Origin of the sequence: Leptothrix cholodnii SP-6, from assembly GCF_000019785.1 — a bacterium.
In the GTDB taxonomy this organism is placed as follows: Bacteria; Pseudomonadota; Gammaproteobacteria; order Burkholderiales; family Burkholderiaceae_C; genus Sphaerotilus; species Sphaerotilus cholodnii.
Genome location: NC_010524.1, coordinates 1,170,700 through 1,284,456 on the forward strand (window position 1 = coordinate 1,170,700; position 113,757 = coordinate 1,284,456).

A 113,757-nucleotide genomic window follows, 5' to 3' on the forward strand; every position below is an offset into this window, starting at 1 on the left:
CTCAGTGAATGAGCCAGAAGAAGGCGCTTGATGTCGACCGTGATACCCGGCAACGTGGCCGCCGCGTCGGCGATCACGCCGCGGATGGCTGCCTCGACTTCTGCCGCGTTCTCTTCGGGGATCATGCGGCGATCGAGCTTGAACATCACCTTGCCCGGCACGACATTGGTGTTGGTGCCGCCCTCGATGCGTCCCACGTTCAGATACGGGTGATTGATGCCGGGTACCTTCGACGTCACCGCCTGGTAGAGCGTGTTCTGGTGATAGAGCGCATTCAGGATCGCCACCGCGCCCTGCAATGCGTCGATGCCGGTGTGCGGAATGGCCGCGTGAGCCATCTTGCCGTGCACCGTCACCTCCATCTGCAGACAGCCGTTGTGGGCGGTGACCACCTCGTAGCTGAAGCCGGCGGCAATCAGCAGGTCGGGTTTCGTGAGCTTGTGCTGGAGCAGCCAGCCCGGGCCGAGCTCTCCGCCGAATTCCTCGTCGTAGGTGAAATGCAGCTCGACCGCGCCTTTCAGCGGCGCGCCCAGCGATTCGAGCGCACGCAGTGCAAAGATGAAGGTCGAGAAGTCGCTCTTGCTGACCGCACTGGCGCGGCCATAGAGCTTGCCGTCGACCACCTCGCCGCCATAGGGATCGTGTGTCCACCCGTCGCCCGGTGGCACGACGTCGCCGTGGGCATTGAGCGCGATGGTGCGCCCGCCGTCACCGAAACGCCGACGCACGATCAGGTTGGTGATCGACTGCAGGCCGTAGTCGCGCACGATCGCCTCGGGCACCGCGTGTTTCTCGACCGTGTAGCCATAGCCTTCGAGGATCTGCGCCGTGCGCTCGGCATGCGGCGCGTTGTTGCCGGGCGGGGTGTCGGTGGGCACCTGCACCAGGGCTTGCAGGCAGCGCACCTGCTCGTCGAAGTGGGCATCGATCCAGCTGTCGAGCTGATCGAAGACGGTGGCTGGGCTCATGCGGTGATCTCCTTGGCGAGCTGGTTCAGCAATAGCGAGAAGGCCTGGACACTCAGGTCGATGTCGTCGTTGGTGCTCGATTCGAGCGGGTTGTGGCTGATGCCGGCGTTCAGGCCGCGCACGAACAGCATGGCCTGCGGCATCACCTCGTGCAGCTTCATGGCGTCGTGGCCGGCGCCGCTGGGCATGCGGTGCAGTGGCAGCCCGAGTGCGGCGACGGCGGCCTCCCAGCGCGCTTGCCAGGCCGGTGCGCTCGGTGCGGCCGAGGCGCGCATCGTTTCTTCGAGCGTGTGGTTCAGGCCACGCCGCTCGCAGATGCGCGTCAGCTCGGACAGCGTGTCGGCGGCCAGTGCGTCGCGTGCGGCGTCGGTGGTGGCGCGCAGGTCGAGGCTGAACCGGCAGCGGCCCGGCACCACGTTGATCGAGCCGCCGGGCACGTTCAGCATGCCGATGGTGCCGACCAGATCGGGCACCGCCGCGGCACGGCGTTCGAGATAGACCGCCAGTTCGGCCACGGCCACCGCGGCGTCGCGGCGGCGGTCCATCGGCGTGGTGCCGGCGTGGCTGGCCATGCCGATCACTTCGCCGGTGTAGCGCACGCTGCCGTTGATCGAGCGCACGATGCCCAGCGGCAGGTCGAGCTCGTTGAGCACCGGCCCCTGTTCGATGTGGACCTCGATGAAACCGAGGTAATCCGCCGGGTTGCGGGCGAGCTTGGGGATGTCGTCGATGCACAGACCGGCGTGCTGCATGGCCGCGCGCATCGTGATGCCGTCGGCATCGGCCTGGTCGAGCCAGGCGTTGTCGAACTGGCCGATCACGGCGCCCGAGCCGAGGAACGTCGCCTTGTAGCGCTGGCCCTCTTCTTCGGCAAATCCGATCACCTCGATCCCGAAGGGCAACCGCTTGCCGGCGCGGTGCAGTTCGCGCACGCAGGCCATCGGCACGAAGATGCCGAGCCGGCCGTCGTACTTGCCGCCATTGCGCACGGTGTCGTAGTGGCTGCCGGTCAGCAGCCTTCGGGTCGTCGGATCGCTGCCGTGATAGATGCCGACCACATTGCCGACGGCGTCGATGGAGACCTCATCGAAGCCGCATTCATCGCGCATCCATTGCGACAGCTGCTGCGCGCAGGCGCGGTGGGCGTCGGTCAGGTAGGTGACGGTGAGCTGGCCTTGTTCGGCGTAGCCGGGGTCGCTGTGTGCGGCGAGTGCTTCGGCCCAGTCCCACACCTGATTGCCGAGCGTGGGCTCGACGCCGAACTTGTCGTTCAGGCGGATCTCGGCGATGCGGTGGATGTTGCGCAGCGCTTCGGCGCGTTCGTGGTCGACCGGGTTGTGCAGGCGGCGCTCGAAGGTGGTGATGATCTCGCTGCGAGGCAGGCCCAGGCCACGCGGGCCACGCACGGCCAGGATGAACGGGAAACCGAACTTCTCGTTGTAGGCGGCGTTGAGCTGCTGGATGCGGGCGAACTCCTGCGGCGTGCAGTCGGTGAGGCCGGCCTTGCCTTGTTCGTTGGTGGACTCGGCCGTGAGCGATTGGCTGACCATCGCCTTGCCTGCGAGTTCGGGGTGGGCGCGGATGAGCGTCAGTTGGGCTTGTGGGCCGGCTTCTCGCACCACGGTGGCCATGGCCTGCTTCAGCGCGGCGAGGGTGGTGAATGGGCGTTTGTGCCAGGTGGATTCGGCGATCCAGGGGGAGTGTTCGTAGATGCCGTCCAGCGCTTGCGTGAAGGCGCTTTGGGGGAGGGTGTTGAGATGGGCTGTGGTCAGCAATGGGGTCTCCTTGCCAAAGCAAAGGGCTTGAACATCCGATTTGACCGAGAGGGTCGAATGGGGGCCGGTTGTCGATCGGGTTATGACTGTCGGCAACAAGGCCACTGGGTGGCGCTCAACTCACTCCCACACGAAAGCCGACTGCGCATCGAACGGATGCACCCTCTGCCAATGCCGGGCGATGTCGATGCGGCGGGTCACCCAGACCCTGTCATGTGCCTGCACATGATCGAGAAACCGCTGCAAGGCCCGCATCCGACCCGGCCGCCCCAACAGACGGCAATGCATGCCGATGTTGAGCATCGCCGGCCGCTCGTCTCCTTCGGCGTAAAGGACGTCAAACGAATCGCGCAGATACTCGAAGAACTCGTCCCCATGGCTGAACCCCTGCGGCAACGCAAAGCGCATGTCATTGGTGTCCAGCGTGTAGGGAACGATCAACTGCGGCGCCAATGACCCGTCGCTCTTGCGCACGTTGAGCCAGAACGGCAGATCGTCGCCGTAATAGTCGCTGTCATAGGCGAAGCCGCCATGGTCGGCCACCAGCCGTCGCGTGTTCGGGCTGTCGCGCCCGGTGTACCAGCCCAGCGGCCGCTCGCCGATCAGGCGCTCGATGATCTCCATGCCGCGCGCCATGTGCTCGCGCTCTTCGGAGTCGGGCATGTTCTGGTAGTGGATCCAGCGCCAGCCGTGGCAGGCGATCTCGTGACCCAGTTCGACGAATGCGGCGGTCACTTCGGGGCAGCGCTCGAGTGCCATCGAGACACCGAACACGGTCAATGGCAGGCCGCGTTTCTCGAACTCGCGCAGCAGCCGCCACACGCCCACCCGCGCGCCGTATTCGTAGATGCCTTCCATGCTCAGGTGGCGCGCCGCAAAGGCGGGCGGATTGAACATCTCCGACAGGAACTGCTCGCTGCCGGCGTCGCCGTGCAGCACGCTGTTCTCGCCGCCTTCTTCGTAGTTCAGCACGAACTGCACGGCGATGCGCGCATGGCCGGGCCACTGTGCGTGCGGCACTTCGCGGCCGTAGCCGCGCAGGTCGCGCGGGTAGCGCGCAGCAGACAGGACGGGCGATGCGGCATTCGTGGCGGGCCGGCCGGCGCCGCTGTCGGGGGTGGCTGGGTTCATGCGCTTTTCTTGCGTTTGGCCGTGTTGGCGTTGGACAAAGGCGCCGCGCCGGCAGGCAGCAGGGCGCCGGCCAGATCGGGCACGCGGGGGTTCAGACGCAGGTTGCGTTCGACGTTGCCGAGGTGCTGCTCCATCAGCCGCACCGCCGCACGGGCGTCGCGGCGCTCGAGCGCATCGACGATCTCGACGTGTTCGCTCTGCGAGTGTTCGGCCGAGTGCGCGCTCTGGTACATCAGCGAGATCAGCGACGAGCGCGACAGCAGGTCGGCCAGCAGTTGCGCCAGCACCTCGTTGCCGAGCATGCGCGCCAGCAGCACGTGGAAATCGGCCAGCAGGCGCGTGCGGCCGGTCACGTCGGGGCGCACCACGGCGGCCGATTCATTGCGCAGGTGCTCGCGCAGGTCGGCCACCTGGGCATCGGTGATGACGGCGCAGAGCTGGCGCACCATCGAGGTCTCGAGCATGCTGCGCACCGCGAAAACCTGCTGCGCTTCCTCGACGCTGGGCTGCGCCACGTGCGCGCCGCGCGCCGGTTCGAGCGTGACGAGGTGGTCGCGGCTCAGCTGGTTGAGCGCCTGGCGCACCAGCGTGCGCGAGACCTGGAAGATGTCGGCGATCTGCTGCTCGGCGAGCTTGGTGCCGGGCATCAGCCGGCGCTCGACGATGGCGGTGGTGATCGATTCGACGATGCGGTCGGTGATGCTGTGGCCGACCGCGCTGCCGCCGTCCGCGAGGGCGGCGGCGGGCGGGTGGGTGGCGCGGCGGGTCGACGGCATGCGGGCTCGGTTTGGTTGACGTGTACGCCAAAGTGTATACACTTCAACGCATCCTGCAAGTTTTTTCGAGGCCATCCGATGGGACAACTGACCACTCACGTACTCGACACCGCGCACGGCTGCCCGGCCGCCGGCATGCACGTCGCCCTGTGGGCGATCGCGCCCGACGGCATGGCCACGCACTTGCAGAGCGTCACGCTCAATGACGACGGCCGGGTCGGCCGGCCGCTGCTCGAAGGTGCTGCGCTGATGGCCGGGCGCTACCGGCTGGTGTTCGGTGTCGGCGCCTACTTCACCGCCCGTGGCGTGGCGTTGCCGACGCCGGTTTTCCTCGACGAGGTGCCGCTCGACTTCGGCGTGTCCGACCCGTCGGCGCACTACCACGTGCCGTTGCTGGTCAGCCCCTGGAGCTACGGCACCTACCGTGGCAGCTGACACGTGGCCACACGGCACGGACATTGCTGCTGAATCGCCACCCTGACCGCTGCGATCCCGATGGAAACCTACCTGCTCGACTGGGCCAACCTGCTGCTGCGCTGGCTGCACGTCATCACCGCGATCGCCTGGATCGGCTCGTCGTTCTACTTCGTCTGGCTCGACAACAGCCTGGTGCCACCGGCCGATCCGGCCGCGCGTGACCGAGGCGTGGGCGGCGAGATCTGGTCGGTGCACGGCGGCGGGTTCTACAACGCCCAGAAATACCCGCTCGGCCCCAGCAAGATGCCCGCGCACCTGCACTGGTTCTACTGGGAGAGCTACAGCACCTGGCTGTCGGGTTTCGGCCTCTTCACGGTGCTCTATCTCTGGAACGCCGGCACCTTCCTGGTCGACAAGAGCCGCATGGACTGGTCGCCGCTGGCCGCCGGCAGCGCGGCCCTGGGCTTTCTGGTGGCGGGCTGGCTGGTCTACGACCTGATCTGTCGCGTCATCGGCCAGAAGAAGGCCGCCGACGGCACGCTGTCGACCGGCAACGACGGCCTGGTGCTGGGCCTGCTGTTCGTCTACACCGTGGCCGCCACCTGGCTGGCCTGCCAGCTGTTCGCCGGCCGCGCGGCCTTCCTGCTGATGGGCGCGATGCTCGCCACCATCATGAGCGCCAACGTGCTGTTCTGGATCATCCCCGGCCAGCGCACCGTGGTGGCCGACCTGACGGCCGGGCGGCCGATGCAGGCGATCTTCGGCCAGCGCGGCAAGCAGCGCAGCGTGCACAACACCTACTTCACGCTGCCGGTGCTGATCGCGATGCTGTCCAACCACTACGGCATGCTGTTCCAGCATCCGCAGAACTGGCTGGTGCTCAGCGCGCTGATGCTGGTGGGCGCGCTGGTGCGGCAGTTCTTCGTGGCGCGCCACAAGGGCCGGCAGCTGTGGCCGCTGGTGGCCGCGGCGCTGCTGATCCTGGCCGTGCTGATCGCCTGGCTGGCGCCGGCGAAGGTCGTCGAGGACGCGGCGGCCGCACCGGTGACGCTGGCGCAGGTGCAGCCCATCATCGAGCAGCGCTGCGTGCTGTGCCACAACGCCCAGCTGCCCAACAAGGGCGTGGCGCTGCACAGCGCCGAGCTGATCGAGCAGCACCGCCAGCAGATCTACCAGCAGGTCGTGCTGCAGAAGCTGATGCCGCTGAACAATGCCACCGGCATCACCGAGGCAGAGCGCACGCTGATCGGCCGCTGGGCCCAGGCCGACCACAAGCCCTGAGGCGCATCATGGCGCCTCCGGCGCCTTTCCCTCGCTCCTGATGCTCCACCTGCTCAATCTCCTGGCCGCCATCGCCCTGCTGGTGTGGGCGACCCAGATCGTGCGCACCGGCGTGCTGCGCCTGTTCGGCGAAGACCTGCGCCGGATGCTCGCCGCCAGCATGGGCGCCTGGCCCAAGGCGATGCTGGCGGGCCTGGGCGTGACCTGCCTGGTGCAGTCGAGCACCGCCACCGCGCTGATCGTGTCGTCGTTCGTCGGTCGCGGCCTGGTGGCCACCGCGCCGGCGCTGGTGGTGATGCTGGGCGCCGATGTCGGCACCAGTGTGATGGCGCTGGTCTACTCGTTCGACCTGTCGTGGCTGTCGCCGCTGCTGATCTTCATGGGCGTGATCACCTACGTGTCGCGCGAGAAGACCAGCACCGGCCGGGTCGGCCAGATCTCGATCGGCCTGGGCCTGATCACGCTGGCGCTGCAGCTGATCGTCGCCAACACCGGGCCGCTGGTGCAGGCGCCGCTGGTGCGCACGCTGCTGGTCACGCTGCCCAACGACCTGCCGATGGAGCTGCTGGTCGGCGCCTTGCTTGCGATGGCCAGCTATTCGAGCCTGGCCGTCGTGCTGCTGGTGGCGACGCTGGCCGACCAGGGCCTGGTGCCGGTGCCGACCGCGCTGGGCCTGGTGCTGGGCGCCAACATCGGCCGCGCGGCGGTGTCGATGCTGTCGGTCTGGCGCTCCGATGTCGCCACCCGTCGGCTGCCGCTGGGCAACCTGCTGTTCAAGGGGCTGGCGGTGCTGCTGATCGCGCCGTTCCTGGGCCTGGTGCACGTCTGGCTGCAGGACGGCATCGGCGTGGTGCTGATGCAGGTGGTGCTGTTCAACCTGGCGTTCAACGCCGCGCAGGCGATCCTGTTCGTGCCCTTCACCGGCCTGCTGGCCGCTGCGCTGGAGCGCTGGCTGAAGGTGCCGCCCAGCACCGACGATCGCGCGCCGCGCCACCTCGACAAGCTCGCGCTCGGCACGCCGTCGATCGCGCTGAGCTGCGCCGCCCGCGAGGCGCTGCGCCAGGCCGATGCGGTCGAGACCATGCTGCGCGGCGTGCTGCCGGTGATCCGCAACAACGACCTCGATCTGGCCGCCCGGCTGCGCCAGATGGAAGAAGTGGTCGACGCGCTCTACACCGCCATCAAGCTCTACCTGACGCAGGTCTCGCGCACCGCCTTGTCCGAGCGCGAGAGCCAGCGCTGGACCGAGATCGTCTCGTTCACGATCAACATGGAGCAGATCGGCGACATCATCGAGCGCGTGCTGCAGGACGTCGAGGACAAGAAGATCCGCAAGCAGCGCAGCTTCTCGGACGCCGGCATGGCCGAGATCACGCACCTGCACGAGCGCCTGCTCGCCAATCTGCGGCTGGGCATGAGCGTGTTCCTCGACGGCCATGTGCGCGATGCGCAGAAGCTGCTCGAGGAGAAGGCGCGCTTTCGCGAGCTGGAGCACGAATACGCCTCCACCCACCTGAACCGGCTGCAGGACAACACCGCCGCCAGCATCGAGACCAGCTCGCTGCACCTCGACCTGATCAGCGAGCTCAAGCGCATCAACTCGCACATCTGCTCGATCGCCTACCCGATCCTCGAACCCGCCGGCGCGCTGACGCCGACGCGGCTGCGCGCCTCGCGCATGGGCGGGCTGGACGAAGAGGTGCGGGCGCACGCCCGCTGAACCGCCGGCTTCGGGCCTGCTTCAGCCCGCGTCAGACCTGCGCGACGCGCCGGTGATCGGCGTTGTCGAGCTGGAAGCTGCTGACCATCTGCGACAGCCGCCCGGCCTGTTCCGTCAGCGCTCCGGCGGCGGCTGCGGCCTGCTCGGCCATCGCGGCGTTCTGCTGCGCCACCGAATCGAGCTGGCGCACCGCGTCGCGGGTCTGGCCGATGCCGACCAGCTGCTCGCCGGCATCGTGCGAGATCGTCGTGATGATGCCCGAGACGCGCTCGACCGAACTCAGGATCTCCTGCGTCGTGCTGCCGGCGCGGTGCACCTGCTCGGAGCCGGTGGCGACCTTGTTCATCGAGTTCTGGATCAGCCCCTTGATCTCCTGTGCGGCCGTGGCGCTGCGCTGGGCCAGCGCGCGCACCTCGCCGGCCACCACCGCGAAGCCGCGGCCCTGCTCGCCGGCGCGGGCGGCCTCGACCGCCGCGTTGAGCGCGAGGATGTTGGTCTGGAACGAGATGCCGTCGATGATCGAGATGATGTCGGCGATCTTGCGCGAGGCCACGTCGACCTCGGCCATCGTCGCCACCGCCTGCGACACCGTCTGGCCGCCCTGGTTGGCGACCTGGTTGGCCGCCTGCGCGAGCTGGTTGGCCGATTGCGCCGAGCCGCTGGTCTGCTGCACCGAGTCGTTCAGCGTCTCGATGGTGTGCAGCGCCTGCTGCAGCGTGGCGGCGGCCTGTTCGGTGCGCCCGCTCAGGTTCTGGCTGCCGGCGGCGATCTCGGCGCTGGCCTGGTAGATCTGCGACGAGGCCTCGCGCACGCCGGCGGCCAGTTCGTGCAGGCGCACGCGCATGTCCTCCAGCGCCATCAGCACGGTGCCGATCTCGTCGCCGCGGTTGCAGGCGACCGGCCGTGAGAGGTCGTGGTCCGCCATCTGACGGGCTGCGGTCACGGCCAGGCTCAGGCCGCGCGAGACATCGCGCACCAGCCACAGCCCCAGCACGCCGGCCAGCGCCAGCGCCAGCAGCGCGCCGCCGATCAGCACGTTGCGCGCCGCGGCCGCCACGCTCGACGACGACTGCACGGTGGCCTGGTTGTGCGCGTCGTCCCAGGCACTGAGGTCGAGCACGGCCTTCGACCAGGCGGCCAGCCGCGCCTGTTCGCGCTCCTGCTCGGTGGCCATGCCGACCCGCACGCCGAAGGCCACCGCGCCGTCGCCCCGGCTGGCGTATTCCTCGCGCGATTTCGCGATGATGGTCTGCGCCTCCTGCGTGGCCCGGTCGACCTGATCGAGCAGGGCCACGGCCTCGGGCTGCTCGATCGCCTGCCGTGCGGCCGTGTTCAGCGCCTGGCAGTTCTGCGCGGTCGCGACCAGCGACTTGTAGAGTTCGGGCAGCGAGGACGGATCAGCGGCCGAGAACGAACCCAGCGTGCTGCCGTAGAGATTGGCGCAGCGCTCCATGTCGCGCACCGTCTGGCTGCGCTTGGCGCCGCCGCCGCTGACCTCCAGCAAGGTGGTGTTGAGCGACTCGATGCGCACCAGCGCCAGGCCGGTCAGGCCCAGCAGGATCAGCACGAACAGCCCGAAGCTGAGTCCGAGCTTGTGGGAGAGTTGGAGCCGGCTGCCAGCCCGTATCGGTGCTGCTTGATTCACGGAATGCCTTTCGTTGCGCGGACCTTCGGCGCTCTGCGCCGATCTGACTGGCGACTATGCGAGTTCCCTCGGCCGTCGATGCCTTGATGTGGCGCGGAAAAACGTCCTCATTCCGGCCCTCGTTGTCGCCGCCGGGTCCGCTGAGTCGGGCTGCCTGTTGCCGGCTCAGGCGGCGATCAGGGGACCGGCCGGCATTCCGGCACGGCCGTCGGGCTTCGCGCCGATGCCCGATCCGGCCGGGAAACGATGCTGCTTCAGCCAGGCGATGAACTCCATCGCCGGCAGCGGCCGGCTGTACAGATAACCCTGCGCCTGGTCGCAGCCGAAGCTGCGCAGGCGCTGGCTGACCGCCTCGGTCTCGATGCCCTCGGCCACCACGGCCAGGCCCATGTGGTGGGCCAGGTCGATGGTCGAGCGCACGATGGTCACGTCGGCCTCGTCGCGGTCGAGGCCGCTGACGAAGGAGCGATCGATCTTGAGCTCCTGCACCGGCAGCTTCTTCAGGTAGGCGAGCGACGAGTAGCCGGTGCCGAAGTCGTCGATCGACAGCCGCACGCCCATCTCGTTGAGCGCCTGCAGGCAGCGCAGCGCCTGCGCCGGGTCGTCCATGATGGCGCTCTCGGTCACTTCGAGGCATAGGCTGGCGGCGGCCACGCCGGCGCGCCGCAGGGCGTTGTCGACCAGGGCCGGGAAGTCGGGCTGGCCGAGGTCGCGGGTCGAGACGTTGATGTTGAGCGACAGCTGCCAGCCCAGCTGCTGCCAGCTCGCCAGCTGGTTCAGCGCGTGCTGCAGCACCCACAGCGTGATCGCCTTGATCGCGCCGGTCTGCTCGGCAAACGGGATGAAACGGTCCGGCGGCACGATGCCGCGCTGCGGGTGGCGCCAGCGGATCAGCACCTCGGCGGCGTCGCAGTGGCCGTCGGACAGCCGCAGCTTGGGCTGGTAGAGCAGGAAGAACTCGTGCTGATCGGCGGCGCGGCGCAGGTCGCTCAGCAGCGTCAGACCGTGTTCGACGTGGCGCTCCATCGCCGCCTCGAACACCAGCAGGCCGCGGTTGCCCTGCTTGGCCTCGTGCATGGCGATGTCCGCGCGTGCCATCAGCTGGGCTGCGCTCAGGCCGGCGTCGTCGGCGCAGGCGATGCCGATGCTGGCGCTGACGTCGACCCGCTGGCCCTGCACCGGCACGGGGCTCTCGAGCACCGACAGCAGGCGTCGGCCGAGCGCCGTCGCGGCGGCGTGGTCCTGGGTCGGCAGCAGCACCGCGAACTCGTCGCCGGCCAGCCGCGCCACGGTGTCGGTGGTGCGCATCAGCGCGTTGCGCAGGCGCTCGCCCACCTCCTTCAGGACCTGGTCGCCGAGGGTGTGGCCGAGCACGTCGTTGACCTGCTTGAAGCGGTCGAGGTCGAGCACCAGCACCGACAGCGCATTGCCCTGCCGGCGCGCGCTGGCCAGCGCCTGATCGAGGCGGTCGTTGAACAGCGTGCGGTTGGCCAGGCCGGTGAGGTCGTCGCGGTAGGCCAGCTCGGCGATGCGGGCCTCGCGGCGTGCCAGGTTCTGGCGCATGTCGTCCATCGCCTGCGTCAGCACGCCGACCTCGTCGCTGGCCGCCGGTGGCAGCGGCGTGTCGATGCGGCCGGCCGAGATGTGGCCGGCCAGCGTCACCGCCGAGCGCAACGGCTTGGCGATCGAATGCGTGATCAGTGCCGCCGATGCCAGCGCCACCAGCACCGCCAGCACGCCGACGAACCAGAGCCGGGCGCGCACCTGGCCGTGCAGATCGTGCAGGCTGGCGAGGTCGTCGCCGGCGCGTCTGGAGCTGTGCGCCACCAGCATGTCGAGCGCGGCCAGCATGCTGCGCAGCGCCGGCATGGTCTGCGACACCATCACCGGCCGCGCCAGTGCGGGGTCGAGCTCGACCAGCGAGACGGTCTCGTCGAAGGCTTCGACATAACGCGCGCGGTCCTGCAGCACCCGGGCGATCACCGGCTCGTTGCGGCCCAGCCCGGTCTCGGCCAGCAGGGCGTCGAAGGCCTCCTGCTGATCGCGCGCGGCCTGGTCGATCTGGGCGTAGACGGGCACGCGCAGCTCGCGCTGATCGAGCACGAACAGCGAATACAGCTGCTCGACACCCACGTGCGCGGCGGTCTGCGTGCGGTGCGCCAGCATCACCTGGTTGAGCGTGCCCTGCGTGATGCGGTGCACGGCGTCGTTCATCGTGGCGGTGTGGCCGAGCGCCTGCGCCAGCATCAGGCCCAGCAGCAGCAGCACCAGGCCGAAGGCGGCCACCAGGCGTGCGGCGATGGGCACGCGCCGGATCAGGAACACCACGTGGGCTGCAAACGAAGGCGTGTTCGGCATGGATCTGAGGCGCGGCGCAATCGGCACCGCACCACGGTTCAGGGTGGACGACGTCTGCTTATCGGCGCGCTCCGGCGCGACTGAAGCGGCCCGGTCCACCCGTGGCCGCGCGCCGCAACATCGTGTCCGAAAACGGCCAGCGCCGGCCAGGGTGCTGCGTATGATCGTTTGCATGCCGAGCCGATCCGCCCCCCTCGCCAGCACCGACGCGACCGCGCATGCCGCCTGTTATGCGGCGCTGGTGGCGCGCGATCGGCGCTTCGACGGGCGCTTCTTCGTCGGCGTCACCTCCACCGGCATCTACTGCCGGCCGGTCTGCGGCGTGCGCACGCCCAAGGCCGCGAACTGCCGTTTCTTCGACAACGCCGCCGCCGCCGAGGCGGGTGGATTCAGGCCCTGCCTGCGCTGCCGGCCGGAACTGGCGCCGGGGCTCGCGGGCATCGACATGCCCTCGCGCCTGGCCTGGGCTGCGGCCCAGCGCATCGAGGCCGGCGCGCTCGACGATGGCGGGCTGACCGGCCTGTCGGCGCGGCTGGGCATCACCGACCGCCACCTGCGCCGCATCTTCATGGCCGCCTTCGGCGTCACGCCGATCGACTACGCCCAGACCCAGCGGCTGCTGATCGCCAAGCGCCTGCTGGCCGACACCACGCTGCCGGTCACCGAGGTGGCGCTGGCGGCGGGCTTCGGCAGCCTGCGGCGCTTCAATCACCTGTTTCAAAGCCGCTACCGGCTCACGCCGGGTGAACTGCGGCGCGCCAGCGGCCCGGCTGCGCGCGAGGGCGGGCTGCACTTCGAGCTGGCGTTCCGCCCGCCGCTCGATTGGCCGCGGCTGCTGGCCTTCCTGGCGGCGCGCTGCGTGGCCGGTGTCGAGGCGGTGGCCGACGGCACCTATCGGCGCAGCGTGCGGCTGCACGCCGGCGGCAGCGAGCACACCGGCTGGCTGGCGCTCGGCCTGGCCGCGCACGGCGAGGCGATCGCGGTCGACGTCGCGCCCAGCCTCTTGCGCGTGCTGCCGGCGCTGCTGGCCGGCGTGCGCCGCCTGTGCGACCTGTCGTGCGACCCGCAGGCGGTGGCCGCGGTGCTCGGCCCGCTGGCTGCCGATGCGCCGGGTCTGCGCGTGCCGGGCGCGTTCGACGGCTTCGAGATGGCGGTGCGGGCCGTGCTCGGCCAGCAGGTCACGGTCAAGGCAGCGCACACGCTGGCCGGCCGAATGGCGGCCGCGTTCGGCGAGCCGCTGCGATCGGAGCAGTCGTTGGACGGCGTCGGCCTGCTGTTCCCGACGCCGCAGCGGCTGGCGTCGGCCGGCGCCGAGCAGATCGCCGCGCTGGGTATCGTGCGCAGCCGCGCCGATGCGTTGATCGCGCTGGCGCAGGCGGTGTCGAGCGGCGAGATCGATCTCGGCCCGGCCGCCGACGTGGCCCTGTGCACCGAGCGCCTGCAAGCCCTGCCGGGCATCGGCCGCTGGACCGCGCAGTACATTGCGCTGCGCGCGCTCGGCTGGCCCGACGCCTGGCCGAGCGGCGACGTCGCACTGATCAAGGCGCTCGGCGCCGCCGGCCCGCGCGAGGCCGATGCGCTGGCCGAAGCCTGGCGCCCCTGGCGCAGCTACGCCACCGTGCAACTCTGGCGCCGGCTCGCCGAAGCGGCCACCGCCCCGAAACCATGAGGTCCCCCATGAAACAGCCCCCGATCCGCTGGGCCGCCTATGCCAGCCCGCTCGGCGCGATGACGCTCGCCGCCACGCCCGCCGGCCTGTGCGGCGTCTGGTTCGACGGCCAGCAGCATTTCGACGGCCCGGCCGCCGACTGGCAGCACGACGCGGCCGATGCCACGCTGATCGAAACCGCCACGCAGCTGGACGACTGGTTCGCCGGCCGGCGCCAGGCCTTCGACCTGCCGCTCGATCCGCACGGCACCGAGTTCCAGCGCGCCGTCTGGTCGGCCCTGGTGCAGATCGGCTTCGGCCAGTCGCTGGCCTATGGCGACGTCGCGGCTGCACTCGGCCGGCCGACCGCCACGCGCGCGGTGGGTGCGGCGACCGGGCGCAATCCGATCTCGATCGTCGTGCCGTGTCATCGCCTGATCGGCCGCAGCGGCGCGCTGACGGGTTATGCCGGCGGGCTGGCGCGCAAGGTCGCGCTGCTGGCGTTCGAGGCCGGTGAACCCGGTTTGTGGCGCGACGCGCCATGAAGGGCCGCGACCTGTCCGACCTGCTGCTGCTGGCCGCGCTGTGGGGCGGCTCGTTCCTGTTCCTGCGGTATGCCGCGCCGGTGTTCGGCGCGGTGCCGCTCATCTGGTTGCGGGTGGCGATCGCCGCGGCCTGCCTGCTGCCGCTGCTGCTGTGGCACGGCCAGCTGGGCGTCCTGCGCGAGCGCGCCGGGCCGATCACCGTGATGGCGATCTTCAACTCGGCGCTGCCGTTCGTGCTGATCGCCTGGGCCACGCTGTCGGTCACCGCCGGCTTCGCGTCGATCGTCAACGCCACGGTGCCGATCTTCACCGCGCTGGTCGGCGCGGTCTGGCTGAAGGATCGGCTCGACGCCTCGCGCATCGTCGGGCTGGCGCTGGGTTTTGCCGGCGTGCTGCTGATGTCGGCCGACAAGGCCGACTTCAAGCCCGGCGGCAGCGGCTGGGCGGTGCTGTCGCTGCTGGGCGCTGCGCTCAGCTACGGCTTTGCGGCCAACTACACCAAGCGCCATCTGGGCGGCGTGCCCGCGCTGGCCAACGCCACCGGCTCGCAGCTGGCGTCGGCGCTGCTGCTGTTGCCGCTGGCGCCGCTCGACTGGCCGGCCGTGACGCCGGGCGTCGGGCCGTGGCTGGCGGCGATCGCCTTGGGCGTGGGCTGTTCGGCGCTGGCCTACCTGCTGTTCTTCCGGCTGATCGGCCGGGTCGGCGCCTCGCGCGCGGTCACGGTCACGTTCCTGGTGCCGGTGTTCGGCACGCTCTGGGGCGTGCTGTTTCTGGGCGAGGCAGTGACCCCCGGCATGGCCGGCGGCGGTCTGGTGATCCTGGCCGGCACCGCCCTGGCGACCGGCCTGCTGCGCCTGCCGGCGCTGCGACGCGCCGGTCGCTGACCGGGCGGCCGGACTCAGGGCGCCCGGCCTCGGAACTCAGGTCTGGGTGACATCACCCGCAGATGTGGGCGTGGCGGAACGCCCTGTGCGGGCCATTTCGCGCAGATCGGGGCCGGCCCGAAAACAGGAAAGGCGGTGCTGCTCGCGCAACACCGCCCGTTCCGGGTCAGGCCGCAGCCCGATCAGGTGTGATTGGCACCGTCGTCGGCGCCGCCCTTGGGCTGGCGGGCCTTGTTGCGGCGCAGTTCTTCGGTTGCGGCGTCGTCGGCGCCGCGGCCTTGGCGGTCGTCACCGGTCGCGTCATCGGCCCCACGGCCCTGGCGGACATGGCCCGGCGCGTCGTCGGCACCGCGGCCCTGGCGGATGTGGCCCGGGGCATCGTCGGTGCCACGGCCCTGGCGGTCATCACCGGCCGCGTCATCGGTCCCGCGGCCCTGGCGGACATGACCCGGCGCGTCGTCGGCACCGCGACCCTGGCGCACGTGGCCCGGTGCATCGTCGGTGCCGCGGCCGTGCCGCACATGCCCCGGCGCGTCGTCGGATCCACGACCCCGGCGGGTGTGCCCGGCCGAGTCGTCGCTGCCCGACGAACCTCCGGAAGACGAACTGCCGGACGACGAGCCGCCGGAAGACGACCCGCTGGAAGAACTGCTGCCGGAAGAACCGCTGCCGGACGACGAACCCGAGTTCGATGAGCCGCCGGAGGACTTGCCCGACGAGCCGCTCGAACCACCCGACGACTTGCCCGACGAGCCCGACGAGCTGCCGCCGTTCTTGGCCAGCAGCATCGGTTGCGGCGCGGCGGTGCCCTGCTGGTCGAGCGTGACCGTGGCGGTGACCGGCTCGATCGCCTTGAACGACGTCGGCAACCGGGCGGCAACGGCCGAGTGGCTCAGGAAGGACAGGCTGGCGAGGGCGATGGCGGTGGGAAGACGGCGGGTGGTGGTCATGGGGGATCTCCTGATTAATGGGAACGTTTCCCATGTCTGTAGTATAGGCAGGAACAACTCCGCGGTTAAGCGATCCACAAGCTTTTTCCCGCAAATGAACAGGCCCTGAACGCCGAGGGTTCGGCGTGTCAGGGCCTGGGGAGGGCAGGGGATCGGTGGCGCGGTTCAGGTCATCGGCAGGCGCGTGTTCACAGCGCGCCGGCGGTGTTGACGTAGACGGCGTAGAGCGAGTGGCTGCTGGCCATGAACAGGCGGTTGTTCTTGGCGCCGCCGAAGCACACGTTGGCGCAGCGTTCGGGCAGGTGGATGTGGCCGATGGCTTTGCCGGCGGGGTTGAACACGCGCACCCCGTCGAGCACCTCGCCCACCGACTGCGCCGAGCCGTTGCTGCCGTAGCCGCACCAGAGGTTGCCGTCGCGGTCGCAGGCCATGCCGTCGAGCGCGCCGTGGTCGGTGGCCTCGACGTGGCTGCGCTTGTTCGACAGGGCGCCGGCCGCATCCACGTCATAAGCCCAGATGCGGCGCGGGTTGGCGCGGCTCTCGATCACGTACAGCGTGCGTTCGTCGGGCGAAAAACACAGGCCGTTGGGCGCGTTCAGGTCGGTGATCACGGCGTCGAGCCGGCCGCTCGCGCCGTCGATGCGGTAGACCGCATGCGGCAGTTCCTGCGGCGCGGTTTCGCCCTCCCAGTCGCTCTCGATGCCGAAGCTCGGGTCGGTGAACCAGACGCTGCCGTCGCTGCGGCAGGTGATGTCGTTGGGCGAATTGAGGCGCTTGCCGTCGTATGTATCGGCCAGCACCGTGATGCGGCCGTCGTACTCGGTGCGGGTCACGCGCCGGGTCAGGTGCTCGCAGGTCAGCAAGCGGCCCTGGCGGTCGCGTGCGTGGCCGTTGGCGTTGTCGGCCGGCGCGCGGAACACGCTGAGCGCGCCCGAGCAGTCGTCCCAGCGCAGGATGCGGTTGTTCGGGATGTCGCTGACCAGCAGGTAGCGGCCATCGCCGAACCACACCGGCCCCTCGGCCCAGCGCAGGCCGCTGGCGAGCTGCTCGACGCCGCCGCTGAAGAGGCGATAGCGGGCGAAGCTCGGGTCGAGCAGTTCGATGGCCGGATCGGGATAACGCTGGCTGGGCGCGAAGGGGAGTTGCGGACCGGTGGTGTTCATGCTTCAAAGACCCAGGAAACGCGGCAGCCACAGCGACAGCCAGGGGATGTAGGTCACCATCAGCAGCACGATGAACAGCGCGACGAAGAACGGCATCATCGCCCGGGTGACCACGCCGATCTTGAGCTTGGCCACCGCTGCGCCGACGAACAGCACCGTGCCCACCGGCGGCGTGATCAGGCCGATGCCGAGGTTGACCATCATGATCATGCCGAAGTGCACCGGGTCGACACCCAGCATCTTGACCACCGGCAGCAGGATCGGCGTGAGGATCAGGATCAGCGGCGACATGTCCATCAGCGTGCCCAGCACCAGCAGCAGTATGTTGATCATGGCCAGGATCGCGTACTTGTTGTCCGACAGGCTGGTGAGGAAGGCGGTGACTCGCAGCGGGATCATCATCAGCGTCATCAGGTAGCCGAAGGCCGCCGCGAAGCCGATCAGGATCATCACGATCGTCACCGTCTTGACGGTGCGGTGCACCAGCTTGGGCAGGTCGCGCCACTTGTAGTCGCGGTAGATGAACATCGTGACGAAGAAGGCCCAGACCACCGCGATCGAAGCCGATTCGTTGGCCGTGAACACGCCCGACAGGATGCCGCCGAGGATGATGACCATCGTCATCAGGCCCCACATCGCGTCGATCGAGATCTTGATCGCCTGCTTGAGCGGGATCACCTCGCCCTTGGGGTAGCCGTGTTTCCTGGCCTTCATCAGGCACAGCACGGCCAGCGTCAGGCCCATCAGCAGGCCCGGCAGCACGCCGGCCATGAACAGCGCGGCGATCGACACCGAGCCGCCTGCGGCCAGCGAGTACAGCACGGCGTTGTGGCTGGGCGGGATCAGGATCGCCTGCACCGAGCCGCTGATGGTGACCGCGGTGGCGAAGTCGCGCGGGTAGCCCTTCTTCTCCATCTCGGGGATCAGCACCGTGCCGACCGAGGCGGTGTCGGCCACCGACGAGCCCGAGATCGCGCCGAAGAAGGTGCTGGCCAGGATGTTGACCAGCGACAACCCGCCGCGGATGAAACCCACCAGCACGCCGGCAAACGCCACCAGCCGGCGCGCCATGCCGCCCTCGGCCATGATGGCGCCGGCCAGCACGAAGAACGGGATCGCCAGCAGCGAGAACTTGTTGACCCCGGCGGCGATCTGGATCATCACCGCGTCGAGCGGGATGTCGATCCACAGCGCGCCGATCAGGGCGGCCAGGCCGAGCGAAAAGGCGATCGGCACGCCGATCATCATCAGCAGCACGAAGCTGCCGATCAGCACGAAAGCATCCATCAGCGGGCTCCCTCGGTGGTCGGTGTATCGGTGGCGTCGCTTGCGTCGCCTTCTTCGTAGCGCACCAGCGGGCGATGGTTCTGGGTGCCGTAGAACATGCGTTCGAGCACGAACAGGATGGTGACGGCCGCGCCGATCGGCAGCGACGCGTAGGTCACGCCCACCGGCAGCCAGGGCAGTTCGGCCAGCGACTGGCCCATCGTCTCCAGGCACAGCCGGGCGCCGTAGAAGGTGACGAACAGGCAGGCCAGCAGCATCAGCAGGTCGACCACCCGGGCCGAGAGCTTGCGCAGCGGCGCGGGCAGCACGTCGGTCAGCATCGTCACGGCGATGTGGGCGTTGGCGCGGTAGGCGGCGGCCGCGCCGATGAAGGTGAACACCATCATCAGCAGGATCGCGATCGGCTCGGGCCACTGCGAGCCGGTGCCCAGCACGTAGCGCGTGAACACGCCCCACGGGATGATCAGCGACATGAAGAAGATCGCGGCGCCGGCCAGCCAGATGCTGGCCAGGTAGAAGCGATCCATCAAACGGATGTAGAGCGGGTCCATGCGGAGGCGATCAGGTCAGGCGGTTCGAAAAAAGCCCGCCCGGCCGGGGCCGTGCGGGCTTGGACGCAGCGAGGCCGGCGTCTTACTTGACGGCCTCGATGCGCTTCATCAGGTCGGCGAAGTTGGCGCCGTACTTGGCGCGCACCGGTGCGGTGGCGTCGAAGAAGGGCTTGCTGTCCATCTCGATGAACTCGACGCCTTCGGCCTTGAGCTTGGTGGTGTAGTCGGCCACCGCCTTGTCCCACAGCGTGCGCTGCTCGAGCTGCGCTTCGCGGGCGGTCTTCTTGACCAGCGCCTGGTCGGCCGGACTGAGCTTGTCGAATGTCACCTTCGACATCACCAGGATCTCGGGAATGATCAGGTGGTTGGTCTGGGTGAAGTACTTGGCGCCGGCCTTGAAGTGGTTGGCGGTGTAGAGGCTGGGCGGGTTGTTCTCGGCGCCGTCGATCACGCCGGTCTGGATGGCGGTGAAGACCTCGCCGTAGCCCATCGCGATGCCGTTGCCGCCCATCGCGTTCATGGTGTCGACGAACAGCGGGTTGCCCATCATGCGGATCTTCTGGCCCTTCAGGTCGGCGGGGCTGCGCACCGGCTTCTTGGTGTAGAGGCTGCGCGAGCCGCCGTCCATCCAGGCCAGCGCGACCATCCGGGCCGGCGAGGCGCTGACCTTGTCGAGCAGTTCCTGGCCGATCGGGCCGTCGATCACCGCGCGCATGTGGGCGATGTTGCGGAACACGAAGGGCATGTTGAACACGTTCACCTCGGGCACCACCGGGCCGATCGGGCCCAGCGAGGTGCGCAGCAGCTGGATCGCGCCGAACTGGGTCTGCTCGATCATCTCCTTCTCGCCGCCGAGCACGCTGCCGGGGAACATCTGGAACTTGATGCGACCGCTGGTGGCGGCGTCGAGCTTCTTGCCCATGTTCTCGACCGCGACCACGGTCGGGTAGCCGGCCGGGTGCACGTCGGCGGCCTTCATGACGATGTTCTGGGCCGAGGTGGTCAGCGGGGCGAAACCGAGGGTGGCGGCAGCGGCGCAGGCGGCCAGCAGGGTGCGACGGAAGTTCATGGTGTTGTCTCCTGAAGTGGACGGGTGAGCGGGGCGGGGGCTGAAACGCGGAAAGTGGCGGGCGGGCGATCCGGCCGTCAGTCGAACGGGCCGGTGCGCACGAACGGGCCGCCCTGGTAGATCACGGCCGGGTCGCTCAGGTCGGGTTTCGGGTCGGCCGCTTCGACCTTGGCGCGAAAGCGCTCCGAGCTGTCCTGCGGCCGGTAGCCGACGTGGCGGGCGCTGGTGTTGTCCCACCAGGTGGTGGTGTTGTCGCCCATGCCGTAGATGACGCTGTGGCCGATCACCGGCGCGGTGAGTGCGGCCATCACCAGGCGCTCGAGGTCGTCGAAGCTCATCCAGGTGGCCAGCATGCGACGGTTCTTCGGCTCGGGGAAGGACGAGCCGATGCGCACGCTGACGGTCTCGATGCCGTAGCGGTCGAAGTAGAACTGCGCCAGGTTCTCGCCGAAGGCCTTGGACAGGCCGTAGAGGCCGTCGGGCCGCATCGGATCCTTCGGCGACACCACCTCGTCCTGCCGGTAGAAGCCGGTGACGTGGTTCGAGCTGGCGAACACGACGCGCTTGACGCCGTGCTTGCGCGCGGCTTCGTACAGGTTGTAGGTGCCGATGATGTTGGCCTGCAGGATCGGCTGCCAGGGCTGCTCGGTCGACACGCCGCCCAGGTGCACGACGGCGTCGACACCGGCCAGCAGCGCGTGCACGGCGGCGGCGTCCTCGAGCGGCGCGGGCATCAGCTCCTCACCGGCGGCAGCGGCGCCGAGATCGCTGATGTCCGACAGGCGCAGCACGTCGCAATAGGCCTTCAGGCGCGTGCGCAGCTCGCGGCCCAGGCCACCGGCGGCACCGGTCAGCAGCAGGCGGTCGAATCGCAGAGGGGTCGGATGGCTGGGCATGGTGATGAATCGCTTCGAAGAATGTCCGTCAGAGGCTGCGGTGCGGATACAGTGGGAACACGTATTGAGGTACGTTGTCAGTTGTCGTACAACGTGACCGATTCTCCGGCACGTTCGCCGACTCAATGCCTAGGGATTCCACCGAGACCGTATGAACACCCCCACAGCCGCAGCGCGTCGCAGACCGCGCACCCTGGCCCTTGAACTGGTCGATGCCCTCGGCGATCGCATCCGCGACGGCCGTCTCGCGCAAGGCGACAAGCTGCCCACCGAAGCGGCCATCATGGCCGAGTTCGCCGTCAGCCGGACGGTGGTGCGCGAGGCGATCTCCAAGCTGCAGGCCGCCGGCCTGGTCGAGACGCGGCACGGCATCGGCACCTTCGTGCTGGGGGTGGGCGAGGCGCCGGGTTTCCGCATCGCGCCCGAGCAGTACAACACCCTGCGCGACGTGATCGCGGTGCTCGAGCTGCGCATCGGCCTCGAGACCGAAGCCGCGGCGCTGGCCGCGCAGCGCCGCACCGAAGCCAACATCGTGCAGCTGCGCGCTGCGCTCGATGCGGTGGCGAAGGACTTCGAGGCCGGGCGCGATTCGGTCGCCGCCGACTTCCAGTTCCACCTCGAGATCGCCCGCGCGACCCAGAACAGCCACTACACCGAGCTGATGTCGACCCTCGGCAGCATGATCATCCCGCGCGCCCGACTGGTGCCCGAGGGCGAGCCGAGCGATGAGCACCGGCGCTACCTGCGCCGCGTCAACAGCGAGCACGAGAGCATCTTCGACGCCATCGTCGGCCAGGACGCCGACGCCGCCCGCGCGGCCATGCGCACCCACCTGGCCAACAGCCGCGAGCGGCGCCGGCGCGCCCAGGCCGACGCGCTGAGCTGAGGGCGGGCCCGGGCGAAAGCCCGGGTCTAGGTGATCTCACGTATCGCGGAGTGGGTCATATGTTGTACGATGACATACAACATAAGTCGTCGACCTGTTCCACCCCGCCCCACGGAGATCCCGCATGTCCCCCCAAGAGCTCAAGAACGTCCTGCAATCCGGCCTGCTGTCGTTCCCGCTGACCGACTTCGACCGCGAACTGAATTTCGCGCCCAAGCCCTATGCGGAACGCCTCAAGTGGCTGCAGCCCTACGGCGCCAGCGCGCTGTTCGCGGCCGGCGGCACGGGCGAGTTCTTCTCGCTGGAGCCGGGCGAATACAGCGACGTCATCAAGGTGGCGCTCGACACCTGCCGCGGCCGCACCCCGATCATTGCCGGCGCCGGTGGCGGCACCCGCGTCGCGATCCAGTACGCGCAGGAGGCCGAGCGCCTGGGTGCGCAGGGCGTGCTGCTGCTGCCGCACTACCTGACCGAAGCCAGCCAGGAAGGCCTGATCGCCCACGTGCAGGCGGTCTGCCGCAGCGTCAGGTTCGGCGTCACGGTCTACAACCGCGGCGCCTGCAAGCTCACGCCCGCCAGCCTGCTGGTGCTGGCCGAGACCTGCCCGAACCTGATCGGCTTCAAGGACGGCATCGGCGACATCGAGACCTTCGTGTCGATCCGCCAGACCCTGGGCGAGCGCTTCGCCTATCTCGGCGGCCTGCCCACGGCCGAGGTGTTTGCCGGCGCCTACAAGGCGATGGGCTGCCCGGTGTACTCGTCGGCGGTGTTCAATTTCATCCCCAAGACGGCGATGGAGTTCTACAACGCGCACGCGGCCGGTGACAGCGCCACCTGCGACCGCCTGATCCGCGATTTTTTCCTGCCCTACATCGCGCTGCGCAACAAGAACCACGGTTACGCGGTGTCGATCGTGAAGGCCGGTGCCACCCTGATCGGCCACGGCGCCGGCCCGGTGCGCCCGCCGCTGAGCGACCTGAAGCCGGCCGAGGTGGCCGAACTGGCGGCGCTGATGGCCAAGCTCGGGCCGCAGTAAGCCGCCCGCTCCCGCCCACTGCCCCATGCGCCCTCGCCAGGAGACCTTGCCCATGAGTTCCAACGCTACCCCCGTCGTCGTGGCCCTGCGTGTCGTGCCGGTGGCCGGCCGCGACAGCATGCTGCTCAACCTGAGCGGTGCGCACGCGCCGTACTTCACCCGCAACCTGCTGATCCTGACCGACAGCGCCGGCCGCACCGGCGTGGGCGAGGTGCCGGGCGGCGAGCCGATCCGGCGCACGCTCGAAGACGCCGCCGCGCTGGTGGTGGGCGCCAAGGTGGGCGACTGGCAGCGCGTGCTCAACGCCGTGCGCACGCAGTTCGCCGACCGCGATTCGGGCGGGCGCGGCCTGCAGACCTTCGACCTGCGCACCACGATCCACGCGGTCACCGCGGTCGAGTCGGCGCTGCTCGACCTGCTCGGCCAGCACCTCGAGGTGCCGGTGTGCGCGCTGCTCGGCGAAGGCCAGCAGCGCGACAGCGTGCCGATGCTCGGCTACCTGTTCTACATCGGCGACCGCAACAAGACCGATCTGCCGTACGACAGCGCGCCCGACGCTGCCGACCCCTGGCTGCGCCTGCGCCACGAGGAGGCGATGACACCCGACGCGGTGGTCGCACTGGCCGAAGCCGCGCAGGCGCGCTACGGTTTCCACGACTTCAAGCTCAAGGGCGGCGTGCTGCGCGGCGAGGAAGAGGTCGAGGCGATCCGCGCGCTGAAAGCGCGTTTCCCGCAGGCCCGCATCACGCTCGACCCCAACGGCGGCTGGTTGCTCAAGGACGCGACCCGCCTGATGCGCGACATGCACGGCGTGCTCGCCTACGCCGAAGACCCGTGCGGTGCCGAGGGCGGCTTCTCGGGCCGCGAGGTGATGGCCGAGTTCCGCCGCGCTACCGGCCTGCCGACCGCCACCAACATGGTCGCCACCGACTGGCGCCAGATGGTGCATTCGCTGAGCCTGCAGAGCGTCGACATCCCGCTCGCCGACCCGCATTTCTGGACCATGCAAGGTGCGGTGCGGGTGGCGCAGACCTGCCGCGATTTCGGCCTGACCTGGGGTTCGCACTCCAACAACCACTTCGACGTGTCGCTGGCGATGTTCACGCAGGCCGCGGCTGCTGCGCCGGGGCGTGTCACCGCGATCGACACCCACTGGATCTGGCAGGACGGCCAGAACCTGACGCAAAAACCGCTGCAGATCGTCGACGGCGAAGTGGCCGTGCCGACCGTGCCGGGCCTGGGCGTCGAGCTCGACATGGACGCGGTCGAGGCCGCGCACCAGCTCTACCTGCAGCACGGCCTGGGCTCGCGCGACGACGCCACGGCGATGCAGTACCTGATCCCGAACTGGACCTTCGACCCCAAGCGCCCGTGCCTGGTGCGCTGAGGCTTCGATCCACACCCCACACGAAAGAACGCTCCCCGATGTTCAAGAACCTGATAGCCGGCGAATGGGTCGAAGGCGCACGCGTCTCGCGCAACATCAACCCGTCGGACACGCGTGACGTGGTCGGCGAATACGCGCAGGCCGATGCCGCGCAGGCGCGCCAGGCGGTGGCCGCGGCCACGGCGGCTTTCCCGGCCTGGTCGCTGACCACGCCGCAGCAGCGCTTCGACGTGCTCGACGCCGCCGGCAGCGAGATCCTGGCGCGCCGCGCCGAACTGGGCGACCTGCTGGCGCGCGAAGAAGGCAAGACGCTGCCCGAGGCGATCGGCGAAGTCGTGCGTGCCGGCAACATCTTCAAGTTCTTCGCCGGCGAGGCGCTGCGCCTGTCGGGCGACAGCGTGCCGTCGGTGCGCCCGGGCGTGGGCGTCGAAGTCACGCGCGAGCCCGTCGGCGTGGTCGGCCTGATCACGCCGTGGAACTTCCCGATCGCCATTCCCGCCTGGAAGCTCGCGCCGGCGCTGGCCTTCGGCAACACGGTGGTGATGAAGCCGGCCGACCTGGTGCCGGGCTCGGCCTGGGCGCTGGCCGACATCCTGCACCGCGCCGGCCTGCCGGCGGGCGTGTTCAACCTGGTGATGGGGCGTGGCTCCGAAGTGGGCGCGGTGCTGCTCGACGACGCGCGTGTCAACGCGATCAGCTTCACCGGCTCGGTGGCGACGGGCCAGAAGGTGGCGGCGGCCTGCGTGGCGCGCATGGCCAAGTTCCAGCTCGAGATGGGCGGCAAGAACCCGTTCGTGGTGCTCGACGACGCCGACCTGGGCGTGGCCGTCAATGCCGCGATCAACAGCGGTTTCTTCTCGACCGGCCAGCGCTGCACGGCGTCGAGCCGGATCATCGTGACCGAAGGCATCCACGACCGCTTCGTGGCCGCGATGGTCGAGCGCATGAAGACGCTCAAGGTCGACGACGCCCGCAAGGCCGGCACCGACATCGGCCCGGTGGTCGACGAGAAGCAGCTCGCGCAGGACCTCGACTACATCGGCATCGGCCGTGCCGAAGGCGCCACGCTGGCCGCGGGCGGCGAGGCGATCGAGCGCAACACCGACGGCGCGCCGGGCTTCTACATGCGTCCGGCGCTGTTCACCGAAACGACGGCCGCGATGCGCATCAACACCGAAGAAGTGTTCGGCCCGGTGGTCAGCGTGATGCGCGCGAAGAACTACGACGAGGCGCTGGCGCTGGCCAACGACACGCCGTTCGGCCTGGCCTCGGGCATCGCCACCACCAGCCTGAAACACGCCACCCACTTCAAGCGCCACGCCCAGGCCGGCATGGTGATGGTCAACCTGCCGACCGCGGGTGTGGACTATCACGTGCCGTTCGGCGGCCGCAAGGGGTCGAGCCACGGCCCGCGCGAGCAGGGCCGTTACGCGGCCGAGTTCTACACCACCGTCAAGACCGCCTACACGCAGGCCTGATCCCAGCCCCCTCGATCCACCGGAGACACCCATGAACTTCCGACGCCTGACCCTGATCGCCCTGCTTGCCGCGGCCTTGCCCGTGGCGGCGCAGGAGTGGCCGAACAAGCCGCTGCGCATCGTCGTGCCCTACCCGCCGGGCGGCTCGTCGGACATCATCGCGCGCGCCATCAGCGGGCCGCTGGGTGACGCGCTCAAGCAGACCGTGATCGTCGAGAACAAGCCCGGCGCCAACGGCAACACCGGCACCGACTTCGTCGCCAAGGCCAACGACGGCCACACGCTGCTGCTGTGCGACGTGGGCGCGCTGGCGATCACCGCGTCGGTCTACGCCAAGCTGCCTTTCGATCCGTCGAAGGACCTGCGCGGCGTGGCCATGCTGGCCTATTCGCCGCACCTGCTGGTGGTGCACCCGTCGGTGCCGGCCAACAACCTGCAGGAACTGGTGGCGCTGTCGAAGAAGACGCCGCTCAACTTTGCCGTCACCGCCATCGGCAGCGCGCCGCACCTGGCCGGCGTGGCGGTCGAGAAGGCCACCGGCGCGCAGTGGCAGTACATCCCGTACAAGGGCGGCTCGCAGGCCATCGGCGACACGGTGGCCGGCCAGACGCAGGTGCTGATGAACGGCATGCTCGCCACCCTGCCGCACGTGCAGTCGGGCAAGCTGAAGGTGCTGGGGGTGTCCAAGTCGACGCGCGTGCCGCTGCTGGCGCAGGTGCCGACCATCGCCGAGCAGGGCGTGAAGGGCTTCGAGTCGGGCACCTGGCAAGGCCTGCTGGTGCCCGCGGGCATGCCGGCCGCGCAGGTCACGCGGCTCAATGCCGAGCTGACCCGCATCATCCGTTCGCCCGAGGTGCGCGAGCGCCTGGTGTCGCAGGGCGCCGAGGTCTACACCATGTCGCCGACCGAGTTCGGCAGCTTCTTCGAGCGCGAGCGCAAGAGCTGGGCGAAGGTCGTCGCCCAGGGCGGCGTCAAGATCGATTGAGCCGGGCCGCACCATGCGCACCCGCCTGATCAACGTCGGCCGCCTGCCGCCCGCCCTCGAAGCCCGCCTCGCGCAGAGCTACGACCTGAGCACGCTGGCCGACCAGGCCGACCCCGCCGCCTACCTGGCCGCGCACGGCGGCGAGTTCGAGGCGCTGGTGACGTCGGCCGCCACCGGCGTCGACGCCGCCATGCTCGCCGCCTTGCCGCGGCTGCGGGTGATCTCCAACTTCGGCGTCGGGCTGGACAAGGTCGACGTGGCCGCCGCCCACGCCCGCGGCATCGCCGTGGGCTACACGCCCGACGTGCTCAACGACTGCGTGGCCGACATCGCCTTCGGGCTGATGCTCGACGCCGCACGCGGCATGAGCGCGGCCGACCGTTTCGTGCGGCGCGGCGACTGGCTCCAGGGCCCGTTTCCGCTGGCGCGCAAGGTCAGCGGCGCGAGGCTGGGGCTGGTCGGCCTGGGCCGCATCGGCCGCACCATCGCGCAGCGTTCGACCGGTTTCGAGATGCCGGTGCGCTACCACTCGCGCCGGCCGGTCGACGGCGTGGCCTGGGTGCACGAGCCGTCGCTGCTGGAGCTGGCGCGCTGGGCCGACTTCCTGGTGGTCATCACCGCCGGCGGGCCGGCCACGCGCCACCTGGTCAACGCCGAGGTGCTCGACGCGCTGGGGCCGGACGGTTTCCTGATCAACGTGGCGCGCGGCTCGGTGATCGACGAGCCGGCGCTGGTGCAGGCGCTGGCCGACCGGCGCATCGCCGGCGCCGGGCTCGACGTGTTCGAGGACGAACCGCGTGTGCCGGCTGCCCTGATGGCGCTCGACAACGTCGTGCTGCTGCCCCACATTGCGAGTGCAACCCGCGAGACCCGCCAGGCCATGGCCGACCGGGTGTTCGACAACCTGCAGAGTTTCTTCGCCGAGGGACGCCTGGTCTCCGCGGCGCCCTCGGCCTGAAACCGACCTCGCACTGGAGACGCCCATGAGAGAGAACCGCCTGCGCACGCTGTGGCGCAACGACCAGGCCGCCGTCAACGGCTGGCTGGCCATCCCCGACAGCTTCTCTGCCGAGGTGATGGCGCATCAGGGCTGGGACACGCTGACCATCGACCTGCAGCACGGCGTGGTCGACTACCCGGCGATGGTGACGATGCTGCAGGCGATCTCCACCACCGCCACGGTGCCGATCGTGCGCGTGCCGTGGCTGGAGCCCGGCATCATCGGCAAGACGCTCGACGCCGGCGCCTACGGGATCATCTGCCCGATGGTCAACAGCCGCGAGGACGCGCAGAAGCTGGTGGCCTACAGCCACTACGCGCCGCGTGGCACCCGCAGCTTCGGCCCGGTGCGCGCCACGTTGTACGCCGGCGCCGACTACCCGCAGCACGCCAACGACACCATCGTCACCTTCGCCATGATCGAGACCGCGCAGGCGCTCGACAAGCTCGATTCGATCCTGTCGGTCGAGGGGTTGGACGCGATCTACATCGGGCCGTCGGACCTGTCGCTGTCGATGGGCTGCCGGCCGGTGTTCGACGACGTCGACCCGCCGGTGGCGCAGGCGATCGAGCACATCCTCGAACGCGCCACCGCGCACGGCCTGAAGGCCGGCATCCACAACGGCGTGCCCGAGGGCGCGCTGGCGCGGGTCGCCAAGGGCTTCCGCTTCGTCACAGTCAGCTCGGATGCGCGGCTGATGGCGGCGGGCTCGCAGCAGGTGCTGGCGCAGATGCGCGCTGCGCCGGCTGCCGTGGCGGGCACGGGCTCGGCCACTTACTGAAGCAAGACGAAATACGAAAGGAACTCCCATGAAACTCGGATTCATCGGCCTCGGCATCATGGGCGCGCCCATGGCGGGCCATCTGCTGGCCGCCGGCCATGAACTGTTCGTGCACACCCGCAGCGCGGTGCCGGCGGCGCTGGGCGCGGCCGGTGCGGTGGCCTGCGCCAGCGGCGCCGAAGTGGCGCAGCGCGCCGACGTGGTCTTCACGATGGTGCCCGACACCCCCGACGTGCAGAAGGTGCTGTTCGGCGAAAACGGCGTGGCCTCCGGTCTGAGCGCTGGGAAAACCGTCGTCGACATGAGCAGCATCTCGCCGATCGAGACCCAGGTCTTCGCCAGGCAGATCGCCGCGCTCGGCTGCGATTACGTCGACGCGCCGGTCAGCGGCGGCGAGGTCGGCGCCAAGGCCGCCAGCCTGACGATCATGGTGGGCGGCAGCGAGGCGGCGTTCGCGCGCATCCAGCCGCTGCTGGCGCTGATGGGCAAGAACATCACGCACGTGGGCGACGTCGGCGCGGGCCAGATCACCAAGGTGGCCAACCAGATCATCGTCGCGCTCAACATCGCCGCGGTCGGCGAGGCGCTGGTGTTCGCCAGCAAGGCCGGCGCCGATCCGGCCAAGGTGCGGCAGGCGCTGATGGGCGGATTCGCGTCCAGCCGCATCCTCGAGGTGCATGGCGAACGCATGATCAAGCGCACCTTCAACCCGGGTTTTCGCATCGGCCTGCACCAGAAGGACCTGAATCTGGCGCTGCAGGGCGCCAAGGCGCTGGGCGTGGCGCTGCCCAGCACCGCCAACGCGGCGCAGCTGATGCAGGTGTGCGCCGCGCAGGGCTGGGATCAGCTCGACCACTCGGCGCTGGTCAAGGCGCTGGAACTGATGGCCGCGCACGACGTGGCCGCGGCGCCCGACGCGGCTGCCTGAGCCCGGCGCCCGCCCGGCCTGCACGCAAGCCGCGTGGTCCGGGCGGCAAGACGGGCCACCTTCGGCCCGTTTATCGCGCCTTCGCGGCGTGCGGGGTTCTCTAGGATCAGGGTGTCGCGGTCGCTGTGCGCCGCGGCGGGTGGCATCGGCCATCCTGCTGATGACGAGGCCCACCATGTCCCAAATTTCCCTGCCGTCCCTGTCGCTGGTCCCCACGCCCGACGAGCTGCGTCGCGGCACCGGCGCGCTGCCCGTGCAGGCGCCCGGCAAGGCGTCGGCGTCGAAGAAATCCTTTGCCTGGCCGACTCCGCCGCTGGCCGCCTACCCGCTGCCGGTGCCCGCGCTCGAGCCCGAGCCGTGCGAGATCGAGGGCCGCACCGGCAACCTGATGGCCGGGCTGATGGTGTCGTTCGAGCCCGAAGAAGGCCTGGTGCGCGTGCAGGTGCCGCCCGAGCGGGTGCCGATGGCGCTGCGCTTCAACCAGATCCGCCGCCTCACGCTCAAGCGCAGCCTGGCACCGCTGAGCGCGGCGATGGTGGCCGACGCCGCCGGCGATCCGCCCGACCAGGTGCTGGCGCATCACCAGAGCCAGTCGTACACGGTGCAGCTGATGGGCGGCGCCAGCATGGCCGGGCGCACGGTCGGCCATGTCGAGATGCCGGTCGGCCTGTTCCTGTTCGCGCCGCTCGACGGGCTGGGCTCGGTGCAGCGCATCTTCGTGCCGCGGGTGGCGATCGAGCAGTTCCAGATCGGCGAGCGGCTCGGCCAGATGCTGATCGAGCAGCAGGCCACCACGCCCGAACAGCTCGAACAGGTGCTGCTGCAGCAGCAGACCCAGCGCCAGAAGAAGCTCGGCGAACAGCTGGTCGAGCGCCAGATCGTGACCCCCGAACAGCTGCTGACCGCGCTCGACAAGCAGGCCCGCATGCCGTCGGTGCGCCTGGGCGAGGCGCTGGTGGCGCTGGGCTATCTGACCGACAAGCAGCTGCAGGAAGCCCTGCAGCTGCAGCGCACCGACCGGGTCCAGCCGCTGGGCGAGCTGCTGGTCGAAAAAGGCCTGGTCGAAGGCGAGCAGCTGCGCATCGCGCTGGCCCGCAAGATGGGTTATCCGGTGGTCGATGTCGCCGGTTTCCCGGTCGACCCGGCCTTGATCCCGCTGCTGCCGGCACCGGCCGCCCGGCGCCTGCAGGTGTTGCCGCTGATGCGCCGCGGCGGCCGGCTGGTGGTAGCGATGCACGACGCCAGCCAGCAGTCGGTGATCGAGGAACTGCAGCGCCTAACGCAATCCCACATCGCCCCGACGCTGGCCGGCGGCACCGGCCTGGCGGAGGCGATCGAGCGCGCCTACAGCCAGGTGACGTCCGACCTGATCGAATACACGCCGGTCGACGACCTGCCGGCACGGCGCACGCCGATGCCGCCCGCGCATTTCCCGGCCGCCGCGCTGCGCCGGGCGGCGGGCCCGTCGGTGGATCTGCCGGTGGAGCTGCCCGTGACCGTCCCGACCCTGCCGCCACCGGCGCCTCCAGTCGTCGTGCAGGACACGCTGCGGCCCAACGAAGGCCCGATGTCGGTCGCCGACGCGGCCGACGCGGGTTTCCCGCTGATCTCGCTGGAGGCGATGGGTGTCGAGGTGACGGAGCTGACCGGCCTGGCCGGCCACGACGCGGCCGACCTGCCGCACCCGGTCGACCACACGCCGACCCAGCCGCTGGCCCATCCGTCGGACCCTCACGCGGCAGCCACCCACGAGCACGCCGAAGTCGACCTGCCGATCACCGTGCCGGCCGGCTGGCCGGTCGACGCCCCGACGGTCGATGTCACGCCGGCGCAGGCTCCGTCGATCGAGGCTCGCCACGCCGAACCCGCGCCCGTCGCTGCGCCGTCGCCCGGCAAGCCGGTGCCGCGCCACGAGCGCCAGGCCCAGGCCGCCGCCGCCGATGCCGAGGCGTCCAGCCGGGCCCGCAGCAGCGCCGATCGCCACGAGAGCCCGCTGCTGCAGACGCTGGCCAACCTGGTGCTCGATGCGCTGGGCCGCGGCGCCAGCAGCGTTCAGATCGAAACCCTCGGGCCCGACGACAAGCTGCAGGTGCGCCTGCGCCGCAACGGCCGGCTCGAGCCGCACACCGATCTGCCGGCGACCTACCGGGTGCCGCTGATCGCGCGCATCAAGGCCCTGTGCGAGCTCGACGTCAGCGAAACCCGCCGTCCGCAGGAGGGCCGGCTGGCGTTCGGCCGACTGGTGCCGCAGCACAAGATCGACCTGCGGGTGCACGTGCTGCCGACCCAGAACGGCCTCGAGGACGTCGTGATCGGCCTGCCGTCGCGCCTCAAGCCGATGGCGCTGGATGCGCTGGGCATGGCAGCGCCCGAGGTCGAGCGGCTGAAGGGCCTGCTCGACCGGCCGGCCGGCCTGATCCTGTGTGTCGGCCCGGCGCGATCGGGGCGCACCACCAGCCTGCACGCCAGCCTGGCACACCTGAACCGCCCCGAGCGGCGCATCTGGACGCTCGAGGACCGCATCGAGCTGACCCAGCCGGGCCTGCGCCAGATGCAGGTCCACCCCGACGAGGGGCAGACCTACGAATCCGGCCTGCGCACCCTGCTCAACACCGACGCCGACGTGCTGATGGTCGGCCACATCGGCGACGTCGGCACCGCCCGCGTGGCGGTCGACGCGGCGCTGCAGGGCCGGCTGGTGATCGGCGCGATGACCGGTCGCAACGCCTGCGACGCCGTGATGCGGCTGATGGACCAGGGCGTCACGCCGTGGGATCTGTCGGACGCGCTGCTGGGCGTGCACAGCCAGCGCCTGCTGCGCCGCATGTGCAGCGCCTGCCGCATGAGCCGCAGCGCCAAGGAGACCGAGATCGAGGAATGGGTGGAAGGCTATTTCCACGGCGCCGTGGTGGCCGATCCGCTGCCCGAACGCGAGGCGCTGCTGCGCAGCTGGCTCGAGCGTTTCGGCCGCGAAGGCCGGCTGCGCCGCTTCCAGAGCCCCGGTTGCGAGCGCTGCGGCCACACCGGCCAGCGCGGCCGGCTGGCGGTGCACGAGCTGCTGGTGGTGACGCGCGAGCTGCGCCGCCTGATCCGCGCCGGTGCGCCGGCCTGGAACCTGCAGCGCCAGGCCCAGAAGGACGGCATGCGCACGCTGCGCCAGGAGGCGGTCGAGAAGATGGTGGCCGGCCAGATCACGCTCGACGAGGTGCGCACGGTGCTCGACCTGTGATCAGCGCCCGCGCAGGAACAGCGTGTCGAGCTCGCGCAGCGTGACCTGACGCCAGGTCGGTCGGCCGTGGTTGCACAGGTCGGCGCGGTCGGTGGTTTCCATGTCGCGCAGCAGCGCGTTCATCTCTTCGAGTGTCAGGCGCCGGTTGGCGCGCACCGCGCCGTGGCAGGCCATCGTGGCCAGGATCTCGTCGTGCGCGCGCTGCACCAGCGTGCTGGCCTCGCCGGTGGCGCTCTGGCCGAGTTCGGCCAGCACCGAGCGCGCCAGCGCCACCGGGTCGGCATCACGCAGCGCGGCCGGGCGCGAACGCAGCGCCAGCACGCCGGCCGACAGCGGCGTCAGGTCGAGGCCCAGCTGCAGCAGCGTGGCCGCGTGCACCTCGGCGGTGGCGATCTCGGTCGGCGTGGCGGCGAAGGTGGCCGGGATCAGCATCGGCTGAGCCTCGATGCCCGGCGCGCCGTTTTCGTTGCCTTCAGCCGCGCCGCGTCGTGACGCCAGGCTCTGCTTGAGCCGCTCGTAGACGATGCGCTCGTGCGCCGCGTGCATGTCGACGATCACCAGCCCGCGGCGGTTTTCCGCCAGCACGTAGGCGCCGCCCAGTTGCGCCAGCGCGCGGCCGAGCGGCCACTCGTCTTGCGGATCGACGGCGGCGTGGTCGGTGCGCAGCGGGAAGGCCGTGGCCGGATCGCCGCTCGGCGCCGTTGAGTAGCCGGGTGAACCGGAGAAGCCCGGCGGCATCTCGCGCGCATGCAGTTGCGCCGCCTGCTGCAGCGCGAGGCTGCCTTGCACCGGGTAGGGCGCGCGCCAGGCGGTTGATGCAGTCGACGCGGTCGGGTTGCCGGTCCAGACGTCGGGGTTGCGATCGATCGGTGCGTTCGGCGGGGCCCCGGTCGGCTCGACGGCGGCCGGTCCGTCCGCCGGCGCAGCACCGGCCTCGTGCAGCCGCGGCAGCGCCAGCGCGGCCTCGACCGAGCGGCGCAGCGCCTGGTGCACCTCGCGCGAGTCGCGGAAACGCACCTCGCTCTTGGTCGGATGCACGTTGACGTCGACCCGCTCCGGCGGCACGTCGACGAACAGCACGTAGCTGGGCTGGCGGCTGCCGTGCAGCACGTCCTCGTAGGCCGAGCGCACGCCGTGGGCGACCAGCCGGTCGCGCACGTGGCGGCCGTTGACGTAGGCGTATTGCAGGTCGGCGCGGGCGCGGGCGGCCTCGGGCAGGCCGACGCGGCCGTAGACCTGCAGCGGGCCGGCCTGCGCCGTGACCTCGCGGCTGGCGGCGATGAACTCCTCGCCCAGCACGTCGCGCACACGCTGCTCGGGCGTGCCGGCGCGCCACTGTTCGAGCAGCCGGCCTTCGTGCCAGACCGCAAACGCCACCGCAGGCCGCGCCAGCGCGTGGCGGCGCACCGCTTCGAGGCAGTGCGCCAGCTCGGTGGCGTCGGTCTTCAAGAACTTGCGCCGCGCCGGCGTGGCGAAGAACAGCTCGCGCACCTCGACCGTGGTGCCGACCGAGCGCGCCGCCGGTGCCAGCTCGCCGCTGCGGGCGTCGATGCGCATCGCGTGCGCGCTGTCGGCGGTGCGGCTGGTGATGGCCAGTTCGGCCACCGCGCCCAGCGCCGCCAGCGCCTCGCCGCGGAAGCCCATCGTGCCGACCTGCTCCAGGTCGTGCAGGCTCGTGATCTTGCTGGTGGCGTGGCGCTTGAGGGCCAGCGGCAGTTCGTCGGCGGGGATGCCGGCGCCGTCGTCCTCGACCAGGATCGCGCGCACGCCGCCGGCGGCCAGTCGCAGCGTGATCTGGCGCGCGCCGGCGTCGAGCGCGTTGTCGAGCAGCTCGCGCACCACCGAGCCGGGGCGCTCGATCACCTCGCCGGCGGCGATCTGGCTGATCAGCTCGTCGGGCAGTTCGCGGATGGCGCGGCGCGTGGCGCCGGACGCGGTGGACGGGGGCAGGGTCATGGGCCGGGATTGTAGGAAGCGGCCTTCCGGGCCGCCCTCGCCCGGTCAGTGCTCAGCGGATGTAGCGCCCGCCGGGGCCGACCTGCACCATCTCGACGAAGCGCGAGCCGCCGATCTCGCCGCGGCTGAAGTCGATCTCCATGCCGCCCCAGTTCATCTGCAGCACCGTCAGCATGGCGCGCAGCTGGCTGCGGCCGAGCTCGCGGCCGCAGCGCCGCAGGGCCTCGATCAGCACCTGGGCGGTGATGAAACCCTCCAGGCTGGCGTAGCCGATCCTGACCTGCGCGGGCTCGCACAGGCGCCGGTACGACAGGATCTGCGGGTCGGTCTGGCTCCAGGGGTAGGGCACCACCTGCGCCACGGCCAGGCCGCTCGCGAGCTTGAGTGCGCCGGCGGCGAGGGTCTCTTCGCCGCCCATCGACATCGAGAAGAAGCCCGGATGGCGGTTCAGCGCGGCGGCCATCTCCATCATCTGGATCGACTGCGCCGCCGGCAGCGCCAGCACCAGCGCCTGCGGATCGAGCGCCATCAGCTTGCGGGTGGCCTCGTGCACGGTCGCGGGGTCGGGCGTGACGGCGGCTTGCGCCAGGGTCTTGATGCCCTCGCGCGCCAGCGCCGCACCCAGCAGCGAGGCCAGCGTCGCGCCGGCCGGATCGCCGGGCGTGACCACGGCCACCCGGGTCAGCCGGACGGTGGCGAGGTGGCGGGCCAGCGCCTCGGCCTCGCGCGCCTGGCTGGCGCGGACGTGGAAATGCCAGCCGCGCACCTGTTCGCGCTGTCGGTCGCCGATGCCCAGGCCGCCGATCGCGGGGGCGCGGGTGTCGGCCGGCATCTGCGCCAGCGTCGGGCCCTGCACCGGGCCGATCGGGCCGAGCCAGGCGACGAAACCGGGTTCGGTGGCCAGGCGCTGGGCCTTGATCGCCAGCATCTGGGCCGGCTGCTGATCGTCCACCGGCACCCAGCGCAGCTTGCGCCCGCCGATGCCGCCGCGCGCGTTGGCGCTGTCGAGCGCGAGCTGGATGCCGGCCTGGAAATCGCGCAGCGCCGGGCCGCGCGCGCCGCCCGGCGGGGCGAAGCGGCCCAGCAGGAGATCGCTTCCGGCCGCGACCACCCCCGTGGGCAGGCCCATGCCGATGCCGGCGGCAGTCAGGACCAGGGAACGGCGGCGCATCGTGGAGGGCAGGTCAGAGGGTTGCGGCAAGAGCCGGGCAGGAGGGCGGATTCAAGTGCGGCGCAGTGTGCCGGCCACATCGGGCCTTGTCATGAGCCCTAATTGATAAATGTGCCAAATTGTGACGGGCTGTGCACAGATGTGCTCCGGGATAATCCGTGCCATGGAATGGATAACCCTCTTGATCGACTTCGTGCTGCACGTCGACCAGCACCTCAACCAGTTCGTGACCGATCACGGCGCCTGGATCTATGTCTTGCTGTTCGCGATCATCTTCGTCGAGACCGGCCTGGTGGTGATGCCGTTCCTGCCGGGCGACTCGCTGCTGTTCGTGGTCGGCACGATGTGCGGCCTGGGCCTGCTGAGCCTGCCGCTGACCATCGCGCTGCTGCTGGTGGCGGCGATCCTGGGCGACCAGCTCAACTACAGCATCGGCCAGCGCCTGGGGCCGCGGGTGTTCCAGTGGGAGCAGTCGCGCTTCTTCAACAAGCGCGCCTTCCTGCAGGCGCACGCGTTCTACGAGCGCTACGGCGGCATCACGATCGTGCTGGCGCGCTTCATGCCGTTCATCCGCACCTTCGCGCCCTTCGTGGCCGGCGTGGCAGCGATGTCCCGGCTGCGTTTCGCGATGTACAACTGCATCGGCGCGCTGCTGTGGGTGGTGGGCATCACGGTCGCCGGCTACCTGTTCGGCAACGTGCCGTGGGTGAAGATGAACCTCGAGAAGATCATCTGGGCGCTGCTGATCGTGCCCGGCCTGCTGGCGATCTTCGGCGCCTGGCGCGCCCGCAAGCGCGAAAGCAGCCCGGTCGGCCAGACCTGAACCGGGCGCAGGTGGGCTGCCGCGTCAACGCGGCGCCGAGGCTGGCCCGGGCGCCGGTGCTGCCGGTACGGCAGGTGCCACGGCAGCAGCAGCCGGCAGCATGACGGCCGGCCCCGATCCCTTCACCAGCGACGGCACCGTTTCGCGCTGCCGCTCGCTCACCCGGCTGGCCAGCGGTGCGTTCTGGTAGCGGCTCAGGTAGCGGCAGTCGCTGGCCGGTTTCCAGCGCGGCGCGAGCTGCCGGCAGGTGTCGGCGACGTCGGCGGGCAGCGGCATCTTCTGCTGGTCGAGCCAGTCCGACAGCGCCGCCGCGGCGCTCAGCGCCTGCGCATCGGTGATGCCGTCGTGCGCATCGTCGTCGGTGTAGAGCTGCAGCAGGCGTCCGGCATTGCCGACCTCGGCCAGCACGCGGCGGAACTCGGTTTCGTATTCGACCGGCGCGATCGGGTCGCGCACGGCGTGCAGCGTCAGCACCGGCAGGTTCAGGCGCGTGGCCGGATCGGTGTCGTCGGCCAGGGCGGCGCGTGCCGCCGGGTCGGACACGTAGCGCGGCACCTGGCGGTTCAGCGCCTCGTCGTCGCCTGATCCGGTGTAGCGCACGCCCTCGTTGCCGAACGGATTCTTGCCCTTGAGCTTGCGCCAGACGATGTCCTGGAACTGCCAGGTGGCGTCGGCCAGCAGCGTCTGCACGGCGCTCTCGGGGATGCGGGTGACGCCGGTCAGCGTCTGCAGGGCCTGGCGCTGCGCGGCGCTGCGCTGGCCGGGCGGCTTCGACAGCCCCGTGCAGGCCTCGACCCGCTGCGCCAGTTCGGCTCGCGTCAGGCCGGCCTGGCCGCTGCCGGCCGGCGGCAGGCCCATCCACAGCGGGTAGACGGGCTCGTCGGGGCGCGGGTGGTTGTTGCAGACCGCCTGGTAGACCACGCGCAGGTCGAGCCAGCCGTCGTAGGCGCGGCCGGCGCCGACCAGCACGCCGTTGCTCAGCAGCAGCGCGTCATACGGCGGCCGGCCGGTGCCGGGGCGGCGCGGGTGCAGATCGGGCGTGGTGTAGCGCGCGGCCACGTGGGTGGCCACGCCTGCGCCCCAGCCGTGGCCGTGCAGCAGCGTGCGCTGCGGCGCGCCGAACTCCGCCACCCAGGCCTGGCGGGCGCGCTCGGTGTCGTCGACCGCAGCCTGCATCTCGAGCCCGCCCTGGCGGTACGACGAGCCCGCCCAGCCGTAGCCGGCCTGCAGCCAGACGGCCCAGCGCGACAGGTCCTGCCGGCTGCGCGCGGGGCCGGGCTCGGCCAGATCGGAGCCGTCGTGCGCGAACACGATCAGCTGGCCGTTCCACTGCGCCGGTTTCGCCAGCCAGACCGAGGCGCCGAGGTAGTCGCGCCCGGCCAGGCAGGTGCTGCCGGCGGGCAGCGCGGCCGGGCAGGGCTGAGACTGCGGCAGCTCGCCGCTCAGGCGCAACTGCGCCGAGCCGACGGCGGGCGCGCAGGCCAGGGCTGCCGCGAGCAGGGTCATGGCGGTCGGGGCGGATCGGGTGGCGCGTGTGTTCATGCTCCGAGCCTAACGGCCGCCGGCGTCAGAGCATGCGGTTGCGCGCCAGCGGCGGGTTGCGCGCGAAATAGCGCACGACGCCGGTGTAGAGCGCCTTGACCAGACGCGCCTGGTAGGCCGGGCTGCGCAACTGGCGTTCTTCCTCGGGATTGGTGATGAAGCCGGTCTCGACCAGGATCGACGGGATGTCGGGCGCCTTCAGCACCGCGAAGCCGGCCTGCTCGACATGGTTCTTGTGCAGCTTGCCGACCTGGCCGATGTGGCCCAGCACCTCGCGGCCGATGCGCAGGCTGTCCTTGATCTGCGCGCTGGTGCTCATGTCGAACAGCGCGCGCAGCACGTGGCGGTCGTTGGCCTTGACGTTGATGTTGATGCCGCCGATCGCGTCGGCGCGGTTCTCGCGCTGCGCCATCCAGCGTGCCGCGGCGCTGCTGGCGCTGCGCTCGGACAGCGCGAACACCGACGCACCACGCGCGCGCGGCAGCATGAAGGCGTCGGCGTGCACCGAGATGAACAGGTCGGCCTGCACCCGCTGCGCCTTGCGCACGCGGTCCTGCAGCGGCACGAAGAAGTCGGCGTCGCGCGTCAGCATCGCGCGCATGCCGGGGCGGGTGTTGATCAGGTCGTGCAGCTGCCTGGCGATCTGCAGCACGACGTCCTTCTCGCGCAGCCCGCTCGGCCCGATCGCGCCCGGGTCCTCGCCGCCGTGGCCGGGATCGATCGCCACGATCACCAGCCGGTTGATGCCGGCACGGCCCGGTGGCACGGCCGGCGGGCGCACCGGCGCGGCGGGTGCCGACGGCGGCGCCGATGCGGTCGCAGGAACCGGGGCTTGCGCCGGCCCGGGTGTCGGCGCCGAGGCCGGCGGCCAGGCGGGCCGGTCGGGCTCGACCGCCTCGGGCGTCCTGGCCACGGCCGGGCCGTCGCCGGGCTGACCCGGCAGCGCGGGCGGCGGCGTGGCGCCGGGCGAGTCGATGCGGCCGATGAATTCGCCCAGCGCGTCGTCGACGTCGGACGCGGCCTGCTCGGCCTCGTGGTTGGCCGCCTGGCTGGCGTTGCCGAGCGCCGTCTCGCGTTCGCGCACCAGCAGCAGCAGCGGATCGGGCGGCTTGCTCGGGCGCAGGTCGAACACCAGCCGGTGCCGGTACGGCGGGATCGGCGCCAGCGTGAACACCTGCGGCTCGCTCGGGCTCTTCAGGTCGAACACCATGCGCACCTTGCGCGGCTCGCTCTGGCCCAGCCGCACCTTCTCGATGTGCGGGTCGTGGTTGCCGACCTTGGCGACCAGGTCGCGCAGCTGCGGGCTGAGCTCGAGGTCGTCGATGTCGATCGCCAGCCGCGGCGGCTGGTCGATCGCGAAATGGCGCGTCACCAGCGCCTGGTCGGATTCGATCGTCACCCGCGTGTAGTCGGCCGCCGGCCAGACCCGCACCGCCACCAGGTTGGCGCCGCGCACCAGATCGGGCGCGCCGAGCATCAGCACCCAGGCGCCGGCCTGGCGGAACCAGCCGCGCCGATGCATGGCGGGCAGATCATCGGTGGGCGGGGTCGACAGAGGGGCCGGCAAGTGCCCGTGGCGCGTCGCGTCGTACTTCATGCGGGGCGTCCTTGGTGAGCGTGGGCGGTCAATCGGAGATCAGCTCGCGGCCGAGCGCGGTGCCGGGCTGCAGCTGCACCTGCCGGCCGGCGTCGAGTTGCGGCTCGATGATGATGCGCAGGTCGGCGGCGGGCAACAGGCCGGCCACCCGCTCGGGCCATTCCACCAGCTTGAGCCCGGGGCTGGCAAAGAGATCGCGCAGGCCGGCGTCCTCCCATTCGAGCGGATCGCCGAAACGGTAGAAGTCGAAGTGCCACGCCGCGCCGGCCTCGCCCGACTCACCGGCGGGCAGCTCGTAGGGCTCGACGATCGCGTAGCTCGGGCTCTTGATGCGCCCGCTCACGCCCAGCGCGCGCAGCAGGTGGCGCACCAGCGTGGTCTTGCCCGCACCCAGCGGGCCGTGCAGCTCGATGCAGGCGCGGCGCAGGCCGGGGTGGCGCGCCAGGCGGGCGGCGGTGGCGGCGCAGGCCGCCTCGTCGGGCCAGTGCAGGGACAGCGTTTCTAGAATCACCGGATGTCAGACCTTCCAATCGACGCGCCGGCCCTGCTCGAGCAACTGCAGGAATGGGCCCGGACGCTGGGATTTTCCCAGATCGGTGTGGCCGACGTCGATCTCGCCAGCGCCGAGCCCGGCCTGACGGCGTGGCTGGCCGCCGGATTCCACGGCGACATGCAGTACATGGCCGCCCACGGCCTCAAGCGCGCCCGCCCGGCCGAACTCATCCCCGGCACCGTGCGCGTCATCACCGCCCGCCTCGACTACCTGCCACGCGACACCCCGCCCGACTGGCGCGAGCACGAGCGGGCGCGCCAGCAAAGCCCCGGCGAGGCGGTGATCTCGATCTACGCCCGCGGTCGCGACTATCACAAGGTGCTGCGCCAGCGCCTGCAACGCCTGGCCGACCGGATCGCGCAGGCCGTCGGGCCGTTCGGCCACCGCGTGTTCTGCGACTCGGCGCCGGTGCTCGAGGTCGAACTCGCCAGCCGCAGCGCACTCGGCTGGCGCGGCAAGCACACGCTGCTGCTCGACCGCGCGGCGGGTTCGATGTTCTTTCTCGGCGAGATCTACGTCGACCTGGCCCTGCCGCCCACGCCGCCGGTCACGCCGCATTGCGGCCAATGCAGCGCCTGCATCGACGTCTGCCCGACCCGCGCCATCGTCGCGCCCTACCGGCTCGACGCGCGCCGTTGCATCAGCTACCTGACGATCGAGGACGACGGCCCGATCCCGATCGAACTGCGCGCGGCGATCGGCAACCGCATCTACGGCTGCGACGACTGCCAGCTGATCTGCCCCTGGAACAAGTACGCGCAGCGCAGCCCGCTGGCCGATTTCGACGCGCGTGCGCCGCTGGTCTCGGCCACGCTGCTGCAGCTGTGGGGCTGGGACGAGGCGGCCTTCCTGCGCCACACCGAAGGCAGCGCGATCCGCCGCATCGGCCATCGGCGCTGGCGGCGCAACCTGGCGGTGGCGCTGGGCAACGCCTGGCGCGAGACGGGTGATGCGGCCATCGCCGCCGCGCTGCAGTCGGCGCTGCCCGAGCCCGACGACATGCTCGCCGAGCACATCGGCTGGGCGCTGGCGCAGCGCGCGGCGTAGCCGCCCGGCTCAGCCCTGCGCGTCGATCAGGATGGCGCGGAAGTCGTTGACGTTGGTCAGCGTCGGCCCGGTCACCACCGCGTCGCCCAGCGCCTCGAAGAAGCCGTGGCCATCGTTTTCAGCCAGGCGATCGAGCGGCTTGACGCCCATCGCCCAGGCACGGGTCAGCGTGTGTGGCGTGAAGATCGCACCGGCGATCTCCTCCTGGCCGTCGACGCCGTCGGTGTCGCCCGCCAGCGCGTGGATGCGCGGGTGGCTGGCCAGCGTGATGCCCAGCGACAGCAGGCACTCGACGTTGCGCCCGCCGCGGCCCTGTCCGCGCACCGTCACCGTCGTCTCGCCGCCCGACAGCAGCACGCACGGCGCGGCGACCGGCTGGCCGCGCTGCGCCACCTGCAGCGCGATACCCGCGAGCACCTTGCCGACGTCGCGCGCCTCGCCTTCGAGCGCGTCGCCCAGGATGTAGGGCGTGTAGCCCGCTTCACGCGCCAGCGCCGCTGCTGCTTCGAGCGCCATCTGCGGCGTCGCGATCATGCGGGTCTCGATGCGCGCCAGGCGCTCGTCGCCCGGCTTGAGCGATTCACCGCGGCCGCTTTCCAGCACCTCGCGCACGGCATCGGGCAGCTCGATGCCGTAGCGGCGCACGATCGCCAGCGCATCGTCACACGTGGTCGGATCTGGCACCGTCGGGCCGGAGGCGATGTCGATCGGGTTGTCGCCCGGCACGTCCGACAGCAGCAGCGTCAGCACCCGAGCCGGATGGCAGGCCGCGGCCAGCCGCCCGCCCTTGATGGCCGACAGATGGCGGCGCACGCAGTTCATCTCGCTGATCGTGGCGCCCGATTTCAGCAGCGCGCGGTTGACGGCCTGCTTGTGATCGAGCGTCAGCCCCGGCAGCGGCAGCGGCAGCAGCGACGAACCGCCGCCCGAGATCAGGCACAGCACGAAGTCGTCGGCCGTCAGGCCCTGAACCAGTGCCAGCAGGCGCTCGGCGGCGGCCAGGCCGGCGGCGTCGGGCACCGGGTGGGCGGCCTCGACGATCTCGATGTGCTCGCACGGCACCGCGTAACCGTAGCGCGTGACCACCAGCCCGCCGAGCTGCGACTTCGGCCCGCGCCAATGCTGCTCGACCGCGCGCGCCATCGCCGCCGAGGCCTTGCCCGCGCCGATCACGATCAGCCGGCCGCTGCCGAGCGTGGCCGGATCGGGCAAGTGCGGCGGGATGCAGACGGCCGGCTGGGCCGACGCGATCGCCGCGTCGAACAGGCGGCGTAGCAACTGGGCTTGATGGGCCTGGGAGGAGGCGGGCTGGGGCATCTGGGCCTTTCGTGATCGTCGCCGATCGTCGGTCGTGAGTGTGGATCGGCCCTGTCCGTCAGCCGCTGGCATCAGCCGGGCTGCTGGCCGATCTCGAAGTGGGCCATTGTCTCCAAAGCCCGCACCATTGCCGAGTGGTCCCAGCCCTTGCCACCATGTGCGGCACATGAATTGAACAGCTCCTGCGCGGTGGCCGTGTTGGGCAGGCTGACACCGAGCGAGCGCGCGCTGGCCAGCGCCAGGTTGAGGTCCTTCTGATGCAGCTCGATGCGAAAGCCCGGCGCAAACGTGCGCTTGACCATGCGCTCGCCGTGCACCTCGAGGATCCGGCTCGACGCGAAGCCGCCCATCAGCGCCTGCCGCACCCGCGCCGGATCGGCGCCCGCCTTGGCCGCGAACAGCAGCGCCTCGGCCACCGCCTCGATGTTGAGCGCCACGATGATCTGATTCGCCACCTTGGCGGTCTGGCCGTCGCCATTGCCGCCCACGAGCGTGATGTTCTTGCCCATCAGCTCGAACAGCGGCCTGACGCGCTCGAACACCGCCTCGTCGCCACCCACCATGATCGACAGCGTGGCGTTCTTCGCGCCCACCTCGCCGCCGGAAACCGGCGCGTCGAGGTAGTCGCAGCCGAGTGCGTTGATCTTCTGGGCGAAGGTTTTGGTGTCGATCGGCGAGATGCTGCTCATGTCGACCACGGTCTTGCCGGCGGTCAATCCAGCCGCCACGCCGCCCTCGTCGAACAGCACCTTCTGCACGTCCGGCGTGTCGGGCACCATCGTGAAGATGATGTCGGCGCGCTGTGCCACTTCGCGCGCACTGGCGCAGGCGATCGCGGGGCTGTCGACGATCGCGGCCGGCAGCTTGCCGCGTGTGTGCACGAACAGCGTGTGGCCGGCGCGGATCAGGTGGCCGGCCATCGGCGCGCCCATGATGCCCAGGCCGATGAAACCGAGCTTGAGTGATTGCGAAGTCATCGTTTCAATCCTTGTCGTGTCGCGATGCACGTCATTGCGCCAGGCGCTGGCGCCAGCCCAGCCCGTCCTCGGTCCGGCCGGCGGGTTTGTATTCGCAGCCGATCCAGCCGTCGTAGCCGATGCGGTCGATGTGGCCGAACAGGAAGGCGTAGTTGATCTCGCCGCTGCCGGGCTCGTTGCGGCCGGGGTTGTCGGCCAGCTGCATGTGGCCGATGCGCGGCAGCAGCCGCTGCATCGTCGCGGCCAGCTCGCCCTCGGTGCGCTGGGCGTGATAGATGTCGTACTGCAGCAGCAGGTTGTCGGCGCCCACTTCATCGAGGATCTCGATCGCCTGCTTCGTGCCGTTCAGATAGAAGCCCGGGATGTCGAAATGATTGATCGGCTCGATCAGCAGCCGCAAGTTCGCCTTCTTCAATTCGGCTGCCGCATGCCGAAGGTTCTCGACATAGGTGCGCCGATGCGTCGCCTCGTCGACACCGGCCAGGCGCTTGCCCGCCACGCAATGCAGTTGATGCACACCGAGCACGCGGGCGTATTCGACCGCCTGCGTGACCCCGGCGCGGAACTCTTCAATGCGATCCGGGTGGCAGGCAATGCCACGCTCGCCGCCGTCCCAATCGCCGGGTGGCAGGTTGAACAGCACCGGCTTCAGCCCGTTCTGATCGAGCTTCTGACGGATCTCGTGGGCGCTCCAGGCATAGGGAAACAGGAACTCCACCGCCTCGAACCCGGCCATCGCGGCACGTTCGAAACGATCGAGAAAAGGCACCTCGGTGAACAGCATCGAGAGGTTGGCGGCAAAACGGGGCATCAATGAACTCCTCTTCATTCCAGAAGGCCGGCCATCTCCAGGCCTTGTCGGCCTTCGGGGTGGCGGCAGTCGATCTCTTCGAACTCGTTGACCTTGTCGATCTCGGTGCCCATCGCGATGTTGGTGACCTTCTCGAGGATCACCTCCACCACCACCGGCACGCGGTATTGCTGCGCCATGGCCTGGGCCTCGATCAGCGCGGCCTCGATCTTCTCGGGGTCGGTCACGCGCAGCGACTTGCAGCCCAGGCCCTGCACGACGGCCTGGTGATCGACGCCGTAGCTCTGCAGCGCGGGGTCGTCGACGTTCTGATTCTCGAACGCCAGCTGCACGCAGTAGTCCATCTCGAAACCGCGTTGGCTCTGGCGGATCAGGCCGAGGTAGCTGTTGTTGACCAGCACCTGCACATAAGGCAGGCGGAACTGCGCGCCCACCGCCAGCTCCTCGATCAGGAACTGGAAATCGTAGTCGCCCGACAGCCCGACCACCGTGCGTGTCGGGTCGGCCGCCACCACACCGAGCGCGGCAGGGATGGTCCAGCCCAGCGGGCCGGCCTGGCCGCAGTTGATCCACTGGCGCGGCCCGTAGACATGCAGGAATTGCGCGCCGGCGATCTGTGACAGGCCGATGGTCGTGACGTAGATCGTGTCGCGCGGGAAGGCCTTGTTCATCTCCTCGTACACGCGCAGCGGCTTGATCGGCGTCTGCGTGTAGTGGGTCTTGCGGTGCATCAGCTGCTTGCGCTCGGCGCAGCGCTGGGCCCAGTCGCTGAAGTTGCGCAACTGGCTGGCGGCCTTGCGCTCACGCGCCACCTGCACGAAGAGTTCGAGTGCCGCTTTCGCATCGCTGACGATGCCGAAATCGGGCGTGAAGACGCGGCCGATCTGCGTGGGCTCGATGTCGACGTGCACGAAGGTGCGGCCCTTGCAATAGACCTCGGTGCTGCCGGTGTGGCGGTTCGCCCAGCGGTTGCCGATGCCGAGCACGAAGTCGCTCGCCAGCATCGTCGCGTTGCCGTAGCGGTGGCTGGTCTGCAGGCCGCACATCCCGGCCATCAGCGGGTGGTCGTCGGGGATCGCGCCCCAGCCCATCAGCGTCGGAATCACCGGCACGCCCGTCAGCTCGGCAAACTCGACCAGCAGCGCGGCCGCGTCGGCGTTGATGATGCCGCCGCCGGCCACGATCAGCGGCTTGTGCGCGGCGGCCAGCATGTCGAGCGCACGCTCGATCTGGCGGCGCGTGGCGGCGGGCTTGTAGACCGGCAGCGGCTCGTAGGTGTCGATGTCGAACTCGATCTCGGCCATCTGCACGTCGAACGGCAGGTCGATCAGCACGGGGCCCGGGCGGCCCGAGCGCATCAGGTGGAAGGCCTGCTGGAAGGCGCGCGGCACCAGCCCCGGCTCGCGCACCGTCACGCTCCATTTCGTGACCGGTTTGCTGATGCTCTCGATGTCGACGGCCTGGAAGTCTTCCTTGTAGAGCCGTGAGCGCGGCGCCTGGCCGGTGATGCACAGGATCGGGATGCTGTCGGCAATGGCCGAATACAGGCCGGTGATCATGTCGGTGCCGGCCGGCCCGGAGGTGCCGATGCACACGCCGATGTTGCCGGCCCTGGCGCGGGTGTAGCCCTCGGCCATGTGCGAGGCGCCTTCGACGTGGCGGGCCAGGATGTGCGCGATCGACTGCCGCTCGCGCATCGCCGCATACAGCGGGTTGATCGCCGCACCCGGCACGCCGAAGGCCTGGGAGATGCCTTCTTTCTCCATCACCAGCACGGCGGCCATTGCGGCCTTCATCTTTGCCATTGAGTGCTCCTTGTCTCGGTGCCCTCATGGTCGTGGCGATGGCGTTTGCAGAGAACCCCAGTGAGCGAATCTCAGCTATTCCAGGCCGGAATGGCGTGGGTGCAGGTTCTCGCGCGGATTGACGATCAATCGCGCTCGCGCCGCTTGCCTCCGCCGTTCTTGCGCGGCTCCTCGTCGGCGCTGCGGTGGCATTCGACGCAGTTGGAGAAGTTGCGGATCCCTTCTTCCTCATGTTCTTCACGCACGTTGGCCAGCGTGTGCTCGTGGCAGCCGTAGCAGGTGTAGCGGCTGTAGTCGCTGTTGACGTGGCAGGTCACGCACTTGGCGTTGTGGTCGTCGTCGAGCAGGAACAGCTTGTCGTGGTCGAAGGTGGCAGGCTTCCAGCGCTGCTGCTCGTGGCACTGGCCGCAGTTGCCCTGGATCTGGCGGTGCAGGCTGTCGGTCGGTGCCTTGTGACAGCCCTCGCAGCGGTTCAGCACGGCCTTGGCCAGCAGGGCGTGATCGAAGGTGGCGGGTGTCCAGCCACCGGTTTCGTGGCATTGCGCGCAGCCCACGCTCAGGTCGCGGTGCACGTTGTTCGTCGGCGCCTTGTGGCAGCTCTCGCAGCGCTCGCGCGAGGCCACCTGCAGCAGCGTGTGCGAGAACGGCTTGCGCGCCCGGTGGGTGAGCTTGGGGCCGGCGTGATCGGTGTGGCAGGCGATGCAATCCTTCTCGATCAGGTCCTGATGGAACGAGACCTTGACGGCCGGGGTGGCCATTGCAACGCCTTTTGTCGTGCGCAGGCCGATGTCCGGCACCGCGTGGCAGGCCACGCAACGTTGCGAGTCGGCACCGCGCAGCGGCGCATGGCAGGCAAAGCAGTCGCCGGCCACATCGGCATGACCGGCCACCAGCGCACCGGGCGCCACCATCAGATGCGGGTAGATGAAGACCAGCGCCAGCAGCGCCAGCAGGTTGATCGAGATGAGGGCCAGCAGCCAGCGGCGTGTCATTTCCAGCCCCAGAACAGGAACACCGCCACGATGTGCCCGAGTGCGAGCACGCCGAAGGCCAGCGTGATCGGGAAGTGCACCAGCCGCCACTTCTTGACCACGTCGAAGGTCAGGCTGTCCCAGTACATGCGGTCTTCGAGTTCGTCGGCCGACAGGCCTTGCTGGCGCAGCCGCTGGCGCGCCTCGTCGAGCCGGCGGCGTGAGCGTTCGAGCAGGTACTTGCCGGTCAGGCCGCTGCCGACGTTGACCAGCATCGCCACGATGGCCAGCCAGCCGAGGATGGCGTTGAAGTGGATGCCCGCGTGCACCAGGATCAGCAACGAGCCGAGCCAGGCCAGGTACTCATGCCTGCGTAACAACTGCATCGGCTGGCCGGAGCGGATCAGCTTGCGCTTGCGCAGCGAGTAGCGGAACGAGCCCAGGATCAGCAGCGTGCCCGCAATGCCCAGATAGCGCCCGATCCAGACCGCGTCCAACACGTGCAGCACGGCGTCGATCAACAGCGCCGCAACGACCAGCGCAACGAAGGCGAGGACGGAGGGAAGGACTTCTCGGCGCAGCAGTCTGGCTTGCATGGTGGGGTTCGTGGTCAGGCTTCGAGCACCAGGGCCGAGCCCGGTGTGCCGACGCACAGCAGGCAGTGGCCCGGTTTCACGTCATGGTCGGGCTGGCGCGCGTAACGCACCGAGCCCGACAGCAGTTTCGTCTCGCAACTGCCGCAGCCGCCGGAGCGGCAGCCCGCCTCGACAGCCAGGCCGTGGCGTTCGGCGAAGTCGAGCAGGCTGGCGTCCGCGCCATTCCACACCAGCGTGCGGCCACTGCGCTGAAATGCCACCTCGACCGGCTCGGCGAACTCGGCCTCGGCCTCTCGGGTCTGCGCGTCGCCGAGTCGCACCGAGGCAGGCCCGAAGGCCTCGAAGTGGATGTCCTGCCTGGGCACGCCCCACGTCACCAGCGCCGGCACCAGGCTCTCCATCAACGCCGGCGGTCCGCAGACGTAGAAGCCGTGGCGGCCGTGTGGCAGCGTGCGCCGCAGGAGCTCGACGTCGACGTGCCCGCGATGCTGATAGTCGCGCCCGGCCACGTCGTTCGGGCCCGGGCGGCTGTAGACCACGTGCAGATGCAGGCGTGCATGGTCCTGCGCCAGCTGTTCGAGCACGGCCTTGAAGGCGTGTTCGTCGCTGTTGCGCAGGCCGTAGAACAGGTGCACGTCGCGCTGCGGCTGTTCGGTCACGCACCAGCGCAGCATGCTCATCATCGGCGTGATGCCGATGCCACCGCCGATCAGCACCGCCGGCACGCTGGCATCGGCGTCGATGAAGAAATGACCCGACGGCGCCTTGACCTTGAGCACGTCACCGACTTGCACCCGCTCGTGGAAGTGATTCGACGACAGGCCCGGCGCCCACTCGGGGTGATCCGGCGGCGCGGCCACGCGTTTGATGGTGATGCGGTGGTGCGCCGGGTCGGGTGCGTCCGACAGCGAGTAGCAGCGGGTGATTGCGCGCGCATCGGCGCCGTTGTCAGGCACCTGCAGAGAAAAGGTCAGGAACTGGCCGGGCTTGAACGGTGCCAGTGGCCCACCGTCGACGGGCGCGAGGTAGAACGAACACTGGCTGTGCGCGCGGTCCTCGAACTCGCGCCGCGTGACGCGGAATTCGCGCCAGCGCGCGGCCGCCAATTGCGCCTCGGGCACGGTGGCATCGCCGGCACCTTGCGACGTCGTCGCTGGCTTGCGGCTGTGCCGCCAGACCGCGAAACCGATGCCCAGCGCCAACTGAAGCAGCAGTGCCGCGGTGATCCAGGCCAGTAGCAGCGGGGCGGTCATGAGGTCAGGGGTGGTGCGGTTGGATCGGCTCGCCACCGTGGCTGCCGATCGAGTCGATGCGGATCATTGTCAGGGCCGTCCCACCCGTGACATTGATGCGCATCAACCCTGGCCGGGCGCAGAGATCGGCCAGACCGCCATCCGAGCCCGTGCTAACCGATCGTTAACCTGCCGACGACTTGGCGTGCGGTCGCGTCAGGCGTTGACCAGCTCCGCCGCCAGCCGGTTGTGCCGCTCGATCAGCACCGGCAGTTCCAGCGTCGTGATGCGCCCGTCGCGCACCACCACGCGGCCGTTGACGATGCTGTGCTTCACGCGCGGCACGTGGCAGAAGAACAGCGCGGCCAGTGGGTCGTGGTGCGCACCGGCCAGGCCGATGTCGTCGAGCGGGATCGTCACGATGTCGGCGCTCATGCCCGGCGCGAGCGCGCCGATGTCGTCGCGGTTGAGCACCGCGGCGCCGCCCCGCGTGGCGATCTCGAGCACCTCGCGCGCGGTCAATGCACTCGGTCCCTTGACCGGGCCGTGCGCCACGCGTTGCAGCAGCAGCGCGAGCCGCGCCTCGCCGAGCATGTGGCCGCTGTCGTTGCTGGCCGAGCCGTCGACCGCGATCGACACCGGCACGCCCGCATCGCGCATGGCACGGATCGGCGCGATGCCCGAGGCGAGTCGCATGTTGGATCCCGGGCAGTGCGACACCCCCGTGCCGGTGCGCGCAAACAGGGCGATGCCGGCTTCGTCGAGCTTGACGCAGTGGGCGTGCCAGACGTCGCGGCCGACCCAGCCGAGCTGCTCGGCATATTCGGCCGGCGTGCAGTTGAACTTCTCACGCGTGTAGGCGATGTCGTTGTCGTTTTCGGCCAGGTGGGTGTGCAGCGAGACACCGTGTTCGCGCGCCAGCACCGCCGCATCGCGCATCAGCTCGCGGCTGACCGAAAACGGCGAGCACGGCGCCACCACGATGCGCTGCATCGCGTGGCGCGCCGGGTCGTGCCAGCGCTCGATCAGGCGCTGGGTCTCGCGCAGGATGGCGGGCTCGCTCTCGACCACGCCGTCGGGCGGCAGGCCGCCTTGCGACTGGCCCACGCTCATCGAGCCGCGTGCGGCGTGGAAACGCATGCCGATTTGCGCGGCGGCTTCGATGCTGTCGTCGAGCCGCACGCTGTTGGGGAAGATGTAGAGGTGGTCGCTGCTGGTGGTGCAGCCCGACAGCAGCAGCTCGGCCATCGCGGTCTGGGTCGACACGTGCACCATTTCGGGCGTCAGGTGCGACCAGATCGGGTAGAGCGTCTGCAGCCAGCCGAACAGCTCGCAATCCTGCGCTGGGCGGATCACGCGCGTGAGCGTCTGGTACATGTGGTGGTGCGTGTTCACCAGGCCGGGGATGACGACCTGATCGCGTGCGTCGATCACCTCGTCGGCGGTCTGCGGCAGTTCGGCGCTGGCGCCGACCGCCTCGATCACGCCGTCGCGGGCGAAGACGGCGCCGTCGGCGATCTCGCGCCGCTGGGCGTCCATCGTCACCAGCAGGCGCGCGTTGTGGATCAACAGTGTCGTCATGTGGACCTCCCGATCGACTCGAAACAGAAAACAAAAAAGGGCCGGACTGCTTGGGTGCAGGCCGGCCCAACTGACTTGAAATTCTTGCAGGTCAGTGCCCGCCTTCGGCCTGCATCGCGGCGTGGCGCGCTTGGGCTTCACTGCTGTCCTGATTGAGCGAGGCGCCATTGAAGAACATGTTGAGCAGCACCGCGCTGATCGTGGTCAGCAGGATGCCCGATTCCAGCAGCGGGTGCAGGCTGTGCGCCATGTGCTGGGTCCAGGCCGGCGCCACCAGCGGGATCATGCCGGCGCTGATCGACACCGCCACGATGTAGAGGTTGTTCTTGTTGGTCTTGTAGTCGACCCCCGCCAGGATGCGGATGCCGGTGGCCGCCACCATGCCGAACATCACCAGCCCGGCGCCGCCCAGCACGAACTGCGGCAGCGACTCGACCAGCGCGGCCATCTTCGGGATCAGCCCGAGCACGATCAGGATGATGCCGCCGGCCACGCAGACGAAGCGGCTGCGCACGCCGGTGACGCCGACCAGGCCGACGTTCTGCGAGAAGCTGGTGTACGGGAAGGTGTTGAAGATGCCGCCGATCAGCGTGCCCAGGCCGTCGGTGCGCAGGCCGGCGGTCAGGCTCTGTTGCGTCAGCTTGCGGCCGGTGAGATCACTCAGCGCGAGGAACATGCCGGTCGATTCGATGAAGGTGACGATCATCACCAGCACCATGGTGGCGATCAGCACCGGGTCGAAGGTGGGCATGCCGAACGAGAAGGGCAGCACCAGGTCGAACCAGTGCGCGCTCGCCACCTTGCCGAACGTCATCTTGCCGAGCGCGGCGGCGACGATGCCGCCGATCACGATGCCCAGCAGCACCGAGATGTTGGCGATGAAGCCGCGGCCGTACTTGGCGATCAGCATGATCGCGGCCAGCACGAACAGCGCGATGGCCAGGTTGTCGAGCGCGGCGTAGTTGGGGTTGGCGACCATCGGTGTCGGCCCGAACGGCAGCGCTGTGCCGGCCGCCTTGGCGTTGGCGACGGCCTGCAGGTGGGCCGGGTCGGGGATCTTGGCCATGAAGGCCGGCCCGCCCATCGCCCAGCCGATGCCCACGCGCATGAGGCTGACGCCGATCACCGCGATGATGGTGCCGGTGACGACCGGCGGAAAGAAGCGCAGCATGCGGCTCGCCAGCGGCGCGATGAAGATGCCGATCACGCCCGCGGCGATGATGGCGCCGAAGATCGCCCGCGCCCCGTCCAGGCCCGGCACCGCCTCGGCCATCGCCACCATCGGGCCGACTGCCGCAAACGTCACGCCCATCATCACCGGCAGGCGGATGCCGAACCACTGCGTCACGCCCAGCGACTGGATCAGCGTGACGATGCCGCAGCAGAACAGGTCGGCCGAGATCAGCAGCGCCACCTGCTCGGGGCTGAGCTTGAGCGCGCGGCCGACGATCAGCGGCACCGCGATGGCGCCGGCGTACATCACCAGCACGTGCTGGAAGCCGAGCGCGGCAAGGCGCGGGGTCGGGATCTTCTCGTCCACCGGGTGGACCGTGGTGTCACTCATGGCATCTTTCCTTCGGTTGCTGGCGGCGGTCGTTGACCTGCTCTGCGGCAGTGGACCGTGTTTCCCTGGGACTGGCCTTTGCACGATTCGTGCGAGGTTCGGTGCGGCGTGGTTGCGCGTCGGTCAATGCAAGGGCGCACCGGCGTCGAACCAGCGCCGGATCAGCGTGCGTTCGGCGTCGGTGATGCCGGTGGCGTTGTTCATCGGCATCAGCTTGAGCACCGCCGCCTGCTGGTAGAGCGCCTGGGCGTGGCGGCCGATCAGCGCGGGCGTGTGCAGCGCGATGCCCTTGCTGGCGAGCTGGGCGTTGTGGCACATCACGCAGCGCTGTTCGAGCACACCCTGCAGTTCGGCAAAACGCACCGGCGAGGCGGCGGCGCTGCGCGCCTCGGTGTTGGGCGACACCGACGACGGCGTGGGCGCCAGCCCGATCGCCAGGCCCAGCAGCGTCAGCGTGCCGACCGTGGCGTGCTGCCAGGGCGCACGCTGTCCCTGCACCAGCGCCTTGTGGCGGGCCACGAAGCTGTGCCGGATCAGTGCGCCCGCCAGCATCAGCAGCACCAGCACCAGCCAGTTCTGCTCGTCCGAATGGAGCCAGCCGTAGTGGTTGGACAGCATCGCCACCAGCACCGGCAGCGTGAAGTAGGTGTTGTGCACGCTGCGCTGCTTGGCGCGCTGGCCGTGCACCGGGTCGACCGCGACGCCGGCCTTCATCTGCGCGATCACCTTGCGCTGGCCGGGGATGATCCAGAAGAACACGTTGCCGCTCATCGTGGTGGCCAGCATCGCGCCCACCAGCAGGAAGGCCGCGCGGCCGGCGAACAGCTGGCAGGCCAGCCACGAGGCGAACACCACGAAGGCGAACACCCCGGCGCCGACGATCAGGTCGCCGTTCTTCCTCTGGCCGAAGGCGCGGCAGATGCCGTCGTAGACCAGCCAGAACGCCGCCAGGAAACCGAGCGCTGCCGTGATGGCCGCGGCGGGCGACCAGTCGAACACGCTCCTGTCGACCAGGAAGGTGCCGGCGTTGAACAGGTAGAGCACCGTGAACAGGCCGAAGCCCGTGAGCCAGGTGCTGTAGCTTTCCCAGTAGAACCAGTGCAGGTTCTCGGGCAGCGCCTTGGGCGCGACCAGGTACTTCTGCGGGTGGTAGAAACCGCCGCCGTGCACCGCCCACAGCTCGCCGCCGACGCCCTTGGCGCGCAGGTCCGGCGCGCTGGGCGGCGTCAGGCTGTTGTCGAGAAAGACGAAGTAGAACGACGAGCCGATCCAGGCGATCGCCGTGATCACGTGGGCCCAGCGCAGCAGCAGGTTGGCCCAGTCGAGCAGGTAGGTGGTGTCCATCGCATCCTCATGAAGGGCGGAAGGCGCGGCCGTTCGGGCTGCACCTTCCCCTCACCACAGCGGGCTCTGTGAGGAGTCAACATCGCGACCACACGGGCGCCGGCCGGATCGGCCGATGCCCGCGGGGCTCCGCGGCGACGTGACCAAAGTGTATACACAACGGTGTGCGATGCTGAATGCGGGATAACCCGGCGCGGCCCGACGCGGCCCGGCCCGACGCGGCGTCAAGGCCGCCTGTGCGCTGCGGGCCGGCTCAGCCGCCGAGCCCGCGGGTGGCGGCAAACGCCAGCATCGCCAGCGGCACGCTGAGCATGCCCAGCAGCGTCGATGCCGTCACCAGGCCGGCCACGTAGGGCCCGTCGCCGCCCATGCGCGCGGCCAGCACGTAGCAGCTCGACGCGGTGGGCAGCGCCGCGAACGCGACCAGCACCTGCGCCTGGCCATCGGGCAGCGCCAGCAGCAGGCCCAAGCCGAGCGCGACCGCCGGCAGCACCGCGTGGCGAATCGCCAGCAGCCCGGCGGCCAGGCCCGGCGCCTTCTGCAGGCCGCCGAACTGCAGGCCCGCGCCCACCGCCATCAGGCCCAGCGGCAGGGCGGCCGCGCCGATGCGGCTGAGCGTGATGTCGACCGTGGGCGGCAGCCGCAGCCCCGCCAGGTTGGCGATCAGCCCGGCCACGGTGGCGAGGATCAGCGGGTTGTGCAGCAGCTCGCGCAGCGTGTTCTGGCCGCCGTGGCGCGACAGCGACCAGACCGCACCCAGGTTGCACAGCGGCACGCACAGCGCGATCAGCAAGGCGATCCAGGCCACCGCCGGCGCGCCGCCCAGCCGCTCGGCCAGCGCCAGCGCGACGTAGGAATTGAAGCGGAACGCCACCTGCGCGCCCGAGGCCTGCAGGTGCGCATCGATGCCCGGCAGCCGGCGCAGCAGCGTCGCCAGCACGAAACCGGTGGCCACCACCAGCATGCCGCCGGCGCCCAGGCTGAGCGTGGCCATCGGTGCCAGCGGGCTCTTGACGATGGACGTGAACAGCAGCACCGGAAACAGCAGCCAGTACACCATGCGCTCGGTGCCCGACCACACGCTGCGGTCCAGGGCGGTGTAGCGGCAGACCAGGAAGCCGACGACGATCAGCAGGAAATCCGGCAGCAAGAGGAGGGCATGGCTCAGCATGGCGCCGAGCGTAGCCGAGCCGACGCCGCGCGCCCGGCGTGCGATGCCTGTGCCCGCCCGGGCGCGTCACGCACCCAGTTCGTCGAGCGCGTGTTCCCGCACGGTCAGGGGGCCGTCATGGCCGCGCACGGCCACCGCGGCGATGCCCGACTCGTCGCTCAGGTCGACGATGCAGTAGCTGGCCTGTTCGCCCTTGCCGGCCGAGCCGTAGCGGATCGTCTGGACCGGCAGGTCGGCGTCGACCTCGAACCGGTTCGGCGCCTCCGACAGCCCCGCGCCAGCGGCCTTGAGCACCGCCTCCTTGCGGGTCCAGATGCGCAGGAAGAGGTCGTCGCGCACGCCATGGATGCGGGTCTGCAGGACGTTGAACTCCTGGCGCGCGAAGTAGGCGCGGGCGAGCTGGTTGCGGTCGAGCACATGGTGGCGCTCCTCGAGGTCGACCCCCAGCTCCAGCCCCTCGATCACGCCCAGCAGGTAGCCCGATCGGCTGCGACTCAGGTTGAAGCCGATGCCCCCCTCGGTGTGGCTCAGGGCGGGCTTGCCGTTGCGTCCGGTCGATATCGGGATGGCGCGCGGCGGCCGCCCGGTGTAGTGCGCCAGCACGCGGCGCACGAACGCCCGGCCCATCACGAACTGGCGGCGCTCCTGCGGAAACAGCAGATCGGCAGCGCGGCGCACCTCGGCCTCGTCCAGCAAGGCCAGATCGGCGTTCAGCGACGCCTTGGCATCCAGACGCAGTCGCCAGACATCGAGCCGTGGGATCGTGCGGGCGGCAGCGCCGGCCGGCGGCAGGGGCCGACCGACCGCCTGCACCGGGCTGTCTTCGGTGCCGCATTCGGTGCTGTCACCGGGGTATCCGCTGAAGGGGTTCATGCCGTCGGGTCGCCTTTGATACCGGTGATGCCTGCACGCCGAGTTTCAGCGCTGGGCCGGCGGCGCGATTGAGCACCGTCAACGCCGCCTTGTCGGCGCGCCGCGCTAGCATCGGCGGCAGCCGACGCCGCACCGGCCGGTGGCCCTCCAACTCCTGCGGAGAATCGATCCATGCAAAGACGTCACCTGCTGCTGACCGCCCTCGTTGCCGCGCCCCTGGCCGGCCTGCCGCTGACGGCCGGTGCCCAGGCCTGGCCGACCCGGCCCATCAAGCTGGTGGTGCCGTTCGCACCCGGCGGCACCACCGACATCGTCGCCCGCACGGTGGCCGAGAAGATCGGCGCCTCGCTCGGCCAGACCGTGGTGGTCGAGAACAAGGCCGGTGGCGGCGGCATCATCGGCGCCGACGCGGTGGCCAAGTCGGCGCCCGACGGCTACACGCTGAGCATGGCCACGGTCTCGACCACCGCGGCCAACCCGGCCATCAATCCGAAGATCCCGTACAACACGATCACCGACTTCGTGCCGATCATCAACATCGCGGCCACGCCCAACGTGATCGCGGTGCACCCGAGCTTTCCGGCGCGCAACTACAAGGACTTCGTGGCCGTGCTCAAGAAGAGCCCCGGCCGCTACAGCTTCGCCAGCTCGGGCACCGGCACCATCCAGCACCTGCAGATGGAGCTGTTCAAGAGCCTGACCGGCGCCTTCGTGACCCACATCCCCTACCGCGGCGCGGGCCCGGCGCTCAACGACACGGTGGCCGGCCAGGTGCAGATGATGTTCGACAACCTGCCGTCCTCGCTGCCCTTCATCAAGGACAACCGGCTGATCCCGATCGTGGTCTCGGCGCCGCAGCGCCTGGCGGTGCTGCCCGACGTGCCGACCTTCAAGGAGGTCGGCCTGGAGCCGGTCAACCGCATGGCCTACTACGGCCTGCTCGCGCCCAAGGGCACGCCGCAGGCGGTGGTCGACAAGATCCACGCCGCCACCAAGGCTGCGCTCGAGGATGCCGATGTGCGCAAGCGCATCGAGGCCACCGGCTCGCTGATCGTGGGCAACACGCCCGAGCAGTTCGCCGCCCAGATCAAGGCCGAGTTCGAGGTCTACAAGAAGGTGGTCGTGCAGCAGAAGCTCGCGCTCGATTGAGCCCGGCCGCTCCGCGCCGGCCGGCCACGCCGGCGCCCGTCGAGGCTGCCGATCAGGCCGTGATCGACCGCTTCATGGACGCCCTCTGGCTCGAGGACGGCCTGTCGAAGAACACCCTCGCCGCCTACCGGCGCGACCTGCAGGGCCTGGCTGCGGCGCTGCCCGCGCAGCAGTCGGCCGGGCTGCTGCAGGCGAGCGAGGCGCACCTGCTGGGCGTCATCACCGCCCGCCACGCCCAGACCCGCGCCAGCACCGCGAACCGGCGGCTGACGGTGTTCAAGCGCTTCTACCGCTGGGCGCTGCGCGAGGCGCTGTGCAGCGCCGACCCCACCCTGCGCCTGAGCGCGGCGCGCCAGCCCAAGCGCCTGCCGGGCACGTTGAGCGAGGCCCAGGTCGAGGCGCTGCTGGCCGCGCCGGCGCTCGACACGCCGCTGGGCCTGCGCGACCGCGCGATGTTCGAGCTGATGTACGGCGCCGGCCTGCGCGTGAGCGAGCTGGTGTCGATCCGCACGCTGCAGCTGGCGCTGGTCGACCAGGTGCTGAAGGTGCTCGGCAAGGGGGCCAAGGAGCGCCTGGTGCCCTTTGGCGGCGAGGCCCGGCACTGGATCGAGCGCTACCTGACAGAAGCCCGCCCGGCGCTATTGGCCGGGCGCAAGTGCGACGCGCTGTTCGTGACCGTGCGCTGCGCCGGCATGACCCGCCAGATGGCCTGGAACCTGGTCAAGAAATACGCCCGCCAGGCCGGCATCACCGTGCCGCTGTCGCCGCACACGCTGCGCCACGCCTTCGCCACCCACCTGCTCAACCACGGCGCCGACCTGCGCGCCGTGCAGCTGCTGCTCGGCCACGCCGACATCTCGACCACGCAGATCTACACCCACGTGGCGCGCGAACGGCTCAAGCAGTTGCATGCCAGGCACCACCCGCGCGGGTGATGGTCAGTTGCCGCGCAGGTGCGCCGGCGCCTCGAGCCGCTTGGCCAGCGTCGACAGCGTCAGCGTCAGGATCAGGTAGATCAGCGAGATCGCCAGATACGGCTCCCAGTAGCGCGAGTACGCGCCCGCCACCGTGCGCGCGGCCAGCGCCAGCTCGGCCAGGCCGATGGCCGAGACCAGCGACGAATCCTTGATCAGCGTGACGCCCTCGTTGACCAGCGCCGGCACCATGCGCCGGAAGGCCTGCGGCAGCACCACGAACCGCATGCTCTGCGCGTGCGTGAAACCCAGGCTGTAGGCCGCCTGCGTCTGGCCGCGGTGGATGCTCTGGATGCCGGCGCGGAAGATCTCGCTGATGTAGGCGCCCGCGTTCAGGCTCAGCGCCAGGCAGCCCGAGAAGAACGCACCGTGCTCCTGGCGGAAGGTGCGCGCCGATTCGCCGGCCAGCAGCCAGCCGTGATCGGGGTGGATCAGCGCGGGCATCAAGGCAAAGTGCACCAGCAGGATCTGCACGAACAGCGGCGTGCCCCGGAAGAAGGTCACGTAGCCCACCGTGAAGCCGCGCAGCAGCTTCATGCCCAGCACGGCGGCGGCCGAGCGCGGCCGGGGTGCGTCGCGCGAGCTGCTGATCAGCCCGAACAGCACCCCCAGCGCCAGCCCGACACCGATCGCGACCAGCGTGAGCTTGATCGTCATCAGGATGCCCTCGACGAACAAGGGGCCGTAGCCGGCCAGGATTTCCCAACGCAGATCCACTGTGATGTCTCCAGATGCATGCCCGCGGCAAGCAGGGGGTGGCCCCGGCTTGCGCTGTCGTCGTGCTTACTTCGAAGCCGCGGCCTCGGCCGCTGCCGGCGCCGCACCGAAATACTGCGCGTAGATCTTGTCGTAGGTGCCGTCGGCCTTGATGTCGGCCAGGCCCTTGTTGATCTTCTCCAGCAGCTCGGCGTTGCCCTTCTTGACGGCGATGCCGTACTGCTCGGGCGCGAAGCTGGTGTTGTCGGCCACCGTCTTGAACTTGTCGGCCGGGTTGTTGGCCACGTAGTGGATCACCACGCCGTTGTCGGCCACCACCGCGTCGACGCCGCCCGATTGCAGCTCTTTCAGGGCCAGCGGGGTCGACTCGAACCGCTTGATGTTGGTGCTGTTCTTGCCCAGCAGCTTGGTCACCACCTCGTCGCCGGTGGTGCCGGTCTGCACGCCCACCTTGAGCTTCTTCAGGTCGGCGAACTTGGCCACCTTGGAGGTGTCCTTGACGGCGATCAGCTGCTGCGCATCGAAGTACGGCGCGCTGAAATCCATCGTCTGCTTGCGCTCCTCGGTGATCGTGATCGACGACACCAGCGCGTCGCGGTCACCCTGGCCGAGCGCGTTGAAGATGCCTTCCCACGGCGTGTTGACGAACTTGACCTCGATGCCGGCCTTGGCCGCGATGGCCGTGACCACGTCGATGTCGAAGCCGACGATCTCGCCCTTCTCGTTCTGCAGCTCGAACGGTGCGTAGGCGGCGTCGGTGCCCACCACGTAGACCTTGGCGGGCGGCGGCGGGGGCGCGGCTGCGGCCGAGGCAGCCGGCGCGGCGGCTTCTTCCTTCTTGCCGCAGGCGACGAGCACGAGGGCGGCGGCAACGAAGCCGGCGGTCTTCAGGAAACGACGCGTGGTCCAGCGGGTCATGGGCATCCTTGGTAAAGGTGTGGGGGTGGGGGGTGGGGGCAGTGGTGCCGCGGTAGGGGTACGCCGCCGCCGCATGCGGCAGACAACGAAACAGTGTAATTGCGCACGATCCCCGTGTGCCTTCAGCGCGGCGGTGCGACCGGCACGCCGCCCATGCGGCGCCACAGCCACGACACGCTGGGCGCGAACGGCGCGCGGCTGCCGGCCGATTCCGCGCGTGCCATCGGCAACCATGTGCCGGTGGCCTCGTCACGCCGGGCGATGGCAAAGCGGAACACGTAATGGGGCTGCTGGCCCATGCGCAGGTCGGAGAGCAGCAGCTGCCCGTCCGGATGCGCCTGCAAGGCCCAGAAGCCGTCGCTGAACCTGCGGATGCGCGTCAGTCCGTCATGGGCCTGCAACGCCTGCGCCAGCGGCCGGCCCTGGTCGAAGCGGTCGAATCGGATCGGCCCAGGTCCGTCCAGCAGCGAGTGGAAGCCCTCGTGGAACTGTCCGTTGCCCACCGACACCACCCGCCACAGCACCGAATTGAAGGGCGTCGGCGTGGCCAGCACCTGCTCGGCCGGCAGCCCCTGCGCCCGCAGCGAATCCCGCGCCTTCGCCAGCACGTGCTGCTGCACCGCGGCGCCCCAGCCGAGGTAGGCCAGGCCGAGCGACAGGCCCACGACGTTGGCCCGGCGGGCGCGTTCGGGCGAGGCCGCGCGCAGCGCCGCCACCACGCCCACCGCCCAGGGCACGGTGACCATCGGGTCGATGATGAACACGCTGCCCAGTCCCCAGGCCTGATTCGTGAACGGCAGCAGCACCTGGGTGCCGTAGATGGTGAGCAGGTCCAGCAGCGGATGGGTCACCAGCGCCAGCCAGAGCGCGGCCCACCAGCGCCGCCATCGATCGGTCTCGCCGTGCCAACGGGCCACGGCCAGTGCAAACGGCAGCGAAAACAGCGTGAGCCAGAAGAGCGCATGCGACTCGGCACGGTGCAGCACCATGTCGAGGATCGGATCGCCCTGGTCGATCAGCACGTCCAGATCGGGCAAGGTGCCCGCCAGGGCGCCCCAGGCCGCGGCCTTGGCGGGCCGCGCCGCGCGGCCCATCACCGCCATGCTCACCGAGGCACCCAGCACGAGTTGTGTCAATGAATCCATGCCCCGGATTAGATCGCGGGATCGCCCGCCTGCCGCGCCTGACCGGACGATCCTGCGCGGCAATCCCCCCGCTGCGCATGCGCAACCCGGCCTCGGGTTTGATCACCGGCGCGGCAATGTCCTGAAACAAGGGCTCGGGTTTGGCAAACAGGCGCTGCGTGCAAGGGCACATGGACCACGGAGTTGCCAAACACGAGCACGGTGTGCAGGCACACCGCAGCACGATGTGACTGCACATCGACCCCGGGTTTGATGAACTCGACCTCCCGTTTGGCAAACGGAGCATCGATGGGGGTCACACCGCGGGTCTTGTTGTATGCACATCGACCCCGGTGTGCCCTCGCACGCAGGTCTTGTTTGGCAAACGGAAGGTCATGTTGGTCAAACCCGGCGCTCAGCTTGCCCGACCGGCCAAGTCCATTGGCCTGCGCGCACCCCGTGTTGCATGCACGTCGTCGTGAAGTTGCCCAAACGGCAGGGCCTGTTCGACTGACGTCTGCGGTTGATTCTGAAGTGTCGAGGGGGGCAGGGGCAGGGCGGGGGGGGGGGCGGTTGGGGAAGATTGTTCGGTGTGCGGGGCAGTTGTGGGTGCAGTTGAGTCAGACTCATGGGCGGTTGAGCAGCGCAGCCGGCTACGTCGCGAAGTACATCGCAAAGTTTCAATCCACGCCCGCCAGTTTCCCGGCGAGCGACGCTGGCCGGCTGCCGGTGCACCGCGTGCGCGATCGGTTTCAATCCACGCCCGCCAGTTTCCCGGCGAGCGACACGGCGCCAAGGTCGACGCCGAGCACCTCTCGGTGGTTTCAATCCACGCCCGCCAGTTTCCCGGCGAGCGACGCCGTGCAGACCGACGAGGTCTTCACCCTGGCCAAGTTTCAATCCACGCCCGCCAGTTTCCCGGCGAGCGACGGTGCGTGGCTTCCCACAGCCAGGCGCCCAGTCTGTTTCAATCCACGCCCGCCAGTTTCCCGGCGAGCGACCCTTCGGCTCGTAGCCGAACTTTTCCTTGAACTTGTTTCAATCCACGCCCGCCAGTTTCCCGGCGAGCGACGGCCTGTGGCCCGGAGCCGGAGCCAGTGAGTACCTCGTTTCAATCCACGCCCGCCAGTTTCCCGGCGAGCGACGACCTGAAGGGCCTCGTCTCGCTCGGCTACGGCACGTTTCAATCCACGCCCGCCAGTTTCCCGGCGAGCGACTTGATCGTCTTGTGGCGCTCGATGATCGAGTGGTGTTTCAATCCACGCCCGCCAGTTTCCCGGCGAGCGACCTTCACGCCGTCTGCAATGGCCGAATCAGCCTGCAGTTTCAATCCACGCCCGCCAGTTTCCCGGCGAGCGACGATCGCCTTGATATTCGCAATCGACTGATCGAATGTTTCAATCCACGCCCGCCAGTTTCCCGGCGAGCGACGGATTGCAGCTTGTCGGGCGAGCCTTCGGCCGAGCTGTTTCAATCCACGCCCGCCAGTTTCCCGGCGAGCGACATGAGTCGCGCTATTCGCTATCTTCTGCAGACGTCGTTTCAATCCACGCCCGCCAGTTTCCCGGCGAGCGACGCCGCGTGATGCGCTACTCCACCGAGCAACTTCGTGTTTCAATCCACGCCCGCCAGTTTCCCGGCGAGCGACGGGCCTGCTCGACATGTACCGCGTGTACGCGCGCTGTTTCAATCCACGCCCGCCAGTTTCCCGGCGAGCGACGGCATGCAGATCACGATCACGATCGGCGGCGTCGGTTTCAATCCACGCCCGCCAGTTTCCCGGCGAGCGACCAGCGGCAGGCCTTCCTCGACCAGCTTGCTGGCGTTTCAATCCACGCCCGCCAGTTTCCCGGCGAGCGACCGCCTGGATGACGCAGGACGAGGTGCGAAGCATTGTTTCAATCCACGCCCGCCAGTTTCCCGGCGAGCGACGCCAGTCGAGGCGGCCGATGAGCAGGCAGCACAGGTTTCAATCCACGCCCGCCAGTTTCCCGGCGAGCGACGGACATGACGACCGACGAGCGCACGCACATTCGGATGTTTCAATCCACGCCCGCCAGTTTCCCGGCGAGCGACGACACGACGAGCGATAGGCGTGACCATGCCCAAGAGGTTTCAATCCACGCCCGCCAGTTTCCCGGCGAGCGACTTCTTGGCGCCGGTCATGTCGATCTCCTTGGCGATGTTTCAATCCACGCCCGCCAGTTTCCCGGCGAGCGACCTCAACGCCAGCAATGACAGTACCGACAACGGGAAGTTTCAATCCACGCCCGCCAGTTTCCCGGCGAGCGACCAGCACGAAGCCTCATACGGCCGCCCTCAGCCAAGTTTCAATCCACGCCCGCCAGTTTCCCGGCGAGCGACAAGCTCATCAGTGCCCAGTTGCTGCGCAAGCGATGTTTCAATCCACGCCCGCCAGTTTCCCGGCGAGCGACTCCTGGTTTCCGGCGGTACCGAATGCGTGACGATGTTTCAATCCACGCCCGCCAGTTTCCCGGCGAGCGACGCGATGGGCGGCGCGGGGTGTCCTGCGCCATTGCGTTTCAATCCACGCCCGCCAGTTTCCCGGCGAGCGACCCGCACCGGCGCCGGCCAGGTTGCCGTGGTTGGCGTGGTTTCAATCCACGCCCGCCAGTTTCCCGGCGAGCGACTGCCCAGCAAGCTCGGCATCAACCGGCTCGATACGTTTCAATCCACGCCCGCCAGTTTCCCGGCGAGCGACGACAGCGAGCCGGTCACCCAGGCTACCTGCGCATCGTTTCAATCCACGCCCGCCAGTTTCCCGGCGAGCGACGTTCTTGCTTCGGTCGTCCAGATGGCAATAACTGGTTTCAATCCACGCCCGCCAGTTTCCCGGCGAGCGACCTTGTACTGCCAACCCGGATCGCCTCGGCTGCATGTTTCAATCCACGCCCGCCAGTTTCCCGGCGAGCGACTTGCCCATCGCCACCGCCTCATCGATCACATGCGCGTTTCAATCCACGCCCGCCAGTTTCCCGGCGAGCGACCATGATGTGCGCGTGCCGCAGGACACTACAACTGGTTTCAATCCACGCCCGCCAGTTTCCCGGCGAGCGACGTTCTACAGCACCCGCCGCGTTGGCGGTGGTGCCGTGTTTCAATCCACGCCCGCCAGTTTCCCGGCGAGCGACATGCGCAGCTGCAGGTATGCGGCATCCTTGGCACGGTTTCAATCCACGCCCGCCAGTTTCCCGGCGAGCGACCCAAGACCATTGCGAGCACATCCTCGCAATGGTCGGTTTCAATCCACGCCCGCCAGTTTCCCGGCGAGCGACCCCGCGATCTGGCGATCGAGCAGATCAACGAGATGTTTCAATCCACGCCCGCCAGTTTCCCGGCGAGCGACCGGCTGTCAGGCCGGTCAGCACCGCGGGCAGCGTGTTTCAATCCACGCCCGCCAGTTTCCCGGCGAGCGACGCAGTGCTGTCGTGATAACCGAGACGGCAGCAGCAGTTTCAATCCACGCCCGCCAGTTTCCCGGCGAGCGACGTCCTCGGCTTCGGAGATCGGCTTGGTGATGTCGGTGTTTCAATCCACGCCCGCCAGTTTCCCGGCGAGCGACCCGGTGCTGGTGGCGCCCGTGCGCAACGCCGCCGGTTTCAATCCACGCCCGCCAGTTTCCCGGCGAGCGACAGCGTTTCACCGGCCGCCAGCGGGATCGTGATCGAGTTTCAATCCACGCCCGCCAGTTTCCCGGCGAGCGACACTGCTCAGTTGGGCGGGTTGAAGATTGAAAGGGTTTCAATCCACGCCCGCCAGTTTCCCGGCGAGCGACCCATCCATCTCCACCAATATGCGGAGGTGCTTGTTGTTTCAATCCACGCCCGCCAGTTTCCCGGCGAGCGACGACGGGGGCGTCGAGAACGGCGGTGGTCATGACGGGTTTCAATCCACGCCCGCCAGTTTCCCGGCGAGCGACTGGCGTTGTGGGGGTAGATGCCGTAGGGCGTCAGGTTTCAATCCACGCCCGCCAGTTTCCCGGCGAGCGACCCACGAGTCATGATGTTTTGCGCCCGAGCGGAGACGGTTTCAATCCACGCCCGCCAGTTTCCCGGCGAGCGACTAGCCGACCATTCGTGATCTGCCGCGAAAACGTCGGTTTCAATCCACGCCCGCCAGTTTCCCGGCGAGCGACAGCAGGCCGCAGGGCTTGGCGCCGGCGGTGACGCGGTTTCAATCCACGCCCGCCAGTTTCCCGGCGAGCGACAAAGGGGCGCTTGCGCAGGGGATTACCATGACAGGGTTTCAATCCACGCCCGCCAGTTTCCCGGCGAGCGACTCGATCACCTGCTGCGCCACCTCGGGCTGCACGGTGTTTCAATCCACGCCCGCCAGTTTCCCGGCGAGCGACCGGGGCCGGTGAACGCGATGCGGCCGGTGCGCTTGTTTCAATCCACGCCCGCCAGTTTCCCGGCGAGCGACCGTGCATCACGCTGGCCGAGGCCAAGCTGCATCTGTTTCAATCCACGCCCGCCAGTTTCCCGGCGAGCGACCCAGCCGCCCTTCTGATCCGTGAAGTTGTTGCCGGTGTTTCAATCCACGCCCGCCAGTTTCCCGGCGAGCGACCTGGCGCGGTTCGAGCGCATCAACTCCAAGGGCGAGTTTCAATCCACGCCCGCCAGTTTCCCGGCGAGCGACTTGCCGTAGGCCAGCGTCCAGCTGTTGTGCACCATGTTTCAATCCACGCCCGCCAGTTTCCCGGCGAGCGACGGCCGGTGGTGGTGGTCGAGGGCGAGAAGTGCGCCGTTTCAATCCACGCCCGCCAGTTTCCCGGCGAGCGACTTTCGGCGGCACGATCACGTATCGTGGTGGCCGCGTTTCAATCCACGCCCGCCAGTTTCCCGGCGAGCGACGGCCATGGGGGCTCCTATGTGGGGGTGAGGTCTTGGTTTCAATCCACGCCCGCCAGTTTCCCGGCGAGCGACGTGCTGGGCGGCATGCTGCCGAGGATCATTTCCGCGTTTCAATCCACGCCCGCCAGTTTCCCGGCGAGCGACGGGCTGTTCTTGCCGCTGCCGCTGTTGGTGATCATGTTTCAATCCACGCCCGCCAGTTTCCCGGCGAGCGACCGGTGCGTGGGCAGGTGGCGTAATCTGGGCTGGCGTTTCAATCCACGCCCGCCAGTTTCCCGGCGAGCGACTCCTTGGGGTTGGTCTCTGTGGCCGCTGGCTGGCTGTTTCAATCCACGCCCGCCAGTTTCCCGGCGAGCGACCCCTGCGCCGCGTGCAGAGCACGCTCGACTTGTCGTTTCAATCCACGCCCGCCAGTTTCCCGGCGAGCGACCTTGCATGACCTGCCGCCCTTCACCAAGGGCGAGGTTTCAATCCACGCCCGCCAGTTTCCCGGCGAGCGACCCAGTCACAGTGGCGCCTGAGGCGGCCAGGCGCAGTTTCAATCCACGCCCGCCAGTTTCCCGGCGAGCGACATCGCTACCCGCCTGGGGTGCCGCTGATGCAAACCGTTTCAATCCACGCCCGCCAGTTTCCCGGCGAGCGACGACGTTGGATCGCCGCTCAATCCAGCCGGCGGCAGTTTCAATCCACGCCCGCCAGTTTCCCGGCGAGCGACTCCGCGTGTCCAAGTCCTTGAAAACCTTGCCCAACTTGCGCGTTGCGCGCGAACCTGGACGGCGGTTCCTTGCGATTCAGAGCCATCAGCGATGACCGCTGCATGCTTTTCCTTGCGGGACAGGGACTTGCGGCTTGCGCGAACCCTGAGGTGGCCGGGGAGGTCACTCGGGGTTCGCGCGAAGACGATCATAGAACCAGCGGATCCTCGAAATCGGTGGCCTTGAACTTGCCATGTTCGCGTACCTCGCAGCCACGGGTGTCGGCCATGCGGTACAGGCGCAGGCAGTCGGTGTCGAGGTCGATCTCGTTGAGCAGGCGGCGCTCCAGGTCTTCCATCTGGGCCAGGTTCACCTGGCATTCGAAGACCGATTTCTGCACCCGCTGGCCGGTGCCTTCGCACACCCGCGCGACGCGGCGCAGGCGACGGCGGCCGGCGCGGTCTTCGGTGTTGACGTCGTAGCAGACGATCACGAGCATGGCCGTCTCCCTTCAGCGCATCGCAAATGGCACGTAACTCGGCGCCTCGCCGCGCACATGGCGCGCCAGCAACCGCGCCTGCACCAGCGGCACCAGTCCGAGCGGAACGCTTTCGGCCAGCAGCGGGTGTGTCAACTCCTCCTGCTTGCGCTCCTGATACGCCACCACCACCGCCTTGCGCGCATCGCCCTCCAGCAGTACGGCGCCGCCTTCACGCTCCACGAAGTCGTCTTCGTTGACCTGCGCGCGGTTTACCAGCGTGAGCGCCAGCCGGTCGGCGAACGGGCGAAACTCCTCCATCAGATCGAGCGCCAGCGCCGCGCGCCCCGGCCTCAGTGCATGCAGAAAGCCCATCTGCGGATCGAGCCCGGCGGCCTCGATGGCACTGCGGCAGTCGTTCATCCACATTGCATAGAAGAAGCTGAGCAGCGCGTTCATGCGGTCGCGCGGCGGGCGGCGGCTGCGGCCGTTCATCTGGAAATGATCGCGCCGGTCGGCACGTACCAGCAGGTTGAGCGCGGCAAAGTAGGTGCGCGCGGCCTCGCCCTCGATGCCGCGGAGGACGTCGAGATCGGCCGCCGCGGGCAGTGCGCGCAGGCTGGCCGCCAGGTCTTGTGCGGCGCGGGTGAGCTGGGCTTCTTCACCCGGATCCTTCGATTCACGGGCGCCGCGCAGCAGCACCTGGCGCTGGTTGCGCAGCTTGCCGGCCACGATGCAACGAGCCGCTTCGAGCGTGAACGCGGCGCTGTCGACCGCCTGGTGATGGGCGCGGCGCAACAGCACGTTGCCGCTGGTCTCGCCTTCCAGCCGCGCCTTGAAGCGGCCGTTGGCATCGAGCAGCACGAGGGCGATGCCGTCTTCGGCCAGCCGGTGCATCAGCTTGGCGCTCAGGCCGACGTGGCCGAAACACACCACCGCCTGCAGATGGTGCAGCGGCACGCGCAGGCGGGTTTCCTTGTCTTCGTCGACCACGCGCAGGGTGTCGTTGTCGAGCCGCAGGTAGCTGTCGGGCAGGGTGATGTAGAGGGTGTTGAGGAGTTGCATCAAAGCTCCGGGTCGAACAGTCGGGCGCGCACATCGACGCCGGTGTGCATCTGCCGCCAGGCTTCAGGCTGGCAGCGGTCGCGCAGCGAGCAGCCTTTGCAACGCCGCTCGTCGGTGGTGGGTGGCGGCAGCGTGCCGCCGGTCAACATGGTGCGGATGGCTGCCGCGGTGTCGGCCACCTGCTGGCGCAGTTCGGTGCTGATCGGCACCACCCGGCGGCGCTTGGAACTGGCGTAGAAGATCGCGCCCTCGGGTACCGGGTGACCGCTCATCGCCTCCAGGCACAACGCCTGGGCGGCCAATTGAAGATCGTCAGCCGCAGCGATGTCTGCGGCCTTGTGGCGCGAGCCGTGTTTGTATTCGACCGGATAGGGGCTGCCGTCGGGTTCGAACTCGACCACGTCGGTCTTGCCGATCAGGCCCAGGGTGTCGTGCCAGACCGGCAGCGCACGCTCCACCCGCAGGCCCTTGCGGATTTCCATGCCGGGTTGATCGACCTGCTTGTGCACGGCCTGGCCACGCAGCGTGTGCAGGTTGTCGTCGAAGGCTTGTTCGAGGTGGATCAGGCCGCATTGGCGTGGGCAGTAGGCCCAATGCTGCAGGGCCGAGAGAGGGAGGGGGTCGGGTTCTTCGGTCATGGTTTTTCTCGACGGAAGGTGCGCCTTAAACTGTGGCGAAAGTTGACCAGGAGTTGCCCATGCCCACGCCGCTGGATCTCGTCGAAGCCGAAGCGATGAAGCTGTCGCCCGAGGAGCGATCCTTGCTGGCCGAGCGCCTGCTGGTGAGCGCGCAATACGCGCCATCGCTGCATCCGGCGTGGGAGGCTGAAATCGACCGGCGGGTGGCCGCGATGGAGGCGGGGCGTTCCCGTTTCATGCCTGCTGAAGAAGCGATGGCCAAGCTGGCCGCGCACATCCAGAGCCGCCGTCCTGCTGCGACGTGACGGGCAGCATGATCGTCAGTCTCAGCGATGAAGCTTGGGCTGACGCCAGTCAGATAGCAGACTGGTACATCGATCAGGACGCCTGGCTGGCCGCGCTGGCACTGCAAGAAGAAATCGCGCATGCATTGGCCCGCATCGAATCGTCGCCCGGGCTGGGCACACCGGCTCGGGCCGGTACCCGCATCCTGCCGATCCATCGGTTTCCGGTCTCCTTGGTTTACCGCTGGACGGATGACACCGTGCGCGTGATCGCGGTGGTCGGCCAGCGGCAGCGACCTGGGTTTTGGGTGGGGCGGGTGTAGCCGCCCGCTTGGGCCGATCAGCAGCGACGCATCAAGGTCACGCCAGGCGCGGCTTGCATGCTGGCGCCTTCTGCAATCGGTTGACCATCGAATAGCACCCTGTAGGCGCCGAAGTCCCGCGCTGGCGTGCCTGGGGCATTGGGTGTCACCGTCAGTCGGTCGAACAGGCTGTGTGCGGAAGCATTGCCCAACTCGCTGTCGTGTTTGAACACGTACAGCCCACGGGTGGCCATCTGCCCGCGTGCGGCAGAGCGGTCGTGTTCGAACATGTCCTTCAGTGCCGTCATCACCAGTTCCAGATCGCCGTCGGAGAAGCCGGTCTGTCTGGCGAGGAAGGACGAGATGAAACCATGTGAACGATACAGGCCGTAGGGCACGGTGTGCTTGCGGCCCATGGTGCGGTTGTCGCCACCTTGTTTCTCGGCCTCGGCTTCGGTGGCGACGGCCATGCGGGTGATGGAATGTTCCAGCGCGACGATGGGCTCGATCGAGCGGGCAAAGGTCATCTGCACCGGGCCGCGCACCTGACCACAATTCACGCCAGTGGACATGACTGCACCGAAGGTCCGCACATCGAAGAAGTTGGCGCACATCCATTCGCGCGCTTTGTCCACGACGTCGCCGCCACCTTTGCGCTTCTTGTCCTCGCCTTTGAGCGAGTCACCCGCGCCGACGGCAACATAAGCGCGTTCGTGCGTCTTGTTCAGGATGGCTTTTTCCTTGATGTAGATCTCGTGCGGTGGCTGTTCTCCGTGGACGAGGCCCACGTAGTTACGCACCTTGCGCTTGAGCGCCACATCGGTCATCAAACCGTGTCCGGTCTCGGCGTCGAGCCTCGGCAGGTTGCCGGCGTCCGGGTCGCCATTGGGGTTGCCGTCCTTCACGTCGAAGAGCAGAACGAAGTCGTAGCGGTGGTTCAGTGACATGGTTTCCTCCTTGATGGTTCAGTGGTTCAGATCAGACTGGTTTGAACGGGGCGTTCGGTGGCTATCGCCGCCGCAGGCGCGTCGGTCTCATTCTTGGTGAAAAAAGACTGGCGCTGGTGGTAGTAACCCAGCGCGAAGCGGCCCTGATCGGGCAGCGTCAGATGCAACGGAAAGTCGGCGATGCCGTCCATGATCTCGCCGACCAGCTTTTCGAAGTTGGTCGCCCGGCCGCGGTTCGTGAGCTTGGCAAGGTGGTGGTTCTTCAGCCGCAGCAGCGTGGTGAACACCGCAACGGGTGTGCTCGAAGCCGCACCGTAGTAGCGATCGCGGATCGTGGCGTTCAGGCCTGGGCTGGCTTCCTCCTGGATCTTTTCCAGCGTGGCGAACAGGCGGCCGAGCCGATAGGCCGCGTTTGGGTTCTGTGCGTCGAGCATGGCGGTATAGACCTCCTCTGAAGTGGGCTGTTGGAATCGGATTGAACGGTTCAGGCAGGCCTTGATGGCCGCCGCGCGCAGGTAGGGCACCTCACGCTCGGCGCGGCAGCGCACCACGGCGGCGTTTAGCCAGGTTGTCGGGAAAGGCCCGCCGCTCAAGATGGCGCGCATGACCTCGCCGCCTAGGTTAGGCGGGACATTCTTGGCCTCCCGATTCAGAGCCACGGAACGCAATAGGTGGTACAGGGCTGGATGCGGTGGCTCGGTGGGCGCGTGGATCAGATCCAAGTCGTCAAACCATTCCTTGACTCGATGTGCAACATCCCGCAACGCAGCGGCTTGCCAGAACCGAACCACGACTCGTGCCGAGTTTGGTGCCAGGCCGAGTACGAAGAAGATTCGCCCCCCGGGGGCACCGTCAAATCGTCCTGACTCAATGGAAGCAAACAGCGCCCGGACCTGATTGGTGTGGGCGTTGGGGTCGTCCGGTATCTCATCGAACAAGGCTGCAAAGCTGTTTTCGACATCCTCGTCATCGGCCGACTGCGCCCAGAAGACGGTCGCCGTATCTCCTACCTTCAGGCGCTGACGCGAACCGGGCTGCAAGAGCCGATTGAGCGCCGTCGTGTATTTGAAGACTGCTGCCTCGCCGACCGGGAAGTTGAAGCCCTGTGACTTTCCGAATGACGAGTACGCCGGACTGACGCCATCATTCACCGCAGCCATCGGCGCCGGCTTTTCACACACGCCCGCGATCGGGAAATGCAGCGCTTTTATCGCAGCCAGTTCGCCTGTTACCAGGCATCGGGCGAGGTCCGTGCCGGCCGTCGCGGGGTCAGCAACAGGTCGCCGATCGACCACTGCGCGAACGGCATCCCGCTGGACGACTAGAACGTCGTCACCAGCCAGGCGGAACGTGAAGTTGCAACCTGGGACCTTGATGCATTCAGCCCACAGTGGATCGTGATGAACCCGTTCGCGCACATCACCGTGCAGAAAACTTGCGACTGCGCGCAGGCCCGGGTCGTCTACGCCGATGTCGATCAGCGCGTCGATGCGTTTGACGAAGTGCTCATGCTGTCGCTGTGCCGTAAGAACATCCGTAGCCTTGTCCGACTTGGCGTGTCCAAGCACGAAGCCGTAATGATCCCAGAGCAGGTTGGGCTTCTCGTACGCCTTGGTTCCTTGGCGGTTCTCCGACTTGGGGACGAGGCTTGCCTTGACTTCCGAACTCTTGGCACCGGTCCGCAAGGACGTGAGTTGTATGAACGTCCCATCGGCCCGGATCTCGATCACGTAGGGAATGCGCTTCCATTCCCAGCCCTCGGGCGCAAGGTCGCCTGCGCGGTCGTAGTAGCGCACCAGTTCCTGCAGGATCATGAACGTACCTCCGCGCGCGTCAGATCCACTACGCCGCGTTGCACCTGGGAGCGGAAGAACATCGGTCGCGGGTCGGACGGGCGGGTGAAGTCCATGTCGTAGAGCATCCAGCCGAAATCACCGTCGAGGCTGGAAAGCGGCTCCGGCTCTCCAGTCGGGTTCGTCACCAGCCGAAAGCGCGCGTCGAACTCGCGGCAACCGAGATAGGGCTGATTGACGCACTGGCCCTTGCTGGCACGACGACCGAACATGTCCGCGTATTTGGCCGGGTTGGTCAGTGCCTCGCCCTTGACCGACTCGATGCGTGCGTGCAATCGATAAGCCACGTCACGCAGGAAGAGGCCGGCGCGTTGCTGGCGCTCCTCCTCGACGTAAAGGCCCAAAACGGCCGAGCCGCCTTGCATGGCGTTCTGTACGTTGCGGGTCGACACCACCGCACCCACCTCATTGCGCCGCACGCTGATCCAGCGTACCGGCGCGAGGATCTCGATCTTCTCGACCACCCAGCGGATCTCTGGCTTCCACAGGATGGACTCGAACACCGCACGGGCGGCTGAGGGGGTGATGAAGTCGTAGGACACGCGTTCGACCTTCATCTCCGGGCGAGTGAAGCAGGCGTAGTCGCCGCGGACATCGAGACAAAAGCTCAGCATTGATGGGCCTCCCTGATGACGTTGAGATTCAAAACACAAAGGCAGCCGGGTCACCCGGAGCGCCGCCGACCTGGACGCCGAGCACCGGGTCGTAGAACACATCGGATTCGGTCTGCACGTAGAGACCGGGCACACCGGCCAGTTCGCTGATGTCGCCACAGGCCAGCAGGCGCTGCAGGGCATGGCGATAGATCGTCACGCCGTAACGCTGCAGCTTGCGCATCAGCCAGCGCTGCGGTCCGTCGCGTTCGAGCATCGCGATCAGCTGGTCGACGTTGTCGCGGCAGCGCGGGCTGCGGTAGCGCACGATGACCGTGGCGGCCTCTTCGTTGTCGATGAGGCGGAAGTTCTCGGCCGCGTCGCGAAAGCGCACCGGCAGCGTCCAGGCCTGGGTGTCCACTGTCAGACGCAGCGCATCGCAGACGTCGCCGATGTCCAGCGTGTTGGCATTGCCGTACAGGTGAGCGAAGTAACGCGAGACGCGGTCGAGTGCCAGCGGATCGGTGTCGCCGATGTCATCCCACACCAGCGCGCAGGTTTGTGCGGCTTGGCGCATCAAACCGGCTGGCGGCGCCTTGGGCGGCACGAAGACATGCACCTCGCCCATCGCAAGCCGGCCCTCGCGATTGCAGCGGCCGGCGGCCTGAGCGATCGAGTCGAGCCCGGCCAGCGCGCGATAGACCACCGGGAAATCGAGGTCGACACCTGCTTCCACCAATTGAGTGCTGACCACGCGCACCGGCTCGGCTGCATCGCCGCATGCCAGTGCCTCGCGTCGTATGACCAGTGCCGCCTTGATGTCGGCGATCACCTCGCTGCGGTGCTGGGCGCACATCAAGGCCGACAGGTGGTGCAGGCCGCGCGCGCCGGTGGGTAGCTCGCGTTTCAGGCGGTCATACAGATCTCGTGCGTCAGCCCGGCGGCTGACGATGGTGAGCACGGCGTCGTGTTGTTGCAGGGCCTGCGCCGTGGCGTCCCAGGGCTGAGGTGTTGTCAGGTCCGACGGCAGGTGCACACGCACGCGTTGCAAGGCTTTGTAGAGCCCGGCCTCGTCGTCGATGATGGCGCGCACCTCGCCGCTCTGGTAGCCGCGCAGGCCACGCCCGCCGAAGTGGCGTTGTTCGGTCAGCATCGGCTGGGTGGCGGTACACAGAACGACGGTCACGCCGTGGTCGCGGACGAGCAGACGCAGCACGTCGACCACCGGCTGCAGGTACTGCACCGGCAGTAGCTGGGCCTCGTCGATCACCAGCACGCTGTGCGCCAGGTTGTGCAGCTTGCGGCAGCGCGAGGTCTTGCGGGCGAACAGGCTCTCGAACAGTTGCACGCTGGTGGTGACGATCACCGGTGCGTCCCAGTTCTCGCAGGCGAGGCGCGAGCGCGAGGTTTCGTCGCGCTCGTCGGACTCGGCGTTGCTGTGGTGTTCGAGCACGACCTCGTCACCCAGCGGGGCGAACACCTCGCGGTAGACCTGTGCGGTCTGCTCGATGATGCTGGTGTACGGAATCACCATCACGACCCGACGCTTGCCGTGATGCACCGCGTGGGTGAGTGCGAAGGCCAGGCCCGCGAGCGTCTTTCCACCGCCTGTGGGTACGGTCAGGGTGAACGTGCCGGGTGCTTCGGCCGCCTTGGTTCTGCAGGCAGCCAACACCTCGGCACGGCGGCGGTTGACCAGCGTGTTGGCCAGGCCGGCGGCGACGAGCGTTTCGGCCTTGAGTTCCATGTAGGTGTCGAAGCAGGCCAGCAGCGCACACATCGGCAGCGTCTCAGCCTCGCGGGCCTGCGCTGTGGTCGGATTCATGAATGCCTCGGTATCTAGGAAGTCGGCATCGACCAGGGCCGAGAACAGCATGCGTACCCAGAGCGCGAACCGGCCGGGGATTTCTTCCGGCCCCTTGAACGGCAGGGGCAAGGTTTTGACCGCCGGTCGATCGATCGGGGGGCGCAATACGGCTTCGGGCGGCTGTGCGTCCAAGGCGCTGGTGAATTCTCGATGTGTGTCTGCGCCTGCCAAGCGTGGCTTGAGCCCGTCGTCCCAGTTGTCGAGCCCGGCGTGGTGCCCCGCGATCACGTATTGAAGGATCCGTGCAGCCACGCAGCCTTCGGCGCCGTGCTGCTTCGACAGATGTTCCAGCGCCCACAGCGCACCGGCAGCCGAGTGGCTCTTGTCGCTTCCTTGGGGCAGCTTGCCTTCGATGTGCGCATCAGCCGCCATGCGGATGTAGCGCTGGAAGCCGGGGCGGTACTTGCCCAGGTCATGCCACAGCCCGGCAAGGTAGGCCAGATCACTGCCTGGCTGCTGCATGAAACTTTTGCACGCCCGTTCGGCCACGGACTGCAGGTGATCGTGCAGCAAATGGCCCGAACCTTTTGATGCGGTCGACGGGCTGTGTGCCCAGAACTCCGACATGTTGGCTCCTCCCTGGAAGCTTGTTTTCAGAAAGGATAGGCGTGAGGTGGCTCACCACGCGCACCACCCGACCCGCGTTTTTGTAACGCCTGTGCGGTTTTTCCACTTTGCGCAGCCTTGACCTCCACGGCTTGCTCTTGCGCAACTGTTCACGAACCTGCCATGCCCGAGGCATGCATAGCCTGCTGAAACCCCACCCAAACCCTGTTCAGGTACAGACCCTGCTTCGCTCCACCAGGCGCCTTCGGCGCCCCGCGCCGGCTCATGCCGCTGCGTCAATGATGTCCTGGAGTCGACCCATGCTGCACCCGCAACGAGCGCCTGCGCACCTCATCGGCTTGCCTGATACACCCCCGGCCACGCCGGCCCGGCTGTCGGGCGAGGTCTTCGGCCGGTTGATCAATCTGTCGGGTCGGCGCCGCTTCACGTCGCAGCGGCTGGTGCTCTACGCCTTGCTGGCCGCGCAGGGGCGCGAGGGTGCGTTGCAGGTGTCGCGCGATGCGCTGGCGGCCTTCTGCGAGGCGCATCTGCTTCTGATCGACGGCCAGGGCTCATCGCTGCCGGGGGTCTTCTGCGACGAGTTGAGGCAGGCCTATTACGCCACCGGACCGCGTGGCGGGGACGGTGGCCACGACACGATCCAGGCCTTCATCGTGCTGGCCAGGCGGGTGCACGAGGCGATCGCTGCCGGCTCGGTCGGCGCGCCGGCGCTGCTCGATCAGCTGGTCGAGCGCGGCACGCCGCTGCTGGCGGTGCTCAACCAGATCACGCAGGTCTACGAAGACCTGGCGCGGCGCCAGGCCACGCAGGCACGCAAGCAGCTGGTCGACGTGATGGGCGAGATCGAGGCCATCTCGATGCAGGCGCGCATCGTGGCCTTCAATGCCCAGGTGGTGGCCGCGCACGCCGGCAAGGCGGGCAGCGAGTTCTCGGTGGTGGCCGGCGAGCTGTCGCGCATCACCGGCCGGATCGACGAGCTGGTGCGCGACGCGCTGCGCGGCTCGGCCGCGTGATGTGCGTCGGGCGCCGGGTTCACTGCACCGTGTGCGTGCCGCCCGCCTGCGCCAGCACCGGGCTGAACAGCTCGGCCACGTCGACCGGGTCGTAGCGGTACTGCAGGCCGCAGAACTCGCAGCCGACCTCGACCTGGCCGCGTTCGATCGCGACGCTGTCGACCTCGGCGCGGCCCAGGCTCACGAGCATGCGGCCGACCCGCTCGCGTGAGCAGGTGCAGGCAAACCGCGGCGCCTGCGGCTCGAAGCGGCGCAGGTCTTCTTCCCAGAACAGGCGGCGCAGCAGGGTGTCGACGTCGAGCGTCAGCAGTTCTTCCTGCTTGAGCGTGCCGGCCAGGATGGCGATGCGGTTGTAGTGCTCGTCAAGGCCGATGTCGTCCTCGTTGCGGCGCCCGCCCAGGTTGCCCTCGCCCTGCACCGGCAGGCGCTGGATCAGCAGGCCGGCGGCGACCTGGCCGTTGGCGGCCAGCACCAGCCGGGTGTCGAGCTGCTCGGACTGCAGCATGTAGTGCTCGAGCACCTCGCTGAGCTGGGTGAGCGGCTCTTTCTGGTCGCCGTGCAGCGGCACCACGCCTTGGTAGGGCTGCTGGCCGGCGTGGCGGTCCTTGGGATCGAGCGTGATGGCGCAGCGGCCCTGGCCGTTGACGTTGAGCAGCGCGGCGATGTCGGCGCCTTCGGGCACCTCGCCGATCACGCTGGCGGTGGCGCGCAGCGCGAGATCAGGCTGCGCCTCGGCCACCGCCAGCTTGACCGGGCCGTCGCCCTGCATCTGCAGGATCAGCGCGCCGTTGAACTTGATGTTGGCCTGCATCAGCGTGGCCGCCGCGCACATCTCGCCGAGCAGGCGCTGCACCGGCTCGGGGTAGCCGCCGGCGGACTGGCGGCGCTGCAGCATCTCGGTCCAGGCGCCGGTCAGGCGCACGATCATGCCGCGCACCGGCAGGCCTTCGAAGATGAACTTGTGCAGCTCGCCGCCGGCAAAGCGCGTGCTGTCGAGCTGCGGGTGGATCGGGTCTTTCGGATCGCTGGATCGGGCCATGGGTCAACCGACTTTCTTCAATTGCTGGGGGTAGCTGCGGCCGCGCGCGGCGTAGTAGCCGGCGCCGTGGGCCAGGCGTTCAGCCTGTTCGGGGCTGAGCGTGCGGACCACCTTGGCGGGGCTGCCCATGATCAGGCTGTGGTCGGGGTACTCCTTGCCCTCGGGCACCAGCGAGCCCGCGCCGACCAGGCAGCCGCGGCCGATGCGGGCGCGGTTGAGCACGATGGCGCCGATGCCGATCAGCGCGCCGTCGCCGATGTGGCAGCCGTGCAGCATGACGCCGTGGCCGACGGTCACGTCCTCGCCGATCACCAGCTCGATGCCTTCGTCGGTGTGCAGCACCGAGTTGTCCTGGATGTTGCTGCCGCGGCCGATGCGGATGTGGTCGGTGTCGCCGCGGATCACCACGCCGAACCAGACGCTGCTGTTCTCGCCCAGGTGCACCTTGCCGATCACGTCGGCGCTGTCGGCCACGTAGGCGGTGGGGTGGACCTCGGGGGTGTCGTCACCGAGCTGGTAGATGGCCATCGGGGCTCCTGCTGTGTTCTGTCAAGGCGGCATGTGGGGCGCCAAAGGCAAAATTGTAGGGATATGGAATTGCGAAATCTGGCGCTGGCCGCCCTGTGCCTCGATGAACCCGCCGCCAAGGTGGCGGCCGTGCGTGATCTGTGGGCGCGCGCCCAGGCTGCGGCGCCGCTCGGGCTGCCGGTCGACGAGGCCGTGCTGGGGCTCGACCCCCACGCCGAACTGGCCGAGCGCGACGGCCTGCCGGGCCGCCCGCAGCGCCCGCTGCTGGTGCCGCACGTGCGCATGGCGCAGCGCTCGCCCAACACGCTGATCGGCCGCGCGGCACTGCTGCATGCGATCGCTCACATCGAATTCAACGCCGTGAACCTGGCCCTCGACGCGGTCTGGCGTTTTGCCGGCCTGCCGGCCGACTACTACCTCGACTGGCTGCGCGTGGCCGCCGAGGAGGCCGAGCACCACACGCTGCTGGCCGATCACCTGCGCACGCTGGGCCACGCCTACGGTGACTTCGAGGCCCACGACGGCCTGTGGACGATGACGTACAAGACCCGTCACGACTTCATCGCCCGCATGGCGCTGGTGCCGCGCACGCTCGAAGCCCGCGGGCTCGACGCCACGCCGCCGATCCAGGCCAAGCTGGGCCGCGCCGGCGACCATGCCGCGGTGGCGATCCTCGACGTGATCCTGCGTGACGAGATCGGCCACGTCGCCATCGGCAACCGCTGGTACGGCTGGGCCTGCGCGCGCGCCGGGCTGGACCCGCTGGCGCATTACCCGCTGCTGGTGCGCCAGTACGAGGCGCCGCGGCTGCGCCCGCCGCTCAACCGCGCGGCGCGGCTGGCGGCGGGTTTCAGCGAGGCCGAGCTGGCCTATCTCGAACACCCGGATCTGGGCTGAAGCGCGATGACCGCCACGACCCCTCCCGCGCTCGACTCGGCCAGCCACATCGACGCCGATCGTTTCGGCCGCCCCGACGGCGGCTGGCGGCTGCGGCTCTACACCGTGATCTTCGAGTCCGACACCCGCGCCGGCCGGCTGTTCGACGTGGTGCTGATCTGGGCCATCCTGGCCAGCGTCGGGGTGGTCATGCTCGACAGCGTGGCCGCGCTCAACCAGCGCTGGGCGGCGTGGTTCACGGTGGCCGAATGGCTGTTCACGCTGCTGTTCATGGCCGAATACGCGGCCCGCCTGCTGTGCGTGAAACGCCCGCGCGCCTACGCGCTGAGCTTCTACGGCGTGGTCGACCTGCTGGCGATCCTGCCCACGCTGCTGGCGGTGCTGGTGCCCGATCTGCACCTGCTGATCGACGTGCGCATCCTGCGGCTGCTGCGCGTGATCCGCATCTTCAAGCTCTCGCACTACGCCGCCGAGGTGCGCTACCTGAGCACCGCGCTGCTGGCCAGCGGCCGCAAGATCGCGGTGTTCCTGGGTTTCGTGATCCTGGTGGTGATCGTGATGGGTACGCTGATGTACGTGGTCGAGGGCCCGGGCAACGGCTACACCAGCATCCCGGCGTCGATCTACTGGGCCATCACGACGATGACCACGGTGGGCTTCGGCGACATCACGCCCAAGACCGATCTGGGCCGTTTCATCGCTTCGCTGATGATGCTGGTGGGCTGGGGCGTGCTGGCGGTGCCGACCGGCATCGTCACGGCCGAGATGAGCGCGCAGCGGCGCGGCGGTGCAGCGCCGCCGCTTGCGCCCAGGGCCTGCCCGGCCTGCCACGCCGTCGATCACCAGAGCGATTCGGCGCATTGCCGCCATTGCGGCGCGCTGCTGCCCTGAAGCCGCCCGCGTCCTTCGACCTCAGAGCGGGTTCAGGAAGTAGCGCTTGAGCCCGGCCAGGATCATCTCGACCGCCACCGCGGTCAGCACCAGGCCCATCAGCTTCTCGATCGCCGAGACCATCGAGTCGCCCAGCAGCTTGCGGATGCGCTCGGCCAGCAGCAGCACCGTGGCGCAGATCGCCATCGCGGCGGTCAGCGCGCCGGCCCAGTCGAGCAGGCGGTCGGGCTGGCGCGAGGCCAGCAGCAGCACGGTGGCCATCGCCGACGGCCCGGCCAGCAGCGGCACCGCGAGCGGAAAGATGAAGGGCTCGCGCGGTTCACCGTCCTGGCTGTAGATCTCGCTGCCGCCGGAGAAGATCATGCGGATGGCGATGATGATCAGGATCACGCCGCCGGCGACTTCGAGCGAGCGTTCGGACAGCCGCATCAGCGTCAGGAAATGCTGGCCGCTGACCATGAACACCGCCAGCACGCTGAACGCGATCAGCGCCTCGCGCAGCGCCACCCGCGTGCGCCGTTCGGGCGCCACGCCCTTGAGCACCGAGATGAAGATGGGGATGCTGCCGAGCGGGTCGAGCACCAGCAGGAGCAGGAGGAGGGCGGAGGCGAAGCTGTGATCCATCCGCGCATTGTCGCGGCGTGCCGTGGCGCGGGTTCAGCGCGGGCGTGGCAACGAGTCGAACAGGCGGCGCTCGCAGTCGCCGTCGCCGCAGCGCCCGCACGGATGGCGCCAGCGGCCGGGCGGCTGCGGGCCGGCGCTGCGCTCGCGCCGATGGGCCCGCCAGGCGGCCAGGGCCGCGTCCAGGCGGGCTTCGGGTGGGCCCGACAGCACGCTGAAACCCTGGCCGCGCTGCAGCAGGGCCAGGCGCAGTTGCGCCTCCACGCCGTCGCCCGGCGTGGCCGAGCGCATCAGCAGGCACAGGCTGATCGGGCGGGGCGAGGCCAGCACCAGGGCGTTGTCGTCGCTGACCGTCACGCCCGGGTCGGACAGCGCCGCACGCAGGGCCGCGACCAGCCGATCCTGGCCGCTGCCCGGTGCGCCGACGACGGCGATCAGCGCGGTACGGGACGACGATGTGGACGAGGATGCGGGTGAATCGGGCGGAGTGGGGCGCATGGGGTTCCGGGGTCGGGCCGCAGTGTAGAGAGCGTGCAGCCGATGCGCGATGATCGCGCCAGCATTGCACGAGGGTCGCCCCATGTCCTACCTGATCGCCTTCTGGAACCTCGAGAACCTGTTCGCGCCCGAGGGCCACCCCGGCCGCGAGCCCTGGCTGGCCGCGGCGATGCGGCGCGATCTGGCCGGCTGGACGCAGGCGCTGTTCGACCGCAAGCTCGACCAGCTGGCGGCGGTGATCGTGCAGATGAAGGACGGCGCCGGCCCCGACCTGCTGGGCGTGTGCGAGGTCGAGAACGGCTACGCGCTGCAGGCCCTGGCCGACCGGCTCAACGCCCTGCTGCCGGCCCGGCGCTACGCGGTGGTGCACGTCGATTCGAGCCGCGACCAGCGGGGCATCGACACCGCCTTCATCCATGACAGCCTGACGCTGAGCGCCCAGCCCGGCGAGCTGTTCTCGCATTGGGTGATGCGCCGCACCGGCACGCGCGACATCACGCAGGCCACCTTCGTGACGCGCGCGGGCCATCAGCTGGTGGCGCTGGCCAACCACTGGCCGTCGCGTTCGGGCGAGCCGGGCGAGGGGCCGCAGCACTCGGCCGGGTTCCGCGCCACCGCCGGCGAGACGCTCGGCTACTGGCACGAGCGCATCCGCGACGCCAAAGGCGCCGGCGTGGCGGTGGTGGCGATGGGCGATTTCAACGACGACCCGTTCGACGCCTCGATCACCGATCACGCCTCGGCCACGCGCGAGCGCGGCGACATCCAGCGCACGCAGAGCGCGCGGTTCTTCAACCTGGCGTGGCGCTACCTGACGCAGGAGGCGGTGGACCGCCGCGGCAAGCCTCGCACGCTCGACGGCACGCTCTATTTCAACGGCGACGGCCATGTGTTCGACCAGATCCTGGTCTCGCGCGGGCTGCTCGGCGGCAGCGGGCCGTTGCGGGTGCGCGACGAGACGGCGCGCATCGAGGCCTGGCCGCCGATGGTCGACCACCGCGTCGGCGAGGGGCCGATCCGCTTCGGCCTGCCCAAGGGCAACGTGGCCGAGAACGTCGACATCGACGGATTCAGCGATCACTTCCCGGTGTCGGTGCGCATCGACGAGCTCTGACGCCGGGCGCCGCACGCGGCCCGATGAAAAACCTTCACGCCCGCCGTCAAGAACTCTCACGCCACGACGCCCGCGCTTGGCCAACATGCGCCCTCGGCCGGATTCCCGGCGAGGAGACATGGCATGCAAAGCCCCGCACCCTGCGACACGACGGGTGGATCGACCGGCAGCCTGACCGCGCTGGTCCAGGCCGACAACGCGACGGCTTCGTCACGCGAAACGAAACAGGCGCTACTGGCGCAGGAGCAGCTGCGCGCCGCCCGCCAGGCCGAGGTGCTCGCCGCCCTGCGCGGCGTGCTGCCCGCCAGCAGCCTGCTGAGCCGCAACGAGGACACCACGCCCTACGAATGCGACGGCCTGACCGCCTACCGCCAGCGCCCGATGCTGGTGGTGCTGCCCGAGACCGACGCCCAGGTGGCCGCGGTGCTGCGCACCTGTCACGCGCTGGGCGTGCCTGTGGTGGCGCGCGGCGCGGGCACGGGCCTGAGCGGCGGCGCGATGCCGCACGCGCTGGGCGTGACGATGTCGCTGGCGCGCTTGAACAAGATCGTCCAGCTCGACGCCGAAGCCGGTTTTGCGGTGGTGCAGTGCGGCGTGCGCAACCTCGCCATCAGCGAGGCCGCCGCGCCGCACGACCTGTATTACGCGCCCGACCCGAGCAGCCAGATCGCCTGCACCATCGGCGGCAACGTGGCCGAGAACTCCGGCGGCGTGCACTGCCTCAAGTACGGCCTGACGCTGCACAACGTGCTGCAGGTCAAGGGCTACACCGCAGCGGGTGAGCCGATCACCTTCGGCTCGCTGGCCTCCGACGCGCCCGGGCTCGACCTGCTGAGCGTGGTGGTCGGCAGCGAGGGCATGCTGGCGGTGGTCACCGAGGTGACGGTCAAGCTGATCCCCAAGCCGGCGCTGGCGCGCTGCATCATGGCCAGCTTCGCGAGCGTGGAGGCGGCCGGCGAGGCGGTGGCCGCGGTGATCGCCGCCGGCATCATTCCGGCCGGGCTGGAGCTGATGGACCAGCGCATGACCGCGGCGGTCGAGGACTACGTGCACGCCGGTTACGACCTCGACGCCGCCGCCATCCTGCTGTGCGAGAGCGACGGCACGCCCGAGGAGGTGGCCGAGGAGATCGAGCGCATGCGCGAGGTGCTGAGCGGCTGCGGCGCGACCCGGTTGGAGGTCAGCCGCGACGAGGCGCAGCGGCTGCGTTTCTGGAGCGGGCGCAAGAACGCCTTCCCGGCCAGCGGGCGCATCAGCCCCGACTACATGTGCATGGACTCCACCATCCCGCGCAAGCGCCTGGCCGAGATCCTGCGGGCGATCGAGGCGATGGAAGTGACCTACGGGCTGCGCTGCGCCAACGTCTTCCACGCCGGCGACGGCAACCTGCACCCGCTGATCATGTTCGACGCCAACGACCCCGACCAGCTGCACCGCTGCGAGCGGTTCGGCGCCGACATCCTCGAGACCAGCGTGCGCCTGGGGGGCACGGTGACCGGCGAGCATGGCGTGGGTGTCGAGAAGCTCAACTCGATGTGCGTGCAGTTCTCGCCGCTCGAATTGGCGCAGATGCTGGCGCTGAAATCGGCCTTCGACCCGGCCGGCGTGCTCAACCCCGGCAAGGCGGTGCCCGAGCTGCACCGCTGCGCCGAATACGGGCGCATGCACGTCAAGCGCGGCCTGTTGCCGTTTCCCGAACTGCCGAGGTTCTGAGCAAGCATGAACACGATCCGACAAGACGCCGCGCTGCAGTCGCTGCAAGAGACCGTGCGCGCGGCCATCGCCGACCGCGCGCCGCTGGAGATTGCCGGCGGCGGCAGCAAGGCCTTCCTGAATCCGCCGACCGATGCGACGCTGCGCCGGCTCGACGTGCGCCCACTCGCCGGCATCAGTGCCTACGAGCCCAGCGAGCTGGTCGTCACGGTGCGCGCCGGCACGCCGCTGGTCGAGCTGGAAGCGGCACTGGCCGAGTGCGGGCAGTGCCTGCCGTTCGAACCGCCGCGGTTCGCCGTGAATGGCCCGTCGGCCGGCACCGTGGGCGGCATGGTCGCCAGCGGCCTGGCCGGCCCGGCACGCGCCAGCGTGGGCAGCGTGCGCGACTACGTGCTCGGCGCCACCCTGCTCGACGGCCGTGCCGATCTGCTGAGCTTCGGCGGGCAGGTGATGAAGAACGTCGCCGGCTACGACGTCTCGCGGCTGCTGGCGGGCTCTTTCGGGGCGCTGGGCGTGATCTGCGAGGTCTCGCTCAAGGTGCTGCCGCGGCCGGTGGCGAGCACCACGCTGCGTTTCGAGATGGACGAGGCGCAGGCGCTCGCCAGCCTCAAGGCCTGGTGTCGCAAGCCGCTGCCGATCAGCGCCAGCGCCTGGAGCCGCGGCGTGCTGTGGCTGCGCCTGAGCGGCGCGCAGGCGGCGGTGGCGTCGGCGCAGCGCACGCTGGGTGGCGAGCCGATCGCGGACGACCTGGCGCAGCGTGGCTGGCTCGACGTGCGCGACCAGAACCACCCGTTGCTGGTCGACGTGCTGCCGCGCGGGCGGCGGCTGTGGCGCCTGTCGGTGCCGCCGCACACCGGCCGGCTGGCGCTGCCCGGCGCGGTCGGCGACAGCCTGGTCGAGTGGCACGGCGGCCAGCGCTGGGCCCTGAGCGATGCGCCGCCCGCGCTGGTGCACGCGCTGGCGGCCGAGGTCGGCGGCCATGCGCGCATCTGGCGCGGCGCCTTGGCCGGCGACGCCGTGCAGCCGGCGCTGTCCGAGTTGTCGGCGCCGCTGCACGCGGTGCACCAGCGCATCAAGGACGCCTTCGATCCCCTCCATCTTTTCAACCCCGGCCGGCTGGCTGCGGGGCTCTGAGCCAGGCACCGAGCGATGCAAACCGAACTCTCCCCCCGATACGCCGGCACGCCCGACGGCGACGCGGCGCAGGCGATCCTGCGCAAGTGCGTGCACTGCGGTTTCTGCACCGCCACCTGCCCGACCTACCAGCTGCTGGGCGACGAGCTCGACAGCCCGCGCGGGCGCATCTACCTGATCAAGCAGATGCTCGAAGGCCAGACGCCCACGCGCAGCACCCAGCAGCACCTCGACCGCTGCCTGACCTGCCGCAACTGCGAGAGCACCTGCCCGTCGGGCGTGCCCTACGGCGAGCTGGTCGAGATCGGCCGCCGGCTGGTCGACGCCGAGGTCGAGCGCCCGCTGGCCGAGAAGGCGCAGCGCTGGCTGCTCAAGGAAGGGCTGACGTCGCCGCTGTTCGCGCCGGCCCTGAAGCTCGGCCAGATCGTGCGCCCGCTGCTGCCGCAGGTGCTCAGGAACAAGGTGCCCGAAGCCGGCCCGCGCGACGCCCGCGGCTGGCCGCAGCGCAGCCACCCGCGCCGCATGCTGATGCTGGCCGGCTGCGTGCAGCCGACGATGGGCCCGGGCATCAACCCGGCCACCGCGCGGGTGCTCGACGCCGCCGGCATCCAGGCGGTGACCGCGCCCAAGGCCGGCTGCTGCGGCGCGATCCGCGATCACCTGGGCGACCACCCCGGCGGCCTGGCCGACATGCGCCGCAACATCGACGCCTGGTGGCCGCTGATCGAGCCCACCGACGGCTCGGCGCCGGTCGAGGCGCTGGTGATGAACGCCTCGGGCTGCGGCGCGACGGTCAAGGACTACGGACGCCACCTGGCCACCGATCCGGCCTACGCCACCCGCGCCGCGCGGGTCAGCGCCCTGACGCGCGATCTCAGCGAGCTGCTGCCCGAACTGGTGCCGCAGCTCAAGCCGCTGCTCAACGACGTGCCGCGCCACAAGCTGGCGCTGCACCCGCCGTGCACGCTGCAGCATGGCCAGAAGCTCAAGGGCGGCATCGAGGCCGGCCTGCGCGAGCTGGGTTTCGAGGTGCACCTGCCGGCGCAGGAGAGCCACCTGTGCTGCGGCTCGGCCGGCACCTACTCGGTGCTGCAGCCCGAGCTGTCGTATCAGCTGCGCGACCGCAAGCTCGGCCACCTGCAGGCGCAGTCGCCCGAGGTGATCGTGTCGGCCAACATCGGCTGCATCTCGCACCTGCAGAGCGGCTGCGCGACGCCGGTGCGGCACTGGGTCGAGGTGCTGGACGACGCCTTGCAGGCCGTGCCGGCGTGATCCGCCTGCGCCCATGAAAAAAGGCGCCGGTTCGCGGCGCCTTCTCGTGTGGCCGGGGCCTTGCGGCCGCTCAGCGGGGTCGGGTGTACTGCACCAGGATCTCGTCGGGACGGATCATGCCCAGCTCGCCGCGGGCCTTCTCCTCGATGGTTTCCTGGCCTTCGCGCAGGTCGCGAACTTCGGCGGCGAGGCGCTCGTTGCGCATGCGCGCCTCGATGTTGCGTTCGCGCTGCTCCTCGACCTGGCGATCGAGTTCGATCACGCGTGGCACGCCGCTGTGGCCGAACCACAGCTCCAGGTGCACCAGCCCGAGCAGGACTGCCAGCACCAGGGTGATGCCACGCACGCCGAACACGGGCGATCAGCGCAGGTTGTAGAAGGCCGCGCGGCCCGGGTACACGGCCACGTCGCCGAGGTCTTCCTCGATGCGCAGCAGCTGGTTGTACTTGGCCATGCGGTCGCTGCGGCTCATCGAACCGGTCTTGATCTGGCCGGCGTTGGTGGCCACGGCGATGTCGGCGATGGTGCTGTCCTCGGTCTCGCCCGAACGGTGGCTGATGACGGCGGTGTAGCCCGCGCGCTTGGCCATCTCGATGGCGGCGAAGGTTTCGCTCAGCGTGCCGATCTGGTTGATCTTGATCAGGATCGAGTTGGCGATGCCCTTCTCGATGCCTTCCTTCAGGATCTTGGTGTTGGTCACGAACAGGTCGTCGCCGACGATCTGCACGTTCTTGCCCAGGCGGTCGGTCAGCAGCTTCCAGCCGTCCCAGTCGCCTTCGGCCATGCCGTCCTCGATCGAGATGATGGGGTACTTGTCGACCCAGGCGGCCATCATGTCGGTCCACTCCTGCGCGGTCAGCGACAGGCCTTCGCCTTCGAGGTGGTACTTGCCGTCCTTGTAGAACTCGCTGGCGGCGCAGTCCAGGCCCAGGGCGATCTGCTCGCCGGCGCGGTAGCCGGCCTTGTCGATCGCTTGCAGGATCAGCTGGATGGCGGCTTCATGGCTCTCGACGCTGGGGGCGAAACCGCCCTCGTCGCCCACCGCGGTGCTGATGCCCTTGTCGTGCAGGATCTTCTTGAGCGCGTGGAACACCTCGGCGCCCCAGCGCACGGCTTCGCGGAACGACGGCGCGCCCACGGGGATGATCATCATCTCCTGCAGGTCGAGGCTGTTGTTGGCGTGCGCGCCGCCGTTGATGACGTTCATCATCGGCACCGGCAGCTGCACTGCGCCCATGCCGCCGAAGTAGCGGTACAGCGGCAGGCCGGATTCTTCGGCCGCGGCACGCGCCACGGCCATCGACACGGCCAGCATCGCGTTGGCGCCCAGGCGGCCCTTGTTGTCGGTGCCGTCGAGGTCGATCAGGGTCTTGTCGAGGAAGCTCTGCTCGGCCGCGTCCAGGCCCAGCACGGCTTCGCTGATCTCGGTGTTGATGTTCTTGACGGCGTTGAGCACGCCCTTGCCGAGGTAGCGGCTCTTGTCGCCGTCGCGCAGCTCGATGGCTTCGCGCGAGCCGGTGGACGCGCCGCTGGGCACGGCCGCACGGCCCATGACGCCGCTTTCCAGCAGCACGTCGCATTCGACGGTGGGGTTGCCGCGGCTGTCCAGCACTTCGCGGCCGACGATGTCTACGATGGCACTCATGGGTCTACTCCGGTTTCTATCGATTGTTGGCGCGCGCATGGTGCACCAATGCGGTTACTGCGTCGCAACAGCGTGCGTCGACGCGACAGCTGCGCGCGCTACCTTGCACACCCTCAGCAGCTGAAATCGTTTTCCAGCAGGGGTCGGGTCTTGACGACGCGGTCGAGCGCCACCAGCTGTTCGAGCAGCGTCTTCATGTGTTTCAGGGGCACGGCGTTCGGGCCGTCGCTGAAGGCCTTGGCCGGATCGGGGTGGGTCTCCATGAAGAGGCCCGCCACGCCCACCGCCACGCCTGCACGCGCCAGCACCGGCACCATCTCGCGCGCACCGCCGCTGCTGCCGCCCAGGCCACCGGGCTTCTGCACCGAGTGGGTGACGTCGAACACCACCGGCGCGCCGGTGTTGCGCATCTCGGCCAGGCTGGTCATGTCGGCCACCAGGTTGTTGTAGCCGAAGCTGACGCCGCGCTCGCAGGCCAGGAAGCGGTCTTCCGACAGGCCGGCGTCACGCGCGGCGGCGCGGGCCTTGTCGATGACGTTCTTCATGTCCCAGGGCGCGAGGAACTGGCCCTTCTTGATGTTGACCGGCTTGCCCGACATCGCCACGGCGCGGATGAAGTCGGTCTGGCGGCACAGGAAGGCCGGCGTCTGCAGCACGTCGACCACGCTGGCGACCTCGGCCACCTGCGACTCGTCATGCACGTCGGTCAGCACCGGCAGGCCGGTCTGGCGGCGCACCTCGTCGAGGATCTTCAGGCCGGCTTCCAGCCCCAAGCCGCGGTTGGTCGTGCCCGACGAGCGGTTGGCCTTGTCGAACGAGCCCTTGTAGATCAGCGGGATGCCCAGGCCGGCGCAGGCCTCCTTGAGCAGGCCGGCCACGTCGAGCGACATCTGCAGCCCCTCGATCGAGCAGGTGCCGGCGATCAGGAAGAACGGCTGGTCGATGCCGACGTCGAATCCACACAGTTTCATGCGGCCTCCTTCTGCAAAGCGGCGTGGTGCTCGAGTGCCGCAGCGATGTAGCTCGAGAACAGCGGGTGTCCGTCCCACGGCGTGGACTTGAATTCGGGGTGGAACTGCACGCCCACGTACCACGGGTGCACGCTGCGCGGCAGCTCGACCATCTCGGTGAGCTTCTCGCGCTGCGTGATGGCCGAGATCACCAGACCGGCGTCCTGCAGGCGCTGCAGGTACTTCTGGTTGGCCTCGTAGCGGTGGCGGTGGCGTTCGGTGACGACGTCGCCGTAGATCTCGTGGGCCAGCGTGCCGGCCTTGACGTCGGAGCTCTGCGCGCCCAGGCGCATCGTGCCGCCGAGGTCGGAGTTGGCGTCGCGCTTCTGGATGCTGCCGTCGGCGTCCTGCCACTCGTCGATCAGGGCGATCACCGGGTGCGGGCCGTCGGGCTCGAACTCGGTCGAGTTGGCGCCGGCCAGGCCCGCCTTGTGGCGCGCGTATTCGATCGTGGCCACCTGCATGCCCAGGCAGATGCCCAGATACGGGATGCCGTGCTCGCGGGCGTATTGCGCCGCGACGATCTTGCCCTCGATGCCGCGCTTGCCGAAGCCGCCGGGCACCAGGATGGCGTCGAACTTCGACAGCTCGCCGGCGGTTTCGGGCGTCAGCGTCTCGGAGTCGACGTATTCGATGTTGACCTTGGCGTGGTGCTGGATGCCGGCGTGGCGCAGCGCCTCGTTGAGCGACTTGTAGCTGTCGCTCAGCTCGGTGTACTTGCCGGCCATCGCGATGGTGATCTCGCGGCGCGGGTGTTCCACTTCCTTGACCAGGCGGTCCCAGCGGCTCAGGTTGGCCGGCTTGGTGAGCAGCTGCAGCTTCATGCAGATCATCTCGTCCAGGCCCTGCTCGTGCAGCATGCGCGGCACCTTGTAGATGGTGTCGGCGTCCCACACCGAGATCACGCCGTGCAGCGCGACGTTGGTGAACAGCGAGATCTTCTCGCGCTCTTCGTCGGGGATCGGCCGGTCGGCGCGGCACAGCAGCACGTCGGGCTGGATGCCGATCTCGCGCATCTTCTGCACCGTGTGCTGGGTCGGCTTGGTTTTCAGTTCGCCGGCCGCGGCGATGAACGGCACGTAGGTCAGGTGCACGAACGCCGTGTTGGTCGGGCCCATCTTCAGGCTCAGCTGGCGCACCGCCTCGAGGAAGGGCAGCGACTCGATGTCGCCCACCGTGCCGCCGATCTCGACGATCGCCACATCCACCGGCTCGCCGACGCCGAACTTGGCGTCGTCACCGCTGTGGCTGCCGATGCCGGCGCCGCGCTTGACGAACTCCTGGATCTCGTTGGTGACGTGCGGGATCACCTGCACCGTCTTGCCGAGGTAGTCGCCGCGGCGCTCCTTCTCGAGCACGTTCTTGTAGATCTGGCCGCTGGTGAAGTTGTTCGAGCGCTTCATCCGGGTGGTGATGAAACGTTCGTAGTGGCCCAGGTCGAGATCGGTTTCGGCACCGTCTTCGGTGACGAAGACCTCGCCGTGCTGGAAGGGCGACATCGTGCCCGGATCCACGTTGAGGTAGGGGTCGAGCTTGATGAGGGTGACCTTCAGGCCGCGCGATTCGAGGATCGCAGCCAGCGAGGCCGCTGCGATGCCCTTGCCGAGCGAGGACACCACACCGCCGGTGACGAACACAAACTTGGTCATGTGAAGCGGCCCTCCCTTGGTGGCTCGCGCATCCGGCCGGGGTGGCGGGGGCGGCTGACAGGAGGGCCGTTGTGGTAAAGCGAGATTATAGAAGGCCGGCGTGTCGGAAACCGTCAGTCCATGGCTGCGTGCAGGCCTTCCGCAGGTCGGTCCGGTGCCCGGGGCCGGGCCGCCGGATCAGCCTTCGAGGTTGTCGATCAGCCGGGTGTTGCCCAGCCTGGCCGCACCGAGCGCGACCAGCGGCAGGCCCGCGGCGATCTCGTCGGCGCCGGGCGGCAGCAGGTCGGTGCGGCGGCGCACGCACAGGTAGTCGGGCAGCCAGCCTTGCGCGCGCAGCGCCGTGCAGGCCTGCGCTTCGAGCGTCTCCAGCGGGGCGCCACCGGCGCGCACCGCGCCCAGCAGGTCGCGCAGGGCGGCCGACAGCTGCAGCGCCTGCTCGCGTTCGGCCGCGCCGAGGTAGCCGTTGCGCGACGACAGCGCCAGGCCGTCGTGCGCGCGCAGCGTCTCGCCGCCGAGCACCTCGATCGGCAGCGCGAACTGCTCGACCATGCGGCGCAGCACCATCAGCTGCTGGTAGTCCTTCTTGCCGAACACGGCGACCTGCGGCTGCACGATCGAGAACAGCTTCATGACGACGGTGCACACGCCGGTGAAGAAGCCGGGCCGGAAATGGCCTTCGAGCAGCTCGGCCAGCGCCGGGTCGGGCTGCACCTTGAAGGTCTGCGGCTGCGGGTAGAGCTCGGCCTCGGCGGGCGCGAACACCAGGTCGCAGCCGGCCGGGGCCAGCAGCTCGGCATCGCGTGCCAGCGTGCGCGGGTAGCGGTCGAAATCCTCGTGCGGCGCGAACTGCAGGCGGTTGACGAAGATGCTCGCCACCACCGTGCCGGCGGCGCCGACACGTTCGCGGGCCTGACGCACCAGCGCCAGATGGCCCTCGTGCAGGTTGCCCATCGTGGGCACGAAGGCGATGGTGCCGGCGCTGCGGCGCACCGGCGCCAGGGCGGCGCGCAGGTCGGCGAGGGTGTGGACGATTTGCATGTCGGCGTGGGGCTCAGCTGGCGCTGGCGTAGGCGTGGGCCACGGGGTCGGGGAAGCTGGCGTCCTTGACGGCGGCCACGTAGGCGCGGATCGCGTCTTCGACCGACAGGTTCTGGCCCGCCTCGCTGTGCATGAAGTTGCGCACGAAGCGCGGCAGCTTGCCGCGTGTCAGGCCCAGCATGTCGTGCACCACCAGCACCTGGCCGGCGGTGGCCGGGCCGGCGCCGATGCCGATCGTCATCAGCTGCGGGTTGTCGGCCTGCACCGCCGCGGCTACCGCCGAGGGCATCAGTTCGAGCACCATCATCGCGGCGCCGGCCTGGGTCAGCTCGGTGGCCTGGCGGCGCAGTTCGGCGGCGCCTGCTTCGTCGCGGCCCTGGATGCGATAGCCGCCCAGCGCGTGCACGCTCTGCGGCGTCAGGCCGAGGTGGGCACAGACCGGCACGCCGCGTTCGACCAGGAAGCGCACCGTCTCGGCGGTCCAGCCGCCGCCTTCGAGCTTGATCATCTGTGCGCCGGCCTGCATCAGCGTGGCGGCGGCGGCCATCGCCTGCGACGGGCCCTGGTGGTAGCTCGCGAACGGCAGGTCGGCGACCAGCCAGGCCGCGCCGCCCTGCAGGCCGCGGGCGACGCAGCGGGTGTGATAGGCCATCTCGTCGAGCGTGACGGGCAGGGTGCTGGCGTGGCCCTGCACGACCATGCCGAGCGAGTCGCCGACCAGGATGGTGTCGACGCCGGCCTCGTCGGCCACGCGCGCCAGCGTGCTTTCGTAGGCCGTCAGCATGGCGATCTTCTCGCCGCGCTGCTGCATCGCACGCAGGGCGGGAAGGGTGAGTGGCTTGCGGTTGCGGGCCACCGGGGTCGGTTCAGCGTGACTGCTCAAGAGTTATCTCCGTCGACGTGGCCTGGGGTTCTGGCCTCTGGCGGGCCCTGGCGGGGGCGGATTCTAGCCAGCCCGTTGCATCGCAACATGGACCGGCCGGCCCGCTGTGTCGCGCTGCCGCCAGGGATCCGGGTTTGACCGGTGCCGCAGCCCGACTCACAGCGGACCTCTTGCATGCACCGGAACCGGGCGCGATCGTGCATCGAGATCGACATCTTGCGCCGCCTCAAGTCGGGGCGAAAGACTCCGAAACCAGTGTGCGGGCGGTTCGTCGTCTGCGGCTCGATCGAGTCGCAAGCGGTCGTTCCGTTCCGAGTTTGCCGCTGGCTGGAGCACCGTGCACGCGCCGTGGTCGCGCGCCGGTCCGGCCGGGTGTCACGTCGATACAGATAGACCGGGTCCTGCATGAACAACGATCTGAAAGCCATCCAGCGGGTCGCGCCGCAAGGGGTGAACGAGGCGAACCTGCAGCTTCGCTGCCTGCGGTTGCAGGATCTCGGGCCGGCCGAGATCGCCGCCTGGCGCGCGCTGGACGAACAGGCGCTGGAGCCCAATCCCTACCTGTCGCCGCAGTTCCTGCTGCCGGTGATGCGCCATCTCGACCCGAAAGGGCAGATCGTGCTGGCCGTGGTCGAGTCCGGCGACCCGCGGCGGCGGGAGCTGTGCGCGCTCGCGCCGTTGCTGTCGACCGAGGCCAGCCGCTACCTGCCGTTGACACACTGCCGCCTGCAGGCGTCGCTGCATTCCTTTCTCAACGGCGTGCTGGTGCGGCGCACGGATGCGCGGCGCCATCTCGAAGCCCTGGTCGATCAGGGGCGGCGCTACATGGGCCACGGCCTGGTGCTCGAGGCCTGCCGGGCCGACGGCCCGACCGACGCCCTGCTGCGGGAGATCGCCGCCGAGCGCGACATGCGCCGCGTCGAGGTCGAGGCCTATCTGCGCGCCGGCATGCGCCCGGCCGACATGGGCGAGGCCGACCTGGCCGCCCGCCTGCCGTCCAAGGCCAAGAAGCTGCGGTCCTGCATGAGGAAACTGGCGAAGTTCGGCGAGGTCGATTTCCGGGTGTGGCGCGGGGCAGCGATCACCGACGAGGTGATCGAACGCCACCTCGCCCTCGAGCACATGGGCTGGAAGGGTGACAACGGCAGCTCGTTGCGCTCGCATCGCGCGCATGAAGACTTCTTCCGCGAGATGGCGCGTGGTTTTGCGGCCGACAATCGGGCCCTGTTCGCCGAGCTGTCGGTCGGCGGGCGGGTGATCGCGTCGAGCAGCAACCTGATCGCCGGCAACGTCGGTGCCGCGTTCAAGATCGGCTTCGACCCCGAGTTCGCCGCGATGGGCCCGGGCATCGTCTGCGAACTCGAGCTGATGCGCTGCGCCCCGACCGTGCTGGCCGACGTCGACCATGTCGACAGCGGTTCGGTGGCCGGCTCCTACATCGAGGACCTGTGGCCGCTGCGGCGCCGGATGGCCGCGGTCTGCTACTCCACCTCGCCGGTGGGCAACTTGGCGCTGCTGGCGGTGAGCCAGCTGCGCAGCATCAAGCGGCTCCTGCGTGACCCGCTGGCGGCGCCTGAAGCCGACGACGCGGTCGCCACCGAGGTGCGGGTGCCGGCCGCGCGGGGTGTCCTGCTGGACTGAAACCGCCTTCTCGATCAGACCGTCGGACGGATCAGACGATCTTCTCGCTGGCGTGGCCGATCTTCTTCATCGGATCGAACCGCTCGGATTCCACCATCAGCGGGTGCGTGGCGTCGCCGCCGTCCCAGCGCGGATCGTCGATGCCCTCGAACACCTCGCGCAGGCGCTGGCCCCAGGTGTTGTGGATCATCTGGAAATACGGGTTCTTGTCGTCGATGCAGACCACCTGGTCGGCGCTCAGCGAGTCGGCGCGATAGACCAGCAGGTCCAGCGGCAGGCCGACGCTGAGATTGGATTTCAGGGTCGAATCCATCGACACCAGCGCGCACTTGGCGGCCTCGTCGAGCGGGGTGTGCGGTGTCAGCACGCGGTCGAGGATCGGCTTGCCGTACTTGCTCTCGCCGATCTGGAAGAAGCAGGTCTCGCGGGTCGCCTCGATGAAGTTGCCGGCCGAATAGACCAGGAACAGCCGCATCGCCTCGCCGCCGATCTGGCCGCCGAGGATGAAGCTGGCGACGAAGTCGATGCCGGCGGCGCGCAGCGACGGGCCGTCCTGGTCGTGGATGCGGCGCACCGCCGAGCCCAGCACGCGGGCGACGTCGAACATGCTCTTGGCGTTCCAGATCGAGATCGCCTCCTCGCCCTCGGCGCCGGGGATCTTCTCGACCTGCAGGATCTCGCGCACCGACTGCGAGATGCTCAGGTTGCCGGCCGACAGCAGGCACATGAAGCGGTCGCCGGGCTTCTCGTAGACGATCATCTTGCGGAAGGTGCTGATGGCATCGAGCCCGGCGTTGGTGCGCGAATCGGACAGGAAAACCAGGCCGGCGTTGAGCCGCAGGCCGATGCAGTAGGTCATGGTCGTGAAGGGGTGAAGGTGGATGGATCGGCCGCCGGCGCGATCGCCAGGGCCTTGAGTCGATAGAGTGCCGCCAGGGCCTCGCGCGGGCTCAGATTGTCGGGCTCGACGTCGGCCAGTGCATCGAGAACCGCTGCGTGCGCCGTGGCCTGCGGTGTCGAGACCGGCGTGAGCGCGATCGATATGGGTGCCGCGGCCTCGACCTCGGGACTGACATCGGGCCCGGCGAACAGGTCGATCTGCGCTTGGCCGGCACGCTGCTGGGCCTCCAGGCTGTCGAGCGCGTTGCGCGCCTGGCGCAGCACCGAGCCCGGCATGCCGGCCAGCCGCGCCACCTGCACGCCGTAGCTGCGGCTCGCCGGCCCGGCCTCGATCGCATGCAGGAAGACGATGTCGTCGCCGCTCTCTGCCGCCGACACGTGCATGTTGACGGCATGCCGGTGCCGGGCCGGGAACTCGGTCAGCTCGAAATAGTGCGTCGCGAACAGTGTGAAGCTCTTGTTGCGGTCGTGCAGGTGGCTGCCGATCGCGCCGGCCAGCGCCAGGCCGTCGAAGGTGCTGGTGCCGCGGCCGATCTCGTCCATCAGGACAAGTGAGTGCTCGCTCGCGCTGTGCAGGATGGCGCTGGCCTCGGTCATCTCGAGCATGAAGGTCGACTGCGCGTTGGCCAGGTCGTCGGCCGCGCCGATGCGGGTGTGGATGGCGTCGAGCGGGCCGAGCCGCGCGCGCGCCGCCGGCACGTACGAGCCGATCGCTGCCAGCAGCGCGATCACCGCCACCTGGCGCATGAAGGTGCTCTTGCCGCCCATGTTGGGGCCGGTCAGGATCACCATGCGGCGCGCCGAATCGAGCCGGCAGTCGTTGGCGATGAAGTTGCCGCCGCCGGTTTCCGCCAGCCGCGCCTCGACCACCGGGTGGCGGCCCTGTTCGATGTCCAGGCACGGGTGGTTGACGAACTCGGGCGCGCACCAGTCGAGCGTGGCGGCGCGTTCGGCAAAGGCGGCCAGCGCGTCGAGGCTGGCGAGTGCGCGGCCCAGCTCGGACAGCGCGTTCAGGTGCGGCTGCAGCGCGTCGAGCAGCTGCTCGTAGAGCCACTTCTCGCGTGCCAGCGAACGCTCCTGCGCCGACAGCGCCTTGTCCTCGAAGGCCTTCAGCTCGGGCGTGATGTAGCGCTCGGCGTTCTTGAGCGTCTGGCGGCGCCGGTAGTCGAGCGGCACCTTGTCGACCTGACCCTGCGTGACTTCGATGTAGAAGCCGTGCACCTTGTTGTATTGCACCCGCAGGTTGGCGATGCCGGTGCGCTCGCGTTCGCGCGCCTCCAGGTCGAGCAGGAAGGCGTCGCAGTTGGTGGCGATGGCGCGCAGCTCGTCCAGGTCGGCGTCGAAGCCGGCCGCGATCACCCCGCCGTCACGCAGCAGCACGGCCGGTTCTTCGGCCACGGCGCGCTGCAGCAGCTCGGCGATCGAGGCGTCGGGTGTGAGTGCGGCGTGCAGGTCGGCCAGCAGCGGCGCGCCGTTCGGCACCTGGCCGCGCAGCGTCGGCAGGTGGGCGAGGGTTTCGCGCAGGCCGGCCAGTTCACGTGGGCGCACCTGGCGCAGCGCGGTGCGGGCGGTGATGCGCTGCACGTCGCTGACGTGGCGCAGCGCCTCGCGCAGCGGCTCGGCGGCGCGGGCGTCGAGCAGCGCGGCGATCGCGGCGTGGCGCTCGCGTGCCACCGTGCGCTCGCGCAGCGGGTGCGTCAGCCAGTGGCGCAGCAGCCGGCTGCCCATGCCGGTGCGACAGGTGTCGAGCAGCGACAGCAGCGTCGGCGCCGTCTCGCCGCGCAGGGTCTCGATCAGCTCGAGGTTGCGGTGCGTGGCCGGCGGCAGCTCCAGCAGGTCGGTGGCGCGCTCGACCGTCAGGCTGTTGACGTGCGAGAGCGCACGGCCCTGGGTGTGCTCGGCAAAGCTCAGCAGCGCGGCAGCGGCGGCGTGCGCGGCGCTCAGATCCTGCGCGTTGAAGCCCGACAGGTGCGCCACCCGCAGCTGCTCGCGCAGCTTGCGCTCGCCCAGCGCGCTGTCGAACTGCCAGCCCGGCCGCGCGGTCAGCGGCGCGGCCAGCGCGCGCAGCGCGGCGGGCCGGCGCTGGCTGTCGATCTCGGCACTCACCAGCACCTCGGCCGGTGCCAGCCGCGCCAGCCAGGCGTCCAGTTCGCGCTCGCTGCATTCGCTCAGGCCGAGCTGGCCGCTGGCCAGCGCCAGCCACGCCAGACCATACAGCGGCGCACTCGCCGGGCCGGTCTGCGCGATCGCCAGCAGCCGGGTGTCCTCGCGCTCGGCCAGCAGCTCGGTGTCGGTGATCGTGCCGGGCGTGACCACCCGCACCACCTTGCGCTCGACCGGCCCCTTGCCGGCGCCGACCTCGCCCACCTGCTCGGCGATCGCCACCGCCTGGCCGCGCTTGATCAGCTTGGCGAGGTAGCTTTCGAGCGCCTGCACCGGCACGCCCGCCATCACCACCGGCTCGCCGTTGCTCTGGCCGCGCGTGGTCAGCGTGATGTCGAGCAGGCGGTGCGCCAGGCGGGCGTCGTCGAAGAACACCTCGTAGAAGTCGCCCATCCGGTAGAACACCAGCGTGTCCGGGAACTCGCGCTTGATCCGCAGGTACTGGGCCATCATCGGCGTGTGGCCGCTGAAGTCGTTGCTCCTGTCGGATTTCTCTTGATCCGACAACAACTTGGGTTCGTTCACGGTGGCAGGGGAGTGCAGCCGGCTGCGCTCGGGCTGGAGCGCTGCTGCGGCTGTTGTGTGATTGACGTGTAGCGAGGGACGCCGCTACCGCGCACCGGGAGGTGGGCTCCCATCCTGAAAATCATACTTGACGAGCCGAGGGTGGCCCCCGCAGGCGGGCGACGCGGGGGCGGTGTCCAGCAGATCGATCCCTGGCCGTGTTGCACCAGATTTGTGCGTAGGGGTTCGGGATCTGGGTGCAGGATCAGGGTTTGCCCTGATTCGGGGCGCGAGAGTCTCTACAATTCGACACATTCATCTTGTTCTCCCGACATCCCCATGACTGAAACCGTTTCATCGAACCTGGTCGTCACGGCCACCGTTCACGATGTTCTTCCCCGCCTCGGCTTGGCGTACCTGCGCGACGCGGGCGGTGCCATCTGGACCGTCACGCGCAGCACGCCCGGCACCGGTTTCGACGCGATCCGCATCGGCCAGTCGCTGAGCCTTCGCGTGGTCGATCACGGCGAGTTCTCGCTGGTTGGCCAATACGCCTGACACCCACGCCTGAACCGACTGTCGAGGCGGCGCCACTTGTCGTGAGTCAAGCGCGCGGCGCGTGCCGGTGCGACGATGCCGTTGCACTGCCGGAGCCGCCTTGCTGAATGCCCAATCGCTTGCACTCGATCCCGTCGTCGCCGGGCTCGCCTCGGCCCTGGCGGTCGGCCTGCTGATCGGCCTGGAGCGCGGCTGGAGCGAGCGGCTGCGGGCCGAGGGCAGCCGGGTCGCAGGCCTGCGCACCTTCGGCCTGATCGGCTTGTTCGGTGGTGTCAGCGCCACCTTGCGGGGCGAGTTCGGCGCTGCCGTGCTGGTGGCCGGGCTGATCGGCCTGGCCGTGCTCGGCGCCGTCTCGTACCGTGAATGGGTGCGCGCCAGCGGCAGCCTCAGCGCCACCAGCACCATCGCCGCGCTGCTGACCTACGTGCTCGGCGCGCTGGCCGCGTCGGGTGCGCCGGCGCTGGCGGTCGGCGTGGCGGTGGTCGCCGCGGTGCTGCTCAACCTCAAGCCCACGCTGCACCGCTGGCTGCGCCTGATCGAGCACCGCGAGCTGAGCGCCGCGCTGCAGATGCTGGTGCTGTCGGTGGTCGTGCTGCCGCTGCTGCCCGATCGCGGCTTCGGCCCCTACGAGGCCTTGAATCCCTACCGCATGTGGTGGGCGGTGGTGCTGGTGTCGGGGCTGTCGCTGGGCGGGGACATCGCCATGCGCTTCAGCGGGCCGCAGCGCGGCCTGATCTGGACCGGCCTGCTCGGCGGCCTGGCCTCGTCGACCGCGGCCACGCTGGCCTTGTCGCGCCGTGTGCGCCAGGCGCCCGCGCATGTCGATGCCGCGGTCGCCGGCACCCTGGCAGCCTGTGGCGTGATGTTCATCCGCATGACGGTGATCGTGCTGACGCTGCAGCCGGCGCTCGGCACGAGCCTGACCGCGCCGCTGCTGGTGCCCGGCGGGGTGCTGCTCGCGCTCAGCGTCCTGCAGTGGCGGCGGCGCGAGCCGGCGCCGCCGGGTGCCGTCGCCAGCCCTGAAACCCCCGCCGCCGACGAGCCCGCGCCGTTCGACCTCGGCGTGGCGCTCGGCTTCGGCGCCTTTCTCGGCCTGATGGCGGTGCTGACCCGACTGGTGCACGACCTGTACGGCGCGCTCGGCCTGTACGGGCTGGCGGCGCTGTCGGGGCTGGCCGATGTCGATGCGATCCTGATCTCGATCACCCGCATGCATGCCGGCGACGGCGTGGCGACCACCGCCATCGTGCTGGCCGTCGGCCTGGCCGTGGGCTCGAACATGCTGGCCAAGGCCGGCATCGCCTGGGTGGTCGGCGGCGCGGCGATGGGCCGGCGCGTGCTGGCCGGCTACGGCGTGGCCGCGCTCGCGGGCGTGCTGGCCGCCGCCAGCCTGTCGGGCTGATGCGCTGACCCGCTGATTGCGTCGATCAGGCGGCTGCGTCGGCCGAATCTTCGGCGCCGTCACCCGGGCCGCCGTTGCGGTCCTGGCCCTCCACGTCGACCCGCTCCATGTTCTCCAGCATCTTGAGCAGGTAGTGCAGCGTGTGCGTGATGTCGTTGATCGAGAAGTCCGCCAGGATCTGCTCGTAGTACGTGTGGATCTTGGGCAGCGCCTGCACCAGCCAGACGTGCCGCCCCGACTCGGTCATCGTGACCAGGCGCGAGCGGCGATCGCGCTCGTCGGGGGTGCTGACCAGGTGGCCGTCGCGCTCCATCCGGCTGATCAGCCCGGACAGGTTCTGCCGGCTCACCATCAGGTAGCGGGCCAGGTCGCCCACGCTCATGCCGCCCTCGGCCTGCGGGCGCGACAGCGCGCCCAGCACCGCCCACTGCTGCGTCGTCAGGCCTTCCGTCTCCACGGCGCGTGAGCCGGTTTTGTGCAACATGTTTGCACATTGATAGAGCCGAAAGAACAACCTGTTGGCGAGTTCCATCTTCGCTGCTGTGCCAGATTTACTAGGGTAATCCACGATATTTCCAGAGAAGACTGTTCTTGCAATCAAGAAGTCTGAGACCTAATATACGTAAACACATTGACGTATGTGTTCGGCGATTCGACGGACTGAAGCATACGTGAGCAACCTTCGCACTCGATGGAGAACCTGATGCAGAAATTCGACAACAAGACCGTCATCGTCACCGGTGGTGGTGGGGGCATCGGCGGCGCAACCTGCCGCCGTTTCGCGGCCGAGGGTGCCAAGGTCGCGGTGTTCGACCGCAACCTGGCCGCAGCCGAAGACGTCGCCGCCGGCATCCGTGCCGCCGGTGGCCAGGCCCAGGCCTACGCCGCCGACATCACCGACCGCGCCAGCGTCGATGCCGCCGTGGCCGCCACCGAGGCGCAGCTCGGCCCGATCGCCGTGCTGGTCAACAACGCCGGCTGGGACGTCTTCAAGCCCTTCGTCAAGACCGAGCCGGCCGAGTGGGACCGCCTGATCGCCATCAACCTGACCGGCGCGCTGCACATGCACCACGCGGTGCTGCCGGGCATGGTCGAGCGCAAGTACGGCCGCATCGTCAACATCGCCTCCGACGCGGCACGCGGCGGCTCGTCGGGCGAGGCGGTCTACGCGGCCTGCAAGGGCGGCCTGGTGGCGCTGTCCAAGACCCTGGCGCGCGAGCACGCCCGCCACGGCATCACCGTCAACGTGGTCTGCCCCGGCCCGACCGACACCGCCTTGCTGGCCGGTGTGGCCGAAGGTGCACGTGACCCGGCCAAGCTGATCGAGGCCTTCCGCAGCGCCATCCCGCTGGGCCGCCTGGGCCAGCCCGACGACCTGGCCAGCGCGATCGCCTTCTTCGGCAGCGACGACGCCTCGTTCATCACCGGCCAGGTGATCAGCGTCTCCGGCGGCCTGACGATGCACGGCTGAGCCGGCGTCGCTTCTTCTCCTCACCCGAATCAAGAGAGAACACCATGACGGTCGAATTCGAAGACATCCTGTACGAAGTCCGCAACACGGTTGCCTGGATCACGATCAATCGCCCCGAGAAGATGAACTCGTTTCGCGGCCAGACCTGCGACGAGATCATCAAGGCGCTGAACAAGGCCGGCTACGACAAGGGCGTCGGCGCCATCGTGCTGGCCGGCGCCGGCGACCGGGCCTTCTGCACCGGCGGCGACCAGTCGGCCCACAACGGCAACTACGACGGCCGCGGCACCATCGGCCTGCCGATGGAGGAACTGCACACCGCCATCCGCGACGTGCCCAAGCCGGTGATCGCACGGGTGCAGGGCTTCGCGATCGGCGGCGGCAACGTGCTGTGCACGATCTGCGACCTGACCATCGCCTCCGAGAAGGCCATCTTCGGCCAGGTCGGCCCGAAGATGGGCTCGGTCGATCCGGGCTACGGCACCGCCTTCCTGGCCCGCGTGGTCGGCGAGAAGAAGGCGCGCGAGATCTGGTACCTGAACCGCCGCTACAGCGGCGCCGAAGCCGTGGCCATGGGCCTGGCCAACATCTGCGTGCCGCACGACCAGCTCGACGCCGAAGTGCAGAAGTGGGGCGAGGAAATCGGCGAGCGCAGCCCCACCGCGATCGCCATCGCCAAGCGCAGCTTCAACGCCGACACCGCGCACCAGAGCGGCATCGCCGGCCTCGGCATGTACGCGCTCAAGCTGTATTACGACACCGAGGAATCGCGCGAGGGCGTCAATGCATTGAAGGACAAGCGCAAGCCTGACTTCCGCAAATTTGCCAAGTGAGCCTTCAGGAGAAGCCGCGATGAATCCGAACCCCTACATCGACGAAGACCTGCAAGCGCTGGCCGACACGGTGCGCCGCTTTGCGACCGAGCGCGTGGCGCCCGGTTTTCTGGAGCGTGACAAGACCCGCGTGCTCGACCGTGCGCTGCTGCGCGAGATGGGTGAGCTCGGCTTCATCTGCCCCGAACTGCCCGAAGAGTTCGGCGGGCTCGGCATGGGCTGCCTCGCCGCCGGCGTGATCCACGAGGAGATCGCCCGCGCCGACCTGAGCTTCTCCTACCTGAACCTGCTGGCGTCGCTGAACGGCCAGATCCTGTCCAAGTACGGCCACCCCGACGTGGTCGGTCCGTGGCTGAAGAAGCTGACCCGCGGCGAGGCGATCTGCGCCATCGCGCTGACCGAGCCGCGGGGTGGATCGGACGCCGCCAACCTGCGCCTGCGCATCGAACGGGGATCTGACGCTCAGGGCGACTTCTACGTCATCAACGGCGAGAAGACCTCGATCTCGGCGGCCGACCAGGCCGACATCACCGTCGTGTTCGGCCGCACCGGCACGCCCGAGTCCGGCGCCCACGGCGTCACCGCGCTGCTGGTGCCGATGGACAGCGCGGGTGTCACGACCAACCGCTTCGACTGCCACGGCCAGCGCGCCATCGGCCGCGGCTCGATCTTCTTCGAGAACGTGCGCGTGCCGGTCAGCCACCGGCTCGGCGACGAGAACAAGGGCTTCGTGCAGGTCATGCACGGCTTCGACTTCTCGCGCTCGCTGATCGGCCTGCAGTGCCTGTCGGTGGCGCGCGTAGCGCTGGAGGAAACCTGGGAATACATCACCCAGCGCCAGGCCTTCGGCCAGCCGCTGTCGGCCTTCCAGGGCGTGACGCATCCGCTTGCCGCATACGACACCGAGGTCGAAGGCGCGCGCCTGCTGTGCCTGCAAGGCCTGTGGCTGAAGGACCGCGGCCTGCCGCACACGGCCGAGGCCGGCATGGCCAAGTGGTGGGGCCCCAAGCTGGCTTATGACGTCATCCATCAATGCCTGCTGTGCTACGGCCACGGCGGCTACGACCGCGGCCTGATGGAGCAGCGCCTGCGCGACGTGCTGGGCTTCCAGATCGGCGACGGCACGGCGCAGATCATGAAAACCATCATCGCCCGCGTGCGCGCCGGCCGCCAGTTCGTGCCCGCCTGATCCGCCAGATTCCACTCGCAAAGAGGAGACAAGACCATGAACTTCGACACCGTCCTGCTGCCGCCGCGCCGCGCCGCCAGCGTGGCCGCAGGCCACTGGTTCGACCGCACCATCAACGACGACCTCGACGCCTGCGTGGCAGCCTGTCCCGACAAGGTCGCGCTGACGGCGGTGCAGGTCGAGTCCGGCGAGGTCCGGCGCTTCACCTACCGCGAACTGGCTGCGATGGCCGATCGCGTGGCGGTCGGTCTGTCGCGTCTGGGCGTGGGTCGCAACGACGTGGTGGCGATGCAGCTGCCCAACGGGTGGCAGTTCACCGTCGTCTACCTGGCCTGCTCGCGCATCGGCGCGGTGGTCAATCCGCTGATGCACATCTTCCGCGAGCGCGAGCTGACCTTCATGCTCGGGCACGGCGAGGCCAAGGTGCTGATCGTGCCCAAGACCTTCCGCGGTTTCGATCACGAGCGCATGGTCGACACCATCCGGCCCGACCTGCCGAAGCTGCAGCAGGTGGTGGTGGTCGGCGGCAGCGGCGCCAACAGCTTCGAGGCGCTGCTCTGCGGCCCGGCCTGGGAGAACGAGCCCGATGCGCACGAGGTCCTGACCCGCAGCCGCCCCGGCCCCGACGACGTCACCCAGCTGATCTACACCTCGGGCACCACCGGCGAGCCCAAGGGCGTGATGCACACCGCCAACACGGTGATGGCCAACATCATTCCGTACGCCGAGCGGCTGCACCTGGGCAGCGACGACGTGGTGCTGATGGCTTCGCCGATGGCGCACCAGACCGGCTTCATGTACGGCCTGATGATGCCCATCATGCTGCGCGCCAGCGCCGTGCTGCAGGACCTCTGGGACGCCCGGCGCGCCGTCGAGCTGATCCGCAGCGAGGGCGCCACCTTCACGATGGCTTCGACGCCGTTCCTGAGCGACCTGGCCAAGACCGTCGCCGAAACCGGCACCTCGGTGCCGACGCTGCGCACCTTCCTGTGTGCCGGCGCACCCATCCCCGGCGCACTGGTCGAGCAGGCGCGCAAGGTACTCGGGACAAAAATCGTGTCGGCCTGGGGCATGACCGAAAACGGCGCCGTCACGCTGATCAAGCTCGACGACGACGACCAACGCGCCTTCACCACCGACGGCTGCCCGCTGCCGGGCGTCGAGCTCAAGGTGGTCGATGCCGACGGTGCCGAACTGCCGGCCGGACAGGCGGGCAAGCTGCTGGTGCGCGCGGCATCGAACTTCGGCGGCTACCTGCACCGCCCGCAGTGGAACGGCACCGACGCCGACGGCTGGTTCGACACCGGCGACCTGGCGCGCATCGACGCGCAGGGCTACATCCGCATCAGCGGGCGCAGCAAGGACGTGATCATCCGCGGCGGCGAGAACATCCCGGTGGTCGAGGTCGAGGCGCTGCTGTACCGCCACCCCGCGGTGGCGCAGGTGGCGATCGTGGCCTACCCCGACGAGCGGCTCGGCGAGCGCGCCTGCGCGTTCATCACTACCAAGCCGGGCCAGAGCCTCGATTTCGCCGGCATGGTCGAGTTCCTGAAGGCCCAGAAGCTCGCCATCCAGTACATCCCCGAGCGCCTGGTGGTGCGGGACGCGTTGCCGTCCACGCCCTCCGGAAAGCTGCAGAAATTCAAGCTGCGCGAGATGGTGCGCGACGGCTCGATCTGACCCCCGACAACACCTGCTCCAGGAGACAAGACCATGAAGACTTCCCTTTCGTCGATGCCCCGCCGCCGTGCCCTGCAACTGGCCGCGGCGCTCGCCGCCGGCGTGGCTGCGGGCGGCCTGCAGGCGCAGACCGCCTGGCCGGCCAAGACCATCCGCATCGTGGTCGGCTTCGCCCCCGGCGGCACCACCGACGCGATGGCGCGCATCGTCGCGCAGTCGCTCACCGAGTCGCTCGGCCAGACCGTCATCATCGAGAACAAGCCCGGTGCCAGCGGCAACCTGGCCGCCGGCGAGGTGATCAAGGCCACGCCCGACGGCTACACCTTCCTGCTCGCACCGACCTCGGTCGAGACGGCGAACCCCTCGCTGTTCAAGTCGGCCATCCTGCCCTCGCGTGACCTGAGCCCGGTGATGAGCATCGGCCGCACGCAGATGTACCTGATCGTGCGCCCGACGCTGGAGGTCAAGGACGTCAAGCAGCTCATCGCCATGGCCAAGGACAAGCCGGGCCAACTGTCCTACGCCTCGTCGGGCACCGGCACGCCGCCGCAGCTGGCGGGCGAGCTGTTCAAGCAGAGCACCGGCACCTTCATCACCCACATCCCCTACCGCGGCGCCGCGCCGGCGCTGCAGGACGTGATGGCCAGCCAGGCCGACATGGCCTTCGACCCCGGCATTGCCTTTCCGCACATCAAGGCCGGCAAGGTCAAGCTGCTGGCGGTGGCCAGCGACAAGAAGTCGCCGTTTTTCCCCGACGTGCCGACCTACGCCGACCTGGGCATCACCAACGCCAGCCTCGACATCTGGTTCGGCCTCTGGGCGCCCAACAACATGCCGGCCGACATCACCGCGCGGCTCTCGCGCGAGCTGACCAAGGCCTTGGCCAACCCGGCGCTCAAGCAGCGTTTCGGCGACCTCGGCGCCGAGCCGGTGGCGCTCGATACCGCCGAATTCAAGAAGCTGCTGGTGCAGGAAGGCAAGACGCTGTCCACGCTGATCAAGGACCGCAAGATCGTCGTGGAATGAGCTTCTTCAGACCCCCAGTGAACCCGTGACGAGACGACGATGACCGAACACCCCATCCTCACCGAGACCGTCGGCCGCGTCGGCGTCATCACGCTGAACCGGCCCCGCCAGCTCAACGCGCTCAACGACGCCCTGATGGACGCGCTGGGTGCCGCGCTGCTGGCCTTCGATGCGGACGAGGCCATCGGCGTCATCGTCGTCACCGGCGGCCCCAAGGCCTTCGCGGCCGGCGCCGACATCGCCGCGATGGTCGACTGGACCTACATGGACGTCTACCGCAGCGAGTTCATCACCCGCAACTGGGAAACCATCCGCCGCGTGCGCAAGCCGGTGATCGCCGCGGTGGCCGGCTTCGCGATGGGCGGCGGCTGCGAGCTGGCGCTGTCGTGCGACATCGTGATCGCCGCCGAGAGCGCGAAGTTCGCGCTGCCCGAGATCAAGCTCGCGCTGCTGCCGGGTGCCGGTGGCACGCAGCGCCTGCCGCGCGCGATCGGCAAGGCCAAGGCGATGGACATGTGCCTGTCGGCCCGCACCCTCGATGCCACCGAGGCCGATCGCTACGGGCTGGTCTCGCGCGTGGTGCCCGACGAGCAGCTGATGGCCACCAGCCTGGCGCTCGCCACCACCATCGCCGGCTACTCGCTGCCGGCGCTGATGGCGCTGAAGGAGTCGGTCAACCGGGCCTGGGAGGGCTCGCTCGCCGAAGGCATAGCCTACGAGCGGCGCGAGCTGCACGCGCGCTTTGCTAGCGCCGACGCCCACGAAGGCATGCGCGCCTTCCTCGACAAGCGCAAGCCCGAATTCAAGCACCGCTGAGCCCCCGGCATTGCCGAGCTGACCCCCACCTTCACGGACGCATCATGGCCATCGACACCGAATCATTCGACCTGCTGCTCGCCAGCGTGCAGCGCTTCATCCGCGAACGCCTCGTGCCGGCCGAAAACGCCGTCGAGGAGCACGACGAGGTGCCGGCCGACATCATCGAGGACATGAAGGAGATGGGCCTGTTCGGCCTGACGGTGCCCGAGGAATACGGCGGCATCGGCCTGTCGGTGAGCCAGGAGGTGCTGGTCAACTACGAGCTGGGTCGCACCGCGGCGGCTTTCCGTTCGGTGTTCGGCACCAACATCGGCATCGGCTCGCAAGGCATCCTGATCGACGGCACGCCCGAGCAGAAGGCCGATTACCTGCCCCGGGTCGCCAGCGGCGAGCTGATCATGTCGTTTGCGCTGACCGAGCCCGACGCCGGCACCGACGCGGCCTCGCTCAAGACCCGCGCCGAGCTCGACGGTGACCACTACATCCTCAACGGCACCAAGCGCTTCATCACCAACGCGCCGCGCGCCGGCGCCTTCACGCTGATGGCGCGCACCGGCGGGCCGGGCGCGGGCGGCGTGTCGTCCTTCATCGTGCCGGCCGGCCTGCCGGGCCTCAAGCTCGGCAAGCCCGACAAGAAGATGGGCCAGCGCGGCACCAAGACCTGCGACGTGATCCTGGAGAACGTGCGCGTGCCGGCGGCCAACATCATCGGCGGCGTGCCGGGGCAGGGCTTCAAGACCGCGATGAAGGTGCTCGACCGCGGCCGCCTCAACATCTCGGCCGTGTCCTGCGGCCTGGCCTCGCGCATCATCGACGAGTCGCGCCGCTATGCGCGCGAGCGCAAGCAGTTCGGCAAGGCCATCGGCGAGTTCCAGCTGATCCAGGCCATGCTGGCCGACAGCCAGGCCGAGATGCTGGCCGGCTGGTCGCTGGTCAAGGACGTGGCCCTGCGCTTCGACGCCAAGCCGGCCCATGTGTCGGACCCGGACGTCTCGATGCGCGTGTCCTGTGCCAAGCTGTTCGCCACCGAGATGGTGGGCCGCGTGGCCGACCGCGGCGTGCAGATCCACGGTGGCGCCGGCTACATCAACGAATACCCGGTGGAACGTTTCTACCGCGATGCCCGCCTGCTGCGCCTGTACGAAGGCACGACGCAGGTCCAGCAGATCATCATCGGCCGCGAGCTGATCAGCCGCGACTGACCACGGAGCGCCGTTCATGACACCGCAGCAGTTGCTCGATCAACACGGCCCGCGCGAGGCGATGGACTACGACGTCGTGGTCGTCGGCGGCGGCCCGGCCGGCCTGGCCACGGCGATCCGGCTCAAGCAGCGGGCCGCCGCGGCCGGCGCCGAGCTGTCGGTGGTCGTGCTCGAAAAGGGCAGCGAGCCCGGCGCCCACACGTTGAGCGGCGCCGTGATGGACCCGCGTGCGCTGACCGAGCTGTTCCCCGACTGGCAGCAGCGCGGCGCGCCGCTGCATCAGCCAGTCAGCGCCGACGAGGTGCTGTTCCTGAGCGAGACCGGCGCGAAGAAGACACCCGCCTGGCTGGTGCCCGACTGCTTCCACAACCACGGCAACCACGTCATCAGCCTGGGCGCGTTGACGAAGTGGCTGGGCGAGCAGGCCGAGGCACTGGGCGTCGAGATCTTCCCCGGCTTCAGCGCCGCCGAGGTGCTGTACGACGAACGCGGCGCGGTGCGCGGCGTGGCCACCGGCAACGTCGGCATCGGCCGCGACGGCCAGCCGCACGACGGCTTCCAGCTCGGCATGGAGTTGACGGGCAAGTACACCGTGTTCGCCGAAGGCGCGCGCGGCCACCTCGGCCGGCAGCTGATCGAGCGCTTCCAGCTCGACGCCGGCCGCGATCCGCAGAGCTACGCGCTGGGCATCAAGGAACTGTGGGAGATCGATCCGGCGAAGGCGAAGCCCGGGCTGGTGGTGCACACCGCCGGCTGGCCGATGGCGAGCGACACCTATGGCGGCGGCTTTCTGTACCACCTCGAAGGCAACCGGGTCACGCTCGGCTTCGTCACCGGGCTGGACTACAAGAACCCGTGGCTGAGTCCGTTCGAGGAGATGCAGCGCTGGAAGACCCACCCGGCCATCCGCGCCCACCTCGAAGGCGGCAAGCGCATCGGCTACGGCGCCCGCGCCATCACCGCGGGCGGCCTGCTGAGCCTGCCCAAGCTGGTGTTCCCGGGCGGTGCGCTGGTCGGCTGCGAGGCTGGCACGCTGAACGCTGCGCGCATCAAGGGCAGCCACGCCGCGATCAAGACCGGCATGCTGGCCGCCGAAGCCGCGTTCGACGCGCTGCAGGCCGGCCGCGCCCACGACGAACTGGCGGCCTACCCGGCGGCGTTCGAGCAGAGCTGGCTGCATGCCGAGTTGAAGCAGTCGCGCAACTTCAAGCAGTGGTTCAAGAAGGGCAACACGGTCGGCGCGCTGATGACGGGCATCGAGCAGTGGCTGCTGCCCAAGCTGGGCGTGCAGAGCCCGCCGTGGACGATCCACCGCCAGCAGGCCGATCACCTGCATCTGCAGCCGGCTGCCGCGATGCCGCAGATCGCCTATCCCAAGCCCGACGGCCAACTCACCTTCGACCGGCTCAGCTCGGTGTTCATCAGCAACACCAACCACGAAGAGAACCAGCCCGCGCACCTGACGCTCAAGGACGCTGCCGTGCCGGTCAACCTCAACCTGGCCCGCTACGCCGGGCCGGAGAGCCGCTACTGCCCGGCCGGCGTCTACGAGTTCGTCAAGAATGACGACCAGACGGACCGGCTGCAGATCAACGCGCAGAACTGCGTGCACTGCAAGACTTGCGACATCAAGGACCCGACGCGCAACATCGTCTGGGTCACCCCCGAGGGCGGCGGCGGCCCGAACTACGCCGGCATGTAGTCCCGCCGATCCGTCCCGCCGCAACGCCTGACCACCCCCCATCACGACTCACCCGACCGGAGACCACCATGACTTCCACCGCACGCGCCAGCTTCCATTGGGACGACCCGCTGCTGCTCGACCTGCAGCTGACCGACGACGAACGCGCGGTGCGCGACGCCGCCCGCGCCTACAGCCAGGACCGCCTGCTGCCGCGTGTGCTCGACGCCTTCCGCAACGAGAGCACCGATCCGGCGATCTTCCGCGAAATGGGCGAGCTGGGCCTGCTCGGCGCCACCATCCCCGAGGCTTACGGCGGCGCCGGCCTGAACTACGTCTGCTACGGTCTGGTGGCGCGCGAGGTCGAACGCGTCGACTCGGGTTATCGCTCGATGATGAGCGTGCAGAGCTCGCTGGTGATGGTGCCGATCAACGAGTTCGGCAACGAAGCCACCAAGCAGAAATACCTGCCCAAGCTCGCGCGCGGCGAGTGGATCGGCTGCTTCGGCCTGACCGAGCCGAACCACGGATCCGACCCGGGCAGCATGATCACGCGGGCGAAGAAAGTACCCGGCGGCTACTCGTTGAGCGGCGCCAAGATGTGGATCACCAACTCGCCGATTGCCGACGTGTTCGTGGTCTGGGCGAAAGACGATGAAGGCGCCATCCGCGGCTTCGTGCTGGAGAAGGGCTGGAAAGGCCTGAGCGCACCCGCGATCCACGGCAAGGTCGGCCTGCGTGCCTCGATCACCGGCGAGATCGTGATGGACGAGGTCTTCTGCCCCGAAGAGAACGCCTTCCCCGACGTGCGCGGCCTCAAAGGCCCGTTCACCTGCCTGAACAGCGCCCGCTACGGCATCGCCTGGGGCGCACTCGGCGCGGCCGAAGACTGCTTCCAGCGCGCCCGCCAGTACACGATGGACCGCAAGCAGTTCGGCAAGCCGCTGGCGGCCAATCAGCTGATCCAGAAGAAGCTGGCCGACATGCTGACCGACATCAGCCTCGGCCTGCAAGGCTGCCTGCGGCTGGGCCGCATGAAGGACGAAGGCAGCGCGTCGGTCGAGGTCACCTCGATCATGAAGCGCAACAGCTGCGGCAAGGCGCTGGACATCGCCCGCGTGGCGCGCGACATGCTCGGCGGCAACGGCATCAGCGACGAGTTCGGCGTGGCGCGCCACCTGGTCAACCTCGAAGTGGTCAACACCTACGAGGGCACGCACGACGTGCATGCGCTGATCCTCGGCCGCGCCATCACCGGCCTCGCGGCCTTCTGATCGAGGAGCTGACATGAAGGCACTGGTTCCCGTCAAACGGGTGGTCGACTACAACGTCAAGGTTCGCGTCAAGAGCGACGGCACGGGCGTGGACATCGCCAACGTCAAGATGAGCATGAACCCGTTCGACGAGATCGCGATCGAAGAGGCGGTTCGGCTGAAGGAGAAAGGTGTCGTCACCGAGGTGATCGCCGTGTCCTGCGGCGTCACGCAGTGCCAGGAAACCCTGCGCACCGCGATGGCGATCGGCGCCGATCGCGGCATCCTGGTCGAGACCACCGAGGAACTGCAGCCGCTGGCCGTCGCCAAGCTGCTGAAGGCGCTGGTCGACCGCGAACAGCCCGGCCTGATCATCCTCGGCAAGCAGGCCATCGACGACGACAACAACCAGACCGGCCAGATGCTCGCCGCGCTCACCGACCTGCCGCAAGCGACGTTCGCCAGCAAGGTCGAAGTGATCGACGGCCGCGCGAATGTCACGCGTGAAATCGACGGTGGCCTGGAGACGATCTCCTTGAGCCTGCCCGCGGTCATCACCACCGACCTGCGCCTGAACGAGCCGCGTTACGTCACGCTGCCCAACATCATGAAGGCGAAGAAGAAGCCGCTGGAAATCATCAAGCCGGCCGACCTGGGTGTCGACGTGAGCCCGCGCCTGAAGACGCTCAAAGTGTCCGAGCCGCCCAAGCGCGGCGCCGGCATCAAGGTGCCCGATGTCGCGACCCTCGTGGCCAAACTCAAGAACGAAGCCAAGGTGATCTGAACATGACCGTCCTCGTCATTGCCGAACACGAACACGGCACCCTCAAGGGCGCCACGCTCAACACCGTCACCGCTGCCGCTCAACTCGGCGAGGTGCACGTGCTCGTCGCGGGTGCGAATTGCGCCGCTGCCGCGCAAGCGGCGAGCCAGATCGCCGGTGTCGCCAAGGTGCTGCACGCCGATGGCGCCAGCCTCGGCGAACAGCTCGCCGAGAACATCACCGCGCAGGTGATTGCGATCGCATCCGGCTACAGCCACATCCTGTTCGCCGCCACCGCACACGGCAAGAACGTCGCCCCGCGCGTGGCGGCCAAGCTCGACGTTGCGCAGATCAGCGAGATCACCAAGGTCATCAGCACCGACACCTACGAGCGCCCGATCTACGCCGGCAACGCCGTGGCCACGGTGCGCAGCAGCGACAAGACCCAGGTCATCACCGTGCGCACCACCGGCTTCGACGCCGCGGCACTCGGCGGCAATGCCCCGATCGAAACCATCGCAGCGGTGGCCGACAGCGGCAAGAGCGCCTTCGTCGGCAGCGAGATCGCCAAGAGCGATCGCCCCGAGCTGACCGCCGCCAAGATCATCGTCAGCGGTGGCCGCGCGATGGGATCGAGCGACAAGTTCAGCGAGGTGCTGACGCCACTGGCCGACAAGCTTGGCGCCGCACTCGGCGCCAGCCGTGCCGCCGTCGACGCGGGCTACGCACCGAACGACTGGCAGGTCGGCCAGACCGGCAAGATCGTGGCGCCGAGCCTGTACATCGCCTGCGGCATATCAGGCGCGATCCAGCATCTGGCGGGCATGAAGGACAGCAAGGTGATCGTGGCGATCAACAAGGACGCCGAGGCGCCGATCTTCAGCGTGGCCGACTACGGGCTGGAGGCGGATCTGTTCGTGGCCGTGCCGGAACTCGTGGGAGCACTCTGACCATGAAGACGCTGAAGATCACGCGCAGCGCCACCGGCGTGGCGCAGGTGACGATGGCTCGACCGGAGGTGTTCAACGCCTTCGACGAGCTGATGATTACCGAGCTGGATGCGGCCTTTGCACAACTGGGCGCCGACGACGCCGTGCGCGTGATCGTGCTGGCCGGCGAGGGCAAGGCCTTCTCGGCCGGCGCCGATCTGCAGTGGATGCAGCGCGCCAGCGAGGCCAGCATCGAGTGGAACCTCGCCGACGCGCGCCGTCTGGCGGCGATGCTGTGGCGCATCGACTCCTGCCCCAAGCCGACCATCGCGCGTGTGCACGGCATCGCGCTCGGCGGCGGCGTGGGGCTGACCTGCGCGTGCGACATCGCGGTGGCCAGCCAGAACGCCAGCTTCGCGGTCAGCGAGGCCAAGTTCGGCATCCTGCCCGCCACCATCGGCCCCTACGTGATCAACGCCGTGGGCAAGCGCCACGCCCGCCGCCTGGCGCTGACGACGCGCCGCATCGGTGCCGACGAGGCGCTCGGCATGGCGATGGTGCACCAGGTGGTCGCGCCCGATGCGCTCGATGCCGCGATCGACGAACAGGTGCAGGCGCTGTGCGCCAACGGCCCGCAGGCACTGGCGGAGATCAAGGCGCTGTTCGCGCAATTGTCCGAAGGACCGGTGACGCCCGAGGTGCGCGAACTGACCGCGTTGACCATCAGCCGCGTGCGCGGCACCGACGAGGCGCGCGAAGGTTTTGCGGCCTTTCTCGGCAAGCGGCCGGCCGCGTGGATCAAGGAATGAACGTGACACAACCCTGCACGGTGCTTGTCATTGGCGCCGGCATCATGGGCGCGGGCATCGCCCAGATCGCCGCCCAGGCCGGCCATCCGGTGCGCTTGTTCGACGCCCGCGAAGGTGCGGCCAGCGAGGCCAAGGCCAAGCTCTCGGCCAGCCTGGCGGCGCTGGTCGCCAAGGGCAAGCTGCAGGCCGACGCCGTGGCCGCGGCGCTCGATCGCATCGAGCCGATCGCCGAGTTGACGCAAGCCGCCGATGCCGGCCTCGTGGTCGAGGCGATCGTCGAAAAACTCGACGCCAAGCAGGCCTTGTTGCGGCAGGTCGAGGCGCTGGTGGGCGCCCGCTGCATCCTGGCGTCGAACACCTCGTCGATCTCGATCACCGCGATGGCGCGCGGCCTGCAGCGCCCCGAGCGGCTGGTCGGCATGCACTTCTTCAACCCGGTGGCGGTGATGAAGCTGGTCGAGGTGGTCAGCGGCCTGCACACCGCGCCGGCGGTGGCCGAGGCGGTCTTCCAGCTCGCCGCGGCCTGGGGCAAGACGCCGGTGCATGCACGCTCGACGCCGGGTTTCATCGTCAACCGCATTGCCCGGCCGTATTACGCCGAGGCGCTGGCCTTGCTGCACGAACGGGCGCTGACGCCTGCGGTGCTCGATGCCTGCCTGCGCGCGGTCGGTTTCCGCATGGGGCCGTGCGAGCTGATCGACCTGATCGGCCACGACACCAATCTCGCGGTCACCGAATCGGTCTATCAGGCCAACTTCGGCGACAAGCGCTACATGCCATCGCTGCTGCAGCGGGAGATGGTCGACGGCGGGCTATACGGCCGCAAGTCGGGCCGCGGTTTCTACGATTACAGCGGCGGCGCAGCCTCGGCACCAGCCGCCGATGCCCCCACACCCGATCTGGTGCCCGCCCGAAAGCTCGTGCTGCATGGCGCCGGCTGCGTGGCCGAACAATGGTCGCGGGCGCTGACACAAGCCGGTCTGGCCTTCGATCGCAGCACCACCAGCAGCTGGATTGGCCTCGAGATCGACGGCGCGCAACTGCGCCTCACCGATGGCCGCCCGGCCACGCAGTTGAGCGCGCAGACCGGCGTGCGCGACGTGGCGGTGTTCGACCTGTTCGTCGCCGGCTCGGCGCCCGCTGCGGCGCTGGCCTTCAGCGTCAGCGCCGGCGCGACACCCGTCTGGGCCGAGCAGGCCGCCGCCTGGCTGCGGCTGGCGCAGTTCGCGCCGCAGCGCA

96 protein-coding genes and 1 CRISPR repeat array (2 of these 97 cut by a window edge) are annotated in these 113,757 nt (G+C 69.1%); of the genes, 44 read left to right on the forward strand and 52 right to left on the reverse strand.

All coding sequences use genetic code 11. The features are described from left to right. The 4 genes from LCHO_RS05495 to LCHO_RS05510 form a co-directional block, all read right to left on the reverse strand. Positions 1–968, reverse strand: the 5' portion of a protein-coding gene (locus LCHO_RS05495) for a M20 family metallopeptidase (protein ID WP_012346129.1). It extends 268 nt beyond the left edge of the window; the window shows 968 of its 1,236 coding nt (coding positions 1–968); it begins with the start codon at positions 966–968; its stop codon lies off the left edge, out of view. Beyond that, entirely contained in the window at positions 965–2,743 is a 1,779-nt protein-coding gene (gene uraD / locus LCHO_RS05500; RefSeq protein ID WP_012346130.1) for a 2-oxo-4-hydroxy-4-carboxy-5-ureidoimidazoline decarboxylase, read from the reverse strand. Before uraD ends, LCHO_RS05495 begins: the two co-directional genes overlap by 4 nt. Before the next feature lie 120 nt (positions 2,744–2,863). Continuing rightward, positions 2,864–3,874, reverse strand: a complete 1,011-nt coding sequence (gene puuE, locus LCHO_RS05505) for an allantoinase PuuE (protein ID WP_012346131.1) — start codon at positions 3,872–3,874, stop codon at positions 2,864–2,866. Continuing rightward, positions 3,871–4,650: a GntR family transcriptional regulator gene (locus tag LCHO_RS05510; RefSeq protein ID WP_012346132.1), complete on the reverse strand. Its 780-nt coding sequence runs from the start codon at positions 4,648–4,650 to the stop codon at positions 3,871–3,873. Before LCHO_RS05510 ends, puuE begins: the two co-directional genes overlap by 4 nt. A 78-nt stretch (positions 4,651–4,728) precedes the next feature. Here LCHO_RS05510 and uraH point away from each other — a divergent pair, with 78 nt between their 5' ends. From uraH to LCHO_RS05525, 3 genes are read left to right on the forward strand one after another with little or no spacing between them, the layout of a single operon-like run. After that, complete coding sequence (gene uraH / locus LCHO_RS05515) at positions 4,729–5,085, forward strand: hydroxyisourate hydrolase (RefSeq protein ID WP_012346133.1); 357 nt, start codon at positions 4,729–4,731, stop codon at positions 5,083–5,085. Positions 5,086–5,145: 60 nt separating this feature from the next. Continuing rightward, positions 5,146–6,348, forward strand: a complete 1,203-nt coding sequence (locus LCHO_RS05520) for a urate hydroxylase PuuD (RefSeq protein ID WP_012346134.1) — start codon at positions 5,146–5,148, stop codon at positions 6,346–6,348. 40 nt (positions 6,349–6,388) lie between these two features. Further along, positions 6,389–8,068, forward strand: a complete 1,680-nt coding sequence (locus tag LCHO_RS05525) for a Na/Pi cotransporter family protein (RefSeq protein ID WP_012346135.1) — start codon at positions 6,389–6,391, stop codon at positions 8,066–8,068. A 31-nt stretch (positions 8,069–8,099) separates the two neighbouring features. Here the strand turns inward: LCHO_RS05525 and LCHO_RS05530 are convergent, their stop codons facing one another. After that, positions 8,100–9,713, reverse strand: coding sequence for a methyl-accepting chemotaxis protein (locus LCHO_RS05530; RefSeq protein WP_012346136.1), 1,614 nt, complete (start codon positions 9,711–9,713; stop codon positions 8,100–8,102). A gap of 165 nt (positions 9,714–9,878) precedes the next feature. Further along, positions 9,879–12,071, reverse strand: coding sequence for a putative bifunctional diguanylate cyclase/phosphodiesterase (locus LCHO_RS05535; RefSeq protein ID WP_012346137.1), 2,193 nt, complete (start codon positions 12,069–12,071; stop codon positions 9,879–9,881). Between the two features lie 172 nt (positions 12,072–12,243). Here LCHO_RS05535 and alkA point away from each other — a divergent pair, with 172 nt between their 5' ends. The 3 genes from alkA to LCHO_RS05550 are packed head-to-tail and all read left to right on the forward strand — an operon-like array spanning position 12,244 to position 15,148. Then, positions 12,244–13,740 (forward strand): DNA-3-methyladenine glycosylase 2, encoded by a 1,497-nt coding sequence (gene alkA / locus LCHO_RS05540; RefSeq protein ID WP_043703907.1) that lies wholly within the window; start codon positions 12,244–12,246, stop codon positions 13,738–13,740. Between the two features lie 8 nt (positions 13,741–13,748). Then, positions 13,749–14,264 (forward strand): methylated-DNA--[protein]-cysteine S-methyltransferase, encoded by a 516-nt coding sequence (locus LCHO_RS05545; protein WP_012346139.1) that lies wholly within the window; start codon positions 13,749–13,751, stop codon positions 14,262–14,264. After that, complete coding sequence (locus tag LCHO_RS05550) at positions 14,261–15,148, forward strand: DMT family transporter (RefSeq protein WP_012346140.1); 888 nt, start codon at positions 14,261–14,263, stop codon at positions 15,146–15,148. The genes LCHO_RS05545 and LCHO_RS05550 overlap by 4 nt, the downstream gene beginning before the upstream one ends. Before the next feature lie 182 nt (positions 15,149–15,330). Here LCHO_RS05550 and LCHO_RS23635 read toward each other — a convergent pair whose 3' ends face one another. The 6 genes from LCHO_RS23635 to LCHO_RS05585 form a co-directional block, all read right to left on the reverse strand. Beyond that, positions 15,331–16,098, reverse strand: coding sequence for a hypothetical protein (locus LCHO_RS23635; protein WP_012346141.1), 768 nt, complete (start codon positions 16,096–16,098; stop codon positions 15,331–15,333). A 188-nt stretch (positions 16,099–16,286) separates the two neighbouring features. Next, a complete protein-coding gene (locus LCHO_RS05565) occupies positions 16,287–17,261 on the reverse strand; it encodes an SMP-30/gluconolactonase/LRE family protein (protein WP_012346142.1) in 975 nt (324 codons plus the stop codon). A 3-nt stretch (positions 17,262–17,264) separates the two neighbouring features. Further along, positions 17,265–18,548 (reverse strand): TRAP transporter large permease, encoded by a 1,284-nt coding sequence (locus tag LCHO_RS05570; RefSeq protein ID WP_012346143.1) that lies wholly within the window; start codon positions 18,546–18,548, stop codon positions 17,265–17,267. Continuing rightward, positions 18,548–19,099, reverse strand: coding sequence for a TRAP transporter small permease (locus LCHO_RS05575; protein ID WP_012346144.1), 552 nt, complete (start codon positions 19,097–19,099; stop codon positions 18,548–18,550). The genes LCHO_RS05570 and LCHO_RS05575 overlap by 1 nt, the downstream gene beginning before the upstream one ends. Positions 19,100–19,181: 82 nt before the next feature. Then, the gene (locus LCHO_RS05580) at positions 19,182–20,168 is read right to left on the reverse strand and encodes a TRAP transporter substrate-binding protein (RefSeq protein WP_012346145.1); all 987 of its coding nucleotides are present in this window, start codon (positions 20,166–20,168) and stop codon (positions 19,182–19,184) included. A 77-nt stretch (positions 20,169–20,245) separates the two neighbouring features. Further along, positions 20,246–21,064 (reverse strand): NAD-dependent epimerase/dehydratase family protein, encoded by an 819-nt coding sequence (locus LCHO_RS05585; RefSeq protein ID WP_012346146.1) that lies wholly within the window; start codon positions 21,062–21,064, stop codon positions 20,246–20,248. Between the two features lie 151 nt (positions 21,065–21,215). Here LCHO_RS05585 and LCHO_RS05590 point away from each other — a divergent pair, with 151 nt between their 5' ends. The 9 genes from LCHO_RS05590 to LCHO_RS21980 all read left to right on the forward strand — a co-directional run bounded on the left by LCHO_RS05590 (position 21,216) and on the right by LCHO_RS21980 (position 32,774). Continuing rightward, on the forward strand, positions 21,216–21,950 hold the full coding sequence (locus LCHO_RS05590) for a FadR/GntR family transcriptional regulator (protein ID WP_012346147.1): 735 nt from the start codon (positions 21,216–21,218) through the stop codon (positions 21,948–21,950). 124 nt (positions 21,951–22,074) lie between these two features. Then, positions 22,075–22,986 (forward strand): 5-dehydro-4-deoxyglucarate dehydratase, encoded by a 912-nt coding sequence (gene kdgD / locus LCHO_RS05595; RefSeq protein WP_012346148.1) that lies wholly within the window; start codon positions 22,075–22,077, stop codon positions 22,984–22,986. 52 nt (positions 22,987–23,038) lie between these two features. Beyond that, positions 23,039–24,373, forward strand: a complete 1,335-nt coding sequence (gene gudD / locus LCHO_RS05600) for a glucarate dehydratase (protein ID WP_012346149.1) — start codon at positions 23,039–23,041, stop codon at positions 24,371–24,373. Positions 24,374–24,411: 38 nt separating this feature from the next. Next, entirely contained in the window at positions 24,412–25,851 is a 1,440-nt protein-coding gene (locus LCHO_RS05605) for an aldehyde dehydrogenase family protein (RefSeq protein ID WP_012346150.1), read from the forward strand. Between the two features lie 31 nt (positions 25,852–25,882). Next, positions 25,883–26,836, forward strand: coding sequence for a Bug family tripartite tricarboxylate transporter substrate binding protein (locus LCHO_RS05610; RefSeq protein WP_012346151.1), 954 nt, complete (start codon positions 25,883–25,885; stop codon positions 26,834–26,836). A 13-nt stretch (positions 26,837–26,849) separates the two neighbouring features. Continuing rightward, on the forward strand, positions 26,850–27,794 hold the full coding sequence (locus tag LCHO_RS05615; protein ID WP_012346152.1) for a 2-hydroxyacid dehydrogenase: 945 nt from the start codon (positions 26,850–26,852) through the stop codon (positions 27,792–27,794). 25 nt (positions 27,795–27,819) lie between these two features. Next, positions 27,820–28,617, forward strand: coding sequence for an HpcH/HpaI aldolase family protein (locus LCHO_RS05620; RefSeq protein WP_012346153.1), 798 nt, complete (start codon positions 27,820–27,822; stop codon positions 28,615–28,617). A gap of 28 nt (positions 28,618–28,645) precedes the next feature. Further along, positions 28,646–29,545 (forward strand): 2-hydroxy-3-oxopropionate reductase, encoded by a 900-nt coding sequence (locus LCHO_RS05625; RefSeq protein ID WP_012346154.1) that lies wholly within the window; start codon positions 28,646–28,648, stop codon positions 29,543–29,545. Between the two features lie 175 nt (positions 29,546–29,720). After that, entirely contained in the window at positions 29,721–32,774 is a 3,054-nt protein-coding gene (locus tag LCHO_RS21980; protein WP_012346155.1) for a GspE/PulE family protein, read from the forward strand. Here the strand turns inward: LCHO_RS21980 and mutL are convergent, their stop codons facing one another. Both mutL and LCHO_RS05645 read right to left on the reverse strand, forming a co-directional pair. Continuing rightward, positions 32,775–34,730 (reverse strand): DNA mismatch repair endonuclease MutL, encoded by a 1,956-nt coding sequence (mutL, locus tag LCHO_RS05640; protein ID WP_012346156.1) that lies wholly within the window; start codon positions 34,728–34,730, stop codon positions 32,775–32,777. A gap of 52 nt (positions 34,731–34,782) precedes the next feature. Beyond that, positions 34,783–35,901 carry an ABC transporter substrate-binding protein gene (locus tag LCHO_RS05645; RefSeq protein WP_012346157.1) on the reverse strand — a complete coding sequence of 373 codons (1,119 nt, stop codon included), beginning with the start codon at positions 35,899–35,901 and terminating at the stop codon, positions 34,783–34,785. 163 nt (positions 35,902–36,064) lie between these two features. Here LCHO_RS05645 and LCHO_RS05650 point away from each other — a divergent pair, with 163 nt between their 5' ends. Then, entirely contained in the window at positions 36,065–36,724 is a 660-nt protein-coding gene (locus LCHO_RS05650) for a DedA family protein (RefSeq protein ID WP_012346158.1), read from the forward strand. A gap of 24 nt (positions 36,725–36,748) precedes the next feature. Here the strand turns inward: LCHO_RS05650 and LCHO_RS05655 are convergent, their stop codons facing one another. The 3 genes from LCHO_RS05655 to tsaE form a co-directional block, all read right to left on the reverse strand. Next, on the reverse strand, positions 36,749–38,230 hold the full coding sequence (locus LCHO_RS05655; protein ID WP_050757296.1) for a hypothetical protein: 1,482 nt from the start codon (positions 38,228–38,230) through the stop codon (positions 36,749–36,751). Between the two features lie 61 nt (positions 38,231–38,291). After that, positions 38,292–39,863 carry an N-acetylmuramoyl-L-alanine amidase gene (locus tag LCHO_RS05660; RefSeq protein ID WP_012346160.1) on the reverse strand — a complete coding sequence of 524 codons (1,572 nt, stop codon included), beginning with the start codon at positions 39,861–39,863 and terminating at the stop codon, positions 38,292–38,294. 28 nt (positions 39,864–39,891) lie between these two features. Then, the gene (gene tsaE / locus LCHO_RS05665) at positions 39,892–40,374 is read right to left on the reverse strand and encodes a tRNA (adenosine(37)-N6)-threonylcarbamoyltransferase complex ATPase subunit type 1 TsaE (RefSeq protein ID WP_012346161.1); all 483 of its coding nucleotides are present in this window, start codon (positions 40,372–40,374) and stop codon (positions 39,892–39,894) included. Between the two features lie 3 nt (positions 40,375–40,377). Between tsaE and queG the strand changes: the two genes are divergently transcribed. Beyond that, positions 40,378–41,463: a tRNA epoxyqueuosine(34) reductase QueG gene (gene queG, locus LCHO_RS05670; protein WP_012346162.1), complete on the forward strand. Its 1,086-nt coding sequence runs from the start codon at positions 40,378–40,380 to the stop codon at positions 41,461–41,463. A 9-nt stretch (positions 41,464–41,472) separates the two neighbouring features. Here queG and LCHO_RS05675 read toward each other — a convergent pair whose 3' ends face one another. The 12 genes from LCHO_RS05675 to LCHO_RS21985 form a co-directional block, all read right to left on the reverse strand. After that, entirely contained in the window at positions 41,473–42,780 is a 1,308-nt protein-coding gene (locus tag LCHO_RS05675) for a glycerate kinase type-2 family protein (protein WP_012346163.1), read from the reverse strand. A 71-nt stretch (positions 42,781–42,851) separates the two neighbouring features. Beyond that, on the reverse strand, positions 42,852–43,757 hold the full coding sequence (glxR, locus tag LCHO_RS05680; protein WP_012346164.1) for a 2-hydroxy-3-oxopropionate reductase: 906 nt from the start codon (positions 43,755–43,757) through the stop codon (positions 42,852–42,854). A gap of 31 nt (positions 43,758–43,788) precedes the next feature. After that, positions 43,789–44,568: a hydroxypyruvate isomerase gene (gene hyi / locus LCHO_RS05685; RefSeq protein WP_012346165.1), complete on the reverse strand. Its 780-nt coding sequence runs from the start codon at positions 44,566–44,568 to the stop codon at positions 43,789–43,791. 14 nt (positions 44,569–44,582) lie between these two features. After that, the gene (gene gcl / locus LCHO_RS05690; protein WP_012346166.1) at positions 44,583–46,373 is read right to left on the reverse strand and encodes a glyoxylate carboligase; all 1,791 of its coding nucleotides are present in this window, start codon (positions 46,371–46,373) and stop codon (positions 44,583–44,585) included. Between the two features lie 125 nt (positions 46,374–46,498). Beyond that, complete coding sequence (locus tag LCHO_RS05695) at positions 46,499–47,365, reverse strand: cytochrome c3 family protein (RefSeq protein WP_012346167.1); 867 nt, start codon at positions 47,363–47,365, stop codon at positions 46,499–46,501. Beyond that, complete coding sequence (locus LCHO_RS05700; RefSeq protein WP_012346168.1) at positions 47,362–47,940, reverse strand: hypothetical protein; 579 nt, start codon at positions 47,938–47,940, stop codon at positions 47,362–47,364. The genes LCHO_RS05695 and LCHO_RS05700 overlap by 4 nt, the downstream gene beginning before the upstream one ends. A 14-nt stretch (positions 47,941–47,954) precedes the next feature. Then, positions 47,955–49,193 carry a 2Fe-2S iron-sulfur cluster-binding protein gene (locus LCHO_RS05705; RefSeq protein WP_012346169.1) on the reverse strand — a complete coding sequence of 413 codons (1,239 nt, stop codon included), beginning with the start codon at positions 49,191–49,193 and terminating at the stop codon, positions 47,955–47,957. A gap of 195 nt (positions 49,194–49,388) precedes the next feature. Next, complete coding sequence (locus tag LCHO_RS05710; protein WP_012346171.1) at positions 49,389–50,753, reverse strand: 8-oxoguanine deaminase; 1,365 nt, start codon at positions 50,751–50,753, stop codon at positions 49,389–49,391. A gap of 91 nt (positions 50,754–50,844) precedes the next feature. Then, positions 50,845–52,317, reverse strand: a complete 1,473-nt coding sequence (locus LCHO_RS05715) for a nucleobase:cation symporter-2 family protein (RefSeq protein WP_012346172.1) — start codon at positions 52,315–52,317, stop codon at positions 50,845–50,847. Between the two features lie 123 nt (positions 52,318–52,440). After that, positions 52,441–53,661: a urate hydroxylase PuuD gene (locus LCHO_RS05720; RefSeq protein WP_012346173.1), complete on the reverse strand. Its 1,221-nt coding sequence runs from the start codon at positions 53,659–53,661 to the stop codon at positions 52,441–52,443. A 253-nt stretch (positions 53,662–53,914) separates the two neighbouring features. Continuing rightward, positions 53,915–54,829 carry an AEC family transporter gene (locus LCHO_RS05725; RefSeq protein ID WP_043704886.1) on the reverse strand — a complete coding sequence of 305 codons (915 nt, stop codon included), beginning with the start codon at positions 54,827–54,829 and terminating at the stop codon, positions 53,915–53,917. Positions 54,830–54,898: 69 nt separating this feature from the next. Continuing rightward, positions 54,899–55,705 (reverse strand): 4'-phosphopantetheinyl transferase family protein, encoded by an 807-nt coding sequence (locus LCHO_RS21985; RefSeq protein WP_012346175.1) that lies wholly within the window; start codon positions 55,703–55,705, stop codon positions 54,899–54,901. A 171-nt stretch (positions 55,706–55,876) separates the two neighbouring features. On the opposite strand from LCHO_RS21985, the gene LCHO_RS05735 reads away from it, so the two are divergent. Together LCHO_RS05735 and xerD are read left to right on the forward strand one after the other, a co-directional pair. After that, positions 55,877–56,854, forward strand: coding sequence for a tripartite tricarboxylate transporter substrate binding protein BugE (locus LCHO_RS05735; protein WP_012346176.1), 978 nt, complete (start codon positions 55,877–55,879; stop codon positions 56,852–56,854). Continuing rightward, positions 56,851–57,789 (forward strand): site-specific tyrosine recombinase XerD, encoded by a 939-nt coding sequence (gene xerD, locus LCHO_RS05740; protein WP_083772684.1) that lies wholly within the window; start codon positions 56,851–56,853, stop codon positions 57,787–57,789. The genes LCHO_RS05735 and xerD overlap by 4 nt, the downstream gene beginning before the upstream one ends. Before the next feature lie 3 nt (positions 57,790–57,792). On the opposite strand, the gene LCHO_RS05745 is transcribed toward xerD, so the two are convergent. The 6 genes from LCHO_RS05745 to cas4 all read right to left on the reverse strand — a co-directional run bounded on the left by LCHO_RS05745 (position 57,793) and on the right by cas4 (position 68,337). Continuing rightward, positions 57,793–58,545: an amino acid ABC transporter permease gene (locus tag LCHO_RS05745; RefSeq protein WP_012346178.1), complete on the reverse strand. Its 753-nt coding sequence runs from the start codon at positions 58,543–58,545 to the stop codon at positions 57,793–57,795. A gap of 66 nt (positions 58,546–58,611) precedes the next feature. Then, positions 58,612–59,463, reverse strand: coding sequence for a basic amino acid ABC transporter substrate-binding protein (locus LCHO_RS05750; protein WP_012346179.1), 852 nt, complete (start codon positions 59,461–59,463; stop codon positions 58,612–58,614). Positions 59,464–59,585: 122 nt separating this feature from the next. Further along, positions 59,586–60,608 (reverse strand): metal-dependent hydrolase, encoded by a 1,023-nt coding sequence (locus LCHO_RS05755; RefSeq protein WP_012346180.1) that lies wholly within the window; start codon positions 60,606–60,608, stop codon positions 59,586–59,588. Positions 60,609–61,264: 656 nt separating this feature from the next. Further along, positions 61,265–66,176: direct repeats of the CRISPR family, unit length 37 nt; unit sequence GTTTCAATCCACGCCCGCCAGTTTCCCGGCGAGCGAC. 188 nt (positions 66,177–66,364) lie between these two features. Then, positions 66,365–66,655 (reverse strand): CRISPR-associated endonuclease Cas2, encoded by a 291-nt coding sequence (gene cas2, locus LCHO_RS05760; RefSeq protein ID WP_012346184.1) that lies wholly within the window; start codon positions 66,653–66,655, stop codon positions 66,365–66,367. A gap of 12 nt (positions 66,656–66,667) precedes the next feature. Then, a complete protein-coding gene (gene cas1c / locus LCHO_RS05765; protein WP_012346185.1) occupies positions 66,668–67,699 on the reverse strand; it encodes a type I-C CRISPR-associated endonuclease Cas1c in 1,032 nt (343 codons plus the stop codon). Further along, on the reverse strand, positions 67,699–68,337 hold the full coding sequence (cas4, locus tag LCHO_RS05770) for a CRISPR-associated protein Cas4 (protein ID WP_012346186.1): 639 nt from the start codon (positions 68,335–68,337) through the stop codon (positions 67,699–67,701). The genes cas1c and cas4 overlap by 1 nt, the downstream gene beginning before the upstream one ends. Before the next feature lie 59 nt (positions 68,338–68,396). Here cas4 and LCHO_RS05775 point away from each other — a divergent pair, with 59 nt between their 5' ends. Next, positions 68,397–68,642, forward strand: coding sequence for an addiction module protein (locus LCHO_RS05775; protein WP_012346187.1), 246 nt, complete (start codon positions 68,397–68,399; stop codon positions 68,640–68,642). A gap of 8 nt (positions 68,643–68,650) precedes the next feature. Further along, the gene (locus LCHO_RS05780) at positions 68,651–68,944 is read left to right on the forward strand and encodes a type II toxin-antitoxin system RelE/ParE family toxin (RefSeq protein WP_012346188.1); all 294 of its coding nucleotides are present in this window, start codon (positions 68,651–68,653) and stop codon (positions 68,942–68,944) included. A 17-nt stretch (positions 68,945–68,961) separates the two neighbouring features. Here LCHO_RS05780 and cas7c read toward each other — a convergent pair whose 3' ends face one another. The 4 genes from cas7c to LCHO_RS05800 are packed head-to-tail and all read right to left on the reverse strand — an operon-like array spanning position 68,962 to position 74,750. Beyond that, on the reverse strand, positions 68,962–69,870 hold the full coding sequence (gene cas7c, locus LCHO_RS05785) for a type I-C CRISPR-associated protein Cas7/Csd2 (protein ID WP_012346189.1): 909 nt from the start codon (positions 69,868–69,870) through the stop codon (positions 68,962–68,964). A 26-nt stretch (positions 69,871–69,896) separates the two neighbouring features. Beyond that, the gene (gene cas8c, locus LCHO_RS05790) at positions 69,897–71,684 is read right to left on the reverse strand and encodes a type I-C CRISPR-associated protein Cas8c/Csd1 (protein WP_012346190.1); all 1,788 of its coding nucleotides are present in this window, start codon (positions 71,682–71,684) and stop codon (positions 69,897–69,899) included. Continuing rightward, positions 71,681–72,337, reverse strand: a complete 657-nt coding sequence (gene cas5c / locus LCHO_RS05795; protein ID WP_012346191.1) for a type I-C CRISPR-associated protein Cas5c — start codon at positions 72,335–72,337, stop codon at positions 71,681–71,683. Before cas5c ends, cas8c begins: the two co-directional genes overlap by 4 nt. 28 nt (positions 72,338–72,365) lie before the next feature. After that, positions 72,366–74,750 (reverse strand): CRISPR-associated endonuclease Cas3'', encoded by a 2,385-nt coding sequence (locus LCHO_RS05800; RefSeq protein ID WP_012346192.1) that lies wholly within the window; start codon positions 74,748–74,750, stop codon positions 72,366–72,368. A 299-nt stretch (positions 74,751–75,049) separates the two neighbouring features. On the opposite strand from LCHO_RS05800, the gene LCHO_RS05805 reads away from it, so the two are divergent. After that, a complete protein-coding gene (locus tag LCHO_RS05805; RefSeq protein WP_012346193.1) occupies positions 75,050–75,763 on the forward strand; it encodes a methyl-accepting chemotaxis protein in 714 nt (237 codons plus the stop codon). Between the two features lie 19 nt (positions 75,764–75,782). Here the strand turns inward: LCHO_RS05805 and hslO are convergent, their stop codons facing one another. Together hslO and LCHO_RS05815 are read right to left on the reverse strand one after the other, a co-directional pair. Beyond that, positions 75,783–76,802, reverse strand: a complete 1,020-nt coding sequence (hslO, locus tag LCHO_RS05810) for an Hsp33 family molecular chaperone HslO (protein WP_012346194.1) — start codon at positions 76,800–76,802, stop codon at positions 75,783–75,785. A gap of 3 nt (positions 76,803–76,805) precedes the next feature. Beyond that, the gene (locus LCHO_RS05815; protein ID WP_012346195.1) at positions 76,806–77,330 is read right to left on the reverse strand and encodes a gamma carbonic anhydrase family protein; all 525 of its coding nucleotides are present in this window, start codon (positions 77,328–77,330) and stop codon (positions 76,806–76,808) included. Positions 77,331–77,393: 63 nt separating this feature from the next. On the opposite strand from LCHO_RS05815, the gene LCHO_RS05820 reads away from it, so the two are divergent. Next, positions 77,394–78,227, forward strand: coding sequence for a ferritin-like domain-containing protein (locus tag LCHO_RS05820; protein WP_012346196.1), 834 nt, complete (start codon positions 77,394–77,396; stop codon positions 78,225–78,227). A 6-nt stretch (positions 78,228–78,233) separates the two neighbouring features. Then, positions 78,234–79,118, forward strand: coding sequence for an ion transporter (locus LCHO_RS05825; RefSeq protein WP_012346197.1), 885 nt, complete (start codon positions 78,234–78,236; stop codon positions 79,116–79,118). A 21-nt stretch (positions 79,119–79,139) separates the two neighbouring features. Here LCHO_RS05825 and LCHO_RS05830 read toward each other — a convergent pair whose 3' ends face one another. Next, entirely contained in the window at positions 79,140–79,742 is a 603-nt protein-coding gene (locus tag LCHO_RS05830) for a MarC family protein (RefSeq protein WP_012346198.1), read from the reverse strand. A 33-nt stretch (positions 79,743–79,775) separates the two neighbouring features. After that, a complete protein-coding gene (locus LCHO_RS05835; protein WP_012346199.1) occupies positions 79,776–80,237 on the reverse strand; it encodes a hypothetical protein in 462 nt (153 codons plus the stop codon). Between the two features lie 82 nt (positions 80,238–80,319). On the opposite strand from LCHO_RS05835, the gene LCHO_RS05840 reads away from it, so the two are divergent. The 4 genes from LCHO_RS05840 (at position 80,320) to glcF (ending at position 85,470) form a co-directional block, all read left to right on the forward strand. Further along, the gene (locus LCHO_RS05840) at positions 80,320–81,351 is read left to right on the forward strand and encodes an endonuclease/exonuclease/phosphatase family protein (RefSeq protein ID WP_012346200.1); all 1,032 of its coding nucleotides are present in this window, start codon (positions 80,320–80,322) and stop codon (positions 81,349–81,351) included. A 123-nt stretch (positions 81,352–81,474) separates the two neighbouring features. Then, positions 81,475–83,064, forward strand: a complete 1,590-nt coding sequence (locus LCHO_RS05845; protein WP_012346201.1) for an FAD-linked oxidase C-terminal domain-containing protein — start codon at positions 81,475–81,477, stop codon at positions 83,062–83,064. 6 nt (positions 83,065–83,070) lie between these two features. Then, positions 83,071–84,198 (forward strand): glycolate oxidase subunit GlcE, encoded by a 1,128-nt coding sequence (gene glcE, locus LCHO_RS05850; protein WP_012346202.1) that lies wholly within the window; start codon positions 83,071–83,073, stop codon positions 84,196–84,198. A 15-nt stretch (positions 84,199–84,213) separates the two neighbouring features. Next, complete coding sequence (gene glcF / locus LCHO_RS05855; protein WP_012346203.1) at positions 84,214–85,470, forward strand: glycolate oxidase subunit GlcF; 1,257 nt, start codon at positions 84,214–84,216, stop codon at positions 85,468–85,470. 70 nt (positions 85,471–85,540) lie between these two features. Here the strand turns inward: glcF and ftsB are convergent, their stop codons facing one another. The 6 genes from ftsB to panB form a co-directional block, all read right to left on the reverse strand. Next, the gene (ftsB, locus tag LCHO_RS05860) at positions 85,541–85,825 is read right to left on the reverse strand and encodes a cell division protein FtsB (RefSeq protein ID WP_012346204.1); all 285 of its coding nucleotides are present in this window, start codon (positions 85,823–85,825) and stop codon (positions 85,541–85,543) included. Positions 85,826–85,831: 6 nt separating this feature from the next. Further along, positions 85,832–87,115, reverse strand: a complete 1,284-nt coding sequence (gene eno / locus LCHO_RS05865) for a phosphopyruvate hydratase (protein WP_012346205.1) — start codon at positions 87,113–87,115, stop codon at positions 85,832–85,834. A gap of 113 nt (positions 87,116–87,228) precedes the next feature. Next, the gene (kdsA, locus tag LCHO_RS05870) at positions 87,229–88,086 is read right to left on the reverse strand and encodes a 3-deoxy-8-phosphooctulonate synthase (RefSeq protein WP_012346206.1); all 858 of its coding nucleotides are present in this window, start codon (positions 88,084–88,086) and stop codon (positions 87,229–87,231) included. Next, positions 88,083–89,774 carry a CTP synthase gene (locus LCHO_RS05875; RefSeq protein WP_012346207.1) on the reverse strand — a complete coding sequence of 564 codons (1,692 nt, stop codon included), beginning with the start codon at positions 89,772–89,774 and terminating at the stop codon, positions 88,083–88,085. The genes kdsA and LCHO_RS05875 overlap by 4 nt, the downstream gene beginning before the upstream one ends. 177 nt (positions 89,775–89,951) lie before the next feature. Then, entirely contained in the window at positions 89,952–90,812 is an 861-nt protein-coding gene (gene panC, locus LCHO_RS05880) for a pantoate--beta-alanine ligase (protein WP_012346208.1), read from the reverse strand. A 13-nt stretch (positions 90,813–90,825) separates the two neighbouring features. Further along, positions 90,826–91,695, reverse strand: coding sequence for a 3-methyl-2-oxobutanoate hydroxymethyltransferase (gene panB, locus LCHO_RS05885; protein ID WP_012346209.1), 870 nt, complete (start codon positions 91,693–91,695; stop codon positions 90,826–90,828). Positions 91,696–92,100: 405 nt separating this feature from the next. Here panB and LCHO_RS05890 point away from each other — a divergent pair, with 405 nt between their 5' ends. Then, positions 92,101–93,336, forward strand: coding sequence for a GNAT family N-acetyltransferase (locus LCHO_RS05890; protein WP_012346210.1), 1,236 nt, complete (start codon positions 92,101–92,103; stop codon positions 93,334–93,336). A 31-nt stretch (positions 93,337–93,367) separates the two neighbouring features. Here LCHO_RS05890 and LCHO_RS05895 read toward each other — a convergent pair whose 3' ends face one another. Both LCHO_RS05895 and mutS read right to left on the reverse strand, forming a co-directional pair. After that, complete coding sequence (locus LCHO_RS05895) at positions 93,368–94,195, reverse strand: proteasome-type protease (RefSeq protein WP_012346211.1); 828 nt, start codon at positions 94,193–94,195, stop codon at positions 93,368–93,370. Further along, positions 94,192–96,852, reverse strand: coding sequence for a DNA mismatch repair protein MutS (gene mutS / locus LCHO_RS05900; protein ID WP_012346212.1), 2,661 nt, complete (start codon positions 96,850–96,852; stop codon positions 94,192–94,194). The genes LCHO_RS05895 and mutS overlap by 4 nt, the downstream gene beginning before the upstream one ends. Before the next feature lie 390 nt (positions 96,853–97,242). On the opposite strand from mutS, the gene LCHO_RS23310 reads away from it, so the two are divergent. Both LCHO_RS23310 and LCHO_RS05905 read left to right on the forward strand, forming a co-directional pair. After that, positions 97,243–97,461 (forward strand): hypothetical protein, encoded by a 219-nt coding sequence (locus LCHO_RS23310; protein WP_012346213.1) that lies wholly within the window; start codon positions 97,243–97,245, stop codon positions 97,459–97,461. A 100-nt stretch (positions 97,462–97,561) separates the two neighbouring features. Beyond that, positions 97,562–98,863, forward strand: coding sequence for an MgtC/SapB family protein (locus tag LCHO_RS05905; RefSeq protein ID WP_012346214.1), 1,302 nt, complete (start codon positions 97,562–97,564; stop codon positions 98,861–98,863). A 25-nt stretch (positions 98,864–98,888) separates the two neighbouring features. On the opposite strand, the gene LCHO_RS05910 is transcribed toward LCHO_RS05905, so the two are convergent. After that, positions 98,889–99,395: a MarR family transcriptional regulator gene (locus LCHO_RS05910; protein ID WP_012346215.1), complete on the reverse strand. Its 507-nt coding sequence runs from the start codon at positions 99,393–99,395 to the stop codon at positions 98,889–98,891. A gap of 171 nt (positions 99,396–99,566) precedes the next feature. On the opposite strand from LCHO_RS05910, the gene badH reads away from it, so the two are divergent. The 13 genes from badH to LCHO_RS05975 all read left to right on the forward strand — a co-directional run. Then, positions 99,567–100,334 carry a 2-hydroxycyclohexanecarboxyl-CoA dehydrogenase gene (gene badH, locus LCHO_RS05915; protein WP_012346216.1) on the forward strand — a complete coding sequence of 256 codons (768 nt, stop codon included), beginning with the start codon at positions 99,567–99,569 and terminating at the stop codon, positions 100,332–100,334. Between the two features lie 44 nt (positions 100,335–100,378). Further along, positions 100,379–101,167 (forward strand): 2-ketocyclohexanecarboxyl-CoA hydrolase, encoded by a 789-nt coding sequence (gene badI / locus LCHO_RS05920; RefSeq protein ID WP_012346217.1) that lies wholly within the window; start codon positions 100,379–100,381, stop codon positions 101,165–101,167. A gap of 19 nt (positions 101,168–101,186) precedes the next feature. Further along, complete coding sequence (gene aliB, locus LCHO_RS05925) at positions 101,187–102,356, forward strand: cyclohexanecarboxyl-CoA dehydrogenase (protein ID WP_012346218.1); 1,170 nt, start codon at positions 101,187–101,189, stop codon at positions 102,354–102,356. Between the two features lie 36 nt (positions 102,357–102,392). Next, a complete protein-coding gene (gene aliA / locus LCHO_RS05930) occupies positions 102,393–104,036 on the forward strand; it encodes a cyclohexanecarboxylate-CoA ligase (RefSeq protein WP_012346219.1) in 1,644 nt (547 codons plus the stop codon). Between the two features lie 33 nt (positions 104,037–104,069). Then, positions 104,070–105,062, forward strand: coding sequence for a Bug family tripartite tricarboxylate transporter substrate binding protein (locus LCHO_RS05935; RefSeq protein ID WP_012346220.1), 993 nt, complete (start codon positions 104,070–104,072; stop codon positions 105,060–105,062). A 39-nt stretch (positions 105,063–105,101) separates the two neighbouring features. Beyond that, positions 105,102–105,878 carry an enoyl-CoA hydratase gene (locus LCHO_RS05940; protein ID WP_012346221.1) on the forward strand — a complete coding sequence of 259 codons (777 nt, stop codon included), beginning with the start codon at positions 105,102–105,104 and terminating at the stop codon, positions 105,876–105,878. A gap of 44 nt (positions 105,879–105,922) precedes the next feature. After that, positions 105,923–107,083: an acyl-CoA dehydrogenase family protein gene (locus LCHO_RS05945; protein WP_012346222.1), complete on the forward strand. Its 1,161-nt coding sequence runs from the start codon at positions 105,923–105,925 to the stop codon at positions 107,081–107,083. Positions 107,084–107,099: 16 nt separating this feature from the next. Continuing rightward, positions 107,100–108,785, forward strand: a complete 1,686-nt coding sequence (locus LCHO_RS05950; RefSeq protein WP_012346223.1) for an electron transfer flavoprotein-ubiquinone oxidoreductase — start codon at positions 107,100–107,102, stop codon at positions 108,783–108,785. Positions 108,786–108,853: 68 nt separating this feature from the next. Further along, positions 108,854–110,038, forward strand: coding sequence for an acyl-CoA dehydrogenase (locus LCHO_RS05955; RefSeq protein ID WP_012346224.1), 1,185 nt, complete (start codon positions 108,854–108,856; stop codon positions 110,036–110,038). A gap of 13 nt (positions 110,039–110,051) precedes the next feature. After that, entirely contained in the window at positions 110,052–110,801 is a 750-nt protein-coding gene (locus LCHO_RS05960; RefSeq protein WP_012346225.1) for an electron transfer flavoprotein subunit beta/FixA family protein, read from the forward strand. 2 nt (positions 110,802–110,803) lie between these two features. Continuing rightward, positions 110,804–111,730 carry an electron transfer flavoprotein subunit alpha/FixB family protein gene (locus LCHO_RS05965; RefSeq protein ID WP_012346226.1) on the forward strand — a complete coding sequence of 309 codons (927 nt, stop codon included), beginning with the start codon at positions 110,804–110,806 and terminating at the stop codon, positions 111,728–111,730. A gap of 2 nt (positions 111,731–111,732) precedes the next feature. Further along, positions 111,733–112,518 carry an enoyl-CoA hydratase-related protein gene (locus tag LCHO_RS05970; protein ID WP_012346227.1) on the forward strand — a complete coding sequence of 262 codons (786 nt, stop codon included), beginning with the start codon at positions 111,733–111,735 and terminating at the stop codon, positions 112,516–112,518. After that, positions 112,515–113,757: the 5' portion of a 3-hydroxyacyl-CoA dehydrogenase gene (locus tag LCHO_RS05975; protein WP_012346228.1), read on the forward strand. 272 nt of this gene lie beyond the right edge of the window; the window shows 1,243 of its 1,515 coding nt (coding positions 1–1,243); its start codon is at positions 112,515–112,517; its stop codon lies beyond the right edge, outside the window. The genes LCHO_RS05970 and LCHO_RS05975 overlap by 4 nt, the downstream gene beginning before the upstream one ends.

Excerpts from the sequence above, each read along its gene's own strand:
- puuE (WP_012346131.1), bottom strand. The coding sequence starts at position 3,874 with ATGAACCCAGCCACCCCCGACAGCGGCGCCGGCCGGCCCGCCACGAAT.
- LCHO_RS05510 (WP_012346132.1), bottom strand. The coding sequence starts at position 4,650 with ATGCCGTCGACCCGCCGCGCCACCCACCCGCCCGCCGCCGCCCTCGCG.
- uraH (WP_012346133.1), top strand. The coding sequence starts at position 4,729 with ATGGGACAACTGACCACTCACGTACTCGACACCGCGCACGGCTGCCCG.
- LCHO_RS05520 (WP_012346134.1), top strand. The coding sequence starts at position 5,146 with ATGGAAACCTACCTGCTCGACTGGGCCAACCTGCTGCTGCGCTGGCTG.
- LCHO_RS05525 (WP_012346135.1), top strand. The coding sequence starts at position 6,389 with ATGCTCCACCTGCTCAATCTCCTGGCCGCCATCGCCCTGCTGGTGTGG.
- LCHO_RS05535 (WP_012346137.1), bottom strand. The coding sequence starts at position 12,071 with ATGCCGAACACGCCTTCGTTTGCAGCCCACGTGGTGTTCCTGATCCGG.
- alkA (WP_043703907.1), top strand. The coding sequence starts at position 12,244 with ATGCCGAGCCGATCCGCCCCCCTCGCCAGCACCGACGCGACCGCGCAT.
- LCHO_RS05545 (WP_012346139.1), top strand. The coding sequence starts at position 13,749 with ATGAAACAGCCCCCGATCCGCTGGGCCGCCTATGCCAGCCCGCTCGGC.
- LCHO_RS05550 (WP_012346140.1), top strand. The coding sequence starts at position 14,261 with ATGAAGGGCCGCGACCTGTCCGACCTGCTGCTGCTGGCCGCGCTGTGG.
- LCHO_RS23635 (WP_012346141.1), bottom strand. The coding sequence starts at position 16,098 with ATGACCACCACCCGCCGTCTTCCCACCGCCATCGCCCTCGCCAGCCTG.
- LCHO_RS05565 (WP_012346142.1), bottom strand. The coding sequence starts at position 17,261 with ATGAACACCACCGGTCCGCAACTCCCCTTCGCGCCCAGCCAGCGTTAT.
- LCHO_RS05570 (WP_012346143.1), bottom strand. The coding sequence starts at position 18,548 with ATGGATGCTTTCGTGCTGATCGGCAGCTTCGTGCTGCTGATGATGATC.
- LCHO_RS05575 (WP_012346144.1), bottom strand. The coding sequence starts at position 19,099 with ATGGACCCGCTCTACATCCGTTTGATGGATCGCTTCTACCTGGCCAGC.
- LCHO_RS05580 (WP_012346145.1), bottom strand. The coding sequence starts at position 20,168 with ATGAACTTCCGTCGCACCCTGCTGGCCGCCTGCGCCGCTGCCGCCACC.
- LCHO_RS05585 (WP_012346146.1), bottom strand. The coding sequence starts at position 21,064 with ATGCCCAGCCATCCGACCCCTCTGCGATTCGACCGCCTGCTGCTGACC.
- LCHO_RS05590 (WP_012346147.1), top strand. The coding sequence starts at position 21,216 with ATGAACACCCCCACAGCCGCAGCGCGTCGCAGACCGCGCACCCTGGCC.
- kdgD (WP_012346148.1), top strand. The coding sequence starts at position 22,075 with ATGTCCCCCCAAGAGCTCAAGAACGTCCTGCAATCCGGCCTGCTGTCG.
- gudD (WP_012346149.1), top strand. The coding sequence starts at position 23,039 with ATGAGTTCCAACGCTACCCCCGTCGTCGTGGCCCTGCGTGTCGTGCCG.
- LCHO_RS05605 (WP_012346150.1), top strand. The coding sequence starts at position 24,412 with ATGTTCAAGAACCTGATAGCCGGCGAATGGGTCGAAGGCGCACGCGTC.
- LCHO_RS05610 (WP_012346151.1), top strand. The coding sequence starts at position 25,883 with ATGAACTTCCGACGCCTGACCCTGATCGCCCTGCTTGCCGCGGCCTTG.
- LCHO_RS05615 (WP_012346152.1), top strand. The coding sequence starts at position 26,850 with ATGCGCACCCGCCTGATCAACGTCGGCCGCCTGCCGCCCGCCCTCGAA.
- LCHO_RS05620 (WP_012346153.1), top strand. The coding sequence starts at position 27,820 with ATGAGAGAGAACCGCCTGCGCACGCTGTGGCGCAACGACCAGGCCGCC.
- LCHO_RS05625 (WP_012346154.1), top strand. The coding sequence starts at position 28,646 with ATGAAACTCGGATTCATCGGCCTCGGCATCATGGGCGCGCCCATGGCG.
- LCHO_RS21980 (WP_012346155.1), top strand. The coding sequence starts at position 29,721 with ATGTCCCAAATTTCCCTGCCGTCCCTGTCGCTGGTCCCCACGCCCGAC.
- mutL (WP_012346156.1), bottom strand. The coding sequence starts at position 34,730 with ATGACCCTGCCCCCGTCCACCGCGTCCGGCGCCACGCGCCGCGCCATC.
- LCHO_RS05645 (WP_012346157.1), bottom strand. The coding sequence starts at position 35,901 with ATGCGCCGCCGTTCCCTGGTCCTGACTGCCGCCGGCATCGGCATGGGC.
- LCHO_RS05650 (WP_012346158.1), top strand. The coding sequence starts at position 36,065 with ATGGAATGGATAACCCTCTTGATCGACTTCGTGCTGCACGTCGACCAG.
- LCHO_RS05655 (WP_050757296.1), bottom strand. The coding sequence starts at position 38,230 with ATGACCCTGCTCGCGGCAGCCCTGGCCTGCGCGCCCGCCGTCGGCTCG.
- LCHO_RS05660 (WP_012346160.1), bottom strand. The coding sequence starts at position 39,863 with ATGAAGTACGACGCGACGCGCCACGGGCACTTGCCGGCCCCTCTGTCG.
- queG (WP_012346162.1), top strand. The coding sequence starts at position 40,378 with ATGTCAGACCTTCCAATCGACGCGCCGGCCCTGCTCGAGCAACTGCAG.
- LCHO_RS05675 (WP_012346163.1), bottom strand. The coding sequence starts at position 42,780 with ATGCCCCAGCCCGCCTCCTCCCAGGCCCATCAAGCCCAGTTGCTACGC.
- glxR (WP_012346164.1), bottom strand. The coding sequence starts at position 43,757 with ATGACTTCGCAATCACTCAAGCTCGGTTTCATCGGCCTGGGCATCATG.
- hyi (WP_012346165.1), bottom strand. The coding sequence starts at position 44,568 with ATGCCCCGTTTTGCCGCCAACCTCTCGATGCTGTTCACCGAGGTGCCT.
- gcl (WP_012346166.1), bottom strand. The coding sequence starts at position 46,373 with ATGGCAAAGATGAAGGCCGCAATGGCCGCCGTGCTGGTGATGGAGAAA.
- LCHO_RS05695 (WP_012346167.1), bottom strand. The coding sequence starts at position 47,365 with ATGACACGCCGCTGGCTGCTGGCCCTCATCTCGATCAACCTGCTGGCG.
- LCHO_RS05700 (WP_012346168.1), bottom strand. The coding sequence starts at position 47,940 with ATGCAAGCCAGACTGCTGCGCCGAGAAGTCCTTCCCTCCGTCCTCGCC.
- LCHO_RS05705 (WP_012346169.1), bottom strand. The coding sequence starts at position 49,193 with ATGACCGCCCCGCTGCTACTGGCCTGGATCACCGCGGCACTGCTGCTT.
- LCHO_RS05710 (WP_012346171.1), bottom strand. The coding sequence starts at position 50,753 with ATGACGACACTGTTGATCCACAACGCGCGCCTGCTGGTGACGATGGAC.
- LCHO_RS05715 (WP_012346172.1), bottom strand. The coding sequence starts at position 52,317 with ATGAGTGACACCACGGTCCACCCGGTGGACGAGAAGATCCCGACCCCG.
- LCHO_RS05720 (WP_012346173.1), bottom strand. The coding sequence starts at position 53,661 with ATGGACACCACCTACCTGCTCGACTGGGCCAACCTGCTGCTGCGCTGG.
- LCHO_RS21985 (WP_012346175.1), bottom strand. The coding sequence starts at position 55,705 with ATGAACCCCTTCAGCGGATACCCCGGTGACAGCACCGAATGCGGCACC.
- LCHO_RS05735 (WP_012346176.1), top strand. The coding sequence starts at position 55,877 with ATGCAAAGACGTCACCTGCTGCTGACCGCCCTCGTTGCCGCGCCCCTG.
- LCHO_RS05750 (WP_012346179.1), bottom strand. The coding sequence starts at position 59,463 with ATGACCCGCTGGACCACGCGTCGTTTCCTGAAGACCGCCGGCTTCGTT.
- LCHO_RS05755 (WP_012346180.1), bottom strand. The coding sequence starts at position 60,608 with ATGGATTCATTGACACAACTCGTGCTGGGTGCCTCGGTGAGCATGGCG.
- cas2 (WP_012346184.1), bottom strand. The coding sequence starts at position 66,655 with ATGCTCGTGATCGTCTGCTACGACGTCAACACCGAAGACCGCGCCGGC.
- cas1c (WP_012346185.1), bottom strand. The coding sequence starts at position 67,699 with ATGCAACTCCTCAACACCCTCTACATCACCCTGCCCGACAGCTACCTG.
- cas4 (WP_012346186.1), bottom strand. The coding sequence starts at position 68,337 with ATGACCGAAGAACCCGACCCCCTCCCTCTCTCGGCCCTGCAGCATTGG.
- LCHO_RS05775 (WP_012346187.1), top strand. The coding sequence starts at position 68,397 with ATGCCCACGCCGCTGGATCTCGTCGAAGCCGAAGCGATGAAGCTGTCG.
- LCHO_RS05780 (WP_012346188.1), top strand. The coding sequence starts at position 68,651 with ATGATCGTCAGTCTCAGCGATGAAGCTTGGGCTGACGCCAGTCAGATA.
- cas7c (WP_012346189.1), bottom strand. The coding sequence starts at position 69,870 with ATGTCACTGAACCACCGCTACGACTTCGTTCTGCTCTTCGACGTGAAG.
- cas8c (WP_012346190.1), bottom strand. The coding sequence starts at position 71,684 with ATGATCCTGCAGGAACTGGTGCGCTACTACGACCGCGCAGGCGACCTT.
- cas5c (WP_012346191.1), bottom strand. The coding sequence starts at position 72,337 with ATGCTGAGCTTTTGTCTCGATGTCCGCGGCGACTACGCCTGCTTCACT.
- LCHO_RS05800 (WP_012346192.1), bottom strand. The coding sequence starts at position 74,750 with ATGTCGGAGTTCTGGGCACACAGCCCGTCGACCGCATCAAAAGGTTCG.
- LCHO_RS05805 (WP_012346193.1), top strand. The coding sequence starts at position 75,050 with ATGCTGCACCCGCAACGAGCGCCTGCGCACCTCATCGGCTTGCCTGAT.
- hslO (WP_012346194.1), bottom strand. The coding sequence starts at position 76,802 with ATGGCCCGATCCAGCGATCCGAAAGACCCGATCCACCCGCAGCTCGAC.
- LCHO_RS05815 (WP_012346195.1), bottom strand. The coding sequence starts at position 77,330 with ATGGCCATCTACCAGCTCGGTGACGACACCCCCGAGGTCCACCCCACC.
- LCHO_RS05820 (WP_012346196.1), top strand. The coding sequence starts at position 77,394 with ATGGAATTGCGAAATCTGGCGCTGGCCGCCCTGTGCCTCGATGAACCC.
- LCHO_RS05825 (WP_012346197.1), top strand. The coding sequence starts at position 78,234 with ATGACCGCCACGACCCCTCCCGCGCTCGACTCGGCCAGCCACATCGAC.
- LCHO_RS05830 (WP_012346198.1), bottom strand. The coding sequence starts at position 79,742 with ATGGATCACAGCTTCGCCTCCGCCCTCCTCCTGCTCCTGCTGGTGCTC.
- LCHO_RS05835 (WP_012346199.1), bottom strand. The coding sequence starts at position 80,237 with ATGCGCCCCACTCCGCCCGATTCACCCGCATCCTCGTCCACATCGTCG.
- LCHO_RS05840 (WP_012346200.1), top strand. The coding sequence starts at position 80,320 with ATGTCCTACCTGATCGCCTTCTGGAACCTCGAGAACCTGTTCGCGCCC.
- LCHO_RS05845 (WP_012346201.1), top strand. The coding sequence starts at position 81,475 with ATGCAAAGCCCCGCACCCTGCGACACGACGGGTGGATCGACCGGCAGC.
- glcE (WP_012346202.1), top strand. The coding sequence starts at position 83,071 with ATGAACACGATCCGACAAGACGCCGCGCTGCAGTCGCTGCAAGAGACC.
- glcF (WP_012346203.1), top strand. The coding sequence starts at position 84,214 with ATGCAAACCGAACTCTCCCCCCGATACGCCGGCACGCCCGACGGCGAC.
- eno (WP_012346205.1), bottom strand. The coding sequence starts at position 87,115 with ATGAGTGCCATCGTAGACATCGTCGGCCGCGAAGTGCTGGACAGCCGC.
- kdsA (WP_012346206.1), bottom strand. The coding sequence starts at position 88,086 with ATGAAACTGTGTGGATTCGACGTCGGCATCGACCAGCCGTTCTTCCTG.
- LCHO_RS05875 (WP_012346207.1), bottom strand. The coding sequence starts at position 89,774 with ATGACCAAGTTTGTGTTCGTCACCGGCGGTGTGGTGTCCTCGCTCGGC.
- panC (WP_012346208.1), bottom strand. The coding sequence starts at position 90,812 with ATGCAAATCGTCCACACCCTCGCCGACCTGCGCGCCGCCCTGGCGCCG.
- LCHO_RS05890 (WP_012346210.1), top strand. The coding sequence starts at position 92,101 with ATGAACAACGATCTGAAAGCCATCCAGCGGGTCGCGCCGCAAGGGGTG.
- LCHO_RS05895 (WP_012346211.1), bottom strand. The coding sequence starts at position 94,195 with ATGACCTACTGCATCGGCCTGCGGCTCAACGCCGGCCTGGTTTTCCTG.
- mutS (WP_012346212.1), bottom strand. The coding sequence starts at position 96,852 with ATGATGGCCCAGTACCTGCGGATCAAGCGCGAGTTCCCGGACACGCTG.
- LCHO_RS23310 (WP_012346213.1), top strand. The coding sequence starts at position 97,243 with ATGACTGAAACCGTTTCATCGAACCTGGTCGTCACGGCCACCGTTCAC.
- LCHO_RS05910 (WP_012346215.1), bottom strand. The coding sequence starts at position 99,395 with ATGGAACTCGCCAACAGGTTGTTCTTTCGGCTCTATCAATGTGCAAAC.
- badH (WP_012346216.1), top strand. The coding sequence starts at position 99,567 with ATGCAGAAATTCGACAACAAGACCGTCATCGTCACCGGTGGTGGTGGG.
- badI (WP_012346217.1), top strand. The coding sequence starts at position 100,379 with ATGACGGTCGAATTCGAAGACATCCTGTACGAAGTCCGCAACACGGTT.
- aliB (WP_012346218.1), top strand. The coding sequence starts at position 101,187 with ATGAATCCGAACCCCTACATCGACGAAGACCTGCAAGCGCTGGCCGAC.
- aliA (WP_012346219.1), top strand. The coding sequence starts at position 102,393 with ATGAACTTCGACACCGTCCTGCTGCCGCCGCGCCGCGCCGCCAGCGTG.
- LCHO_RS05935 (WP_012346220.1), top strand. The coding sequence starts at position 104,070 with ATGAAGACTTCCCTTTCGTCGATGCCCCGCCGCCGTGCCCTGCAACTG.
- LCHO_RS05940 (WP_012346221.1), top strand. The coding sequence starts at position 105,102 with ATGACCGAACACCCCATCCTCACCGAGACCGTCGGCCGCGTCGGCGTC.
- LCHO_RS05945 (WP_012346222.1), top strand. The coding sequence starts at position 105,923 with ATGGCCATCGACACCGAATCATTCGACCTGCTGCTCGCCAGCGTGCAG.
- LCHO_RS05950 (WP_012346223.1), top strand. The coding sequence starts at position 107,100 with ATGACACCGCAGCAGTTGCTCGATCAACACGGCCCGCGCGAGGCGATG.
- LCHO_RS05955 (WP_012346224.1), top strand. The coding sequence starts at position 108,854 with ATGACTTCCACCGCACGCGCCAGCTTCCATTGGGACGACCCGCTGCTG.
- LCHO_RS05960 (WP_012346225.1), top strand. The coding sequence starts at position 110,052 with ATGAAGGCACTGGTTCCCGTCAAACGGGTGGTCGACTACAACGTCAAG.
- LCHO_RS05965 (WP_012346226.1), top strand. The coding sequence starts at position 110,804 with ATGACCGTCCTCGTCATTGCCGAACACGAACACGGCACCCTCAAGGGC.
- LCHO_RS05970 (WP_012346227.1), top strand. The coding sequence starts at position 111,733 with ATGAAGACGCTGAAGATCACGCGCAGCGCCACCGGCGTGGCGCAGGTG.